This is a genomic window from Serratia ureilytica (assembly GCF_017309605.1).
GTDB classification, from domain to species: domain Bacteria; phylum Pseudomonadota; class Gammaproteobacteria; order Enterobacterales; family Enterobacteriaceae; genus Serratia; species Serratia ureilytica.
Window position 1 is genome coordinate 4,954,451 of sequence record NZ_CP071320.1, and the last position, 113,412, is coordinate 5,067,862.

Here is a 113,412-nt window from a genome sequence, read left to right on the forward strand (position 1 = left end):
TCACCATGCTGACCGCGGCGCCGATTTCACTGCGCGCCAGGAACGGGATCACCAGCATAATGACCACCAGCAGCAGCAAGAAACCCTTCAGCGTCGCGCTCTCGGAGCGGTCGGCGAATTTACCGCCCAGGTAGTTGCCGATGGAGAAACCGACGCCGATCAACACCAGCATGACCGTCACGAACAGCGGCGTCGCATCGGTGATGTGCTGCAACACCGGCGAGATATAGGTATAGAGCGTGAACATCGCGCCCGCGCCCAGCACGGTCGTCAGCAAGGCGGACAGCACCTGCGGGCGCACCAACACCGACAGCTCGCGTTTCACATCAGGGCGTGCGCCGGCGCTGCCTTTCGGCAACGAGAACCACAGCCCCAGCATGGCGATCACGCCCAGCCCTGCCGTCGCCAGGAACGACATGCGCCAGCCGATGGTTTCACCCAGCCAGGTCGCGGCCGGCACCCCGCCGATATTGGCGATGGTCAGGCCCATAAACATGGTCGCCACGGCGCTGGCCTGTTTCTCTTTCGGCACCACGCTGGCGGCCACCACTGAACCGAGGCCAAAGAACGCGCCGTGGTTCAGGCTGGTGATGATGCGCGACAGCATCAGGGTGGTGTAGTCAGGCGCAACCGCCGACAGCACGTTACCCAGGGTAAAGATCGCCATCAGGAAGATCAGCGCGCTTCTGCGCGCCCGGTGAGAAAGCAGCAACGTCATCAGCGGTGCGCCGACCATCACGCCAACGGCGTAGGCGCTGATCAACATGCCGGCCATCGGGATGGAGACGTCCACCCCTTTGGCGATCGTCGGCAGCAACCCCATCGGGGAAAACTCGGTCGTGCCGATGCCGAACGCCCCCACCGCCAGGGCTAATAAGGGAAAGTTAATTTTCATTCAACAACTCCGGTTAACCGCTGCCGAAGCGCGGGAAAGTTAAGATGCCAAAAGTATGACATTGATCACACCAAAGATAAGCAGGCGGAAGGCTAAAAGACTTTTGCGATTTTGTTAAAAATCGTGGGGAAAACAGCAGCCGACTCTATCTCAGCCACGCGCCGACAGGCAATAGCCGCCGTCGCCCGTGCGCACATCGGGTTCATTCTCGCCACCTGGCCCACCCGCCATACCGGCTCACCGGCGGCTGCCGCGACTATTGAACACAGAGCAAAAGTGTTTTGTTATTGTGCGCGTTTTTAGAATTAAACGACGAAATATAATGGCCTCAGCAAAACATCATCGCCCCACGGCCTAATTCACATGAGGGAAGCGCCATGCTTTTTGACTCGTATTCTTTAAACGGTTTATTGCTGAACAATCGCATCGTCATGCCACCCATGACCCGTTCACGGGCCGGCGCCGGCGACGTCGCCACCGACATGATGGCTGAATATTATGCCCAGCGCGCCAGCGCCGGGCTGATCGTCAGCGAAGGCACGCAGATCAGCCAGCAGGGCCAGGGTTATGCCTGGACGCCCGGCATTTACACCCCGGAACACATCGCCGGTTGGAAAAAAGTCACCGACGCCGTACATCAGGCCGGCGGCAAGATCTTCGCGCAGCTTTGGCACGTCGGCCGCGTGTCGCATACCATTTTACAGCCTGGCCACGCCGCGCCGGTCTCCTCCTCCGCCATCCAGGCCGACGGGGTCAAGGTGTTCGTGGATGTCGAAGGCCGCGGGCCGGAACATGGCGTGGGTGAAATGGTGCAACACTCCGCACCGCGCGCCTTAACGCGGGAAGAAATCCCGGCGATCGTTAACGACTACGCCCAGGCGGCACGCAACGCCATCGCCGCCGGTTTCGACGGCGTAGAGCTGCACGGTGCGAATGGCTATCTGATCAATCAGTTTATCGACTCACGGGAAAACCAGCGCGACGACGAATACGGCGGTTCACTGCAAAATCGCCTGCGTTTCCTGCGGGAAGTCGCGCAGGCGGTCGCGGACGCCATCGGCAAAGAGAAACTGGGCGTGCGCCTGGCGCCGCTGACCACTCTGATGGGCTCGCAGGACGATACCCCGGAAGCCACCTATCTGGCGGCGGCCAGCGTGCTGAACGATATCGGCGCCGCTTATATTCACATCGCCGAAGCGGATTGGGATGATGCCCCGGTGATGCCGGCAGCGTTCAAAGAATCGCTGCGCCTGATTTTCCGCGGCACGCTGATTTACTCGGGCAAATACACGCCTGAACGCGCTGAAGAAGCGCTGGCCAAAGGTTGGGCAGACTTGATCGGCTTCGGCCGCCCGTTCATCGCCAACCCGGATCTGCCTCACCGCCTACAGCACGGGCTGGCGCTGAATGCGCCAATCAAAGAGAAATTCTTCGGCGGCAGCCGGGAAGGCTACACCGATTACCCAGCGATCGGGTAAATACATTCAGCCCCCCGAGCTTGGAGGCGGGGGGCTTCGCCGGCCAGGCAAACAACGCTCTTAAAAATAAGCGACATAATCCAGATTTTCAGTGTCCGCACGATAAAGAAAAAAATCGAAAACCTTAAATATAAAATAATAAATTAAACATTTTCATTGCAATTTCTTATTAGAATACAAAATAACAAAGCATATAAAAACAATATAATTTGAAACAAAAACAATGAAAAAAACGAAAATAAAAACGGAAAAGACAATATTAACTGGAGATTTAAACACATAGTCCGTATTGACCGAACAGGGTTGAATATATACACGAACGTGTAAATATCTTTCTGAACAGCGCTACTGTGGCGCTGCATTGATTAAGGAAAGATCTTATGTCTAAATCACCTATTGGCACTACAGCCACGACAGGACAGAAATGCCCGGAAAGCGGCGTCTGGGAAGTGGTTGGCAAACCCTCAACCACAGCGCCAATCGCTAAAGGCAATATCATGCCTCCTTATGGCGGCAAAGGGGTCACCTGGAAATTGATCCAATACGCATAATCCGTCGTCTTCAGGCCTCTTTTTTCAAAAGGGGCCTCGCAGAAAAATCCTATGACGCCTTATTTTATACCCTCCCGTTGCGCACTTTGCCCGATCGCATTTCGATGTTCCGTTGCAGTTCGCGCAGCCCGCCGGCCAGGAAGCAGGCTTCCGCCAGCACGAACAGCGGGCCGATGATCAGGCCCGTCACGTCGTCCATAAACGCCGGTTTTCGTCCCTCCCAGAAATGTCCGACAAACTGAAACAGCCAGCCGATGACGAAACCGCCGATGCCGACGCTCAGCCACGCCGTCGTCGATAGCGACGCCACCCAGGCGCCGACCCCGAGGCACAGCAGCAGCAACGCCAACATCATGACGCCAAGCCGCAGACTCAGCCGCAGGTAATAGAGAGCCGACACGATCACCACCGCGCAGGCCGGCGAAAACGGCAGCCATCCCGCGCCCCATGCCGGCCGGGAGAGCAGCGCCAGCAGGCTGACGACGATCAGGGGGATGCCGATAAAGTGCGTGACGATATTGCGCGCATCGCGATGATAGGCGGCATAAGCGGCAAGTTGATCTTCCAGACTTCGCATGTTGACCTCCGGTATGTACGGCCTTCGTCGCCGAACGCGTGCAGCCGCATGCGGCTGCCCTTACCCATAGCTTAGCGCGGGATCACCAATACCGGTTGGCCAATCTCATCCAGCAGGCCACGCGTGACGGAGGCGTTCAACCAGCGCCCCAACGAAGACAGGTGGCGGTGCGAGATGATCAGCAAATCGCAGTTGAACAGCGCCATCTGTTCCGGGATCACCTCGATGGGCGTCCCCGCAGCCAGCAAGCCCTGGGCGTTGAAACCCTGCTGTTTCAGCGCCCGCGTCACCTGCCCGACCTGCTTTTCCGCCAGCGCCTCTTCCCGTTGCGCGGCGGGATACTCCTCGCGCTCCTCGCTGTCGAAACGCAGGCCGCTACGGCTGAGCGTGAAGGCATTGTCCACCACCGTCAGTACGATCACGTCGCCGATGCTGCCTTGCAGGCGCGCCATAAAATCCAGGGCATTGCCGCTGTGCTCAAAGCAGTCCACCGCCAATAACACTCTCTTAATCATAACAATCCTCGTTCGGCTGAGTTAAATCGCGCCCTTGAAGTTGGCTTCGCCCTTTTTCCAATACCCCTTGGCAAACAGCGCCGCACGGGAGACGCCCATTTCGTTGATAAAGCGCGCCTTCAGGTATGCGGCGATCTGCTGCGACCCCGCACCGCTGCTGGCCATTCTCTGGTAGCGGTTCTGCTCCTGGCGCGCAAACGCCAGCTCCGCCTGCGCCGCCTGCCGCTCCGCCAACGCGGCGGCGATCAGCGCGCTCTGTCGGGTCAGGTTGGCCCCGGCGTCGTCCTGGCGGGCGCGGGCGGATTGCTCCTGGGCCGTCGCCTGCGCCAGCGCGACGTTGAATTCACGCGGGTCGATCACCGCCAGCAATTCCCCCTGTTTGACCCACTGGTTGTCCCTGACCAACACCTGCGCAATTTCACCGGCAATCTGCGGTGAAATACGCGAGATATCGGCGCGAATATAGGCGTCGTTGGTATTCTGCTGTGTTTCTTTAATAAAGAACTTATTGATTAATAACCCCAGCGTAATGACGGCAACCGCCAATACGGCAACGGCGACTTTCTTGTTAGCCATAAAAGTGACTCCACTTAATATTTATGTCTGATGATAAAATGTCAGGCAGCGACCGAACGCGGCGGGTAAATACGGGTCGGCATAACTAAAATCAGCGCGGTCAGTAATAACGCCAGGCCGGCAACCAACAGATAAAGATCGGCGCTGGCCAGCACGTGGCCCTGCCGGGCGGCAAGCTGCGCCAACTGCTCCGCCGATCCCGATGCGCGGCTATAGGCCGAGCCGAAGCCGTCGGCGATCGTACCGGCGTGATAATCCCCGCGCTGCCGGCTGAGCAGTGCGATGGCGCCGCCGGCCGCGGTGGCGGCGAAACCTTTCACCGCGTTGAACCACGCCGCCGCAAACGGCCCGTCGGTCGGCAACAGCCCGCCGGTCGCCTGCATCAGCAACGGGATGATCGCCATCGGTTGAGCAATCGCCTGCAACAGTGCGATGACGCGAAACGTGTCGCCGTTCCATTCCGGCGTCAGCTGGGCAGCCAGTACGCAGGCGGTGGCCATCAACAGCAGGCTGATCGCCAGCACCCAGCGGCAATCCACCCGCGGCGTATTGCAAATTATGGCGACGATCGGCAGCGTAATTAATTGCGGCAACGCCACCCACAGCATTAAGTCGGAGGTTTGTTCCTGACGGTAACCCTGAATCGCGGATAAATATCCCGACGTGATATTGACCAGCGACACCATAATTAACAGCACGCCACCCAGCGTAATTAAGGAGAAGGACAAGTTCCTTTTGCTTAATAGCTGCAAATTGAAAAAAGGCAGCGGGTGATACCATTCGTTAATCAGAAATAATGCCAATAGCCCAATGCCGCCCAACAATAAAACGTAGATCAGCGGCGAGTTCAGCCAGTCGAGGCGCTCCCCCTGTGAGATGCCCATCGTCAGCATGCCGAGCGCCATGCCGCCGAGCAGCAGGCCGCGCCAGTTGAACTGCCGCAGGCGCTCCAGCCGCAACGGATCCTGCGGCAGGCCGTAACCGATGCACACGGCGGCGATCGCCATCAGCGGCAGGTTCCAGTAGAAATATCCGCTCCAGCCCCAGTGAAAGGCGAAGGCGGCGGCGGTGGCGCCCAGCGTAGCGCTCCAGGCCGAGACCCAGCCGTAGGCGCCCAGCCCCAGCACCTTGATCAGCGGCGGCATAAAACGCAGCACCACCGTCATCAGCATCGGCGGCAACGCGCCGCCGGCGAAGCCCTGCAGGCTGCGCACCGCCAGCAGCACGCCATATTGTTCTCTCAGCCAGGGCGTCAGCAGCCCGCCGGCCAGGTAAATGCCGCACATCGTCAGCGCCACCCGGCGCAGCGAAAAGGTCGGCCAAAAACAGGGCGTGAACCCGGAACCGATCACAAAACCGGTGACGTAGCACGTGGTCAGCCAGCTGCCGGCATCGAAACTCAGCAGCATGCCGCCCTGTATATCCGCCAGCGCGAACTTGCTGGCGTTTTCCCCCACGCCGCTGGCCATCACCGCCAAAAACACGCCGAACAACCCCAGCCAGGTACGGCCGTTGATTTCGCCGGCGCTGGCGAGCCATCTATTCTTGTGATGCGGCGTAACAGACACCTCAACCATTCCCCACTCCTGCTGTTTCAGCCTCAATCTTTGTTGTCGTGGGCAGTATCCGGGCTTATTTCGATTGTTTAAAATGAAATGATGTAATTAACTAGTTGCACAAAACGCAATCCACTGAGTGCACCACCACCGGAGAGGACATGCCGCAAAAAATTGATTTCAACCTGATCTATGCGCTGAATCTGCTGCTGGAAGAAGGGAGCGTGAGCGGCGCCGCCGAGAAGATGAATCTGAGCGCGCCGGCAATGAGCCGCATTCTTGGGCGCATCCGCCGGCAGTTCGACGACCCGATCATGGTCAGGGCCGGCAAGCATCTGGTGCCGACGCCGCGTGCGCTGGAGTTGAAACGCCAGCTCGGCGAGATCATCGAACAGGCTGCCGCGCTGATCGCACCGAATGATGCATTCGAACCCGGCAAGCTGACCCGAACCTTCACCATTCGCGCCAACGACATTTTTATCGGCGCGCTGGCGGGCGGCCTGCTGGAAACGCTGCGGGACATGGCGCCGTTAAGCGGCCTGAAGTTTATCGCAGAAAGCGACGGCGAGGATGATGCGCTGCGCAGCGGCAAGGTGGATCTGGTGATCGGCTCCTCGCGCGACTGGCACCCGGAAATCAAGACGCAGAGCCTGTTCACCAGCACCTTTCAGGCGCTGGTGCGCCCTGGGCACCCAATTATCGGCCGGGTAACGCCCGAAACCCTGACTCATTACCCGCATATCAGCGTCTCCCGCCGCGGGCGCACGCAAGGGCCGATCGACGACGCGCTGCGCGATCTCGGCCTGCAGCGCAACGTCGCCCTGACCCTGCCGGGCTTCCATTCGGCGATGATGCTGACCATGAAATCGGACTTTATCCTGCCGCTGCCGCGCCACGTGCTGCAGGGGGTGAGCAACATCCACCTGCCGTTGGCGGAGATCGAGCTGCCGCTCGAGCTTGAATCGGTGTTTATCGTCCAGGCCTGGCACCCGCGCCTGGATCGCGATCCGGCGCACCGCTGGCTGCGGCAGACCATCAAGCAGTTCTTTTTGCAGCGGGAGTGAGGGGGCTATGTGTTGGGGAGAGGGACGCTCGCGACAGAACCCAAATACGCCTGCCAGATAAGCCGGTAATATGGCATTTTGCCGAAGCCCTGCGCATACTCAGACGTCTTGGGTAAACCGCGCAACGCGGGCAATGGCATCGATATTCCATTTCGCCAAGCACGAAAACAGAAAGGAACTCATGTCCAGGGAGGCACAAATGACCAAAGCGTATTATTGGAAAAGTCAGGTGTGGGGCGTGACTTACTTTTTTATCGCGCTTTATTACATCTATTCTTTCCAGGACATGGTGAATATCGCACTTTCGTTGATCCTCTCCATCCTGAGCTTTTTACTGTATCCCTGTGCTAAAAAAGGCACTGAAACGGCCGCCCTGCAGTTCACGAGTGAAGAATTTTGGCACCGCGGACTGTTCGCCGATACCATAGGCAAAAATGGCGTGCTGATCCTGTATTATGCATTCTGTTATGTCATGGCCCTGCCGCTGGGCGCCCTGTATCTGCTTGCCCTGTTTCTCAGAAATAAAAAGGCCGCGTAAGCGGTTTTTACGTCAACGGCTTACTGCCTCATAGTCCTTCTTCATGAACGTTTCTTCTACCCACGCAAGCTGCGCTATCACAAAGCGAAAGAAGCAAATTACCCCTACCGGAGCCGACAATCACAGAGGAGATTGGGAGACATTGATTGGCGGAAGATCACAGGAGTCGAACCTGCCCAGGACCGCTGGCGGCCCCAACCGGATTTGAAGTCCGGCCGCCCCACCGGGGACGAGGATCTTCCTTGGAGAAGAGAAGAAGCAAGGCGCTGATTATAGCGCAGTTTGTTCGCTGCGCTAAGCGGGAAATGGCGGCCGCCGGCGATTCGGCGGCCGGGGAGCGCTACTTCAGGAAATCCTTCACGTCCAGCAGGATGAACTCGTTGTCATCCGCCATATTGGGCTGGCGGCTGGAGGAGAACGGGAAGTTGTTGTCGTTACCGACGATGATGTGGTTGGCGTCCACCACGTCCACGTTTTCGATGGTGAAGAACGGGAAGGTCAGCACGCCGTCGTTCAGCGGCTTGCGCGCCAGCTTGTTCGGATCCTGAATGTTCATCAGGTCGATATAGCCCAGTTTTTCGACCGGTTTACCGACGTTGGCGTCCGAGAAAGCGATTTTATACACTCGCTTGAACTTGGCCACCTGGCTGAAGCAGTTGTCGGTCGGCGCGCCGGCGGCGCAGGCTTTATCCGGCGTGCCTTCGCCGTTGTCGCGCTCGATCACCAGCCCGTGGGTGGCGTCGATCATGTTGAAGTCGCCGATGGCGTTCTGGTTGTCTTCCAGTACGTACTGCCAGCTGCGGCCGGTCCAGGCCTGCTGTTTGACGTCGAACTCCAGCACCCGCAGGTAGCGTTTGCCGCCGACGTTCTCGAACTGTTCGCCATCCCACAGCGCCCCTTCCAGCAGCGGGTACAGCTTGCTGCCGTCCGGCGAGGCGGCCATGCCTTCAAAGCCTTTGGAACGCGCCACCTGAAAGTTCTGTTTGCCGTCCGGCGCGCCCGGCAGGGTTAGCGTCGGGTTGTCCGGCGATTTCACCACCTTGCCGTCTACCTGAGTGTCGAACACCGCCAGCACTTTGCCGTTCAGGTCGGCCTTGATCAGGTAAGGCCCGAACTCTTCACCGATCCATAAGGCATCGTCGGCAAACTGGAAGCTTTCCGGATCGAAATCGCTGCCGGTCAAATAACGCTTCTCGGTGCTCTCGTTGATGATGTGGAACGGCACCTTTTTATCCGGATCGTGCAGGAACACCGTCTTCAGCGGCGCGACCGTGCCGTCTTTGAAATCGATCTTGTAGTGATTGAGGTACAGCATGGCGTCCGGCGAATTGGCCTTGCTGCCGAAGCCGTTATCGGTCAGCACCCAGTAGGTGCCGTCGGGCATGTGTTTGATGCCGGAGTGGCCCTGCAGCGGCTGGCCGTCGATCGGCAGGCCGAAGCCGGTCAGGCGATCGGCGGATTTGCCCGCCACGCTGCCCAGCTCGGTGACGCGTTTGCCGCTGGTGTATTTGCCGCTCTGCTGCAAATCGCTCGGCGCATCCTTCGGCGTGGAAACGGCGGATTTCACCGGCAGTAGCGCATGCCCGGCCAGCGTCGCTTGCACCGGCTGCGCGTCGGCCCACAGGTTGGCGCTCAGCGCCATGCAGCCGACCAGCAGCGCCAGCCGGGTTTTGGTGTTGTGCATGTCATTGTCCCTTTTCGTTGTTATCGCCCAGAAGTAAAAGCAACGTCACTATAGGGAGCGGCAATGACAGAAATATTATTCGGCGAACGCCCGTCGGTAGCTGTGCGGATGGAAGCGCCAGGTGATGGCGATCAGCGCCACCACCAGCAGCGCGTGGATCTGCCAGTCCAGCACGAAGCCGCCGCTGTAGTCCCGCAGCAGACCAGAGAGGTAGGGCGTCACGCCCGCCAACAGGAAGCCGACGCCCTGCATAAAGGCCACCAGCCGCCCGGCCGCCGCCGGCTGGTGCAGGTGATCGAGCGCCAGCACCAGGCACAGCGGGAACGCGCCGCCCAGCCCCAGCCCGGAAACCAACACCCACAGCCACGGCAGCGTCTGCGGCAGGTAAATCAGGCCGATAAAGCCGATCAGTTGCATCATCAGCGCCAGCAGCAGCAGCGGCCGCCGATCATGATTGCGCGCCAGCGCCGGCAACAGCAGCGCGCCCACGACCTGGCCGAAGGTCATCAGCGCCAGCAGCGAACCGCTGGCCTGCGGCTGCCAGCCGAGCTGCATGTAATACGGCGGCAGCCAGGCGATCAGGCTGGTATAGCCGCCGTTGATCAGGCCGAAATAGGCGCCGAGCAGCCAGGCGCGCCGGTTGCGCAGCAGGCCTGGCCCGCGGTTTTCGCCCGCCGCGCCCAGGCGAGACAGCCCGCGGCTGACCGGCCACCAGGCCACCAGCGCCACCAGCGCCGGCAACGCCCACCAGGCCAGCGCGCTGTGCCAGTCGTGCCCTACGCTCATCAGCCACGGGGTGATCGCCGCCCCCAACCCACCGCCGCCCATCAGCGCCGCCGACCACAGCCCGGCCACCAGCGCCATGCTGTTGAGGAAATGATGCTTGATGATGCCGGGCATCACCGCCTGGATCACCCCGATGCCGAGCCCGCCCAGCACCGCGCTCATCAGCAGTTGCACGCTACCGGGGGCCAGTTCGCGCCAAAGCGCGCCCAGCCCGATCGCCAGCAGGCTCAGCGTCACCGCGCTGCGTTCGCTGAACAGCCGGTTGATGGCGCCGCCCGCCAGCGCCATCAGGCCCATCATCAGCACCGGCAGCGTGGTCAACAGCGCCGCGCCGCCAAAACTCAGCCCGGTGGCCTGGCGCAACGTCGGCAGCAACGGGCCAATCGAGGTCAACAGCGGCCGCATGTTCAGGCCGATCAACACCAGCGCCAGCAGCAGAGGGTTGAGCCAGCGGCGTGGAGAAGGTGAATTAACAGAATGATTTAACACGGCATATTCCTGGTACTGCGAAATGAAGAGTGCGGCGTCACAGCGCGATCGCCGCAGCGTTGCGTTACTGTAGGCAACGCCGCTAGTATTGGGAAATTAAATAATAAAATAGCCAACAGTGGGAAAATGAATCGCTACCCGATGTTCAATCCGCAGCTGCTGCTCAGCTTCGTCGCCGTGTGCGACAGCAACAGCTTCACCCGCGCCGCAGAGCGGGTGTTTTTGTCGCAGTCCACCGTCAGCCAGCAGGTGCGCCGGCTGGAAGAGATGCTGGGCAAGCCGCTGTTTGAGCGTTCCTCGCATCAGGTGCTGCTGACCGAAGAAGGCGTCAAGCTGTTGAGCTACGCGCGCCGCATTATCGCGCTGAATGAAGAAGCCCACGATGCGCTGACCGGCATCTGGCGCGACGGCGTGCTGCGGATCGGCATGCCGGAAGATTTCGCCGTGCCCACCACCGGGCTGCTGGCCGAATTCAGCCGCGAGCACCCGCACCTGCGGCTGGACGTCGCCAGCGGCCTGAGCGCCGATCTGCACAACGCCTACGCGCGTGAAGAGCTGGATCTGATCCTGGTGAAGCAGCGCCGCCGGCAACCGCCGCGCGCCGCGCGGCCGGAACCGCTGCTGTGGCTGGACAGCCTGGCCTTCCCGGCCATCGAGCAATCGCCGGTGCCGCTGGCGGTATTTCCACTGAACGGCCTGTACCGCGACGAGCTGTGCCAGGCGCTCGACAACCTCGGCAAACGCTGGCGCATCGGCTACAGCAGCGCCAGCCTGGCGGCGCTGACCGCCGCCTCCGCCGCCGGGCTGGGCGTCACCCTGCTGCCGGCCGGCTGCCGTCTGGCGACGCACCGGGTGCTGGGCGCGGCCGAAGGATTGCCGCCGATAGACAGCTTCGAACTGGCGCTCTACTACCGCGACGGCGCCCCCGCCGCCACGCTGGCGCTGGCCCAGCGGCTGGCGGCGTTTTGCGGGCTGAAGTAAGGCATCTTACGCCACTATCTGCGGATGTTCGCGCTGCAGCCAGTCGATAATCCGTACCCACAGCGCTTCTGTCTGCTCAAGGCAAGCCTGTACCGCCGCGTCCGTCACCAAGTCGCCGGAATAATCCGCCACGTTGCGCTGTTTTCGCAATGCATCCAGGCAGATCATTTCCTCTCGCGGCAGCCCTACGGTGAGCGGCAACGATTGGATCATGATCTGGTGATGGCCGGGTTTGCTGGTCAGCGTGCGGTATCCTTTGGCTTGTAAAGCGGCATTCGCCATTTGCATGACCGCCTTGTATGCCGTGTCGAAACGGCTCTCATTGCTAAGCTGAGTGATACCCGCATCGCGTCGGTTGCGAGCGGCGGCGGCCAGCAATTTTTTAATCGCCCCCGCGTCAGGCGTTATCACCTCCAGTCCCAGCCCGACCAGATTGTCCAGCGTCATCCTTGTCTCCCACAATCCAGAGTTGGGGTTTATCCATAATGTCCTGAATAAACGCGGAGTTCTCGGCCAAAGCCGCTCGCCACTCTTCAGGCGAATACAGTTTGGGGTTAATTTCCCGACCCAGCGTTGCCTGCAGCGGGTAAACCGCCTGAATCACCTCCGCAAAAGACAGTTTGCCGACGATCAGAACATCGATATCACTGGCCGCCGTCGCTTTGCCACTGGCGACAGAACCAAAAATAAAAGCGCGTTCAATAGCTTCGCCAAACGCTGCCAATGTCTGCCTTAAGCACTCCGCCGGCCCGCAAACCTTGCGGAAAATCGCCGCCAGCTCAGGGAAAATCAGGCAATCGGCGTTGGCCTGATAGCAAATTTGGTTGCCCTGCCGCTGCCTGAGCAAGATGCCGCTCTCCGCCAACCTGCTCAACTCTTTATGTAAAGTGCCGGCCTGAGTTGCGGTGCGCCGCGCAATTTCTCGCACATGAAACGCACGCCCGGCTTCAATAAACAGCAGGCTTAGCACTTTTCTACGGTATTCGCTGAACAGCAACTCGAGCATCGGATCGTGCATAACGCTGACCTCAATGTAGCTTTAATGACTACAAATGTAGCCATTAAAGCTACGAAAGAGCAAGCCAGGAAAATCCTTGCCCCGGCGCACGCCGGTCATTACCAAATCGAATAGTCACCAGTGGCAAATGTCGCTGCCAACCGGCCGGTTCCTCTCCTAAATTGGGGGATGTTTTCACCCACCTCACCTCTGGATTAAGGAACCGAACGTGGAAAACCCTCAACAACCGGGCCGCAGAGCCTTCCTCAGCCAAACCGGCAAACTCACCACCGCCTGCGCGGTGATCGGCCTGACCGGCGGCATGGCACAGGCCGCTTCGCCTGGCGGCGAGCCGTGTGCGCCAACGCCGATGACCCTGACCGATCGCCACTACTGCCTGAGCGAGGTGCGGCTGGAAGACGGCTTTGAATACGACGGCGAAACGGTGATCGGCACCCGCACCGCGCTGTACACCCTGGAGATCAAAGACGGCAAGATCGCCGCCATTCACGCCGCCAACGCCGCGTTGCCGGCCGGCGTGCCCCGCTATAAGGCGCAGGGCCGGCTGCTGCTGCCGGCATTTCGCGATATGCACATCCACCTGGATAAAACCTTCTACAGCGGCCCGTGGCAGGCGCCGCGCCCGCGCCAGGGCAAAACCATCATGGACATGATCGCGCTGGAGCAGACACTGATCCCGACACTGCTGCCCACCTCGCAGCAACGGGCGGAAAACCTGATCGCCTTGCTGCAGTCCAAAGGCAGCACCGTGGCACGCAGCCACTGCAATATCGATCCGGTCAGCGGCCTGAAAAGCCTGGAGCACCTGCAGCGCGCGCTGGAAAACCACCGGGCGGACTTCAGCTGTGAAATCGTCGCCTTCCCGCAGCACGGCCTGCTGCACTCCAGGGTCGATGCGCTGATGCGCGAAGCGATGCAGATGGGCGTGCAGTACGTCGGCGGGCTGGATCCGACCAACGTCGACGGCGCGATGGAGAAATCGCTCGACGCCATGTTCCAGATCGCCCTCGATACCGGCAAAGGCGTGGATATCCACCTGCATGAAACCAGCCCGGCCGGGGTCGCCGCCATCAACTACATGATCACCACCGTGGAGAAAAACCCAGCGCTGCGCGGCAAGGTCACCATTAGCCACGCTTTCGCCCTGACCACGTTGACGCCGGGCGAACTGGCGGAAACCGCCACCCGGCTGGCGGCGCAGCAGATCACCATCGCCTCCACGGTGCCGATCGGCGGCCTGATGATGCCGCTGCCGCAGCTCAGTGAGAAAGGGGTGTTCGTGATGACCGGCACCGACAGCGTGATCGACCACTGGTCGCCGTTCGGCACCGGCGACATCCTGGAGAAGGCCAATCTGTACGCCCAGCTGTACCGCGGTTCCGACGAGTATCACCTGTCGCGCGCCATGGCCATCTCCACCGGCGGCGTGCTGCCACTGGACGATAAGGGGCAGCGCGCCTGGCCGAAAGCCGGCGATGCCGCCGAGTTCGTGCTGGTCAACGCCAGCTGTTCCGCCGAGGCGGTCGCCCGTCTGCCGGCGCGCAGCGCCACCTTCCATCAGGGGCGCCTGGTCGCCGGCCAGGTGAGCAAAGCCTAAGGTCGGTCCGTTGTTGTCATCATGATGGCCGTTTTTGGCCTTCTGCCAGAGTAAGGCGCGGCGCAAGATGGTCGCTACACACACTGGCGGAGGGCCGAAAATGTCACAGAGCGCGTTATTGATCATCGATGTCCAGCAATCATTCCAGCACCGTCCATTCTGGCAGGAGGACGATTTGCCTGCGTTTCAACAGGCGCTGACCCGCCTGATTGCGGGCTGCCGACAGCGCGGCGCGGCCCTGGTCGACGTGCTGCACGTTTCGCCGCAAGGGCCGTTCTCACTGGCTTCGGGCCATGTGCAGCGCCTGCCGTTCCTCACCCACCAGGCGGATATCACCGTACACAAGCATGTGCACAATGCGCTGACCGAATCCGGCCTCAACGCCTGGCTGCGCGAGCGGGACATCAACCACCTGATCGTCTCCGGCATCCGCACCGAGCAGTGCTGCGAAACCACCACCCGGGTGGCGTCCGACCTCGGTTATCGGGTGACTTTCGTCACCGAGGCGACGCTGACCTTCCCGATGCGCCATCCCGACGGCGAAGTCTTTACCCCCGCGCAGTTGAAGCGGCATACTGAAACCGTACTGGTCGATCGTTTCGCCCGCATCGCCAGCGTGGATGAGGCGCTGGCGCAACTCGCACAGGAGTAATCATGTCGCAGGCCGTCTATTTTCTGCTGTTGCCCAACGTGCTGTCGCTGGACGTCAGCGGCCCGGCGGAAACCCTGCGCCTCGCCGGGCAGTTCAGCCTGCGTTACCTCAGCCCGGCGCCGCAGATCGTCTGCTCCATCGGCATGACGCTGAGCGGCCTGCAGCCGTTGCCCGAGCGCCTGGAAGACGGCGCCATCCTGGTGCTGCCGGGCGTCGGCGATTCGCAGCGCTATTTCGCCGGAGAGGAGGCCGAGCAGGCGCGCCGCTGGCTGGCGACGCTGCGGCCCGATCTGCAACGGCAGCGCATCACCCTGGTGTGCATCTGTTCCGGCGCGCTGCTGGCGGCGCAGGCCGGGCTGCTCGACGGCTATCAGTGCACCACCCACCACGACGTCATCGAACGTATCCGCCTGCAGGCGCCGGCGGCGCAGGTGAAAGAGAACCGCATCTTCGTCGAAGACCGCGGCGTCTACACCAGCGCGGGCATCACCACCGGCATCGATTTGGCGCTGCACCTGGTCCACCGCCACTGCGGCTCCGGCCGGGCGCGCGACGTCGCACGCGACATGGTGGTTTATTTCCGCCGCGCCGGCGACGATCCGCAGCTGTCGCCCTGGCTGCGCTACCGCAACCACCTGCACCCGGCGGTGCACCGCGCGCAGAACGTGATGGCCGCAGAGCCGGAGGCCGACTGGTCAGTGCCGCAGATAGCGGAGAAGGCGCACGTCAGCAGCCGCCACCTGGCGCGGCTGTTTCGCAACCACGTCGGCATCAGCGTGCGGGAGTATCATGAGCAGCTGCGGCTGGCGGTGGCACAACAGCGCCTGCAGCAAGGGTATGGCTTGGAGAAGGCCGCGCTGGCAGCTGGGTTTTCTTCCGGGCGGCAGCTGCGCCGCGCCCAGCAGCGCCAGCGCTCGCCGCTATGACACCAGCCGGCGGGTATCCAGCCGCTGCAGGCCGACAGACAGCAGCAGGCTGCCCCCCAGCGCCACGCCGAACACCCAGAAGATATCCAGCAGCGGGTGGCCGGTGAAGTCCAGGTGCCGGCTGCGCATCACGTTGACGATAAGGGCGTGAAAACCGTAAATCGCCAGCGAATGGCGGGAGAACGTGCTCAACCAGCCGATCGGCTGCGGCAGACAGTGTTTCACCCACACCAGCAGCGCCACCGCCGCCATAAACACCAGCGGGCCGCTGTAGATGTAGTAGGTATCGGCGAAGTTGCCGTTGATGAACAGCTGGTGTTTGGTGCCGCGCGCGATCAGCGCCACGCACAGCGCAAATCCCAACGCCGCCAACCAGCCCACGGCGCGCCCGCGCGCCTCCATCATGCCAATCGCCCGTCCGGCCAACGCATACAGCAGGTAGTAGAAGGTATCGCCGTAGATATACAGGTTAACCGGCAGCAGATGCGCGTTGCCGAAGGTCAGCTTATCGGTATTCGGGTTGGCGATCACCGCCAACATCACCAGCGCGGCGGCCAGGTAGCGGCGCGATACCGGTTTGACGCTAATCAGCGGCGACAGCAGGTAAATCACCGCGATGGCGTAGAAAAACCACAGATGATAGAACACCGGCTTTTGCAGGATGCCGCGCAGCGACGGCCAGAAACCGATCTTGGTGAAAGCCGCGATATAGATCAGCGCAATGGCGCTGTAGAACAGAATGCAGCAGAGGATGCGGGTGAAATGCCGCCGGCCGGCGCTCTTTTCGCCGAAGAACAGGTAGCCGGAAATCATAAAGAACAGCGGCACCGACACGCGCGACAGTGAGTTCAGCACGTTGGCGATGTCCCAGTTGTGCAACCCTATCGCCGCGCCGTTGGTGACGTAATAGGTGGTGGCGTGGATCATCACCACCATCATGCACGCCATCGCCCGCAGGTTGTCTATCCAGCCGATTTTCTCGCTCAAACGCTCGCCCGATCTTGTGTCATATTGATATGTTAAGAAGAGGTTATCGGGCACGGCGTTCGGCGACAACCCAAAAGCGAAATATCAGAATGCACTTAAACAACACCTTATGATTGCGAAGGTGAACAATTGGCGGCAAAATAGCCGCCATAACTCGCTCAGTTTGCGCTTCCCGCCCTGGCAGTTCCTTTTTCTCTTTTACTATCAGTACAATAATATGAAAACGACATTACCACCTGCGGCACGTTTGGGCCGGCAGGCGCTTTTATTCCCTCTTTGTCTGGTGCTGTTCGAGTTCGCCACCTATATCGGCAACGATATGATTCAGCCCGGCATGCTGGCCGTCGTGGCGGATTTCAACGCCGGCGAAGAGTGGGTGCCCACCTCGATGACCGCCTATCTGGCCGGCGGCATCTTCCTGCAGTGGCTGCTCGGGCCGCTGTCAGATCGCCGCGGCCGTCGCCCGGTGATGCTGGCCGGGGTGGCGTTCTTTATCGTCTCCTGCCTGGCGATCCTGCTGGTCACCACCATCGAGCAGTTCATCGCCATGCGTTTCCTGCAGGGCATCGGCCTGTGCTTTATCGGCGCGGTCGGCTACGCCACGATTCAGGAGTCGTTCGAAGAGGCGGTGTGCATCAAAATCACCGCCCTGATGGCTAACGTGGCGCTGATCGCCCCGCTGCTGGGGCCGCTGGCCGGTGCGGCGCTGATCCACGTCGCACCGTGGCAAAGCATGTTCGTGCTGTTTGCGGCGCTGGCGGCCATCGCCTTCTACGGCCTGTGGAAAGCCATGCCGGAGACCGCCACGCTGCAGGGCGAGGCGTTCTCCGCCGCCAACCTGTGGCGCGACTACCGCCAGGTGCTGGGCAACCGCCGCTTCCTGTGCGGCGCCCTGGCGATCGGTTTCGCCAGCCTGCCGCTGCTGGCCTGGATCGCCCAGTCGCCGGTGATCCTGATCAGCGGGGAGTCGTTGTCGACGCTGGATTACGGCCTGCTGCAGATCCCGGTGTTCGGCGCGCTGATCCTCGGCAACCTGACGCTGGCGCGCCTGACCGGCAAAAACAGCGTGGAGCGCCTGATCAAGCTGGGCGCTGGCCCGATGCTTCTGGGGCTGCTGATCGCCGCGCTGGCGACCCAGTTCTCCAGCCACGCCTACCTGTGGATGACCGCCGGCCTGAGCCTGTACGCCTTCGGCATCGGCCTCGCCAACGCCGGGCTGTACCGCCTGACGCTGTTCTCCAGCAACGTCAGCAAAGGCACCGTGTCCGCCACCATGGGCATGCTGAGCATGATGGTGTTCACCGTCGGCATCGAGCTGGCCAAGGTCGCCTACGTCTGGGGCGGCAGCGGGTTGTTCAACCTGTTCAACCTCATCAGCGGCCTGTGCTGGCTGACGTTGGTGGCGCTGTTCCTCGCCAAACGCCGCAACGGCGATCCCACCCCGCAGCCGAACGGCGCGGCATAAGCGCGACGATAAAACGCCGGTCTGGTTTCCCGACCGGCGTTTTTTATGCGGCTTCAGCCGAGCAGCCCCCCCAGCGCATACCCCGCCCCCACCACCGCTACCGCCAACAACAGCAACGCCGACAGGACGGAGATCGCCCGTCGCGCGCGCTGCAATGCCGTTCCCGACAGCAGGGTGATATAGGCCAGCAAGATGGCGAAGTCCATCAGCACCCACAGCGCGGTCAGCAACGTCAGGCTGCCGCCGACCGAGGGGGTGACGGCGATGAACTGCGGAAAAAAGGCGACGAAGAAAATGATGTCCTTAGGGTTGGCGATGCCCACCAGAAAACCGTTCACGATCGCCGAGCGTTTTTGCGGCGGCGCAACGGGCCGCGCATCGGGGGCCGGCGAGGAGAAATCCTCATACAGCGAGGCGATCGCCATGCGGGCGATAAACAAGCAGCCCAACAGGCTGATCCCCTGCAGCATGCGCCTTTCGACGGCGAACAGCCCGGTGACGATCAGCGCAGCGATGCCGATCAGCAGCAGTGAGGCCCCGTTGCTGCCCAGCGCGGTCCACAGCGCCCGCCGGGCGCCAAAGCGCGTCGCGGTGTTGGCGACCATTACCACCACCGGCCCCGGCGTGGCGATAAGCAGGAAAATAGCGGCGAAATACGCCGCCAGCAACGACAGGTTCATCTTTATTTCACTCACATTCAGACGGTTGGCATCGGATCATTATGATGCCGCCGCCCCCGCCTTGAAAAAGGAGTAATCCTGTCGTTTACTGTGAATCAGACTCATCCTGAGAGACGCCGCGATGGCCAGTTCCCTTCCGCCGCTTTACGCCCTGCGCGCCTTCGAAAGCGCCGCCCGCACCGGCTCGTTCACGCTGGCCGCCGACGCGCTGCATCTCACCCCCAGCGCCGTCAGCAAGCATATCAAAACGCTGGAGCAGCACTTTGGCTGTCGCTTGTTCCAGCGCAATGGCCCGCGCATCGAGGTCACCCCGCAGGGAAAAATCTTCGCCGCCGAGCTGCAGCAGGGGTTTGCGCGCATCGAGCAAGCCTGCGAGCTGTTCAGAAGCCACCGCGATCTGCTGCGGCTGAAGGCGCCCTCTACCCTGACCCTGCGCTGGCTGCTGGACTGCCTGAGCCGGTTCCGGCAAACGGCGCAGGCGTTCGAAGTGCAGGCAGCCAGCGTGTGGATGGACATCGACAACGTGGACTTTTTCAGCGAACCCTACGACTGCGCCATTCTGCTCGGCAACGGCTATTTCGGCGCCAACACCGCCGCCGTAAAACTGTTCGACGAATGGCTGATCCCGATTTGCGCCCCTGCGCTGCTCGCCGACGCGCAGCGCGATCTTGCCGCCTGCCCGCTGCTCCATCCTTCGCCCGATCGGCGCGACTGGCGGCGCTGGCTGCAAAAAAGCGGCATCGCGACCCCGATCGATCTTATGCGCGGCCAGGTATTTGATTCGCTGGAACAGGGCAACGCGGCGGCCATCGCCGGGCATGGCGTCTCGATCGGCGATCTGGCGCTGAGCCTGCGGACGATTGAGGAGGGGTTATTGGCGGTGCCCTGTGACGCCGCCGTGCGCACCGGCGACGGTTACTATCTGGTTTGGCCGGAGGAATCGGCGAAACGGCCGCTGATCGAGCGTTTACAAGCGTTTCTCGCCGCCCAAACGCCCGACGTCAGCCGGGCCGCCGTCAGGTTTATCGGGTAGGGGAATTCCGCCTATCGCTCTTCGCGGGTATGCCAAATACGCAGAACATAAATCGTTGCCGGCTGCATCTGGTAACGTATCTCATAACGGCCGACCAGAATACGCCTCACTTCCTGCGGTAAAAACTCGTCCAGTCTTTCACCCAGGCGAGGATTATCGAGCAACGCTTTAGGCGCGGCGACCAAGGCCTTCACCGAATTCGCTGCCGCAGTGCGGTTAGCCAAGGCAAGAAACTCAAACAAACGCGCCAAATCCGGTAGCGCCTTACTCGTCCATTTTAACTCCATCAGCGCGGTACCGGCAGCGGCTCGTCACTGTCCAGGCTGGCCGCCCAGGCTTCTACCGACTCATGATCGATAACGTTTTGCTGTTCGACATCGGCCAGCGCCGCCAGCGTTAACCGACGGCGCTCTTCCTCTTGCTCAAGCCAGGCGGCGAGGGCTTGCTTCACTATCCATCCCCGTGAGCGTTCAAGTTTGGCGGCCATTTCATCCACCTTTTCGGCCAAAGGCAGCGGGACATGAGCGGTGATGACTTTCGTATTCATCGTCTTGCTCCTCAGTACAATCAATATCAATCAAAGTGATTAAAGCTGATTACACCGCCATCAGAGAACAAAAAAAACGCAATCAGTTGCCGAACAGCCCGCCGTCGCGCAGCAGATGCTCGTTGCCCTTGCGGCGGGTAAAGCCGCTGCGATCGAAGAACTCCAGCACCTGGATCGCCAGCTTGCGCCCGACGCCGAGCCGATCGCGGAAATCGGCGGCGTTGGCGCCCCCGCGCTCCGCATCCAGCTCGCGGATCAGCGCCGCGAACTGATCGATGCGTCGGCTGAGGTAGTAGCGATCCACCACCACCGCCGTCACATGGCCCAGTTGAGCCGCCTTGCGCAGCAGCGCGCGCACCCGGCTCTCGTCTTCGCCCAGCTCGCTCGCCAGATCGCGCACCCACCACGGCTCGTCGCCGAACAGCGGCTCGATGCGCGCCCACAGCGGCGCCTCGTCGGCGCTGAACGCCAGGCCGTGTTCCGGCAGATGCAGCCAGCCGCGCGTATTGCGCAGCGCGCCGGCCTTCAGCAGCCGATCGATCATCATAAACACCAGCGTTTCCGGCTGCTGAGGCAGAGCCATGCGCCGCAGGCGGGCGCGCCCTAAGCCCAGCTGATCGGCGTGCTGTTGGTGATACTCCGCCAGCACCTGCAGCAGGCGGCTTTCCGCCTGTTGCACCTGATCCTGCGCCAGCGCCCGGTCACCGACGATCAGCAGATCGCGGTTCGCCAGCAGTGCCGCCAGGCCGTCGTCGGTCAACTGACGCGCCCAGGCAAACGCCGCCAGCGACAGCGCGCCGTGCGGCAGCTCAAGCGCCAGCGCCTGCGCATCGTCCTGCGCCTGCGCCAGGGCCTGCAGCCAGGCCAGGTAGTCCGGCTGGCGCTTGCCGCGCTTGGGCGCATTCAGCCTGAGTACCCGGGCCGCGCCCAGCGTTTGCCGCGCGCCGATATCGCGCAGCACCAGCCGATCGTTCTCCGCCAGCCACAGCGGACGATCGAGGATCAGTTCCGCCAGCCCGTCGTTCAATAGCGAAATGCGCCCGGTGATGTGGCTGGCGGCATGGTGCAGATGCAGCGGCTGCCAATGGCGGATCGGCCGATCCGTCTCAAGCGCCACCAGAATGCGTTCCGCCGCCTCCGGCGGGCGCTGCGCCAGCAGCCAATCGCCGCGCGCGATCCGGTCTTTATCGACATCGCCGCTGATGTTAAGCGCGATGCGTTGCCCGGCCTGCGCCTGTTCCACGGTCTGATTCTGGGCATGCAGGCCTCGCACCCGCACCGGCGCGTCGGCGCCGGTCAGCCACAGCGTATCCCCCACCTTCACCCGGCCGCCGAGCGCGGTGCCGGTCACCACCAGCCCCGCCCCTTTGACGCTGAACGCACGGTCTACCGCCAGACGAAAACGGCGCGTCAGCGCATGCTCGCCGGGCGACAGCGCCAGCAAATGCGCGCGCAGCGCCTCAATGCCCTCGCCCGCCACTGCTGCGGTGACAAACAGCGGCGCATCGGGCCAGCCCTGGCGCGCCAGCTCGTCGCGCACCTGAACGCGCACCTCATCGACACGCGCCGCCTCCACCCGGTCGGCCTTGGTCAGCGCCACCGTCAGCGCCGGGCGCCCGCTCAGGCGCAGGATCGCCAGATGCTCGCGGGTCTGCGCCATCACGCCGTCGTCGCAGGCCACCACCAGCAGCGCATGGTCAATGCCGCCGACGCCCGCCAGCATATTGGCGAGGAATTTTTCGTGGCCGGGCACGTCGATAAAGCCCAGCACCCGGCCGTCCGGCTGCGGCCAGTAGGCGTAGCCCAGATCGATGGTCATGCCGCGGCGCTTTTCTTCCGGCAGGCGATCCGCGTTGATCCCGGAGATCGCCTGCAGCAGAGTGGTTTTGCCATGATCGACATGGCCGGCGGTGGCGATGATCATGATGCGCTCAACGCGTCGATCAGCGCCCCTTCCTGTTCCAGACAGCGCAGATCCAGCCACAGCCTGCCGTCGCCAAGGCGGCCGATCACCGGCTGCGGCAGGCGGCGCCAGCGTTCAGCCAGCGCTTCCAGCGTGGCGCCGCGGCCGTCGCGCGGCGTGAAGGTCAGCGCATAGCTGGGCAGGCGATCCACCGGCAGCGAACCGCTGCCAATCTGCGACCAGCACGGTTCGGCGCGCAGCGCGAAATCGGCGGTGAACCGTGGCGTCAGCGCCGTCAGCAGCCGCTCGGCCGCCTGTTGCATCTCCTGCTGCGGGCGGGTCAGCAGCCGCAGCGTCGGCAGTTGCTCAGCCAGTTTTTCCGGCTGCAAATAAAGCCGCAGCGTGGCCTCCAGGGCCGCCAGCGTCAGCTTGCCGACGCGCAGCGCGCGCTTGAGCGGGTGCTGCTGCAGGCGCGCGATCAGCGCCTTTTTGCCGACGATGATGCCGGCTTGCGGGCCGCCCAGCAGCTTATCGCCGGAGAACGTCACCAGATCGACGCCGGCGGCCAGCAACCGCTGCGGCATCGGTTCGGCGGGCAGGCCGTACTGCGCCATATCGATCAGCGAGCCGCTGCCCAGATCGGTGGCGGTCGGCACGCCCTGTTCGGCCCCGAGCTGCGCCAGTTCGGCCTCATCGACCGCAGCGGTAAAGCCCTGAATGCTGTAGTTGCTGGTGTGCACTTTCATCAACAGGCCGGTCTGCTCGTTGATGGCCTGGCGGTAATCCTTCAGATGGGTGCGGTTGGTGGTGCCGACCTCAACCAATTGACAGCCGGCCTGGCGCATCACGTCGGGAATGCGGAACGCGCCGCCGATCTCCACCAGCTCGCCGCGCGATACCACCACCTCTTTGCCGGGGGCGATCGCCGCCAGCATCAGCAGCACCGCCGCCGCGTTGTTATTGACGATGCAGGCGTCTTCCGCGCCGGTCAGCCGGCACAGCAGACTCGCCACCGCCCGATCGCGATGGCCGCGCCCGGCGCCGTCCAGATCGTACTCCAGCGTCACCGCCTCCCCCATCACCGCGCTCACCGCATCCTGCACCGGCTGCGCCAGCAGGGCGCGCCCGAGGTTGGTGTGCAGCACGGTGCCGCTGAGGTTGAACACCGGCAATAACGCCGGGCGTTGCTGCCGGGCCAGCTCGGCCCGCAGCGCCTGCGGCCAGTCGCCGCACCAGGCCGGTAAACGTTGCTGCTGTTTTATCGCGTCGCGCGCCTCGGCCTGCAGCCGGCGCAGCAGTTCGCCGATCAGCGTCTGGCCATGCTGCGCCACCAGCGATTCAATCGCGGGTTCACGCAGCAGGCGGTCGATGGCGGGCAGTTGGCTGTAAAGAAGGTGGGATTCAGTGCTCATGGTCGCTCGGTTTTCAGTTTAGACGTATCGGCATAGCAAAACCCCGCCGCGGCGGGGAGAAAAGAACGTTCAGGGCGGCGCCGTGCGGGCGAAACTTTCGCGGGCGAACAGGCGTTCGGCCAGCTTGACCAGCGCCGGGCGTTGGACGCACCAGTTGGGCAGGATGCGGCGGAAATTCAGGTAGCCCAGCGCGCAGCCGGTGGCGATATCCGCCAGCGTCAGCCGCTCGGCATTGAGCCACGTTTTTTCCTGCGCCAGCGCCTCCAGCGCATCCAGACCGTGCGTCAGCTTGTCACGCTGGCGCAGCATCCAGTTTTCGTCCTGCTTTTCCGGCGCACGCCGGCTTTCGCGGTACAGCGTCGCCGCCGCTTCGGTCACGCCGTCCGCCAGCGCCGCCACCTGGCGGACGCGCAGCGCCACGGCGCGATCGGCCGGCAAAAACGCCGGCTCCACCGTCAGCAGTTCGAGGTATTCGGCCACGATCGGCGAGTCGTAAAACACCTCGCCGTCATCGGCGATCAGCACCGGCACTTTGCCGAGCGGGTTCTGCTCCTTCACCCGGCTGCCGGGCTCATACGGCGGATCGTTGACGAATTCAAACGCGATCCCCTTCTCCAGCAGCATCACGGAAATCTTGCGCACAAAGGGGCTGGTGTAACTGCCGATAAGCTTCATCCGGTCTCCTCCGCTTCGTCCTGGCCGCGGCGCAATGCCCTTACTTCACCGCCAGAGTATCGATAATCCGCTGCACCAGCGCCTGATGCACTTCCGGCGTTTTGGCCGGCGACAGCATTTGCAGCGTTACCACCCGTTTGTTGAACACCGTCAACACCAGGGTGGACACCACCTTTTGGCCGTTGACGGTCTGCTCGGTATCCACCCGGCGAAACTTCTGTTTGCCGACGGTGAAGTTCTCTTCTTTGGTGGTCTGGATATTCTGATAGCGCTCGGCCAGCACCGTGATGGCGCTCTGCGTCAGCTCTTTCAGCATTTTGTCGCTGGTATTGATCTTCATGCCGTCCGGCGGGATCACTTCGGACGAAACCGCGCTCTGGCGCGACTTGCCGTCAAGAAAGCGCTGGATGGTGGAGGTGCTGTCATTGACGATGCCGCTGTTCAGCGTTTGATCGCTAAAGCCCGGCGGCAACTCGAAGGTGATCTTGCCCTTCTGCAGCGACACGTTCAGCCCCGGCGGCGCGGGTGGGGCCTCTACCGGCGCAGGCGGCGGCGGTGGCGCGGGCTGCGTCACGGTCGGCTTGGTGTCCGGTGGCGGCACCGCCGGTTTGGTGTCGTCCTTGTTGTCGCAGGCCGCCAGTCCGATCGCCAGCACGGCGACCGCGGTCAGTTTTGCCAGGGTGTTTAACATCGTGGTTCCTTTCGCTTGGCGCGTCATGGCCTAAACGTAGCAACTCGCCCGGGCGAATGCCAGAAGCCCGTTCTGAAATTGCTTGTCCGGCCCCGCGCGAACGGGGCCGGGCGGTTACTCCGCCGGGAACAGGAACGGATTGATGCTGCTGCGGCCGAAGCCTTCCTCTTCCATGCGGGCGTCCAGCACCAGCGAAGCCAGATCGTCGGCCACCGCTTCGACCTGCGGGTCTTTTTCCTGGTAGAGGATCTTCAGGTAAGTGCCGCAGTCGCCGCAGCTTTCCGCCTTCACCGCCGCCTGTTCGCTGTCCAGCGACCAGTAGTTGAGATCGCGGGTCTGCTCGCAGTTGCTGCACTTCACCCGCACCACGTGCCATTCGCTTTCGCACAGGTTGCAGTGCAGGTAGCGCAGGCCGTTAACGGTGCCGATATGCACCATGCTGGAAACCGGGATGCTGCCGCACACCGGGCAGAACTGGCGCTGCTCGCCGTATTCGGCGCGCGCCTTGCCGGGGATCAGGCTGGCCATCTGCGCCCAATAGAGCGACAGTGCGGCCCAGAGGAACGGCGCCTTCTCGCTGCCCACCTTGCCGAACTCGCGGTTGAGCAAGGCGTCGGCCATCAGCTCCAGCTCGTGCGCCGAGGCCTTCTCCAGGTTGTCCAGCACCACCAGAATGTGCTCCGGCGCCTGCGGACGCAGCTCGGCGATCAGCGACGTCAGCAGCTTGCGCCAGTGCTCGCTGCGCGGGAACACGCTCAGATCGAGCGGCGGTTTGCCGCTGGCGGCGCCCTGCACCAACGCTTCACTCAGATCGAGCTGCAGCGGGTTATCGTGCAACGCATGCTGCTGTGCCTGCGCCAGCTCGGCGGCGAAGTTCAGGTAGTCGCCCAGCGGGTTGTCGACCGCCAGCTGACGTAGACGATCGGCGCGGCGGCTGTACAGGCTTTTCAGGTTGGCGAAAAGTAACGGCGGGATGTTCTCCGCCGTTGTGGACTTCTCACGCTGTGCCCCTAACTGCTCTTTAGGAACGATGCGGATACTCATCAGGGTTTATCTTCCTGTCGTTTCTCGCGGACCTCACGGTACCAGCGCGGATGATGTTTCTTGGCCCAGGCCGCCGGCACCCAGCCTTCCACCATCGCGGTAATGGTGCCTTTTACCCACAATGCGGCGTAAATGTGCACCATAATCACGATGATAAGGCCGACCGCGGCCAGCGAATGCACCAGCAGCGCGATGCGGATCAGCGGGATGGAGAACGACGGCGCAAAATACGGCCGCCAGATCACCACGCCGCTGGCCAGCAGCAGCACCAGGCTGATAATCGCCGCCCAGAACACGCACTTCTGGCCGAAATTATAGCGCCCGGTGTCACCCACTTCCTCGTTCATGGCGATTTTGTGGATATTCTTGGCCCAGACGATATCTTCCCGGTTGATCAGGTTATGCTTCCAGTAGCGCAGGAACATCAGCAGGAACGCGGCGAACATGATGACCCCGACAAACGGGTGCAGAATGCGCGCCAGCTGCGGCGTCCCGAAGATGTTCATCAGCCAGTTGAAGGAGGGGAAGAAGAACCCCAGCCCGCTGATGGCGGCGAACACGAAGCAGAACGCCACTATCCAGTGGTTGATGCGCTCCGGCGCGCTGTAACGCTGAATGGGCTTTTCCTTTCTCATTTGCGCGTCTCCTCGTCATGCGACTCGTCGTGCTCGTCCTCATCCTCGACGCGGTTAGGCCCGACGCCGACATAGTGGAACACGCTGGCCGCGAAGGTGGCGGCAAAGCCGATGGCCGCCAGGGGTTTCCACACGCCCTTCCAGAAGGTCACCGCCGGGCTGATGCTCGGGTTGTCCGGCAAACCGTGGTACAGCTGCGGTTTGTCGGCGTGGTGCAACACGTACATCACGTGCGTGCCGCCCACCCCCGCCGGATCGTACAGACCGGCGTTCTGGTAGCCGCGGGTGTTCAGCTCGCTGACGCGATCCGCCGCCACCTGCTTCATCGCTTCCTTGGTGCCGAAGTGAATGGCACCGGTCGGGCAGGTTTTCACGCAGGCCGGTTCCTGGCCGACGTCCACGCGGTCGACGCACAGGGTGCACTTGTACACCCGGTTGTCGTCCTTGTTCATGCGCGGCACGTCGAACGGGCAGCCGGCGATGCAGTAGCCGCAGCCAATGCAGTGCTCGGACTGGAAGTCGACGATGCCGTTGGCGTACTGAATGATCGCGCCTTCCGACGGGCAGGCCTTCAGGCAGCCCGGATCGGCGCAGTGCATACAGCCATCCTTGCGGATCAGCCATTCCAGCTTGCCGTTTTCCTCCACCTCGGAGAAGCGCATCACCGTCCACGACTTGGCGGTCAGATCGGCGGGGTTATCGTACACCCCGACGTTGTGCCCCACTTCGTCGCGGATGTCGTTCCATTCGGAACAGGCCACCTGACAGGCCTTGCAGCCGATACAGGTGGTGACATCGATCAGTTTGGCCACTTCTTCCTGGTGGTCACGGGCGCGCGGCGCCGGCGTGAAGCCATTGGTGGCGGATTTACGAATGATGTCTTGAGATTGCATGGCCATAATTCGTCTCCGTTACACCTTTTCCACGTTGACCAGGAACGCCTTGAACTCCGGCGTTTGCGTATTGGCGTCGCCGACGAACGGCGTCAGCGTGTTGGCGATAAAGCCTTTCTTCGCCACCCCTTCGTAACCCCAGTGAATCGGGATGCCGATGGTGTCGACTTCCTGGCCGTGCACCTGCAGCGTGCGAATACGCTTGGTCACCACCGCCTTGGCCTTGATGTAGCCGCGGTTGGAACTGACCTTCACGGTATCGCCCTGCTTGATGCCCTTCTTCTCCGCCAGCTTTTCGCCGATTTCCACAAACTGCTCCGGCTGCGCGATGGCGTTCAGCCGCGCGTGCTTGGTCCAGTAGTGGAAGTGCTCGGTCAGACGATAGGTGGTGCCGACGTACGGGAACTTGTCGGATTTGCCCATCGCCGCCAGATCGTCCTTGAACACGCGCGCCGCCGGGTTGGACACCACGTTCGGGTGCAGCGGGTTGGTGCCGAGCGGCGTTTCGAACGGCTCGTAGTGTTCAGGGAACGGCCCTTCCGCCATCTTGTCGGTGGCGAACAGGCGGCCCATGCCTTCCGGCTGCATGATGAACGGCCCGACGTCGCTGCCCGGCGCGGCGGTGCTGTAGTCCGGGATATCGGCCCCGACCCACTTGGCGCCGTCCCACTCCAGCAGCTGGCGTTTCGGATCCCACGGTTTACCCTGCGGATCCGCCGAGGCGCGGTTGTACAGAATGCGACGGTTGAGCGGCCATGCCCAGGCCCAGCCCAGCGTGTTGCCGAGGCCGGACGGATCGGCGTTGTCGCGCCGCGCCATCTGGTTGCCGGCCGGCGTCCAGCTGCCGGCGAAGATCCAGCAACCGCTGGCGGTGGTGCCGTCGTCGCGCAGCTGCGCGAACGAGCTGAGCAGCTCGCCTTTTTTCACCACCACTTTGCCATCGGCATCCAGCAGATCCGCCAGCGCCTTGCCGTTGTTCTCCTGCGCCACCTCTTCCGGGGCCGGGTTGTCCGGCGTCAGGTAGTCCCAGCGCATGTTCAGCACCTGTTCCGGCACCGCGCCGCCGTCGCGCGCATACATCTCGCGCAGGCGGCTGAAGATGCCCGCCAGGATCTCGCCGTCGTTCAGCGCTTCACCCGGGGCGTCCGCGCCTTTCCAGTGCCACTGCAGCCAGCGGCCGGAGTTGACGATCGAGCCGTTCTCTTCGGCGAAGCAGGTGGACGGCAGGCGGAACACTTCGGTCTGGATCTGCGAGGAATCCACCTCGTTGAACTCGCCGTGGTTCTGCCAGAAGTTGGAGGTCTCGGTGTTCAACGGATCGATGGTCACCAGGAACTTCAGCTTGGACAGCGAAGCCACCACCTTGTTTTTGTTCGGGAACGACGCCACCGGGTTAAAGCCCTGGCAGAAGTAGCCGTTGACCTTGCCCTGCGACATCATCTCGAAGTACTGCAGCACGTCGTAGCCCTTGTCCCACTTCGGCAGCCAGTCAAAGCCCCAGCTGTTGTCCTTCTGCGCCTTGTCGCCGTAGAAGGTCTTCATCATGCTGACGAAGAATTTCGGGTAGTTGCCCCAGTAGTTCACCTGGCCCGGCAGCAGCGCCTTCGGCGTGTTGGCCTTCAGGTAGGTCTCGAGATCGGTCTGTTTCTCCGACGGCAGCGTCAGGTAGCCCGGCAGGCTCTGCGACAGCAGGCCGAGATCGGTCAGCCCCTGGATGTTGGAGTGGCCGCGCAGCGCGTTGACGCCGCCGCCCGCCATGCCCATGTTGCCGAGCAGCAGCTGGATCATCGCCATGGTGCGGATGTTCTGCGCGCCGACCGAGTGCTGAGTCCAGCCCAGGGCGTACAGGAACGAAGCGGTCTTATCCGCGACGCAGGTTTCGGCGATGTATTCGCACACCTTGAGGAAATCGTCCTTCGGCGTGCCGCAGATGTTGGTCACCACGTCAGGCGTGTAGCGGCTCACGTGCTGCTTCAGCAGGTTCCACACGCAGCGTGGATCCTGCAACGTGACGTCGCGCTTGGCGAAGCCGTTCTCGTCGAACTGGTAGTTCCAGGTGGTTTTGTCGTACTTGCGGTTTTCCGCGTCGTAGCCGCTGAACAAGCCGTCTTCGAAGGCAAAGTCTTCCCGCACCAGCAGGCTGGCGTTGGTGTAGGCCTCGACGTACTCGCGGTTAAACTTGTTGTTGGTCATCAGATACAGCAACACGCCCGACAGGAAAGCAATGTCGGTCCCGGAGCGGATCGGCGTGTAGAAGTCCGCCACCGATGCGGTTCGGGTAAAGCGCGGATCGATCACGATCAGCTTGGCATTGTTGTGTATTTTGGCTTCCATCGCCCAGCGGAACCCCACCGGATGCGCTTCCGCCGCATTACCGCCCATGACGATAATCAAATTCGCGTTCTTGATATCAACCCAGTGGTTGGTCATCGCACCGCGACCAAATGTTGGAGCAAGACTTGCTACCGTTGGTCCGTGTCAGACACGCGCCTGGTTGTCTACGGCAAGCATGCCGAGAGCGCGACTAAATTTTTGCGACAGAAAACCGGTTTCGTTGCTGGCGGCCGAGGCGCACAGCATGCCGGTGGTCAGCCAACGGTTGACGGTAACGCCCTGGTCGTTGGTTTTGATGAAGTTGGCGTCACGGTCTTCTTTCACCAGCTTGGCGATGCGGGTAAAGGCGTCGTCCCAGCTGATGCGCTGCCATTTGTCCGACCCCGGCGCCCGGTATTCCGGGTACTTGAGGCGGCTTTCGCTGTGGATAAAGTCAACCAGGCCGGCGCCTTTCGGGCAAAGCGCGCCACGGTTTACCGGGTGATCCGGATCCCCTTCGATATGGAAAATGCTTTCTTTGGCGTTTTTGGCGCCATCACCAAGGCTGTACATCAACAGCCCACAGCCGACGGAACAATACGTACAGGTATTACGGGTCTCGCGGGCGCGCAGCAGTTTGTACTGCCGGGTTTCCGCCAACGCCACTTCGGGGGCAAAGCCCAGCGCGGCTACCGTCGTTCCTGCCATACCGCCAGCGCAGATCTTAAAGAACTGCCTTCTGCTGACCTGCATGGGGGTCTCCTTTACTCTCGATTGTCACATTGTTCAAATGGCGCTCCTCGCCAAAACGGCGGAGCGCTAATGTCACTGTTGTTATGCTGATACGCGACGCGGCGATATTACCACAGCGTGCTTGTGGTTGTTACACACTCGTGCTCATTCAGTGAACGCATTGGCACATTTCGATACATTTCGGCGTCGCAGCAGGCTCGGCGCTCTCTACAGTATAGAGAGTAACCAACGCATCGGCGCCAAGGCATGAAGAGGCGCTCAAGGCCTCCTTTCTATCAGTATGTTAACGCAGCGATTTGTTCATTAACCACACAGTCAGCAGGGCATTGATAATCATTTTCAATATCATTTAATTAACTATAATGATCCGACTGCTTACGCGGTGCTCGCCCTTTGCGCCGCCCATACACCACTGGAGATGATGATTATGAGTTATTCACTGCCATCCCTGCCGTACGCTTACGACGCACTGGAACCGCATTTCGACAAGCAGACGATGGAAATCCATCACACCAAACACCATCAGACCTACGTCAACAACGCCAACACCGTGCTGGAAGCTTACCCTGAGCTGGCCAAATACAGCGTTGAAGAGCTGATCCAGGATCTGGATAAAGTGCCTGCCGACAAACGCACTTTCATGCGCAACAACGCCGGCGGCCACGCCAACCACAGCTTCTTCTGGAAAAACCTGAAAACCGGCACCACGCTGGGCGGCGATCTGAAAGCGGCCATCGAGCGCGATTTCGGCAGCGTTGAGAAATTCCAGGAAGAGTTCGAGAAAGCCGCAGCCACCCGCTTCGGTTCCGGTTGGGCCTGGCTGGTGCTGAAAGACGGCAAACTGGCCGTGGTGTCTACCGCTAACCAGGACAGCCCGCTGATGGGCGAAGCCGTCGCCGGCGCTTCCGGTTTCCCAATCATCGGTCTGGACGTGTGGGAACACGCTTACTACCTGAAATATCAGAACAAACGCCCTGACTACATCAAGGCGTTCTGGAACGTGGTCAACTGGGACGAAGCGGCCGCACGCTTCGCCGCGAAGAAGTAATTCGCCCCCGTTGATGAAGATGCCCGCCGCAGGCGGGTATTTTTTTGCCTGAAATCCGCTAAAGTTTGACCACTTCTTGCCGATGGTTTGTTCAATTGACGTTCGCCCGGAGAAGGAAAAACGCTATGGCGGCATTGCAAGCATTGGCAGGAAAGTTCACCCATCTCACCGTAGGTAAAAAGCTCGGCTTCGGTTTCGCGCTGTTGCTGCTGTTGGCGGTCGTCATCGCCGGCACCGGGGCGCAATACCTGCACATCATCGAATCCCGCGCCGATCGCATCGACTTCAGCAACCGGCTGAACGAGGAGATCAACCAGGCCAAATACAACCGCGCCATGTACGGCCAGACCTACCAGCCGGAGTATCTGCAGAACAACCGCGCCAATATCGATAACGCCGTCAAACTGATAGACCAGGGCCAGACGTTGGACTGGGACGCCCAAAGCCGCAAGGATCTGCAGCGTCTGGTGACGCTGATTGGGGAATATCAGCAACAGCAAAAAATCTTTGAGCAGGCGGTCTCGGCGAAAGACGCGGTGCGCCAGAGCTGGAACATGTCGGAAGTGCAGGCCAGCCTGAGCCAAGTGGAGCGGCAGCTCACCAACGGCGATCTGCAGTTGGCCTTCATCCAGCTGAACCAGAAGCTGACCCAGGTGCGCTACGGCGCGCGCGGTCTGCTGCTGAGCCTGAACAAGGAAACCGAAGCGCCGCTGATGGCGGCCATCGACGACGCGCGCGACGCGGCCAACGCCTTGAGCCGCCGGGTCAGCGACGCGCAGCGCCCGCAGCTGCAACCGCTGCTGGCCGCCCTGGACGATTACAAAAACCGTATCGCGGCCTACCTGCCGGCCTATGAGCACGAGCAGCAGATCAGCCGACAGCTCGGTGAACGCGCGCATGAGATCGGCACGCTGGTGAACGCCTTTATGCAGGACGAATTGGTGCAGACGCGCAGCAACATCAACCTGGCGCAGCTGCAGATGGGCATCACCACCCTGATCGCGATTATCGCCGGAGTGCTTATCGCCTGGCGCATCACGCTGCAGATCACCCGTCCGCTGCAAAGTACGCTGGCGATGGCGGAACGCATCGCCAGCGGCGATCTGCGCCAGGCGCAGACCAGCACCCGCCGCGATGAGTTGGGGCAGTTGCTGAACGCGGTGGCGGCGATGAGCCAAAATCTGCGCACCATGATTGAGAAGATCCAGATGGGGGTCAGCCAGGTCTCCACCGCCTCCGCGGAAATCGCCGCCGGCAACACCGATCTCTCTTCCCGCACCGAGCAGCAGGCGGCGGCGGTCGAGGAAACCGCCGCCAGCATGGAACAGCTGACCGCCACGGTGAAACAGAACGCCGACAACGCCCATCATGCCAATCAGCTGGCCACCGACGCCTCGCAGACCGCGCAACAGGGCGGCAAGCTGGTGGAGAACGTGGTCAGCACCATGCGCGATATTTCCAGCAGTTCGCAGCGTATCGCAGAAATTACCACCCTGATCAACGGCATTGCCTTCCAGACCAACATCCTGGCGCTCAACGCCGCGGTGGAAGCGGCGCGCGCCGGCGAACAGGGACGCGGCTTCTCGGTGGTCGCCAGCGAAGTGCGCAGCCTGGCGAGCCGCAGCGCCCAGGCGGCGAAGGAGATCGAAGGGCTGATCGCCGAATCGGTCAGCCGGGTGAAAACCGGCACCGAACTGGTGGAAAGCACCGGCAATACCATGGAGCAGATCGTCCGCTCGGTTACCCACGTGCGCGACATCATGGCCGAGATCGCCGCCGCCTCCGATGAACAGACGCGCGGCATCGCCCAGATTGGCCAGGCGATCGTCGAAATGGACCATACCACTCAGCAGAACGCCGCGCTGGTGGAAGAGTCCGCCGCCGCCGCCGATTCACTGGAAGAGCAGGCCGACATGCTGTTGCAGAGCGTTTCGGTGTTCCGTTTGGCGGAGCAGACCGAACCCGCCGCCGTGAAAGCCGCCGCGCCGAAAGCGCCGGCCGTAAAACCCGCGGCCGCCAACGCCGCAGCGGAAGAGAACTGGACCACCTTCTGACGCCCTCAGGCGAGGAATAGCCGTTCCTCGCCCTATCTTTGTGGCAACAGGTGGGTCGCGACTCCCCAATTCAACAAGTTAAAACCAGAGGCGGTCGCATCAAGCATTGCGTAGCCGCAATTGCGATGACCGTATCTGCGGAGGTCCTCCTGCGGGTCGGCCCCTTTAAGCCACCAAATCAGTGCCTGCAGAGCATGGCCGTGCGTAACAACACCAAGCGTTTGATTTTGTCCATCGACAGCCAGATCGGACAGACAAGCCATTAGGCGCCAGGCAACCTCATAAGCATTCTCCCCTCCCGGAGCCGACGCCTCTGCCTTACCGGCAAAGAGGCACTGCGTCGCTTCTGGATAATCGCGCATGGCCTGCGCATAAGATAATCCTTCCAGTCGGCCAAAATCTTGCTCCTGCAAACGCTCATCCATTTGCACAGTGCAGCCACATCTCTCAGCCAACGTCTCCGCTGTCGTAAAAGCCCGACCAGCCGGTGAACTGATCAACAAAGTGACCGATAACATTTGCAAGCGAGCGCCAAGCCCAGCGATTTGACGTCGCCCCTCTTCTGTCAGCGGACTGTCACTTCGCCCCTGAATAATCCCCGAGCGGTTCCATTCTGACTCCGCATGCCTCAATACAATGAAACGCATGGTTTTTTCTCGACGATAAAAGCCTAAATATAGACAGGAAAAACACATCCTTCCGTACAGGTAAACGCCGGGTAGTGTACGAGAACAACTCAGGCTATGCTGAGCCCTCGACGCGAGACACGGAGGCGCACATGCATCACCCAGACGTTTACATCGGCAGCATTCAACCCTATGAAGGCGGGCGCCCCAGCGCCATCGCCAAACGCCAGGTGGATGGCGCCATCCGGCTCACGCCGCTCGGCCTGGAAGGCGACGAACAGGCCGAAAAAAGCTACCACGGCGGGCCGGACCGCGCGCTGTGCCACTACCCGCGCGAGCATTATGCCCACTGGCGCGAGCAGTTTCCGGCGCAGGCCGAGCAATTTTGCGCCCCGGCCTTCGGCGAGAATATCTCCACCGAAGGGCTGACCGAACACAATGTGTTTATGGGCGACATCTTCCGCTGGGGCGAGGCGCTGATCCAGGTCACCCAGCCGCGCTCGCCGTGCTTCAAGCTCAATTATCACTTCGCCATCGAGGACATTTCGGTGCTGATGCAGCAAAGCGGCCGCTGCGGCTGGCTGTATCGGGTGGTGTCGCCGGGCGCGGTCAGCGGCGATCGTCCGCTGGCGCTGGCGGCGCGCAACAGCGATGTGTCGGTGGCCGAAGCCATCGCCATCGCCTGGCACATGCCGTTCGATGCGGAACAGTATCGCCGCCTGTTGGCGGTGGCCGGCCTCTCCGCCAGCTGGAGCAAGACCATGCTCACTCGGCTCGCCGAAGGGCGCCTTGAGGATTTCAACCGCCGCCTGCTCGGCCATTGAAAGCGCGGGCGGAAAAATGAAAAACGTGCGCCGAATGCCGCGTTAACCCTTTTCTTCCGCCTATACTGTAGCCGCACGTTTTTTCAGCCAGGAGCCAGGTATATGACCACCCCGACCCATTCGATTCATCACGCCGCCGCCGAGGGCTATCAGGCCAATGCCGATCGCTATGTGAAAGGCCGGCCGGATTACCCGCCGGAAATCGCCGCCTGGCTGCGTGACGTCATCGGCCTGCACGCCGGCATGACGGTCATCGATCTCGGCGCCGGCACCGGCAAGTTCACCCCGCGCCTGCTGGAAACCGGCGCGCAGGTGATCGCCGTCGAACCGGTGCCGCAAATGCTGGAAAAACTGTCGGCGGCGCTGCCGCAGGTGAAAACGCTGGCGGGCACCGCCGACGCGATCCCGCTACCGGACGAGTCGGTGGATGCCGTGGTGTGCGCCCAGTCCTTCCACTGGTTCGCCACGCCGCAGGCGCTGGCGGAAATCCAGCGCATTCTCAAGCCCGGCGGCAAACTCGGCCTGGTGTGGAACATGCGCGATGCGCGCGTCGGTTGGGTGCGTAAACTGAATCAGATCGTCGATAGCCACGAAGGCGATGCGCCGCGTTTCTATACCGGCGAATGGCGCAAACTCTTCCCGTTCAAAGGCTTTGAACCGCTGCAGGAGCAGGTGTTTATGCTCGGCCACCGCGGCGCGGTGGAGGACGTGATCTACAACCGCGTGCGTTCAACCAGCTTTATCGCCGCGCTGCCGCAGCCGCAACAGGAGCAGGTTATCGATCGGTTGCGCCAACTGGTGGCGGAAGAAGAGGAACTGCGGGGCAAGGACACGGTCACCGTGCCCTATCAGACCAAGGCGTATTTCACCACCAAGGTCTGACGCCCGGGGATTCAGAACGCTTTCTTGGCGTAGCCGGTGACCGCTTTCAGGCCCATCTCGCGGCCCAGCGCGGTCATCGGGTGCACTACGATCAGCCCGCGCGCGCTTTTCTTCAGCGCGCCCATATCGGCCTGCTCTTTCTTGGTGATCTCGCGGCTGAACGGCAGCTGGCTCAGCTTCTGCGCTTCGGCGCTCAGCTTCTCGCCGCGCACGTTTTTCAGGCGCTCGATCTCCGTCGCCAGCTTCTCTTTCTCTTTGGTGTGCTGCGCGATCAACTCAGGGTTGCCCTGTTGGATCACGGTGGCATCTTTGTGGTTCAAGGCGTCCAGCAGGTCGCTCAGGCGCTTGATCTCTGCCTTTTCTTTCTCTTTCATGGTCTCTGGCCCGTTGTGCCCAAAATGGCACGCTAATCAATGATACCGGCATTGTAGCAAAAGGCGCGCGCCGTTACCCGTCCTGCGCAATGCCGGGCGGCAGGCCGCTCATCTCGCAGGCCCTGGCGCCGAGCCGGGCCAGCGCCTGGGTGTAACGCGCGTTGAACGGGTAGCAGCAGGAGAGCCGCAGCGCGTTGCGGTAGCGCCCGCTCGGGGAATACAGGGTGCCCGGCGTCAAACAGATCTGCTCCTCCAGCAGCTGATGGAACAGCGCCACGCTGTCCACGCCGGGAGGGAATTCGACCCAGAACACGAAGCCGCCCGCCGGCTGCGTGGCCAGCGTGCCGCGCGGGAAATGCCGGGCGATCAGCGCCCTCGCCTCGTCGACCTGCGCCGCATAGCGCTTGCGCAGGTTGCGCAAATGGTGATCGTAGCCGCCGCTCTCCAGGAAGGTCGCCAGCGTTTCCGACAGCAGCTGCGACTCGGACATCGACGACACCGCCTTCAGCTTGCGCAACGCCTCGTGAAAACGGCCGCCGCAGATCCAGCCGACGCGAAAATCCGGCGCCAGCGTTTTGGTAAAGCTGGAGCAAAACAGCACCCAGCCGTCGCGATCGAACGCCTTCACCGCCGGCGACAGCGCGCCGCCGAACTGGATCTCGGCATACAGCCCGTCTTCAATCAACGGCACCTGATGATCGTTCATCAGCCGCGCCAGCCGCTTTTTTGCCGCCAGCGGCATGGTGCAACCCAGCGGGTTTTGCACCGTCGGCATGGCGATCACCGCATTCAGCCGCTTCTCGTTCAGCAGCAGCTCCAGCGCGTCCAGCGACAGCCCCAACTGTGGATCGGTAGGGATTTCCAGCGCTTTCAGCCCCAGGCTGGCCAGCAGCGGCAGCAGATAAAAGTAGGTCGGCGACTCCAGCCCGACGCAGTCGCCCGGTTTGGTGGTGACGCGCAGCGCCAGCTGCAGCGCCTCCATGCAGCCGTGGGTCAACACCACGTCGCCCGGCTCCAACAGCATGCCGAGCGTCATTGAGCGGCGGGCGATCTGCTGACGCAGCCGCAGGCTGCCGGGCGGCAACGGATATTGTCCGATCAAACCCGGCTGGCGGCGCAGTTGGGAAGACAGCATGCGCCCCAGTTTGCCGCCGGGATAGAAATCGCTGGTCTGCGGGCAGGCCAGCGCAATGTTGGTGAAGGCCGGGTTCTGCTGGGCGGCGAACACCGTATCGATCAACGCCAGCACGTCGTCCGCCGGCGGCTCGATGCGGCCGCTGGGCGCCGAGGCCATCTTCAGCGCCGGCAGCGTGCTGCGGACATAAAACCCCGACTGCGGCCGCGCTTCGATCAGCCCGCGATCCTCCAGCGTGCGGTAAGCCGACACCACGGTATTGATGCTGACCCGATGGGTTTGCGCACAGCGCCGCACCGAAGGCAAGCGGTCGCCGGGCTGCAGCGTGCCGCGGCGAATGGCTTCGGCCAGCGTATCCGCCAGCTGCAGGTAACGGGTATCCGGGGTTTCATCGAGCAAGGTCACAGTTTCTCTCCAGGTAATGGGTACAGTTTACATTTCATACAACTGTAACCATGACAATATCCGATTTGTGATTCTGTCACCATCCCATCGCAGCGATTATGCTGATCCTCTCGTTATTACCGTCATTTTCACGTTCAAGGAACCTGCCATGCTGGACTCCGCCTTTGTCAGCTACGTCACCGTCATGTCGATCACTCCCGGCCCCAACAACCTGCTGCTGGCCTCGTCGGGCGTTAACTTCGGCCTGCGCCGCACCCTGCCGATGCTGTTCGGCATCTGCGTCGGTTGTGCGGTACAGCTGGCGATCATTATCCCGCTGCTGGCGCTGGCGCTGAGCTGGGCCGGCGTCATCCGCCTGCCGCTGGCGGTGATCGGCTGCGCCTATCTGCTGTGGCTGTCATGGAAGCTGTTTCAGGCGGCCTCGCCGGACGCCAAAGAACAGGCGCAGCCGATGAGCCTGCTCAGCGGCGCGCTGTTTCAGGCAATCAACCCCAAGGCCTGGCTGATGGTGATCAACGTGGCGATCCTGTTCACCCCGCGCGAAGGCGCCACTTTCGTCCATACGCTGTCTATCATCGCCGGTTTCGCGCTGCTGAACTTGCCGTGCGTGCTGCTGTGGGCGGTGTTGGGCGACCGGTTGCGCAACGCGCTGCGGGTCACCTGGAAACTGCGCGCCTTCAACGGCGTGATGTCCGGGCTGATGGCCGCCACCGCGCTGTGGTTGCTGTTCGACGAATGGCGCGCGGCCTTCGCTTAGCCGCGGCCGAGAGGAGAAAGTCGGGAAGGTTGTTTGGCGCCGATGCCGGCGATCAGGTCGGTAATGGACAGCACCATGGTGGAGCGCACCATCTGCTGATAGCGCTGGCGCTGCATGGCGATCAGCGCTTCATCCGCCTCGCCCGGCTGCAGGAAGGTCGGCACCGGCGGCAGCGCGGCCACGCAGTGCAGCTCGCCGAACGGCCCGAGGATTTCGTCGTCGACGAAGCGGTATTCCGAACCGTCGTGGTTCAGCTCTTCGCGCATCGCCATCAGCAGCTCGGCGTCTTCATATTCGTGGCGGGAAATCACCCCCAGCCCGTACATCAGCTTCAGGCGCACCGACAGCTCCCCCAGCGGGCCGCTGCCGGACAATAGCGGTTCGACGGCGTATTTCACCGCATAGTCGTCCTTGCGGAATACCTGCACCACCAGCACGTTGAGCGCTTCCGCCAGCAGCTCTACCGCCGCGATCAGGAAGCTGCGCACCGTTTTGCCCGCGTTCAGCTTTTCCAGAACCTGGTTTTCAAATGCCTGTGCTTCTTCCATCGTCGCTTTTCGAAAGGCGTGGGGAGGGCCGTCGATGCCGAACTCGGGTTCCAGGAGCGCAGCAAGCTGCGCTCGGGTGTTCATCATCACGATTCTACTTGTGCATGGCGTTATACACAGCAACGGCCTCTTCTACAACCTCGCTTTCCGCCGGCAGGCCGGAAATTTGCGCCAGCGCGGCTTTCGGCCCGAGCGTGTTCAGCAGTTCCGCCAGTTCCTGCGCCTGCGGATCCTGTTCGCTGCGGTAGCTCATGGCGGCGGCGATGCCCTGGATCAGGTTGGCATGCGGCAGGCCGTATTCCAGCGTGCCCAGCAGCGGTTTGATCAGGCGATCGCCGGCGCTCAGTTTGCGCAGCGGCTGGCGCCCTACGCGCTCGACGTCGTCGTGCAGATACGGATTTTCAAAGCGGCCGAGGATTTTGTTGATGTAGGCGGCATGCTTGTCGGCGTCGAAGCCGTAACGCTTGATCAGCACCGCGCCGCTCTCTTCCATCGCCCCTTTCACCACGCGGCGGATCGCCGGGTCGAGAATGGCGTCGCGAATGGTTTGCAGCCCGGCCCGTTGGCCGAGGTAGGCGGTGATGGCGTGGCCGGTGTTGAGGGTGAACAGCTTGCGCTCGACGAACGCCATCAGGTTGTCGGTCAGTTCCATGCCGGCGATCGCCGGAGGCTGGCCTTTAAACTGCGTCTGATCGACGATCCATTCGCTGAAGGTTTCCACCGTCACTTCCAGCGGATCGCTACTGTCCGCCGGCGGCACGATGCGATCGACCGCCGAATCGACGAAGCCGACGTGCTGCTCAACCCATGCCTGCTCGTCCTGCGGCAGCGCGGCGAACACATGCTGTTTCAGCTGGCTGGTGCCGCGCACCATGTTCTCGCAGGCGATGATGTTCAGCGGTTGCACACTGCCCTGCTGATGGCGCAGCACCAGCCCTTTGGCGATCGTGCCGGCGATTTTGGCGAGAATTTGCGGGCCAACGGCGGTGGTCACCAGATCCGCTTCGGCGATCAGCGCCACCGCAGCCTCACTGCCGCTGTTGACGGCGCTGACGTTGTTGACGCTCTCCACGCGCTCTTGCTCGCCCACCACGTGCACCGCGTAGCTTTTACGGCTGTTCAGCAGATCCAGCACCGTTTGATTGACGTCGGCGAAGGTCAGTTCAACCCCGGCGTCCGCCAGCAGCTTGCCGATAAAACCGCGGCCGATATTCCCTGCGCCAAAATGTAATGCTTTCATAACTCTACCTTCTTAATGTCGAAGGGTGCAGCAAGCTGCACCCTTTAAAATGATTCCGTTATCCGGCTTTTTTGCCGCCGAGCAGGTCCAGCACTTCCTGAACGCTGGTGGTATTCGCCAGCCGCTCGATCACGCTCTCGTCATCCAGCGCGTTGGTCAGGCTGGTGATCACCTGAATATGCTCGTTGTTGCGCGCGGCGATGCCGATCACCAGACGGGCCACTTCATCCTCTTCATCGCCGAAGCGCACGCCCTGTGGGTACTGACAGAACACCACGCCGGTGCGCAGCACCCGGTCTTTGGCCTCGATGGTGCCGTGCGGCACGGCGATCGATTCGCCCAGGTAAGTGGAGGTGAGCTTTTCGCGCTCCAGCATCGCCGGCACGTATTCCGCCTCGACGTAGCCGCCCTTCACCAGCTGCTCGCCGGCGAAGCGGATCGCCTGCTCTTTGTCGCTGGCCTGCAGGTTGAGGAACACGTTGCTCTCGCTCAGCTTGAACAGGTTCGGTTCCCCGGCTTCAAAGCTGTCGTCCAGCGCGCCCAGCACCTTCTGCTGGTTGTCGGTGGTTTTGTTGACCGCCACCAAACGCTCGACCAGATCGCTGTACAGCTTGCTGTCGAGGAAGTTGGTCAGCGAGATGTGCTGGGCCTGCGGCGCGTGGCGCATCGCGCGCTCGGTCAGATCGCGGTGGGTGATCACCAGATCCACGTCGTCCGGCAGGCTGTTGATGGCGCTGTTGGTCACCGAGATGTTCTTCAGCCCGGCGTCGGCCACTTTCTTGCGCAGCACCCCGGCGCCCATGGCGCTGGAACCCATGCCCGCATCGCAGGCGACGATGATTTTGCGCACGGTGCTCAGATCGCCGTCGACCGATGCCGCCGCGCCGCCTTTGGACTGCGATTTCATCTCTTGCATGCGACGGGTCGCAGCTTCCAGATCGTCATCCTCTTTCACCTTGGAGGTTTTCAGCAGGAAAGCGGATACCACGAAGGAGACGGCGAAGGCTGCGCATACCGCCGCAATGTTGGCGAAGTAAGCGCCTTTCGGCGTCATCGCCAGCACCGCCAAAATCGAACCCGGGGAAGCAGGAGAAACCAGGCCGCCGTTCAGCATCGTCAGGGTAAAGACGCCGGTCATGCCGCCCAGGATCACCGCCAGCAGCAAGCGTGGGTTCATCAGCACGTAGGGGAAGTAGATTTCGTGGATGCCGCCCAGGAAGTGAATGATCGCCGCACCGCCGGCGGATTGCTTGGCGCTGCCGCGGCCAAAGAACATGTAGGCCATCAGCACGCCCATGCCCGGACCTGGGTTGGCTTCTATCAGGAAGAACACCGATTTGCCGGCTTCCGTGGCCTGCTGAATACCCAGCGGCGAGAAGATGCCGTGGTTGATGGCGTTGTTCAGGAACAGGATTTTCGCCGGTTCAACGAAAATGGACGCCAATGGCAGCAGGTTGTTCGTCACCATCACGTGCACGCCCGCCGCCAGCAGCTTGGAAAGCACCTCCACCAGCGGCCCGATGCCCAGGAAGGCCAGGATCGCCAGCAGCATGCCGATGATGCCGGCGGAGAAGTTGTTCACCAGCATTTCAAAGCCGCTTTTGATCTTGCCGTCCACCCAGCGATCGAAATGCTTGATGGCCCAACCGCCCAGCGGGCCGGCGATCATCGCGCCGAGGAACATCGGCATGTCGGCGCCGACGATGACGCCCATGGTGGTGATGGCGCCGACCACGCCGCCGCGATCGCCGCCCACCAGCCGCCCGCCGGTGTAGCCGATCAGCAGCGGCAGCAGGTAGGTGATCATCGGGCCTACCAGCTTAGCCAAGGTCTCATTCGGCAGCCAGCCGGTTGGAATGAATAGCGCGGTGATAATCCCCCAGGCGATAAAGGCGCCGATGTTGGGCATCACCATGTTGCTCAGGAAGCGGCCAAAGTTTTGCACTTTAACCTTGATGTCTGGTGAAAACATAAAACACACCCCTATTGTTACGCGCTGACAATAGAGCGCGTGATTATTGTTGTGACGATCCAGCCGTGTTGCCGCTGTATGCGAAACGGACTCTATCACGCTGTTTTTGTCACGCGAACTTCACGGATTTTTTGTGATACAAATCACACACAACACCCCAATAAACCACCCTTTATAGTGACCAATATCACATTTATGGCGTGTAAAAAAAGCACAGTGAGAAAAAAGTCGCCACAAAACCCCCAATAAAGTGACTATGATCACATTTTTAAATTGGCGTTTTGTTTTTGAATTGTGACATTAGTCACAATTTATTTTTAGCTGCAGCGCCGATCGCAACGCTCTGTTTGATCTTCCCTGTGAGCACTCATCCCGCCGGGAACTAGCGAAGTGATGAATGAAAGAAAACTACATTGCCTAATGAATGGATTAATTGAAGTGTAGTACAGAAGCCTGCGCAATAAGCCAGCAAGCGATTGGAAACGCTGAGGGGAAATAAAACAGGCCGGCAATGCCGGCCTGTTTCGCGCCTGGACGCGTTATTATTGCGTCACGCTTTGAATGGTTTTCTGCGCATTCATCAGGTTCTGCTGCTTAGCCACCAGATTCGACATCATGGTGTTGTATTGCGCCACCTGCTGCGCAGTGCGGAACTGCACGCCGTTGTTGTTGAAGCTGACCTGATTGCCCTGGCTCTGCAGGAAGTCGCCGACCTGCACCAGATCCTGCACAAAGCTGGCGGTAGTCGGGATCGCCGGCATCAAGGCGTTGGCCGGGGCGGTGACTATCTTGTCATAGGCCTGGTTGTACACCGCCTTCAGATCGTCAGGCTGCTTCAGCGCCGCGTGGGCAGTATCCGCCTGCGATTTGGCCGACTGGATCTGCTGGCCCAACAGGTTCAACGCCCCGACCGATTGCTGCAGCGCGTCGCGTTTGTTCAGGTAGTCCTGCGCGGTGCGGATCTGGTTAATCTGATCCAGCGCCGGGGTCAGGCTGGCGCCGACCGATTTGGACAACTGCTGCGAAAAACCGACCAAAATCGCGTAATCGCCGGCATAGTTGCCGAACTTCTGCTTCTGATCTTCGCTCAGCGTGGGGATATTCGCCCCGCTGCGCATCACGGTATTCTGTAAGTAATCGATAAATGCTTTGCGCTGTTCCGGCTCTTTATCGCCGCAGGCGGTCAATTGCATGACCACCAACAATGCCAATACCGGTGCCAACCAACGCGCGAAACCTCTGCTCTGGATCCCTACCGCCATGTGACATAACTCCTGTTATAAACCTGCTTTTTCATTGGACTCCGCCCCTTTTTCCGCACTCCGTGCGCCTATAAGAATAGATCAACTGGCGGCGTTCCGATACGCGATTCCGCTTGCGGTGAACATTGTCTCGGCCGGAGGCGGTTGAAAACGGCGTACTGCACGTGCCACGCACGCATGGTACACTTTTCCAACGTTTATCGTCGGGCCAACTTGCTCATGTCCTCTTATCAGCCACCGTTGACCATCACGCCCTCCATTCTGCATCTGGCGACAGACGTCGGCGCCGCATTGGCCCGTTTGACGATACAAGCGGAACAAGAGCATGCATTGCGGCTAAGGCGCATCAATCGGATCCGCACTATTCAAGGTTCGTTGGCGATCGAAGGCAATACCCTGAGCGAAGAGCAGATCACCGCTATCATCGCAGGTAAGCGCGTCATCGCCCCTCCGCGTGACGTTCAGGAAGCGATGAATGCCATCCATTGCTATACCAACCTGAATCATTGGCATCCCGAAAATGAACGCGATCTGCTTGCCGCACATGGGATGTTGATGAACAGCTTACTGCCTGATGCTGGCCGCTATCGTCAAAGCGGCGTCGGCGTGATGAACGGCAATGTTGTGATACATATGGCTCCACCGGCGGAACGCGTACCGTTGCTAATCCGTCAATTGCTCATCTGGCTGCAACAAACCGACCTGCCACCGCTGATCGGCAGCTGTGTATTTCACTATGAATTCGAATTTATCCATCCCTTTGCCGATGGAAACGGCCGTATGGGACGGTTGTGGCAAACGCTGATTTTGTCACGCTGGGATCCGTTGTTCGCCAACGTGCCGGTTGAGAGTCTGGTACATGATAACCAACCCGGATATTACCAGGCGCTGAATGCCAGCAACCAAAAGACCGATTGCTCACCCTTCGTTGAATTCATGCTGGAAATGATTCTAAAAGCGCTTGAGCTGAGCATTACCCCCCAAGTCACCCCCCAAGTCACCCCCCAAGTCGCTGACTTGCTAGCGGCGCTGCAAGGGGAGATGTCGCGAGAAGCACTCCAGAATGTTCTACAGTTGCAAGATCGAAAATCTTTCCGCGAGCGCTATCTACAGCCGGCCTTGAATGCGGGTTGGATTGAAATGACGCTACCGGATAAACCCAAGAGCCGTTTACAACGCTATCGCTTGACCGCTGCCGGTATCAGACTGTTACGCCAACCATAAAAAAGGCGCCCGCAGGCGCCTTTTCACAGCAAAGAATCGCTTACTGCAGCACGGAGATATCCGCCACCTGCAGGAACAGCTCACGCAGTTTGCTCAGCAGCGTCAGACGGTTAACGCGCACTTCCGCATCGTCCGCCATTACCATCACGTTGTCGAAGAACGCATCCACCGGCTCACGCAGCGCGGCCAGTTCCACCAGCGCTTCCTGGTAGTTGCCCGCCGCGAAGTACGGCTGCAGCTTGTCGCGCAGCACCACCAGGTGAGTCGCCAGCTGGATCTCCGCCGCATCCTTCAGCACCGAGGCGCGCACGCTGTCGTTCAGCGTTTCGGTAGACTTGGCCAGAATGTTGGAGACGCGTTTGTTGGCCGCAGCCAATGCCGCCGCCTCGTCCAGCGTACGGAAATGGGATACCGCCTTGACGCGCGCGTCGAAGTCGGCCGGTTTGGTCGGACGGCGCGCCAGCACCGCCTGAATGGTATCGACCGCGTGGCCTTCTTCCTGATACCAGGCACGGAAACGACCCAGCATGAATTCCACCACGTCGTCGACCACCTTGGCATTGGTCAACTTGCTGCCGTACAGGCGCACGGCCTCTTCGGTCAGAGTCTGCAGATCCAATGGCAGGTTTTTCTCGACGATGATGCGCAACACGCCCAGCGCGGCGCGGCGCAGCGCGAACGGGTCTTTATCGCCCTTCGGATGCTGCCCGATGCCGAAGATGCCGGCCAGGGTGTCCATCTTGTCGGCGATCGCCAGCGAGCAGGCCACCAGCGACTGCGGCAGCGCATCACCGGCGTAGCGCGGCTGATACTGCTCGTTCAGCGCAACGGCGACGTCTTCCGCCTCACCGTCGTGGCGCGCATAATGCATGCCCATCACGCCCTGGGTGTCGGTGAATTCGAACACCATGTTGGTCATCAGGTCACACTTCGACAACAGGCCAGCACGGGTGGCGTGGTTGACGTCGGCGCCAATCTGGCCGGCAACCCAGCCCGCCAGCGCCTGGATGCGATCGGTTTTGTCGCGCAGGGTGCCCAGCTGCTGTTGGAACAGCACGGTTTCCAGGCGCGGCAGGTTGTCTTCCAGACGTTTTTTGCGGTCGGTGTTGAAGAAGAACTCGGCGTCGGCCAAACGCGGACGCACCACCTTCTCGTTGCCGGAGATGATCTGCTGCGGGTCTTTCGACTCGATGTTGGCCACGAAGATAAAGTTAGGCAGCAGTTTGCCTGCGGCGTCGTACACCGGGAAATACTTCTGGTCGCCCTTCATGGTGTACACCAGCGCTTCCGCCGGCACCGCCAGGAATTTCTCTTCGAATTTGGCGGTCAGCACCACCGGCCATTCCACCAGCGAGGCCACTTCTTCCAGCAGGCTGTCGCTCAGATCGGCCTTGCCGCCGATCTTCTGCGCCGCCAGTTCGGCGTCGCGTTTGATAAGGGCTTTGCGCGCTTCGTAGTCAGCGACCACTTTGCCGCGCTCCAGCAGGATCTGCGGGTATTGGTCTGCATTGTCGAGGGTGAACTCGGCTTCGCCCATGAAGCGGTGGCCGCGCACGGTGCGCGCGGATTCGATGCCCAGCACGGTGCCCGGGATCAGATCGGCGCCCAGCAGCATCGTGACGGTGTGCACCGGACGCACGAACTGCACGTCGGAATCGCCCCAGCGCATCAGTTTCGGGATCGGCAGCTTGCCGAGCGCGGTGCTGACCATGCCGGCCAGCAGTTGTTGCGCCGACTGGCCTTTGACATGGGCGCGGTACATCAACCACTCGCCCTTGTCGGTCACCAGGCGCTCCGCCTGATCGACGGTGATGCCGCAGCCGCGCGCCCAGCCTTCGGCCGCTTTGCTCGGTTTGCCTTCGGCGTCGAACGCCTGAGCGATCGCCGGGCCGCGTTTTTCAATTTCGCGATCGGCCTGCGCCGCGCTCAGGTTGGCCACTTTCAGCGCCAGACGGCGCGGTGCGGCGAACCAGCTCACGTCACCGTGTTCCAGGCCGGCGTTGTCCAGCTCGGCGGTGAAGTTGGCGGCGAAAGATTCCGCCAGGGAACGAAGAGCCTTCGGCGGCAGCTCTTCCGTGCCGATTTCCACCAGGAAAGTCTGTTGAGTCATGGCTGCCTCTTAGTTCTCGTTCTTCTTGTTGCACATCGGGAAGCCCAGCGCTTCGCGGGAAGCGTAGTAGGCTTCGGCAACGGCTTTGGTCAGCGTGCGGATGCGCAGAATGTAGCGTTGACGCTCGGTCACCGAAATCGCCTTGCGCGCGTCCAGCAGGTTGAAGGTATGGCCCGCCTTCAGGATGCGTTCGTAGGCCGGCAGCGGCAGCGGTTTTTCCAGCGCCAGCAGCGATTGGGCTTCTTTCTCGTACTGCTCGAAGCAGGAGAACAGGAAGTCGACGTCGGCGTATTCGAAGTTGTAGGTGGACTGCTCCACTTCGTTCTGATGGAACACGTCGCCGTAGGTGGTGACGCCCAGCGGGCCGTTGCTCCACACCAGATCGTACACGCTGTCCACGCCCTGGATATACATCGCCAGACGCTCCAGGCCATAGGTGATCTCGCCGGTCACCGGCTTGCACTCCAGGCCGCCGACCTGCTGGAAGTAGGTGAACTGCGTCACTTCCATGCCGTTCAGCCACACTTCCCAACCCAGGCCCCAGGCGCCGAGCGTCGGGTTTTCCCAGTTGTCTTCCACGAAGCGGATGTCGTGGATAGTCGGATCCAGACCCAGCTCTTTCAGCGAGCCCAGGTAGAGTTCCTGAATGTTGTCCGGCGATGGCTTAATCACCACCTGGAACTGATAGTAGTGCTGCAGACGGTTCGGGTTTTCGCCGTAGCGGCCGTCGGTCGGGCGACGGGATGGCTGCACATAAGCGGCGGCCATCGGCTCCGGCCCCAGTGCGCGCAGGCACGTCATCGGGTGTGAGGTTCCCGCGCCGACTTCCATGTCCAATGGTTGAACGATGGTGCAGCCCTGGCGCGCCCAATAATCCTGCAGTGTCAGGATCAGGCCCTGGAAGGTCTTGGTATCAAACTTTTGCATGTTGAATTCGCACGCGATACAAGTGGATTTATATGGAATGCGCCAGTATACCCTTTGACCGTAAGATATACAGCCAGAATCCGGCAACAAGTGCGAATCGGGGCAAGAAGCGCTGGATTTTCACCCGTCGGCCAAGAAAACCGTCGGCAGCATCGGCGCCGCAGAAGGCGAGGTACCGCACCGCTTTCGCAGGCTCGGGTATCGGCTGGCTTTAGAGAAACGCCGATTCATCCCCCGCATGCTTCCACTACCGGCAGCTTGAGGCTTCTTCGACAAACAACAGGCGTGTTGAACAATATTCAAATAAGTGAATGGAATGAAAAAAAACATAACTCAGTGTTATATATTTACTTTATTCTTACCGACGCGGCATCGACTGAAATTTACTTGCCATAGTGACTCTGGTAGTATAACAAGAACAAATAACAGCCGCAGCTAAAAAGCCATTTAAGTCGCTTAGGAAAAAGATTGAAAATGATAGAGCTCTTTGACGTAGACTATAATTTGCTGCCAGATAACAGATCGAAAGAACTATTCTCTTTAAGAAAAAAAACGTTTAAAGACCGTTTAGACTGGCTCGTTAATTGCGAAAATAACATGGAGTTTGACGAATACGACAACCGTCACGCCACCTATATTTTCGGTACCTACCAAGATCACGTCATTTGCAGCTTGCGATTTATCGAAACGAAATACCCAAACATGATCAGCGATGGCGTATTCGACAATTACTTTAACGATATAAAACTCCCCGAAGGGAATTACGTTGAAGCCAGCAGATTATTTATAGACAAGGCGCGCATTCAAGCACTTCAACTCCATCAAGCGCCAATTAGCACCATGCTTTTCCTGTCGATGATAAACTATGCAAGAAGCTGCGGCTACGAAGGCATATACGCCATTATCAGTCACCCGATGCGCATTATTTTCCAACGCTCCGGCTGGCATATCTCGGTGGTAAAAACCGGATGCTCCGAAAAGAATAAAAATATTTATCTGATCTATCTGCCGATAGACGATGTCAACCGGAACAGATTGCTGGCGCGCATCAACCAACACGCCACAAAGTGGGATAACCCGTTGGATTCCTGGCCATTATCCTTCCGAGTCAGCGAGAAGCGGCCGGATGAGCTGCAGCTCCACACCTAACCTGATGGCATGTTTGGCATTGGTGACGCCAAGCTTTTTGACGGCGTTGCCGATGTGATATTTTACGGTGGTGAGTTTTATTCCCAGGATAAGGGCAATTTCTTGATAGGATTTACCTAAGCTCGCCCAGTAGATGATCTCATTTTCACGCTTGGAGAAAAACTCCCGCTGGTTCATTTTTTCAAAGTCAGCAGGCGTGCTCATTTCCTGGTAGAGCGCCGTCATTTTTCCGTGCATGGTAATCAGCAGCATTTGAATTTCGGCCTTATTATTGTCAATCTGCTGTTCAACATCCGCATCACAATGCTTATCCAACATAATGGATAACACCACCAGATTATGATGATGATCGTGCAAGACGAAAGTATACCCATTAATAATATTGTAGTTCTTGGCCATATCAAAAATCTTTGGCAATTTTAATCCTGCGCCAATTTCCAAATCTTTATCCCAGGTAAACGGGGTGATTCTATGCGATGCGGTAATCAAAACGGGATCAATAAACTGATAGTTATTTTTGATATAAAACTCGAACCACTCCGTCCTATTGGAAATGATTGAAAAGCTAGTCGGATTTCTTTTATTCATTATAGCATAGGCATATTTTATATTATTGTATTTGCTCAGCCCGCGTTCCAACTCTTCTTTTATAGAGGCATTAATGGTTTCATTATTGAAAAAAAAGTTAGACACTCACCAATCCTCTTCAAGAAATAACATCACTATAAAACTGAGAAGAGTATAACCCGGTTGCGCCGCCAAGTAAATTAAACCGACAGGCATAATAGGAAGCGTTAATAATCAACAGGCGTTTTAAAGAGTCAATTAAAATAATTTCGGAGGGGAAATTAATTTAATCGAGAAATAAGCGCGTCGCTGAAGAAGGGGCGGCAGAGGGCATTATCCGGCAAAGAAACACAAAGAAAACAAAATCATAACAACTCGGCATCATGACATGCATCTGACAAAAGCGTTCTGTCGCGTTGAAGATGAGAGGGGGCCAGACAGGTAGGCGAAAACGCCCCGCATCCGATGATGAAGGGAAAAAGCCATTGACAGTGAAGATTTGGATATACAATAATAACCAAAATTTTCCCTGGTGTTGGCCAAGTGGCTACCTGATCCTTTATAGGATCAGTTTTTTTTTGTAGCGCTGTATTTTATCGTTATGCAATAACGATAAGAACTTTCAGCGATAAATGATAGTTGTACTAAAGTACAGTCTCATCCGCCCACATCGCCTCGCCATCTCGCCGTCACAGGCTCTATCCTCTCCCGAGAGTTCTCAGAAGCGCGCGCTGACGCCGACGTTATACATAAACTGCTCGCCGCTGCTCAGGCCGCCGGTTTGCGAGACGGTGGCGAAGGCCGACACTCTATCCGTCAACGGCATGTTGGCCCCCAGCGTGACATCCACCCAGTTTTTGTCCTGACCCGCACTGTCGCGAGTAAATGAGGTTTGCGTCGATTTCAGGCCGCCGCCGGCGCGGTAGACGTCATCGCCGAACTGATGCTGATAACTCACTTCCGCATAGGGGTTAAACACGCCGAATTGCGTATCCAACCGCCAGCCCAACGCGCCGATCTGCGAATGATAGGTTTGATCGTTGAAGCGCATGGCGGTGCTGTCATCACCGTCTTCGCTGTAGCCGGACACATGGCTGTAATCCCAGGCGAACTGCGCCACCGGCCCGGTGGTGAGGTAAGCAGCGATAGGGAAGTCATAGCCGGCGGTCACGCGCGCGCCCCACTGCTTGCCGGAGGTCGAACCGGTTTCGGTGCGCGTCAGCGGCCCCAACCGCATGCTGCGACGGATGTCGTCATAATCCATCGTCGCATAGTGCAGATCGGCATTGACCCATCCCTGCTCGAATATGGCCAGCGAACTGAAGGCCGACAGCAGCACCCCACGCGCCTTGTAGTCATAGCGGCTGGAAGGATGCTGATCGTCGTTGGAACCGGCGATCAACGCACCGATCAACCAGCTGTCGGTCAGTTGATAGTCCACGCCGACGGTCAGGTTGTGGGTGGTGGCGTTGCCATCCCCCGCCGCCCGGTTATCGGCATAGTCATAGTGTTGGCCTGCGTAGCCGCCGAACACGCCCAGCGAGCCCTGCGGATTGTCGCCGTTGCGCAGCTGCTGGAAACGGCTGTCGAGCGTGGCGCGGCTGTCACGCGCCATCGCCGCCGTCGCCTGATTCAGCGCCACCACCTGCGCCGGGCCATCCAACACCGCCTGGATATAATCCGCAATCAGCAGGTGCGCCTGCGGGCTGGGGTGGAAATGGTCGGAGAACAGATAGGACTGGCCGGCGTCGAAGCCGGGCATGTCGGAACGGCAAACCGCCGAGGAAACGCCCGCCGGACAAGCCATGCCGGCCGTGTTGGCGAAGCCGAACTGCGCCGGATTGGCGATCGCTTCTGCGAACAGCTTGTTCACGTCCACCCGCACGATATTGCCGCCCCCCTGCGCCAGCAAACGGTCTTCGCTTTGATTATAGAAATCGGTCAGCTGAGCGGCCTGCGCGCTCAGGCTGTCATACGCCGCCACAAGCTGGGCGGCGATCGCCTGCTGCACCTGAGGGATCGCGCTGCCCTGCTTCGCCGCGGCGGCCAACGCCGCGTGGATCGCCTGCGTGCGCGAAGCGTTGTCCGGGGTAGCCACCGAATTGAGCGTGGCATAGGCCGCCTGAATCGCCGCCCCCTGTACCGGCGGCAGCGCCTGCTGAATGATTAGCTCCATCAGCTGCGGCGTGGAGCCGATGTTCGGCACCGTCGGCACGATCACCGTGCCGGCGCCGGCGTTCAGCAGCGAATGCACCTGCGCGGCGGCGGCCGCGGCGCTGTTATAGGCCACGCCGGGCGCGGTAGCGGCGTTCAACGCCGCCGCCGCCAAATCGTTACCGCCAATCCAGTGAATATACAAACCGTCGCCATCGGCCTGGCCGTTAACCCGATTCAGGTAGCGCTGCACCTGATCCTGGGTGTTGTCGACCGGGTTCAGGCCCGGCACCGCCACGGCGCCGCCGGCGGCGTAGTTTTCACCGCCGTTGTCCGAGGCCACCAGCGCCGCACCGATGCGTTGCGCCAACGCTTCGTCGTACAGCAGGTGCTGACTGCCGTCATAGGTGAACCGGCCGTTGTTGCCGGTATCACTCAGGCTGTCGCCAAAGACGTAGAGTTGGTCATACGCCTGAACCGGAAGGGTCACACTGCAAAGTAACGCCACTGCAAGCGCCGCCGGGCGGGGCATGCATGTTATTTTTAGAGGCATGAATCGACTCCTGAGAGCCTGCAAATGAAGGCAATGTCGTTTTTATCGTTGGCCGGTTTTCCACCGGCCATGTAGTAACTATTGTCGGCTTTTTCGTCACGTCAAGCGGGGCTGCGGACAAAACAATCAGAGGCTTGCCAAGTTCACCGCTTCGAGCGATGATTACTGTTCATAAACACAGCATAAGGACATTCAGGATGGCAGACGAACGTTGCGGTTGGGTGACGGCCGATCCGTTGTATCTCGAGTATCACGACAAGGAATGGGGCACGCCCACCACCGACGCGCGCGAGCTGTTTGAAATGCTGTGTCTGGAGGGACAACAGGCCGGTCTTTCCTGGATCACCGTGCTGAAAAAGCGCGAGAACTACCGCCGCGCCTTCCATGATTTCGATCCGCAGCGGGTCGCCGCCATGACCGAACAAGACGTGGAAAGGCTGCTGCAAGACAGCGGCATCATCCGTCACCGCGGCAAGATAGAAGCCATCATCACCAACGCCAAAGCCTATCTGGCGATGGAGGCGGCCGGCGAGAATTTCGTCACCTTCATATGGGACTTCGTCGGCGGCCGGCCCCAGCTCAACCGCTGGCAGGCGCTGAACCAGGTTCCGGCCAAAACCGAGCAGTCAGACGCCATGTCCAAGGCGTTGAAAAAGCGCGGCTTCAAGTTTATCGGCTCCACCATCTGTTACGCCTTCATGCAGGCCAGCGGGCTGGTGAACGATCATCTCACGGGGTGCATGTGCTACCCAAAGCCACGGTGATCCGCCCCTGTGGCCCGGCGGATATCGACCGGCTGATGGCGCTGTGGCTGCCCAGCACCATCGCCGCCCATCCGTTCGTGGCGGAAAAATACTGGCGTGAAAGCGCCGCACTGGTGCGGGAAAATTACCTGCCGCGCGCGCAGAGCTGGGCCTGCTGGCATGAAAACGAGATCGTCGGCTTTATCAGCGTGCTGGACGAACAGTTCATCGGCGCGCTGTTTGTCGATCGGGCGTATCACGGCCGCGGCGTCGCCCAGGCGCTGATGACGCACGTGCAGCAGCGCTACCGCCGGCTCAGCCTGGAGGTTTATCAGCAAAACCTGCGCGCCTGCGCGTTTTACCACAAGCACGGTTTTCAGGTGACGCAGCGCCTGTTTAACGACGAAACCCAGGCCTATACGCTGATCATGAACTGGCCGGCAATCGAGAATTCAACCGGTTACGGTTAAAAAAGGCGCATTCGCGCCCTGGCGGCGCGCAATTAGGAATCCGCTGCATGGCGCCGCCCGGCGTTTTGTCGCATAACTCCCCCAGCACTTACCCGCGCTCATCATTTGTCACGTTTTTCTCCGGAACTGCCGGCGAGCCAACGCGTCATAGTAGCGCGGTGATGCGGGCCCCACCTGCGTCGCCTACTTTTTTGCGCCCCCGTGTTGGGCCGGCGCGTACAGATATTGATGCCATTAAGGACAAGAACATGAAAAAACGCATTGCAATTATTGCCGGCGCAGTGAGCGTCGCGCTCACGCTGTCGGCCTGTACCACCAACCCTTACACCGGCGAATCCGAAGTCGGCAAGTCCGGCATCGGCGCGGGCCTCGGGGCCGCACTGGGCGCCGGCGTCGGCGTACTGTCCTCTTCCAAGAAAGATCGCGGCAAGGGCGCGCTGATCGGCGCGGCGGCCGGTGCGGCGCTCGGCGGCGGCGCTGGCTATTACATGGACGTGCAGGAAGCCAAACTGCGCGACAAGATGAAAGGCACCGGCGTCAGCGTCACCCGTCAGGGCGACAACATCGTGCTGAACATGCCGAACAACGTGACCTTCGACAGCAGCAGCGCTACGCTGAAACCGGCGGGCGCCAATACCCTGACCGGCGTCGCCATGGTGCTGAAAGAGTATCCGAAAACCGCAGTCAACGTCATCGGCTACACCGACAGCACCGGTTCCCGTTCGCTCAACATGAACCTGTCGCAGCAGCGCGCCGATGGCGTAGCCAGCGCGCTGATCACCCAGGGCGTGGCGGCGAACCGTATCCGCACCGCCGGTGCCGGCCCGGACAACCCGATCGCGTCCAACAGCACCGCGGAAGGCAAGGCGCAAAACCGCCGCGTCGAGATCACCCTCAGCCCGCTGCAATAATCCCGCGCGGGGCGCCACCGGCGCCCCGCCGCTTCCCTGCGATTTTCTCCTTATCCTTCAACATTCCCGCCCGCACGCCGGGTATGGTAGTCTCCTTGGCAATTAACCGCAGGAGGGATCGGCTGTGAGCACTGTCAAGGCAACGCGCGCCTCAGGACGCGCCACCATCAGCGATGTAGCGAGCATCGCCAAAACCGGCAAGACCAGCGTGTCACGCTATCTGAATGGTGAACAGCACCTGCTTTCCGACGATCTCAAACAGCGCATCGAACAGGCGATCCAGCAGCTCGACTACCGCCCAAGCCAGATGGCGCGCAGCCTGAAGGGCGGCCAAACGCGCCTGATCGGCCTGATCCTCGCCGATATCACCAACCCCTATTCGGTGGACGTGATGCGCGGCATCGAGGCCGCCTGCCGCCAACACGGCTTTACCCTGCTGGTGTGCAACACCAACAACGAAGTCAATCAGGAACAGCACTACCTGCAGCTGCTCAGCAGTTACCGGGTGGAAGGCATCGTGGTCAACGCGGTCGGCATGCGCGAGGAAGCGTTATCCACGCTGCAACAGTCGATGCTGCCGATGGTGCTGATCGACCGCAAAATCCCCGACTTCGCCTGCGACGTAGTGGGCCTGAACAACCGCGAAGCCGCCACCGTCGCCACCGAGCACCTGCTGCAACAAGGCTTCGAAGCGATCCTGTTCCTCAGCGAACCGCTCGGTACGGTCAATACCCGCCTGGAACGCCTGCACGCCTTCAGGCATACCATGGCGCAGCACCCTGCGCTGCTGGCGGAGCAGGCCGAAACGCCGCTCAACGATCGGCAAAAACTGGAACAGGTGCTGAGCGATTTCAGCGGCCGTCATCGCGGCATGCGCAAGGCGGTGATCTCCGCCAACGGCGCCCTGACACTGCAGGTGGCGCGCGCCATGCGCCGGCTCGGCATCCAGTGGGGCAACGACATCGGCCTGCTGGGCTTCGACGAGCTGGAGTGGGCGGAACTGGCGGGCGTCGGCATCACCACGCTGAAACAACCCACCTACCAAATGGGGCACGCGGCGCTGGAGCGGCTGGTGCAGCGTATTCAGGGTCTGGCCGCCCCCAGCGGCGAGCAGATGTTCTCCGGCGAGCTGATCGTCCGCGGCTCCACCACCCGCTAACCCGCCTTCTCCGGGGCCTTAACCGCCCCGCCTTCATCGGCTGTTTTTTGCTCAGCTTCGTGATTGCGATCATATTTTTACACTCTGTCGCTTTCTACTGGAACCGGTTCCATTTAACGTACCGGTAACAGCAGCGGCGGCGACAATGCCGCCTCAGGAGTCAAAATGAAAACAGAAATCATCGTGGTCACCGGCGCCTACGGCGCCGATACCGTCAAACAACAGGGCGGCCAGCGCGCGCTGTTGTCCATCATTGCCGGCGCTGGCGCCGACGGGGTGGAGATCCGCCGCGAACTGTTCGCCGCCGGCGAACTGGACAGCCTGCCTGCGCTGGCCCAGGAGATAGAACGCCAGCAGCTGTTCGCCGTCTATTCCGCCCCTGAGGCGCTGTTCACTCCGCAACATACGCTGAATCCCGACCTGCCGGCGCTGCTGGCGGAAGCGCAGGCGCTGAACGCGCGCCAGCTGAAGCTCTCCCTCGGCCATTTCCGCCCCGGCTTCGATTTTACCGAGCTGAAAGTGGCGCTGGAGCAACATCCGGTCAAACTGGTGGTCGAGAACGACCAAACGCCGGACTGCGGCATTTTGTCGATGCTGAACGCCTTTTTCCATGCAGCGGAAGATAGCCACCTGCCGGTCAGCATGACCTTCGATATGGCCAACTGGCTGTGGGTGGGGCAAGACGCCTTCGCCGCCGCCGAGCGCCTGGCCCGCCACGTCGGTTACGTGCACGTCAAGGCCGCCACGCAAGGTCCGCGCGGCTGGCGCGCCATTGCGCTGGACGATACCGACGGCAACTGGCGCGATCTGCTGGCCCGCCTGCCGCACGATGCGCCGCGCGGCATCGAATTCCCGTTGCAGGGTGATGACCTGGAAGCCGTCACCCGCCATTACGTCAATATTTTGCGTGCGGAGTAACCCCATGATGACAACGTTAACGGCAACGACGGCGCAGCAGGCGCCCCTGGATGTGGTCACTCTGGGTGAAGCCATGGCGATGTTCGTGGCGGCGCAGACCGGCGATTTGGCGGAGGTGGAAACCTTCACCAAACGCATCGCCGGCGCCGAACTGAACGTGGCGATCGGCCTGGCCCGTCTGGGCATGAACGTCGGCTGGGTCAGCCGCGTCGGCAACGACTCGTTTGGCCGCTTCACCCTGCAGCAGCTGAAAAAAGAAGGCATCAACTACCGGCAGGTGACGGTCGACGGCCACTATCCGACCGGTTTTCAGGTGAAATCCAAGACTACCGATGGTACCGATCCCAGCGTGGAATATTTCCGTAAAGGCTCGGCGGCCAGCCGCCTGTCAGTCGCCGATTTCAACCGCGAGTATTTCGGTTCCGCGCGCCACCTGCACCTGAGCGGCGTGGCGGCGGCGCTGTCCGGCGAATCGCTGGCGCTGTGCCACCATGCGGCGCGCGAGATGCGCGCCATGGGCAAAACCATTTCGTTCGATCCCAATCTGCGCCCGGTGCTGTGGCCCAGCCGCGAGGTGATGATCGAGCAGCTGAACCAGCTGGCGTTCGCCGCCGACTGGGTGCTGCCGGGGTTGAAAGAGGGACAGATCCTCACCGGCCAGTCGACGCCGGAAGGCATCGCCGATTTCTATCTGGAGCGCGGCGTGCAGGCGGTGATCATCAAAACCGGCCCGGACGGCGCCTGGTTTAAAACCGCCGCCGGCGATAAAGCGGCGGTGGCCGCGGTCAAGGTCGACAACGTGGTGGATACCGTAGGGGCGGGTGACGGCTTTGCCGTCGGCACCCTCAGCGCCCTGCTGGAAGGCAAAACGCTGGTACAGGCGGTGCAACGCGGCAACAAAATCGGCTCGCTGGCGATCCAGGCCATCGGCGACAGCGAAGGCCTGCCGACCCGCGCGGCGCTGGCCGAATAACAATAAAAAAACGACTTCTCCGCATGACGTCAGCCTCTGGCCCTACAACCGGGACGCGTCGGGAGAGCATCTGCCCCTTCGTCTTTCATGCCCAACGGGCTGGGCGAAGGGGATGCAACACCACTGAAGGATACTGAACATGAACAAAGCGACTGTCGCGGCCAAACGCTGGTGGTACATCATGCCCATCGTGTTTATCACCTACAGCCTGGCCTATCTCGATCGCGCCAACTTCAGCTTCGCCTCCGCCGCCGGCATCAATGAGGATCTCGGCATCACCAAGGGCATGGCCTCGCTGCTGGGTGCGCTGTTTTTCCTCGGTTATTTCTTCTTCCAAATTCCCGGCGCCATCTACGCCGAGCGCCGCAGCGTCAAAAAACTGATCTTCTGGTGCCTGATCCTGTGGGGCGGCTGCGCCTCGCTGACCGGCGTGGTGAGCAATATTCCGATGCTGGCCGCCATCCGCTTTATCCTCGGCGTGGTGGAAGCGGCGGTGATGCCGGCAATGCTGATCTACATCAGCAACTGGTTCACCAAATCGGAGCGTTCACGCGCCAATACCTTCCTGATCCTCGGCAACCCGGTGACGGTGCTGTGGATGTCGGTGGTGTCCGGTTACCTGATCCACGCCTTCGGCTGGCGCGAAATGTTCATCATCGAGGGCATTCCGGCGGTCATCTGGGCGTTCTGCTGGTGGGTGCTGGCGAAAGACAAACCGGCGCAGGCCGGCTGGTTGAGCGCCGATGAGAAACAGGCGCTGCAACAGCAGCTGGACGAAGAACAGAAAGGCATCAAGGCCGTGCGCAACTACGGCGAAGCCTTCCGTTCGCGCAACGTGATCCTGCTGTGCGTGCAGTACTTCGCCTGGAGCATCGGCGTATACGGCTTCGTGCTGTGGCTGCCTTCCATCCTGCGCAGCGGCATGCAGATGGGCATGGTGGAAGCGGGCTGGCTGTCGGCGGTGCCTTACCTGGCGGCGACCATCGCCATGATCGTGGTCTCCTGGGCGTCGGACAAAATGCAAAACCGCAAGCTGTTTGTCTGGCCGCTGCTGCTGATCGGCGCGCTGGCGTTCTTCGGCTCTTACGCCGTCGGCACCAACCATTTCTGGATCTCTTACGGCCTGCTGGTGGTCGCCGGCGCCGCGATGTACGCCCCCTACGGGCCGTTCTTCGCCATCATTCCGGAAATGCTGCCGAAAAACGTCGCCGGCGGCGCCATGGCGCTGATCAACAGCATGGGCGCGCTGGGTTCGTTCTTCGGTTCCTGGTTCGTCGGTTACCTGAACGGCGCCACCGGCAGTCCGGCGGCTTCCTACATGTTTATGGCTATCGCACTGGTGGTGGCGGTGGTGTTGACGCTGATCGTCAAGCCCGCCCGCAACGAGATCCAGCCGCAGATGGCTTGATCCGGTTATACTTTTTCTCTGTCAATCAACCCGAGGGGGCGCCAGGCCCCCTTTGGCCCAGCTGGAGTTCGTGATGAAACCTTCTATCGTATTGTACAAAAGCCTGCCCGCCGACCTGCGTGAACGTCTGGAACAACACTTCACCGTACACGCGTTCAACGGCCTGCAGCCGGAGAACCGCGAGGAACTGCGCCAGGCGTTGCAGCAGGCCGAAGGGATCATCGGTTCCGGCGGCAAAATTGACGAAGCCTTCCTGCAGCAGGCGCCCAAACTGCGCGCGGCCTCGACCGTTTCCGTCGGCTACGACAACTTCGACGTCGAGGCGCTCAACGCCCATAACGTGCTGTTGATGCACACCCCGACGGTGCTGACCGAAACCGTCGCCGACACCATCATGAGCCTGGTGCTGGCGACGGCGCGCCGGGTGGTGGAAGTGGCGGAACGGGTCAAGGCCGGCGAATGGCGCGGCAGCATCGGGCCGGACTGGTTCGGCGTCGACGTGCACCACAAAACCATCGGCATCCTCGGCATGGGCCGCATCGGCCTGGCGCTGGCGCAGCGCGCGCACTTCGGCTTCGGCATGCCGGTGCTGTACAACGCCCGCCGCACGCACGAAGAGGCGGAGCAACGCTTCAACGCCCGCCGCTGCGATCTGGATACCCTGCTGGCCGAGTCGGATTTCGTTTGCATCACGCTGCCGCTGACCGAACAAACTTTCCATCTGATCGGCCGCGATCAGCTGGCGAAGATGAAGAAAAGCGGCATTCTGATCAACGCCGGCCGCGGGCCGGTGGTGGATGAACAGGCGCTGATCGAAGCGCTGCAAAACGGCGTGATCCACGCCGCGGGGTTGGATGTGTTCGAGAAGGAACCGCTGCCGGCCGACTCGCCGCTGCTCAGTATGCCGAACGTGGTGGCGTTGCCGCACATCGGCTCCGCCACCCATGAAACGCGCTACGGCATGGCCGCCTGCGCGGTGGATAACTTGATCGCGGCATTGACCGGCACGGTGAAAGAAAACTGCGTCAACCCGCAGCTGTTGCAGAAATAACTTATCGAGGCCGGCGATCTACGGATCGCTGGCCTCGCCGCTTTTTGCAGCTATCGACGGAGTATCTTCACTCCGTCAACCTCACGGGCTTCCCCCTTATCTTGCTGACGACAAATTTGCCCACGTCGTCATTGGCGATCAGCATGACCAGCAGCAGCATCACCAACACCGCCAGTTTCATATGGCTGTAGGCTATCGACGGGTCAAAAGCCTCCAGCAACAGCGTAATGCAGGGTGAAACATTCACAATAATGTTGGTGGTCAAGGCGCTGGTGAGTTCAATACCCTTTTGCAGCATCCATAGCGGCAATATATTCCCTAATATGACGATGATCGGCAGGTACATCCAGAAGCTGGGTTGCGTCGTTGCCAATACGCCTTCGCTCGGCAACATCAGCGCGCAGACGCCAATGAGCAAGGGAAATCTGAACGACTGAATATTGACGGCGTTAAACGCTTGTTTGGACAATGATTTTGCAATATAGGTGCCGACAGCCATACAGGTTGAGGTGACGAGACACACTAAGCCAAGCGCCAGAACAAATAGGGTGTTTGAATCGAAGGGGTTAAAACGCTGCCCTTTCACGGCCAATATCATCAGCACGGCGACAATAAAAGCCAGCATCACGGCTATAACGATGTTTTTTACACCCACCGAATTTCGGTTATAAATCTCAATGAAAACAGAAATGATCGGGCTCAGTCCAAAAAGCATGGCCACCAGAATGGAGGGCTCCGTCCATTTCAACCCAACGAAAAGCCCAACCCAAGCTCCCAGCGTAGAGATATTCAATAATAGAATTAACTTCCAGGCGTTGAGGCAAGCTCGCAGCTTGACGGGGAAAAACAGCACGGAGATCACAAAGAAACCGAGCCAGGTCAAGGTGAAAGTCCAAAACAATAATACGAACAGATCGATGCTCTGCAACAAACCTGAGAGAAAAACATCTATGGCCGCACCCAGGATGCAATATCCAAGAATGTACGTTGGGCCGGACGCCTTGATTTTACTGTTCATAGACTTCAAACATGCCCTTACTTTCAAGGCCAACGATATATTGATAGTCGGCATTGAGCTGATCGGCGCAACGGTGGCTTAACGCAATCCAGCCCGGAGAGCTGTAAACGTCCGTCGTGAGTTTTATTTCCTGATCAACATCCGGCAGATTTGATTTCTTGTAGGATGGCAAACCGGCGATGGTATCGACATGCTTAACAGCCTTGATAGTGCCAGCGCTAAAAGATATCAGCTCTTTAATTTTTAAATAGTTTAACGGTTTATATTCCTCTGCGACCGCTTCCAGGAATGCCTCGGTTGAACACACGCTCAGTACCAGTTCGTCAATCTGCGTGCGCTTCAACGCCAGGGATGACAACGCCGGAAAACCCGCGCCGTGCGGTCTGGCCCCGGTTTCAATTAGCGTCCAACCGTCTTTGGTTAAAAACAGTTCCGAGTGCGCTGCGCCAAACGTGATCCCTAAAGCATCCAGACAGCTAAAGATGTAATCTTTGAGCTGAGCGTGATTCTGCGCATCGAAGGAGGTCAGTTCGGTGAACTCACAGATGGAATCGGCCCCGTTGTAACTGCCCTTGCCCATCTTCCATATCGCACAGATCTTGTGACGGCCTTGATAACTGACAGTATCGACGACGTACTCTTCCCCCTCAATAAAAGGCTGCAGAATAATGACTTCATTTTTTAAATTGAGCTGATTGCTTTTTTTGAACAAATCACCCGAATGAGCTTCAACTTCTTCAACCGTTTTGCAAACAAAAACGGAGTCCGTGCCTGCACTGTCAACGGGTTTTAGGACCAGCTTCCGGTATTTTTTAAACAGCTCGGTCGCATATTGCGTGGCGTCTTTAAGGGTAGTTAATCGGAGCGTGGGGATATGATTGATCGCGCTATTTTTCAAGCACTCCTGCATCAGGTATTTATTCCTGCGAGAACGGCTCGTGCCGGTATCGTTACCGGGCAGGTCCAGAAGCTCAGCCAGATGATCTGCGAGTTCAATGCCTGTTTCACAGCCTGCAATCACCGCGATAACATCATACTCTTGCAATTGATTGAGGATCTCATCCCCTGTGTATTGCAAACTGATAAAGAAATCATCCCCTCTGTAGCTATTCAGCAGCTTCGCCGGGATATCTTCTCGACTTTGAATGTGCGCGCACCCGTATCCTTTTTTATTGAATTCCGGTGCCACATCATTTCCGGATGAGTAGGCGTCAACGAGGATGACGATTTTTTTCGTGTCTTTGATGTCCATGCAGCGGGTTACTCCGTACTATAATCAGGGCCGAATATTAACGTTCGATTGTCTTGGCGTCGAATTTACGCTCGACGCCCTTTTACTTTATGCAGGGAACGTGTCAGCAAATTTGTGAGAAGTCGGTGCGTTCAATACTTTTAGCCAGGCTTGTCATTTCGCGATATTTATCAGATTTATCACCACCCGGCTGATAGATTCTATACCGCCAATAACGCCAAAGAGATGTCAGGATGGCGGCGTATTCCGTATAGGTTTTCAACACCTTAATTTCGCGCGCTTCAAGCATTCTTATAGAATTATAACCCGCGATGATATGCTTCGCTTTTTCCGGCGACAGCGTCCCATTGATGCCGCAGGTGCCGACAATCGCCATGGCGATATCGAAAACGGAGTGATAAATACAGGTCAACTCAAAATCTATCATGCCGACGAACTGCTCGCCTTCAAACAGCATATTGTCGTAGAAAAGATCGGAGTGGATGACAGAGGTAGGCAAGCCGCTGATGCGTTCTACGGCAAGATGCCTGAGTCTATCTTTGGCCCAGCGCTCATAATCCTGATCGATATTGGCATCGAGGGCATCCATGAACTTTTTCTGCTCATAGAAGACTGAGTCTGTTAAGAAATTAGGGACGGGGATCGTATGCAGTTTCGCCATGGCAACGCCGAGCTGCCTGAGCATATGTTCGTTGAAATCCCGGCGGACGGCGCCATCCATATAGGTTCTTAATAGAGAGTGCTTACCCCTTAATATAATTGAATAGCTTTCTTGCCCTTTGGGTTTGACCAGCAAGGAGGTCTCATAATCATGTGCTTCCAGCCATACCAGCGTCTTTGCCATGATCTCAACGTCATCACGGCTTTGCTCTTCAATAATGCTGAAAACACAGCGGCCGATATCCGTTTCGAGGCAGTAATTGGTATTGCCGGATCCCATCCCCAAGAAGGCGCTGCTTTTTACCGTCAGCCCATAAAGAGATTCTATGCGGTGAACTTCATCACTATTCAACGTTGAGCCTGTTTGCATTTCTAATTCCATATCATTCACTTGAGCGCTTGATGCAAATCTTCATACAAGTCATTAACGTCTTCGATGCCGACTGACATTCGTATTAATTGCCTCGTAATCCCTGATTTTTTCTGCTCCTGCTCGCTAAGACTTCTGAACGACGATGAGGCCTGATAAGGCGAGTTCAGCGTGGTCTCCAAATCCCCCAAACTGTTGGAAGGGACGATGAGATTTAACTTCTTCTGAAAACTTGTCGCGTCAAACCGCGGGGCGATTTCAAAGCTGACCATGCCGCCGAACCCCCTCATTTGTTCGCGGGCTACGCTATGATTATGATGACTCGGCAACCCCGGATAGAACACGTTCGTCACATTAGGGTGCTCATTTAAACGGCTGGCCAGTTCCATCGCGTTGCGGTTAATGGCATTCATTCGAATGGCCAACGTGCGCAAGCTTCGCTCAAGCAGATGACATGACTGCGCGTTCAGACACCCGCCAAAGTCATTCATATATTCGGCCATTGCAGCAATGGACTCTTCACTGCCGACAGCCACGCCGCCTGACACATCGCCGTGGCCGCCCAAAAACTTGGTGGCGCTGTGCAATACCAAATCGACGCCATATTCCAGAGGGTTTTGGTTGATCGGCGTCGCCACGGTGTTATCAATAATGGTGAACACCCCCCGACTCTTGGCGAATCGGGTCAATAGCTCAATGTTCAGGATTTTAAGCAATGGATTTGTCGGTGTTTCGATATATATCATTCGCGTATTCGAATTGACTAATGCGATGATGCTCTCTACTTCACAACTCTCCGAAACGCTGTATGTGATGCCTAATTTTGCAAAATGATTCTGTACAAACTTGAGCGCACCTGAATACACGCCGTTTTGTAAAACAATATGGTCACCGGCTTTTAAATGCGAAAGCATCGCCGTCGCGAAAGCCGCCATACCGGAACTGAATACCAGAGCGGCCTCACCACCGCTTTCCAATGCGCACATCTTCTCGGCAACGGCGCGCTGATTGGGTAAGTTACCATGTCTTGGATAGACATCTTCTGTCATATCAAGATGCTTGTGAGAACTCGCGGAGAATAGCGGAGAAAGAATGCCACCATGCATTTCGTCGATAATGGTCCCACTGTGAACGGCAAGAGTTTCTTTTGCTAACACGGTTACTGCCTATTTTCGAGTATCAGGAAGTGGGGGGCATGCCTTGAATAAAGGATCCCCCCGTTCATGTGAGTCTTTATTACGATGGGTTATTTGGCACCGCGAACATCGGGGTGAAATCGATTAATATGACATCGCGGAAGCCCACCTTACCGTGCCCATCCACATGAACCGGTTTCACCTGGTGCCAGACTAGATCATCAACGATGCCGATGGAGTCCAGCGGTTTGAGCATCGCCTCATTACACAGGATGTTCGTCTTAGTGTTATCTGTAATGATGTTCTCACCGCCAGAAACACCATCACGATTGATCAAATGTATCCAGGTGCAAGGCTCGCCATCCTTATGAAGTCGATTCGGTACGGAAATCCCCGGCGCATCAACCGTCGCTTTCATTCTGATGAAGTGAATGCCGACCTCCATGGGAATCGTGGAAGCATACTCATGTAACGGGGAGTTTTTAAAATCATGCAGGACAAGCGACGTGATCAGATTATTTGACAAAATTTCGTTTGGAACAGGCTGAAACTTCCTTGCCTCCTCAACGACTTCATCATTAAATCCGACATCTTGTTTGTAACTGTAGGCGTGTTCGGAAGATTGAGGAATCAAGAGATTAAAGCAAGGTAAAAGCACATATTTACTGTGCTGCCGATAGCGCCCCGCATTTTCACCGTAGGGATCCAGAGCAAGCGTATCGAAATGCCGCTGAATAATACTTAAGTCTGATTTTTGCGCATCGGTAAGGTTAAAGTCATCCGAAGCCAATTTGCAATACCCTACATCTGTCATCATGGGGTATGCGCTCACACGGCACTCAAGTGTGTTCTCAAACTCTTTAATGTTACCACGAATCATCGTGCAATCTTCCTTTTTACTCTGATTGGAATAACGACATATTGATGTTCACCGCAATGCTCATGAACATTGAACAGCAAATGCTTCCCTGTTTTTCAAGTGAAGTAATTCATCTCACAAATAAAAGAGCTTGATTATTTATTCTTTAAACTTCCTGCACGCTAAAAAGTGCGAAAGAGAATTTTATAGATTTCTTTTCCACTTATTTATCGAAACCAGACTTGCGCTGTTTTTCATTGCTACCTGACCTCATCTCACTTGTACGCGGTGAGCGAAAGTCTACGCTGCATACGGGTTTTCAAATGACGCCAGGTGAATCGGCGCGAAACCTTTATCCTCCAACCCTACCCGCCTAATGGGCTGCGATGCCTGGCGATGCGCATCTGCCGGACACAGAGCGCCCTACCCTGGCGTTACGCCGCTAAATGCTATTTGCGGCTCCCTCGCGGGTAGTATGATTAGTATTTTTTATACAAAATAGCCAATTTTCAGCAACGGCAACGTACATGCCCCATGCTGGCCAGCAGGAGACACCGCTCATCAAACCGATTGCTCTGTAGATAGACAGGGACGAAACTGGCAATCAACCCATGGTCAGGCAAGTAAAATCGCCTTGAAAGCGGTGCTTTTGGCATGGCTTCATCCACGCTACCGCACTACTCATCCCTTTCCGAGCATTAGTTTAGACAATCTTTATTGTTAAGTTAAATTTAACGGATGCGGAAGTTACTCGATATGGTTATAAATTGCCATAGTGTTAATGAAATGCAGCGAAAAAGTGTGATCTGGGTCGGGACCGCAAAACCTGTGCCAACCCTAAGATCGCGTGGCTGAATCGCGTGGCTGAAAGGTTGAGGCGATAATGACGTGGGCCGGCGAACGGTCATAATAATCCAGCGTAATATGCTGCTAATCGAACGCAGGGCAAAACTTGTGCCCACCGGTCGATTTGTCAGCCGCATTGCAGCGGGGTTTATCTGGCGGTATGGTGGGTGATTACCTGCTAAAAAACAGTACTGCTGCACCTATGACTTTCTCACTTTTCGGCGAAAAATTTACCCGTTATGCGGGCATTACCCGTTTGATGGACGACCTGAACGAAGGCCTGCGCACCCCCGGCGCCATCATGCTCGGCGGCGGCAACCCCGCACAGATCCCAGAGATGGAAGCCTATTTCAAACAGCTGTGCCAGGAGATGCTCGACCAGGGCAAACTGACCGAAGCGCTGTGCAACTACGATGGCCCGCAAGGCAAGGACGCGCTGCTGAAAGCGCTGGCCAATCTGCTGCGCGACGAGCTCGGCTGGGAGATCTCGCCACAGAATATTGCTCTGACTAATGGCAGCCAAAGCGCATTTTTCTACTTGTTCAACCTGTTCGCCGGCCGCTACGCCGACGGCTCGCGCCGCCGCGTGTTGTTCCCACTGGCGCCGGAATATATCGGCTATGCCGATGCCGGGCTGGATGAAGGGCTGTTCGTCTCCGCCAAACCGAACATCGAGCTGCTGCCGGACGGCCAGTTCAAGTATCACGTCGATTTCGAACATCTCACCATCGGCGATGACATCGGCATGATCTGCGTTTCACGGCCGACCAACCCGACCGGCAACGTGATCACCGACGAAGAGCTGATGAAGCTCGATCTGCTGGCGCAACAGCGCGATATTCCGCTGGTCATCGACAACGCCTACGGCGTGCCGTTCCCCGGCATTATCTTCAGCGACGCCACGCCGCTGTGGAACCCGAACACCATCCTGTGCATGAGCCTGTCCAAGCTCGGCCTGCCCGGCTCGCGCTGCGGCATCGTGATCGCCGACGAGAAGGTGATCACCGCGTTGACCAACATGAACGGCATCATCAGCCTGTCTCCAGGCAGCATGGGGCCGGCGATGGCGACGGAAATGATCGCGCGCGGCGATCTGCTGCGCCTGTCGAACGAGGTGATTCGCCCGTTTTACAAACAGCGCGTCGAGCACACCATCGAGATCATTCGCCGCTACCTGTCGCCGGAACGCTGCCTGATCCACAAACCGGAAGGGGCTATCTTCCTCTGGCTGTGGTTTAAGGATCTGCCGATCACCACCGAAGTGCTGTATCAGCGCCTGAAAAAGCGCGGCGTGCTGATGGTGCCCGGCCACTACTTCTTCCCGGGACTGGAGCATGAATGGCCACATACCCACCAGTGCATGCGCATGAACTACGTGCCCGATCCGGAGAAAATCGAGCGCGGCGTGGCTATTCTGGCGGAAGAGATCGAACGCGCACATCAGGAAGGCTAACGCCGACTGATTGAAAATCGACCGACAAAGATATACGATGCATATATCGTATATCTTTTTTGGAGGGCCAACGATGACTCGCATCGTGATCGATTTACCTGAAGAAGACCTGCGGCAGCTCGATAATCTGAAAAATATCCGCCACGTTCCCCGGGCCGAAATCATTCGTCAAGCAGTCTCCCGCTATCTGACGGAGAACCACGTGGAAGATCCCAGCAACGCTTTCGGGCTCTGGTCCGGGGCGATGGGAGATGGCGTGGAGTACGAAAATCGTCAGCGCGAGGAGTGGGAATAATGGTGGCTCAACGGGCGTTATTCGACACCAATATCCTGATCGATTATCTCAACGGCATTCCTCAAGCCAGGGACGTTCTGGTCGAGTATCACATCAATCCGGCCATCAGCGCCATCACCTGGATGGAAGTGATGGTAGGTGCTAAAAAACAGGGTCCGGCACTGGAGCTGAAAACACGTCTGTTTTTAGGGCAATTTCTGCTGCTGCCTATTACCGATGAAGTCGCCGAACGCGCCGTAGAACTGCGCCACTCACAGCATGTGAAACTGCCAGACGCCATTATCTGGGCCACAGCGCAGGTGGGATTCCGGATGCTCATCTCCCGCAACCCCAAAGATTTCGGCACTGACAATGGCGTGTTGATGCCTTATCGGCTGTAGACGATCCGCACTACAACGTCCAGAACAGCACCGCCAGCAGCTGCGGCGACATGATGCGCAGGAACATCGCCAGCGGATATACGGTGGCGTAAGACAGCGCGGCGGCGCCGCTGGTGGGATGCAGACCGTTGGCGAAGGCCAGCGCCGGCGGATCGGTCATCGACCCCGCCAACATGCCGGACAGCGTCAGATAGTTCATCTTGCCCACCGTGCGCGCCAGAATGCCGACGCTCAGCAGCGGAATGGCGGTGATCAACGCGCCATAACCAATCCATGTCAGCCCCTCGCCATGCAGCAACGTATCGATAAAATTGCCGCCCGATTTCAAACCGACCACCGCCAGAAACAGCACGATGCCCAGTTCGCGCAGCGCCAGGTTGGCGCTCGGCGGCATAAACCAATACAGCTTGCCGATACTGCCGATGCGCCCCAGGATCAGCGCCGCCACCAACGGCCCGCCGGCCAGCCCCAGCCGCAATGCCGCCGGGAAGCCGGGCACAAACAGCGGAATGGAGCCCAGCAGCACCCCGAGGCCGATGCCGATAAAGACCGGCAGCATCTGCACCTGCTGCAGCTTTTGTTGGGCGTTGCCGACGATTGCCGTCACCGCGTCGATGGCCTCCGGCCGGCCGACCAGGTTGAGAATATCGCCAAACTGCAGCGTCACGTTGCTGCCGGCCACCAGCTCCACGCCGGCGCGGTTGAGGCGTGAAATCACCACGTCATATTTCTGCTTCAGGTTCAGATCGCGGATTTTTTTCCCCAGCACCTGCTCGTTGGTCACCGCCGCCCTCACTACCTGCAGCGCAGTGCCGCGCGTGGACAGCGAAGCGTCGACCTCTTCACCGATCACCAGCCGGGCGTTCTCCAGATCTTCGCGTTTGCCCACCAGGTGCAGATAGTCGCCGAGCTCCAGCCGCTCATGCGGCGCCGGCACCATCAACATCTCGCCGCGTTTGAGGCGCGAACAGACGATCGCTTCACCGTTGAGCAGCGGTACGCTTTTGATCGCCATGCCCTGCAGATTGGGGTTACGCACCGCCACGTTCATGGCGTGCAACAGCTCGCGCTGATTACCCAGGCTGCTTTCAAACGCCTGCGCCTCGCGCTCGATGTTGATGCGAAAAACCAATCGGATCAGCCACATCACCAGCAGGATGCCGCAAATGCCGAACGGATAGGCCATGGCGTAACCCATGCCCATGCCGTCCACCAATGCCGGATCGGAACCGAGATCGGTCAGGATTTGCTGACCGGCGCCCAGCGCCGGCGTGTTGGTGACCGCGCCGGAGAACACGCCGAGGATGATCGGCAGCGGCACGTCGAACAGCTTGTGCACCGCCGCCGCCACTGCGCCGCCGGTCAGCACCAGCAGCACCGCGAAGGCGTTGAGCCGCAGACCGGAGACGCGCAGCGAAGAGAAGAAGCCGGGGCCAACCTGAATGCCGATGGTGTAAACGAACAGGATCAGGCCAAACTCCTGGATGAAGTGCAGCATGTCCCCGTTCAGGCTGATTTGCCCGCTCTGGGCGAAGTGGCCGACCAGGATGCCGCCGAACAGCACGCCGCCAATCCCCAGCCCGACACCGTACAACTTCCAGTTCCCCATCCACAGCCCAATGACGGCCGCCAACGCCAACATGCTGACGGTCAGGGCGATATCGCTCATAGGTCACATCCTTGCCAAAGTTGAACATGGGATTTGCGGATATAGACACACAATTAACAAGGATTATGGCATCGGGCAGACGGGGGGACTGTGGCGTGCGCCACATAACGCAACGGGGGAGATCCGTCTGGATCTCCCCCGCATGATGATGACCGTTTTTCAGTCGGTTATTTGGCTTCCAGCTCCGGCGTCGCGCCGATGGCGATGCGCTGAGGCTGCAAGGCTTCCGGAACCTGACGCACCAGATCGATGTGCAACAGGCCATTTTCAAATTTGGCCTCGGACACCTGCAGGTGTTCCGCCAGAGTGAAGGTCAGCTGGAACTCTTTGCACACCAGCCCCTGATGCAGGTACTCGACCTGTTTTTCCGGCGGCGTGGGTTTACCGCTGACGGTCAGCCGCGGCCCTTCCACTTCGATATTCAGTTCGCTCTGCCGGAAACCGGCCAGCGCCAGAGAAATGCGGTAGTGATTGTCATCGCTTTTCTCGATATTATACGGCGGGAACCCCTGGGGTTCCTGGCCCCCCATGGAACTGGCCAGTTTATCAAAACCAATCCATTGACGCAGAAGCGGGGATAGATCGTAATTACGCATAGGAACAACTCCTTTCATTAAGCGAGATGTGTTTATTCAGCCCCCTGACGGCAGGCGGATTATTACTGCATATTTGCCGACAGCGTTCCTGCCGGCGAAAACGGAATTATTTAATTTCGATACGGCGCGGTTTTAATGTTTCCGGCACGATGCGCTGCATATCGATATACAGCAGACCGTTCTCCAGTTTGGCGCCTTTAATTTGAATATGTTCGGCCAGCTGGAATTTACGCTCGAAATTACGCTCAGCGATGCCCTGATATAAATAGGTTTTTTCTGCCGGTTCGTTATTGTGCGCACCGCGCACGATCAGCAGATTATCTTGCGTGGTGATCTCCAGCTCCTGCTCGGCAAACCCGGCTACCGCAATGGCGATGCGATAATGATTTTCGTCCACCAGCTCGACATTATAAGGGGGATAACCGCCGTTGCCCTGGCTCTGGCCGGCCTCCAGCGCGTTGAACAGGCGATCGAAACCAATGGCGGAACGGTATAGCGGAGAAAGATCGAAATTACGCATAAAACAGCCTCCTAAGGCACTTCAGCGAGGTTGAAATAAATACGCCTTCCATTCTGGACAGGCTAATTAAGCCAGAATTCCCTTACGGCAAATTCTCAATCCGGCTCTGATGATAAAATGGGGGTTGATTTCATCAATTCAACGGGCGAGGATCAAAAAAAGCGCTTTTCGGTTAGGTGAAAGTTTTTTTACCACTTACACTAAAGTGAGAGAGCCGCCACAGAGCGGGATTTTGCTTCTTTTAAAGCAGCAACAGGATGTTATAAATCAGCTTAATTTAGGGGCACAGCAACCCTGCAGGATGGATTAATGACGACGATGAAAGCGATAGCGACGGGCTGCATGTTGTTGGCGACCAGCGGTTGCTCCAGCGTGATGAGCCATACCGGCCCGAATCAGGGTTACTATCCCGGCACCCGCGCCAGCGTGGACATGCTGAAGGACGACAACACCAGCTGGGCGATGATGCCGCTGGTGGCGCTGGATCTGCCGTTCTCCGCAGTGATGGATACCGTGCTGCTGCCTTACGACTATCTGCGTTCAGGCAATGACGCCACCGCAGACTCGCCAAAAGCGCGCATCCTGCGCAGCGAGCAGCAGAATCTGGCGGCAACCGGCAACCCCGGCGAGGGCAACGACAGCACCGCCACACACTAATCACGCACGCAGCGGGCCATCAGGCCCGCCTTACGCCTCAACCACAAAGATCTGGTTGAATCCGGCAATCTCGCGCATAAATGCCACTTTCTTGCCATCCGGCGAAAACACCACGGCATCCCCCGACGGCGGCTGCACGCTGCGCTGCGTTAAACGCTGCAGGCGGCCGCTGGCGACCTCACACAGCATCACGCTGTTGTCACACACCAGGGCTATCGTCCCGCCCTGCGGGTGCCAGCTGAACGCCGACTGGATGTCATGCTCGCCGCGGCTGACCTGGCGCGGCTCACCGCCGTTCGGCGACACCGTCCACAGTTGCACCACGCCGCCGTCATCCTTCATCAGAAAAGCTATCTGGCTGCCGTCCGGCGAGCTGCGCAGCCAATGGCGCGGCGCACCGACCACGCCCGGAAAACGGCGTTCACCGGTAAAGGTCACCCGCCGCTGCCTGACGCCAAGCGGCGGCGCCGGCAGCTCGCTTTCCGTCCCCTGCAGCGGCACCGCGCCGGCCCTGGCGTAGTCGGCGTCGCTCTCCGGCAGATCGACGATAAACACCTCCGGCAGTTTCTCGCCGGCGGCGGAAAGCGTATCGCCGATGAACGCCAGCGCCCAGCGCTGTCGGCTGCCGTCGGCCTTACGGTAGCCTTCGCGGCCAATCCAGCCTTCTTCGTAGGCGCGATTGATCTGATCGCTGCCCGGCTGCGGCTGCGGCACGGTCTCGCTAACCAGCACGCAATAGTGGCTGCCGTCATATTCACGGGGATGCTGTTTCGGCGGATTGACCCCGTGCAGCGGCACAGCCACGCCGACGTTGCGCAGATCGCGCGCCGGATCGCATTCATGCATCACGTGATCGTTGTAGGTAAAGCTGAGGCGGCTGCCGTCCGGGCTGAAAACGTGCACATGGCTGCCGCCGCGCAGCGCGCCGGGCGTGTAGGGCGCCGTGATATCCAGCGCGTCGAGGGTAATGGCCAACTCGCGATCCGGTTCGCTGACGATCACCCCGCGGCGGTGATGAAAATCATACTGCCAGGCGCTGTCCGGGTGTTCCGGGCCGTGGATGAAGACGTAACGCGCCGGCGCATCGGGGCTGACCGTGACCACGCCGACGTGTGCGCCGTGCTGGGCGCGATAAACCACTTCCACCGCGCCGCTGGCGACGTTAACCCGCTCGATGCTCAGGCCGGTGAAAGAGGCGCCGCGCGGGCGCACGTCATAAGCCAGCCATTGGCTGTCCGGCGTCCAGACGTTGATATTGGTTAACTGATGCCCGCGTGGGTCGAAAGTCAGTTGTTTTTCCCGATGGCTCATGGCGGCTCTCCTGCGCATGCTGGCACTGAACGGCCATCTTACCGGATCGGCAGCCGCGTTTCATATGGCCGGCGAGGACGAGCCGGGGGCTTTCCCGCGTCGAAATGTCCATGAGACTTATCCGTTAAGCCTATCGACGACGCCGGCAGGAAATAAACGCCCGGCTAGCCGGCCACATTCCTGATGGGGAAACTCAACGACGCCCAAACGGTATAAGTAAAGGAAGCGAGCATTATTTTATTGATTATCCTTCTCCTCATTAAATACGCCCACAGCGGCACCTTACTTAACGCAAATAAATAAAAAATTGTGCCGCTAAACGCCCAGTAATGTTTATTTTCACCGCATACGCGATGCCGTACCCCCGCCATTTCCGCTTTCTGGCCGGGTTGCCCGACGGGGTTTACAATCCATACAAAAAAGTACAAACTGGATTTTAAGTCTAAAAAATCCGGAGCCGGTATGAACCCCCTTTTCGATGCCATTGTTTCTGCCCATCAGCAACTGCGCCCTCAGGTGCGAGTCACGCCATTGGAGCGCAGCGTGCTGCTTTCTCAGCAATTGGGTTGCGAGCTGTATTTGAAATGCGATCACCTGCAGCACACCGGTTCCTTTAAATTTCGCGGCGCCAGCAACAAGCTGCGGCTGCTGGATAACGAGCAACGCCGGCGCGGCGTGATCGCCGCCTCTACCGGCAACCACGGTCAGGCCGTCGCTTTGGCGGGGCAACTGATGGGCGTTGGCGTCACGGTTTATGCGCCGGAGACGGCGGCGAGCATCAAGCTCGACACCATTCGCGCGTTGGGCGGCACCGTGGAATTGGTGCCGGGCGATGCGCTGAACGCCGAACTGGCGGGGGAACAGGCCGCACGCGAACAGGGGAAAACCTATATCTCGCCGTATAACGACGAGCAGGTGATCGCCGGCCAGGGCACCTGCGGCATGGAGCTGGTTGAACAGCTCACCGATCTGGACGCCGTGTTCGTGGCGGTCGGCGGCGGGGGTTATATCGCCGGCATCGGCACCGTTCTGCGGCAACTGTCGCCGAACACGCAGCTTATCGCCTGCTGGCCGGAAAACGCCACCAGCCTGTACAGCGCGCTGGAAGCGGGCCATATCTTCCCGGTGGAAGAGCAAGAAACCCTGTCCGACGGCACCGCCGGCGGCGTCGAGCCGGGCGCCGTGACCTTTCCGCTGTGCCAACAGCTGATCGACCGCAAAGTGCTGGTCAGCGAGGCGGAGATTAAACACGCGATGCGCCGGATAGCCGCCAGCGATCGCTGGATTATCGAAGGCGCGGCCGGCGTGGCGCTGGCGGCGGCGATCAAACTGGCGCCGGAATACCAGGGTAAAAAGGTGGCGGTGGTGCTGTGCGGCAAGAACATCGTGCTGGAGAAATACCTCAAGGCCATCGCCGATGCACATCCTTAATCGGCAGCAAATCCTCGCCGCGTTCGATGCCGAGACCATAACGCCGCTGCTGAAGCAGGGTTTTATCGCCTACTCGCAACAGCGGGTGCAACAGCCGCCGGTGCAGCATTTCCTGTTCGAGCGGGCCGACGGCGACTGCTGCATCAAGTCCGCCTGGTTGGAAGGCGACGAACTGTTCGTGGTCAAGATCTCTACCGGTTTCTATCGCAATGCCGAACACGGCCTGCCGAGCAATCAGGGGCTGATGATGGCGTTCTCCGCCCAAACCGGCGAGCCGCAGGCGCTGCTGCAAGATGAAGGTTGGCTGACCGCGCTGCGCACCGCCCTGGCCGGCCGCATCGTCGCCGAGCTGTGCGCGCCAGCGCATATTCAGGCGATCGGCATTGTCGGCACGGGCCTGCAGGCGCGGCTGCAGCTGCAATGCCTGAAACCGGTGACCGATTGCCGCGAGGTATGGGTGTGGGGGCGAGACGAACAGGCGCTGGCGGCGTATCGGCGCGATGCCGAAGCCGAGGGTTTTCGGGTGCGGGTTACGCAGAATGCGGCGGAACTGGCGGCGCACTGTCAGCTGATCGTGACCACCACGCCCAGCCGCGAACCGATATTGCAGGCGGCGGATATTCGGCCCGGTACGCACATCACCGCCGTGGGCGCCGACACGCCCGGCAAGCAGGAACTGGCGACCGAGCTGGTGGCCCGCGCAGACGCGCTGCTGGTCGATGCGCTGACGCAGTGTGCGGACTATGGCGAGATCGCGACGGCTTATCGGCAAAATAGGCTGATTTCAACGCCAATCGTCGAAATTGGCGCCGTCTTGGCGCAGGGAGGGCGGGTACGACGCGAGCCGCAGCACATCACCATCGCCGATCTCACCGGCTTGGCGATTCAGGATCTGCAGATCGCCAAAGGGGTGTTGGCGAAAGTATAAAGGGGCGCCGCAGCGCCCCGCGTTATCAGGCGTTGAGCACGAACTTCTCGATAGCGCGCGCCACGCCGTCTTCGGTATTGGCGCTGGTGACAAACTGCGCCACCGCTTTCAGCTCGGGAATGGCATTGCCCATCGCCACGCCGACGCCGGCATATTCGATCATCGCCGTATCATTGGCCTGATCCCCCAGCGTCATGATGTTCTCCCGCGCCACGCCGAGATGCTCGGCCAGCATTCTCACCCCGGCGCCTTTATCGACGTTTTTGTGCAGGATCTCGAGGAAATAAGGCGCGCTTTTCAGGATGGTGTAACGCGCGCGCGTTTCCGCCGGGATGCGCGCGATGGCGCGGTCCAGCAGCTCCGGCTCGTCGATCATCATCACTTTCGGGAAACGCATCTGGCGATCCATCTCTTCCACGCTGCGGTATTTCAGCGGAATGCCGGTCATTTCCGCCTCGTGTATGGTGTACTTGCCGATGTCCTTGTTCGGGGTATACAGGGTATCGAAATCAAACGCCTGGAAGTGAACGCCGAACTCGCGCGCCATCTGCTCGAAATGCAGATAATCCTCAAAGCCCAGCGTTTCTTGCAGAATGCAGGCGCCGTCGACCGCACGCAGCACCAGCGCGCCGTTATAGGTGATACAGAAATCGCCGGGGCCTTGAATGTCCAACTGGCGCAGATAATCCTGCACGCCGACATAAGGCCGCCCGGTGGCCAGCACCACGTGCACCCCTTTACGCCGCGCCGCCGCGATAGCCTGCTTTACCGCCGGCGTGATTTGATGCTGCGGATCCAGCAACGTGCCGTCCATGTCGATCGCAATCAGTTCAATAGCCATTCAACGCTTCTCCCAGTGGTTTTTATTCATGCTAACGCGTTTCAGCCTCGGCTGTCAGCGCCAAAAAAGGCCAAAAAAAAATCCGCGCGGGTCGCCCGGCGCGGATTTTCACAGCCATTAACGCATCAGATATCGATGTTCGCCGCTTTCAGGGCGTTTTCTTCGATAAAGGCGCGACGCGGTTCAACCGCATCGCCCATCAGCGTGGTGAACAGCTGATCGGCAGCGATGGCGTCCTTGACGGTCACGCGCAGCATGCGGCGGCTTTCCGGATCCATGGTGGTTTCCCACAGCTGCTCCGGGTTCATCTCGCCCAGACCTTTATAACGCTGCACCGACAGGCCGCGGCGCGACTCTTTCACCAGCCACTCCAGCGCCTGTTCGAAGCTGTCTACCGGCTGACGGCGTTCGCCGCGCTCAATGAACGCGCCCTCTTCGATCAGCCCGCGCAGCTGCTCGCCCAGCTGGCAGATCTTGCGGTATTCACCGCCGTGGATGAAATCGAAGTCCAGCTTATAGTCGGTATCCACGCCGTGGGTACGGATGCGCAACGCCGGCTCGAACATCTGGCGCTCGCGGTTCTCGAAGATCACGAAGTCATAGCTGCTGCCGTGCTGCTCTTTGTCGTTCAGCGCCTGCACCAGCGACGCGATCCAGGTTTTCACCTTGGCTTCATCGCTGAGATCGCCTTCGTTCAGCGTCGGCTGGTAGATCAGGCTGTTCAGCAGCGCGCGCGGGTAGCGGCGCTCCATGCGGCCAATCAGCTTCTGCACGCCGTAGTGCTCGGCCACCAGTTTCTCCAACTGCTCGCCGCCGAGCGCCGGTGCGCTGGCATTGGTGTGCAGCGTAGCGCCATCCATCGCGATGGCGATCTGATACTGATCCATCGCCTCATCATCTTTGATGTACTGCTCCTGCTTGCCTTTCTTCACCTTGTACAGCGGCGGCTGTGCGATGAACACGTGGCCACGCTCGATGATTTCCGGCATCTGGCGGTAGAAGAAGGTCAACAGCAGCGTACGGATGTGCGAACCGTCGACGTCGGCATCGGTCATGATGATGATGCTGTGGTAACGCAGCTTGTCCGGGCTGTACTCGTCGCGGCCGATGCCGCAACCCAGCGCGGTGATCAGCGTCGCCACTTCCTGCGAAGAGAGCATTTTGTCGAAACGCGCTTTCTCGACGTTGAGGATTTTCCCCTTCAGCGGCAAGATAGCCTGATTCTTGCGGTTGCGCCCCTGCTTGGCAGAGCCGCCCGCGGAGTCCCCTTCCACCAGGTACAGTTCGGACAGCGCCGGATCGCGTTCCTGGCAGTCCGCCAGTTTGCCCGGCAGGCCGGCCAGATCCAGCGCGCCTTTGCGGCGGGTCATCTCACGCGCTTTACGCGCCGCTTCGCGCGCGCGCGCCGCGTCGATGATTTTGCCGACCACGATTTTCGCGTCGCCCGGATTCTCCATCAGGTAATCCACCAGCTTCTCGTTCATCAGCGTTTCAACCGCAGTTTTCACCTCGGAAGAGACCAGCTTGTCCTTGGTCTGAGAAGAGAACTTCGGATCCGGCACCTTCACCGACACCACGGCGATCAGGCCTTCACGCGCGTCATCGCCGGTGGCGCTGACCTTGGCCTTCTTGCTGTAGCCTTCCTTCTCCATGTAGCTGTTCAGCGTACGGGTCATCGCGGTACGGAAACCGACCAGGTGCGTGCCGCCGTCGCGCTGCGGAATGTTGTTGGTGAAGCAGTAGATGTTTTCCTGGAAACCGTCGTTCCACTGCAGCGCCACTTCCACGCCGATGTCGTCTTTCACGGTGGAGAAGTAGAACACGTTCGGGTGGATCGGGGTTTTGTTCTTGTTCAGGTACTCGACAAACGCCTTGATGCCGCCTTCGTAATGGAAGTGGTCTTCACGGTCGGTGCGCTTGTCCTTCAGGCGAATAGACACGCCGGAGTTGAGGAAGGACAGCTCGCGCAGACGCTTGGCCAGAATGTCGTACTCGAATTCGGTCACATTGGTGAAAGTTTGGTGACTCGGCCAGAAGCGCACCATGGTGCCGGTCTGCTCGGTTTCGCCCACCACGTTCAGCGGCGCCTGCGGCTCGCCGTGGCTGTAAGTTTGTTCGTGCACTTTGCCTTCGCGGCGGATCACCAGCTCCAGTTTCTCCGACAGGGCGTTAACCACCGAGACGCCCACGCCGTGCAGGCCGCCGGAAACTTTATAGGAGTTGTCGTCGAATTTACCGCCGGCGTGCAGCACGGTCATGATGACCTCTGCGGCTGAAACCCCTTCTTCCGGGTGAATGCCGGTCGGAATGCCGCGGCCGTCATCCTGCACCGATACCGAGTTGTCGGCATGGATGGTGACCTGAATGTCACTACAGTGGCCCGCGAGCGCTTCGTCGATAGCGTTGTCCACAACCTCGAATACCATGTGGTGCAGACCGGTGCCGTCATCGGTATCGCCGATATACATGCCCGGGCGCTTGCGCACCGCATCCAGCCCTTTTAATACCTTGATACTTGAGGAGTCATAAGAATTCGACATCAACGTTTCTCGCTCATTTTAGTCCTGTGGTTGAACCTCTATTTTACCCTGTTCCACGCGGAACATCTTGCCCTTTTCACCGGCCATGTCGGTCACTTGTTCAGCGCTGACCGCGCTGACAAAAACCTGGGCCTGGGTGGCTTTCAGGCGATCGGCCAGTAACCGGCGACGGCCGGTGTCCAGCTCGGAGGCAAAATCATCAATCAGATACAGGCAACGCCGCCCGCTCTGCCGGGTGAGAAACTCACCCTGCGCCAAGCGCAACGCGCACATCAGCAGCTTAAGCTGACCGCGCGATAACAAATCCTCTACCGGCGTGCCGTCGGCACGAATGCGAAAGTCCGCTTTATGCGGCCCCACCGCGGTATAGGTCAACGCCCTGTCGCGCTCAAACTGGCGCTCCAGCAGCTCGCCGTAGTCGCTCTCTTTGTCCCAGCCGCGCTGGAAGGAGAAGCTCAGGGCGAATTCAGGCAGAAACTGCGCGCAGGTCGCGGTGATATCCGCGGCGATCGCGTCGCTGTATTCCGCCCGCCATTCGCTGATGCGCTCCGCGAGCGGGATCAGTTCCTGATCCCAGGCGCGGATCTGCGCATAGCGACTCACCTGGCGCAGCGCGGCATTGCGCTGCTTCAGTAACCGTTTCAGGTTGCTCCAGGCGGTGAAAAAACCGGGTTCGTTATGAAAACAGCCCCAGTCCAGGAAAGCGCGCCGGAATTTCGGCCCGCCGTTCAGCAGGGTAAAACCTTCGGGGGTGATCAGCTGCATGGGCAGCAGCTGCGCCAGCTCGGCCACCTTGTGGCCGTCGCTGCCATCGATGCGTACTTTGCTGTCACCCTGACGGCTCTTGCTCAATCCTACCGATAGCTCGCGCTCCGCGCCTTCGATGCGGCCATGCAGCACGAACTCCGGTTGGTCGTGGCGGATCACCCGACCGGCCTGCAGACTGCGAAAGGCGCGGCCATGGCCGAGCGTATACACCGCCTCCAGCACGCTGGTCTTGCCGCTGCCGTTAGCGCCGACCAGGAAGTTGAATCCCGGCGCCAGCGCCAAATCCGCCGCCTCGATATTGCGGAAATCTTTAATCAATAAACGCGTCAGAGCCATGCAATCTCTTTACCGATGACGGTGCTGTAATTCAAGGTAACGAGACTACAACCGCATTGGCATGACAACGTAGGCCGCCGCCTGGCTGGCGCCGTCTTCGATCTGCACGCTGGAGACCGAGTCGGTCAACAGCAGGCGCACGTCTTCACACTTGAGCGCGTTCAACACGTCCAGCACGTAGCTGACGTTGAAGCCGATCTCCATCTCCGCGCCGTCGTAGCTGACGTCGAGGATCTCTTCCGCCTCTTCCTGTTCCGGGTTGTTGGCGGTGATCTTCAGCTGATTCTGGCTGACGTACAGCCGCACGCCGCGGAATTTCTCGTTCGAGAGAATAGCCGCGCGGGCGAACGCCTGCTTGAGCAGATCGCAGCCGGCTTCCAGCGTTTTGTCCGGGTTCTTCGGCAAAACGCGGCGATAGTCCGGGAAACGGCCGTCAACCAGCTTGGACGTGAAGATGAAATCGCCGACGTGGGCGCGAATGTTGTTGCTGCCGATCTGCAGCTGCAGCAGCGAATCGCCGCCGTCCAGCAAGCGCACCAGCTCCATCACCCCTTTACGCGGCACGATCACCGAATGCGACGGCAGCTGCTGGCCGATCGGCATCGAGCACACCGCCAGGCGGTGGCCGTCTGTCGCGACGGTGCGCAGCTCTTCGCCTTCGGTTTCAAACAGCATGCCGTTCAGGTAGTAACGTACGTCCTGATGGGCCATCGAGAACTGGGTGGCTTCGATCAGGCGCTTCAGCGTCGCCTGCGGCAAGGTGAATTCCACCTCGCTCTGCCAGTCGTCCAGGTTCGGGAAGTCCGCCGCGGGCAGCGTGGACAGCGAGAAACGGCTGCGGCCGGATCGCACCAGCATGCGCTCGCTCTCCAGCGTGACGGCGATCTCCGCCCCTTCCGGCAGGCCACGGCAGATATCAAAGAATTTGCGCGCGGGCACGGTGGTCGCGCCCGGCTCATGCGGCTGGGACAGGGCGACGCGCGCCACCATTTCCATCTCCAGATCGGTGCCGGTCAGCAGCAGGGAGCCTTCCGTCACCTGCAACAGCAGGTTGCCCAGGATCGGCAAGGTCGGGCGGCCGCCCAGCGGGCTGCTCACCTGTTGCAGCGGTTTTAGCAGATGCTCACGTTCAACGATAAATTTCATAGCGCTATGAAGATAATGTTCTGATTAAATTGGAGAAATCTTCTTTGATGTCGTGACTTTCCTCACGCAGCTGCTCGATCTTCCGGCAGGCGTGCAACACCGTGGTATGGTCGCGGCCACCAAACGCATCGCCGATTTCCGGCAGGCTGTGGTTGGTGAGTTCCTTCGCCAGCGCCATCGCCATCTGGCGCGGGCGGGCAACGGATCGCGAACGCCGCTTGGACAGCAAATCCGCGACTTTAATCTTGTAATACTCCGCCACCGTCTTTTGGATATTGTCGATGGTGACCAGCTTTTCCTGCAGCGCCAACAGATCGCGCAGCGCTTCGCGCACGAAATCGATGGTGATGGCCCGGCCGGTAAAGTTGGCGTTGGCGATCACGCGGTTCAGCGCCCCTTCGAGCTCACGCACGTTGGAACGCAGGCGCTTGGCGATGAAGAACGCCACTTCGCCCGGCAGGCGAATGTCGTTTTCGTCGGCCTTTTTCATCAGGATCGCCACGCGGGTTTCCAGCTCCGGCGGCTCGATCGCCACCGTCAGCCCCCAGCCGAAGCGGGACTTCAGACGATCTTCCACCCCGTTGATCTCTTTAGGGTAGCGATCCGAAGTCAGGATGATCTGCTGATTGCCTTCCAACAGGGCGTTAAAGGTATGGAAGAACTCTTCCTGCGAACGCTCCTTGTTGGCGAAGAATTGGATGTCATCGATCAGCAACGCGTCGACCGAACGGTAGTAGCGCTTAAACTCTTCGATGGCATTGTTCTGCAACGCTTTGACCATGTCTTGTACGAAGCGTTCCGAGTGCATGTAGACCACTTTGGCGTTGGCCTTGCGCGCCATGATGCCGTTGCCGACCGCGTGCAGCAGGTGGGTTTTACCCAGGCCGGTGCCGCCATACAGGAACAAAGGGTTGTAGGCGCCGCCCGGATTGTCCGCCACCTGGCGAGCCGCCGCGCGCGCCAGCTGGTTTGACTTACCCTCGACGAAGTTGTCGAAGGTGTGTTTGGGGTTGACGTTGGAGCGGTAAGAGAGCTCGGGCTGCGCCGCCGCGTTGTCCCAGCTCGGGCGCGAAGGCGCGGCCGTGCGCGCCGCCGGGGCCGCAGGGGCGCTGCTGACGCTGGCGGTCACGGTCTGGCTGATCACCTGCGTGATCGGCTTGCTGCCGACTTCAAAACGCAGCAAAGGCGCATCCGTGCCGCAGAAATCATTCAGCAGACCATTGATATTGTTTAAGTACTTATCGCGAACCCAATCCAGCACAAAACGGTTAGGCGCGTACAGCGCCAGGGTGTTGTCACTCAGTTCCGCCTGCAATGGGCGAATCCACATACTAAATTCTGTGGCAGGTAACTCATCCTGCAATCGGGCAAGACACTGCTGCCAAAGCGAAAGTGACACGGCGGACTCCACTCGAACAAGATCAATAAAGAAAAGAAACGGGCAACTTTTTTATAACTCATGATTTTTGACACATACCCGGCATCGGCTGTTTGCCTGTGGGGGATGCGAACCGCCTTTCACGGTTTGTGTCCTTCACGATCCCGGCATGAGGGATCGCGATCGGAATGACGGATCATAGCGCAATCCGCGCAAGAGATCCTCCCCTTCCTCACAGATTAGATCCATTTTATCCACAGGCCGCGGCCGGCGGCGATCTTTTCACCGCTGCGGCCGCACGACCGTGCAGATCCCGGCCTCTGCGCCGCGTTTTTTACATTGTCAACCGGTTATACCCTGTTATCCACGTCGGATCCTGGGATCGCGCGCAAAGGATCTCACGGGGATCCTTGCGATTTCACCCCGAGTCCGTATAATCTTCGCCCTACGTGTGATACCTGGTTCCTTATGGTGCGTCATTAGCCAGACAGGATTCTGCGGTGACCACGGGCCAAGACCGGATTTTGTGCCGTTATTGGCAGACAACCAGGTAGGCTGGCGCGATGCGAATTGACTCAGGACTGTACAATTATTACAATCCCGCTTCTTTATGTATTGCGATTGAGGCGTCGGTCATCTTCACGCCGAGTAGCCAAACGCGTTTACTGATCAGTAATTATTTTAAGTTTAGGTAGAAATCGCTATGAAACGCACTTTCCAACCGTCCGTATTGAAGCGCAACCGTAGCCACGGTTTCCGTGCTCGTATGGCCACCAAAAATGGTCGTCAAGTTCTGGCCCGCCGTCGTGCGAAAGGCCGTGCTCGTCTGACTGTTTCTAAGTAATAAAGCTAACCCGCTGAGTGGTTAAGCTCGCTTTTCCCAGGGAGTTACGTTTGTTAACTCCCACTCATTTCACTTTCGTCTTCCAGCAGCCACAACGGGCTGGCACGCCGCAAATCACCATCCTCGGCCGCCTGAACCAGCTGGGGCATCCCCGCATCGGTCTTACCGTCGCCAAAAAACACGTCAAACGCGCGCACGAGCGTAATCGGATCAAACGCCTAACCCGCGAAAGCTTCCGCCTGCGCCAGCACGAATTACCGGCGATGGATTTTGTCGTGGTGGCCAAAAAGGGGATAGCGGATTTGGATAACCGCGCGCTGACGGAAGCTTTGGATAAATTATGGCGTCGCCACTGTCGCCAGGCTCCCGCATCCTGATCGGGCTGGTGCGGGCCTATCAGCTCGTCATCAGTCCGCTGCTAGGGCCTCGTTGTCGCTTCCAGCCGACATGCTCTCATTACGCAATTGAGGCATTAAGCAGGTTTGGCATGATAAAAGGCAGTTGGTTAGCATTGAAACGCGTATTAAAATGCCACCCTTTGAACCCAGGTGGCGATGATCCGGTGCCGCCAAAAACCGACGATAACAGAGAACACTAACGATGGATTCGCAACGCAATCTTCTCCTCATCGCTCTGCTGTTCGTGTCTTTCATGATCTGGCAGGCATGGCAAACGGACAACGCTCCGCAGCCGGCCGCACAGACCACGCAACAGACTTCGAACGCAGTAGCCGGTGATGCCGCCAGCCAGGCCGTGCCAGCCAGTGGTCAGGGTAAGCTGATTACCGTGAACACCGACGTGCTGTCACTGACCATCAACACCCGTGGTGGCGATATCGAGCAGGCTAAACTGTTGGCCTACCCGGAAACTCTGGGTTCATCGACTCCGTTCCAACTGCTGGAAACCACTCCGTCGTTCGTCTATCAGGCGCAAAGCGGCCTGACCGGTAAAAACGGCCCGGACAACCCGGCCAACGGCGAACGCCCGCTGTACCAAGCGGCGCAGGACAGCTACACCCTGCCGGAAGGCCAGGACGAGCTGCGCATCCCGCTGACCTACACCGATAAAGACGGCGCGGTCTACACCAAGACCTTCGTGCTCAAACGCAACCACTATGCGGTCGGCGTGGATTACAGCATCGACAACAAAGGCGCGGCGCCGCTGGAGCTGACCCTGTTCGGCCAGCTGAAGCAGACCACCGAATTGCCTAAGCACCGCGATACCGGCAGCAGCAACTTCGCGTTGCACACCTTCCGCGGCGCGGCATACTCGTCCAGCGAGGACAAGTACCAGAAATACGCGTTCGACAAAGACGAAAACCTGAGCGTCACCACCAAAGACGGTTGGGTCGCCATGCTGCAGCAGTACTTCGCCACCGCGTGGGTACCGGCGACCAAGGGTGACAACACCTTCTACACCGCCAAACCGGGTGACAACTTGTCCACCATCGGCTTCAAATCTACCCCGGTCGTGGTGCAGCCTGGCGCTCAGCAGCAGCTGAACGCGACCCTGTGGGTCGGCCCGGAGCTGCAGGACCAGATGGCCCAACTGGCGCCTCACCTGGACCTGACCGTGGATTACGGCTGGCTGTGGTTCATCTCCCAGCCGCTGTTCAAACTGCTGAAGTTCATCCACGGCTTTATCGGCAACTGGGGCTTCTCCATCATCATCATCACCTTCATCGTGCGCGGCATCATGTACCCGCTGACCAAGGCGCAGTACACCTCGATGGCGAAAATGCGCATGCTGCAGCCGAAGCTGCAGGCGATGCGCGAACGCATCGGCGATGACAAGCAGCGCATGAGCCAAGAGATGATGGCGCTGTACAAGGCGGAGAAAGTCAACCCGCTCGGCGGCTGCCTGCCGCTGATCATTCAGATGCCGATCTTCCTGGCGCTGTACTACATGCTGATGGGTTCGGTCGAGCTGCGCCACGCGCCGTTCGCCCTGTGGATCCATGACCTGTCGGCGCAAGACCCGTACTACATCCTGCCAATCCTGATGGGCGTGACGATGTTCTTCATCCAGAAGATGTCGCCGACCACCGTGACTGACCCGATGCAGCAGAAAATCATGACCTTCATGCCGGTGATCTTCACAGTGTTCTTCCTGTGGTTCCCGTCCGGTCTGGTGCTGTACTACATCGTCAGCAACCTGGTGACCATCCTGCAGCAGCAGCTGATTTACCGTGGTCTGGAAAAACGCGGTCTGCACAGCCGCGACAAGAAAAAAAGCTAAGCGTATTGTAGGGGTTCGGCGCGCCGACCCTTGCAGTCACCCCAAAGGCGGTCATTAGACCGCCTTTTTGCATCTTAATCGTCAGAGAGAACCGTTATGAGCACCACCGATACCATCGTAGCCCAAGCCACCCCGCCGGGACGCGGCGGCGTCGGCATTCTGCGCATTTCCGGCAGCAAGGCCAAAGACGTCGCCCAGGCGTTGCTCGGCAAGCTGCCGAAGCCGCGCTACGCTGACTATCTGCCGTTCCGCGACGCTACGGGCGCCACCCTCGATCAGGGCATCGCGCTGTGGTTCCCGGGGCCGAACTCCTTTACCGGCGAAGACGTGCTGGAACTGCAGGGCCACGGCGGGCCGGTGATCCTCGATCTGCTGCTCAAGCGCGTGCTGGCGCTGCCCGACGTGCGCATCGCGCGGCCGGGCGAGTTCTCCGAGCGCGCGTTTCTCAACGACAAACTCGATCTGGCGCAGGCCGAAGCGATTGCCGATCTGATCGACGCCAGCTCCGAGCAGGCGGCGCGTTCGGCGATGAACTCGCTGCAGGGCGCGTTCTCCACCCGCATCCACCAGCTCGTGGAAGCGCTCACTCACCTGCGAATCTATGTGGAAGCGGCGATCGACTTCCCGGACGAGGAAATCGACTTCCTGTCCGACGGTAAAATCGAGGCGCAGCTCAACGACGTGATGGCGGATCTGGACAACGTGCGCGGTGAAGCGCGCCAGGGCAGCCTGCTGCGCGAAGGGATGAAGGTGGTGATCGCCGGGCGCCCCAATGCCGGCAAATCGAGCCTGCTCAATGCGCTGGCAGGACGCGAGGCGGCGATCGTCACCGATATCGCCGGCACCACCCGCGACGTTCTGCGCGAACACATCCATATCGACGGCATGCCGCTGCACATCATCGACACCGCCGGCCTGCGCGACGCCAGCGACGAAGTGGAACGCATCGGCATCGAACGTGCATGGAACGAGATCGAACAGGCCGACAGGGTGCTGTTTATGGTTGACGGCACCACCACCGCCGCCACCGAGCCGGCGGAGATCTGGCCGGAGTTTATGGCGCGCCTGCCTGGCACGCTACCTATCACCGTGGTGCGCAACAAAGCCGACATCACCGGTGAAACGCTGGGTCTGACGGAAGTGAATAACCACTCACTTATTCGCCTGTCGGCCCGCACCGGCGAAGGCGTCGATGTGCTGCGCGATCATCTTAAACAGAGCATGGGCTTCACCAGCAACATGGAAGGCGGCTTCCTGGCGCGCCGCCGCCACCTGCAGGCGCTGGAACTGGCGGCGCAGCACCTGGTGCAGGGCAAAGAACAGTTAGTGAGCGCTTACGCGGGGGAGCTGCTGGCCGAGGAACTGCGCCAGGCGCAGCTGGCCCTGAGCGAAATCACCGGCGAATTCACCTCCGACGATCTGCTGGGCCGCATCTTCTCCAGCTTCTGTATCGGCAAGTAACACCGCCAGACGCCTTCACGGCCGGGACAAGCCCTTGTTCCGGCCGTTTTTCTTTTCCGCTCTCGCTCTGCGCGCCGGCTCACAGAGCCGCCGCAGCGTCCCGCGCTATACTGGTCAGTCAGGAATCTCTCTCAGGAACGAGTCAACATGGCATTGACCCTCAGGGTACTGCTGGAAAACCGCCGCGCCGCCGGCGCCAACCCGCTATTGCAGGCCAAGGCCGGGTTAAGCCTGCTGATTGAGGATGATACGACCTCCATACTGTTCGATACCGGCCCCGACGACAGCTTTCTGCGCAATGCGGCGCTGATGGGTGTCGATCTCTCCCGTATCACCGCGACGGTGCTCTCCCACGGCCACTATGACCACTGCGGCGGCGTCGCCTGGCTGCCAGACAACAGCCGTATCATCTGCCACCCGCAGGTCGGCGATGAGCGCTATGCGGCGCTGAAGGTGCTGGGCCACACTCGGAAAATAAAAAAGCTCTCTTTGGATATCGACTACTCGCGCCACCGCATGCAATACAGCCGAGAGCCGCTGGCGATCGGCGATCGCTTTATGTGGTCAGGCGAAATCGCGGTGCCCGCACCCCGCGCCTACGGGGTGATCGCCGGGGAGAACGCAGCGGTAGATTACGTTATTGACGAAGGGGTGCTGATTTACAAATCGGATCGCGGTCTGGTGATCGTGACCGGCTGCGGGCACCGCGGGATCGTCAATATCGTGCGCCATTGCCAGCAAATCACCGGGGTCGATCGGATCCACGCCTTGATCGGCGGTTTTCATCTGCGCTGCGCTTCCCCGCGCACGCTCTGGCGCGTCCGCCGTTTTTTGCGCCAGCATCAGCCGGAAAAGATTATGGGCTGCCACTGTACCGGCGCCTGGGGCCGGCTATGGCTGCCGGAAGGGATCGCGCCGGCCACCGGCGATAGGCTGGTGCTGGATTAAGCGTGCAGCTTTACACCAACAACGTTGCGATTACCGCGATCCCGCAGCCCAGCACGACGACGCCGATCCCCTTTTGCCTGCCGTCGCCCCGTAGCAAAAAATACAGTGATGGAATGAAAAAGACGGTCATCACGATAACGGGTATCGACCAGCCCGAGATGATCTTGATAATGCTCGGGTTGATCGCGCCAATAAACGTACAGACAACGATATTCCCTGCGATGATTCTCTTTTTGCCCGCCACGCCGAAGGACGTAATGCCATCGATCACGCCGGTCAACGTGCCGATATAGGCGCCGCCGGTCAGTAAACACAGCAACAGGGCAGCGCCTAACCACGCCGTGGCGTTGCCGGTCAAACCGGCGGTATAAAACAGCGCATCTACATTGCGGCTGTTAATGATTGAGATGTCATCCAGCGTCAGCAAACGGCTGATGGCGATAACGATCATGACGATAAACGCCATGATCAGTACCTTGCCAAACAGAATACTGCGCGCCTGCGGTCGTAAGGCGCTTTTCGCAAAGCGCTGGATGCACGGGGTAAAGTTAAATGTAAAAAGAAAAATCGGCAGCAGCAGCCACGTCTGCAATGAAATGCCAGGCGGCGCCTGCACCGCCTGCTGCCCCACCGCAGGTTGTAACAGGAAAAACACCGCCAGGATCGCCACCAGTACGATAGAAACCAGTGCCATTCTGGAAATCAGGTGCTCGATTCGCTGACTAAACGCCAACCATGCCACCGACAGCGCGGCACTCAGCAACAGCGAAATGCCGCCCCTGACCCAGAATCCGTTGTGGAAAAAAGACGCGACGACGTTGACCAAGGTGATGAAATTTATCAGCACGATAATAATCATCGACAAAATAAACAGCACACAGACGATTGCCGCTGCCCGCTCGCCGATAAATGTCGATGATGCCGCCAGGAAATCTTTCTCCGGGTGCGAAATGATGAATTTGAAAAAAAGATAGTGCGCCATCATCGATACCGACATGGCGATAACGATAAACAGCATGAACACTTTCATCCCCAGCACGCCCGGCCCCACCGCCTGTGGCAAAAAGAAAATCCCGGCGCCGAATGCCGTGGAGAAGAAAGTGACAGGCCAATACAGGTGTGAGATTTTCATGATGATGCTCGACCATCATGGCTATGCGTGACGCATAGCCAGCTGGCACAAAAATGTCATTCGAAACAGGATTTGCCGAAGAAGACCAGTAAAGAAGGCAAAGTGAAGTTATCGTAAAAAGTTGCGGCCGCACGATAGCCGTTAAGCACGTTGACGCGTGAACACAGCGGAAAAACACCAATATGCGACGTGTAATTATCAAAGATTTTATTGGAGGAAATGCGATACCGAATAGCCCTGAACGTCGCGGCATTTCCCGCCGCGCAGGTCGGTTTATTTTCCTTGATGATATCGAACGCGTGTTCACCCACCGTCATCTTCACATTTCCGTCTTGGCGCTGAAAATACGCCTCTTTATCCATACGGTTTTTAATGTGGCGTTTAAAGCGATCCGCCATGTTTTTCTCACTGACATAAAATGCTTTGATATCAATGCCATGACGTTGATTCGACGCCAGAATGTAGTCGTTTATTTTTTCCGGAATAATGTACGGCGATGTCGCCATCTTCCTGAATTCGTTAGCGCCGTCTATCTCGCTGCCATCACTTTTTTCCATATAGAAATCATTTATTTCCATCAAGAAGTCAGGCTGAACACTGAGCCGTCTGATGGATTCGGTAATGTAGTCGATGCAGAAGCGCGCGGACTTTTCCACTTCACTGCTGACAGAAAAACGATCGTCCAAATTAACCACGGTATGCCCACCGGAAATCACCACCTTATCCGTCAAAAAAGACGATGCCAGCGCGATGAGGTCTTCAACGTTGTTATTTGAAACCTCATTGTTGATAACCTCAGCGATCCCATTCTGATCGGCTTTGTAGACAATAAAGCGATCTTCACCCTTCCAACCTTTTTTGCAGTTACATTTATATTCTTTAAAAACAACACGTTCAGCTGTCTTATAAAAATCGGCGCTTTGCAGCGGCATTAATTCGAGATCTGGCATACCCTTCTTCCCTATTCGTAGCCAATGACGCCAACTTTTTATAACAATAGCTAATGTAAATTTAGTGACCTGACTCTGATAATTAATAAACACCCACAATAAATAGGGTTTTTGTGGGTTTGCTCACATTTTCAAGTTCAGGTTATTTTAACCATTTTTATTATGTGGTTTTATATTTCCAACAAACGAATGCGGAGAGGTGGGCGAGTGGTTTAAGCCAGATTTAAGAAACTAACCGTTTCTTAAATCCACACGAGTCATCGTGTCGTAGGTTCGAATCCTGCTCTCTCCGCCAACTTTTTCTTATCAGGCGATATTTTATGGGTTCATTGGACGCCGTCGATTCGAAAGCGGCTGGCTTCGGAACTGATTAATTTTATGCACGACCCCGTTACGCAACGCGATTTGAGGTCTGAATAACCTTCGCCTTGCATGCCCCCATCCCCTCCTGCACAGCGCAAAAGCCAACAAATCGGATAATCCGCATAGTGTTTTTTGATGATAAATCCTCAACTTAGTCTTAATCTAACACCCCTGCGTTCTTAGCGACCCTCTGTCATGGAGTGAACAATGGCGTGTCATTTTGCCCGATGGACCCCGGCCTCCGCTGTCCTGGATACCCAGAGACTCTCCGACGAAGTGATAGCCGCCACCCGCACCTTTTCCGTTAAGCGCCGCACGCGTTACCTGCAAGGGCGCATTCTGCTCGCCGAAATGATGTTTTACCTGTACGGCCTGCCGACGCTTCCCCCTATAGCCACCACCCCGACCGGCCGCCCCTGCTTCGCCGATCATCAGCTGCCCGATTTTAGCCTCGCCTACGCCAGCAACACCGTGGGCGTGCTGCTCAGCGACGAAGGCAAAGTCGGACTGGATATCGAAGTGATGCGGGCGCGCGGCACCCGGCAAAGCGCGCTGCAACACGCGCATCAGACGCCGGCGGAAAGTGCCTGGATCGGCGCGCAGGACGATCGGCTGGAGGCGGAAACTCAGCTGTGGAGCATCCGGCAAAGCGTGCTGAAAATTTCCGGCCTGGGCAACAGCGGCCAGTCTACGCTGCGTCTGCATCCGTTCTCCGGGCACCTGCGCTCCAGCGCCACGCCGGACGTTCAGGTGATGAGCGACGCCGATGAATACCTGAGCTGGGCCTGCGCCGGCAGCCCCGGGCTGGATCGCCTGCTGTGCTGGCGCTACGAAGAGCGCCGCGGCCTGCACAAAGACGGGGAAATCTCGCCCCGCAGCCCGGCGGCGTCCTCGCGATTCGTCAAACTGACGGGCCTGAAGACGCCCGGTTAACGTGGCGCAAGGCGGATAAAGCCGTTTTTACCGCACGAATTTCTGCCGTAATTTGTAAAAACAGCTAAATGTTGAGCAATCGCCTATTCTCGACCCGAGCTTTAGCCTACTATTCGCCCATGTTGTCCGCTGAATCTGCTCATTCGAAAGGGAGAATCATCATGTCAGACCAAGCCTTAAAAATCGTCACTCTGCTCGGCAGCCTGCGCAAAGGCTCCTACAACGCCATGGTGGCCCGCGCTCTGCCAGGCCTGGCTCCGCAGGGCGTCACCATTGAAGCGCTGCCTTCCATCCGCGATATCCCGCTGTACGACGCCGACATGCAACAGGGTGAGGGTTTCCCTGCCGCGGTCGAAGCGATAGCAGAGCAGATCCGCCAGGCCGACGGCGTGATCATCGTCACCCCCGAATACAACTATTCCGTGCCCGGCGGGTTGAAAAACGCCATCGATTGGTTGTCTCGCTTGCCGAATCAACCGCTGGCCGGCAAGCCGGTGGCCATTCAAACCAGCTCGATGGGGCCCATCGGCGGCGCGCGCTGCCAGTACCACCTGCGCCAGATCCTGGTGTTCCTGGATGCGATGGTGATGAACAAGCCCGAGTTTATGGGCGGCGTGATCCAGAACAAGGTCGATGAACAGGCCGGTGAACTGAGCGATCAGGGAACGCTGGATTTCCTGACCGGCCAGCTGTCCGCGTTCAGCGATTTCATTCGCCGCGTGGAATGACGGTCTCGCGGCGCCCGCAGGGTGCCGCAACAGGACATGAAGTCCGCCAATTTATTGAAATTAAAGCCATAGCATCATGTATTTTTTCATTTTAGCGTTATTTTTCGTTTCCATCACCAGTCCCGCTTTCGCCGCAGACATGCGTTATCCCGCCGGTGAAGAGCCGCTGGAGCTGCCTGCGCACAGTGCGCTTAACGCCCAACTGTCGCGATCCGCGCAAAACCAGGAAGATAAAAAGCTGGGCGCCATGTCGCTGTACCTGACGCTGATGCGCGAAGACGGCCGCAACGTCTGGGCCCCCTACCAGTTGGCGGTATCGTCGGCGGAGAAAGGGCAAACCGAGCTGGCGGAGCGCTATCTGCAGCTGAGCGCCGATCGCGGCCTGTGGTACTACTACAATCTGCTGGAGGACGACGCCTTCAACAGCATCCAGCATTCCGCCACCTACCAATCCATTCTGGCCGCCACCAAAGCGCGCTATCTGCAGCACGCCCGCCGCTATGAAGGCAAAGCCAGCTACGCGATACCGGACGGCGAAGCGCCGCCCGAAGGTTGGCCAACGGTGATCTTCCTGCATACCTACGGCAAGGCCGCCGCCATCAGCCCCGAGGAACGGCTGCTGTTCGGCGAAATGGGCGTGGCCTATATCGAGATCAACGGCACGCAGATGTTGTCGGAAAACAGCTTCCGCTGGTCGAATTACAGCGACGAAAGCACCCAGGCCGCCCTTCAGCGTACGGTGCAACAGCTGGCTCCACAGTTAAAGCTGAACCCCCAGCGGATTTATCTCAGCGCTCGCGGCCAGGGTGCGCTGCACGCCGCCAATCTGATCGCGAAGTACCCGCAGTTTTACGCCGGCGCGCTATTGATCGCCCCCAACGGCGAGATCAAGCCGGCCCAGCAGTCGCTGGCGGCGAAAAAGAAAATCGTGATGGCGTATTACGATCGGCAGAACTTCAGCGAGCAGGCGCTGGCATTGCACTTCGCCAATCTGTTCGGAGAGGATAATCAGGTGCAGACGCTGCACTTCGCCCAAGGGGAGGATGCCGCCGGCAGTTGGCAGGCGCGCTTCAGGCGGCCATTGCAATGGGTGCTGGATCGGGCGCCGGATGCGACGCCGGGAGTCTAAGGTTTCAGGGCCGACGGACGTCGGCCCTTTGGCTGTCAATGGCCGTCGACGAAGACGATCTTCAGCACGAACAGCAGCGCCACGACCACCACGCACGGGCTGATTTCACGCCAGCGGCCGGTGCCGAGCTTCATCACGCAGTAGGAGATAAAGCCGAGCGCAATGCCTTCGGTGATCGAGAAGCTGAACGGCATCATCACCGCGGTGACAAACGCCGGTACCGCTTCGGTCAGATCGTCCCATTTCACCCGCGCCAGGCTGGAGGTCATCAGCACGCCGACGTAGATCAGCGCGCCGGCGGCGGCATACGCCGGCACCATACCCGCCAGCGGCGACAGGAAGATCACCAGCAGGAACAGCAGGCCGGTGACCACCGCCGTCAAACCGGTGCGGCCGCCCACGGCGACGCCGGATGAGCTTTCAATGTAAGCGGTTACGGAAGAAGTGCCCGCCAGCGAACCGGCCACCGAGCTGATGCTGTCAACATACAGCGCCTGCTTCATGCGCGGGAACTTGCCCTGGTTGTCGGTCAAACCGGCTTTATCGGTGACGCCGATCAGGGTGCCGGAGGAGTCGAACAGGTTCACCAGCATAAACGAGAAGATGACCCCGGCCAGCCCGATGTTCAGCGCGCCGGCCACGTCGACCTGGCCCACTACCGAGGTGATGCTCGGCGGCAAGGAGAACAGGCCGCCGTATTTCACGTCGCCCAGCATCCAGCCGATCAGGGTAGTGACCACGATCGATACCAGCACCGCCGCGTGGAAGTTGCGCGAAGAGAGCACGGCAATGATGAAGAAGCCGAGTGCCCCCAGCAGCACATTGTGCGAGGTCAGGCTGCCGATGGCCACCAGCGTGTCCGGGTTGGCCACCACGATGCCGGCGTTTTTCAGCCCCATCATGCCGATGAACAAACCGATGCCGCTGGTGATGCCGACCCGCAGGCTGACCGGAATGTTGGCGATCATCCAGTAGCGAATGCGGAAAATGGTCAGCAGCAGCAGGCCGACCGCGCCCCAGAAGATGGCGCCCATGCCCACCTGCCAGGAGATGCCCATCGCGCCGACCACCACGAAGGCGAAGAAGGCGTTCAGGCCCATCGCCGGCGCCAACGCCACCGGCAGGTTCGCCAGCAGGCCCATAAAGATGCTGCCGAAGGCGGCGATCAAACAGGTGGTGACAAATACCGCCTGGGTATCCATGCCCGCCGCGCCCAAAATTTGCGGGTTAACGAACACGATATACACCATGGTGAGGAAAGTGGTGATACCGGCAATCGTTTCCGTACGCGCCGTCGTGCCATGTTGCTTGAGTTTAAACACGCGCCCAAGCAAGCCTTGCTCAGCGTCAAGGCCAGATACTGGTTTGGTCATTATCAGAATTCCGAAAATGGGAATGGACAGTCGCCGGCTATCCTATAACAAAAAATGGGGCTTTTGACGCCGGTCACAGGTTTTTTTCTCCGTCTTTACGGCTAAACGCGTCAACGGCTTGTATTTACAGGCATTCATTCTCCATCACAGCCCGCCGCGTTGCCGTTTGCCGGCACGGCCGATAAAATGGCCTATCGCATCTCTTACCCTACCCGCTAAAAAAACAGGAACCCGCATGTCTTCGACCTTTATCGATAAGCTCGCGTTGATCGCGCTGAAAGATGACAAAGTGGCGCTGGTGCGCTCGCACAACAAGACGCTGTTTTATGTGCCGGGCGGAAAGCGCGAAGCGGGTGAAACCGATGAGCAGGCGCTGTGCCGCGAAATCGACGAAGAGCTGACCGTTGCGCTGCAGCCGCAATCCATCGCATTTTACGGCGAGTTCACCGGCCCGGCGGACGGCAAGCAGGACGGCACCCAGGTGCGCATTCGTTGCTACCAGGCCGACTTTACCGGGCAGTTGCAGCCGGCCGCCGAAATCGCCGAGCTGAAGTGGTGCGACAGCCGCGATCTGCCACAGTGTTCACACGTCGCCGCGCTGATTTTGCACGATCTCAAAGCGCGTAGCCTGATCAAGTGATCGCTGAGCGGCCTCAGCGACGTTAACCCGAAGGAACCTGTCCCGCATGAATCAGATTGACTGCATTTTGTTCGACTGCGACGGCACGCTGGTGGACAGCGAAGTGCTGTGCAGCAAAGCCTATGTCCATATGTTCGCCCGCTACGGCATTCATCTGTCGCTGGAAGAGGTATTCAAGAAATACAAAGGGGTGAAGCTGTACGAGATCATCGATCGGGTCAACGCCGAGCAGGGCACTGACCTGGCAAAAGAGACGCTGGAGCCGCTGTATCGGCAGGAAGTGGCGCGGCTGTTCGACAGCGAACTACAACAGATTGCCGGCGCCCGCGAGCTGCTGGCGCAGGTGACGGTGCCAGTCTGCACCGTCTCCAACGGGCCGGTCAGCAAGATGCAGCACTCGCTCGGCCTGACCGGCATGCTGCCTTATTTTGATGACCGGTTGTTCAGCGGCTATGACATTCAGCGCTGGAAGCCGGACCCGGCGATCGTGTTTCACGCCGCCGAACAGATGCAGGTGCCGGTGACGCGCTGCATCCTGGTGGACGATTCGCCCGCCGGCGCGCAGGCCGGCATCAATGCCGGCATCCCGGTCTTTTACTTCTGCGCCGATCCGCATAACCCGCCGATCGACCACCCGCTGGTGACAACGTTTGACGACCTGGCTCAATTGCCCGCGCTGTGGCGCGAACGCGGCTGGCGGCTGACGGCCGATTAACTGGCCGGCAACGGCGGCTTGTTGCGCCACCAGCGCCAGGAGCGCTTCAGGCCGCGGGTTTGCGCGCCGAAATGGCGGTTGACCGCGTTGGCCAGCAGATCGAGCGCCAGGCAGAACACGAAATAGACCAGCGCCACGAACAGGAAGACTTCCATCGGGTAGACCATGCTGCGGTTGTTGACCTGGGTCGCCAGGAAGGTCAGTTCGCCAACGCCGACGATATAAGCCAACGAGGTGTCTTTGATCAGAGAAATCCACTGGTTTATGAACGACGGCACCATCATGCGCAGCGCCTGCGGCAGCACGATCATGCGCAGCGTCTGCCAGCGGGTCAGCCCCAGAGAAAGCCCGGCCTGCCACTGACCGGGGCCGATCGCGGCGATGCCGGCTTTCACCGCATGGGCCAGATAGGCCGAGGCGATCAGCGCCAGCGCGCACACGACGGTGGTGATTTCCGGGATCTCGACGCCAAACACCATCGGCAACAGGAAATAGGTCCAGAAGATCAGCATGATGACCGGAATGGCGCGGAAAAAGCCCAACACCGCCGCCAGCAGCCCGGCGGCGATGCCGCGCGACATCGCCAGCGCCACGCCGAGCAGGGTGCCGAGCACCGCCGAGGCGACCCCGGCCATCAGGCTTATCGCCAACGTCAGCGCCGCGCCGCCCAGCGGCCCATCCGGCCAGGTGCCCCACAGCAGGTAGCCCAGGTTGTCGTGAATCACGCTGAAATCCATCTCAATGCCCTCCCAGCGGTTTACGCTGTTGTCGCCACATGCCCCAGCCTTCCAGCAGCGCGATGATGGCGATATACAGTACCGTCGCCACGCCGAACGCCTGGAAAGTGCGCAGGGTTTCGGTTTCGACCTGACGCGAGGCGTAAGAGAGTTCGGCCACGCCGATCGCCATGGTCAACGACGAGTTCTTGATCACGTTCATGTATTGGCCCAGCAGCGGCGGCAGCGCGATTTTCAGCGCCTGCGGCAGCACCACATAGCGCATCGCCTGCCAGCCGGTCAGCCCCAGCGCCTGAGCGGCATATTTCTGCCCGCCGGCGACGCCGCGAATACCGGAGCGGATCTCTTCGGCGATAAAGGCGGTGGAGTACAGCGTCAGGCCGAAGAAACCGGCGAGAAACTCGAACGACGGCCACTCAAGCGGGCCAACCTGATGGGCGCTGTTCAGCCACTGCATGGCGGCGGACGGCAGGATCTGCCCGGCGGCGAAGTACCAGAAGAACAGCTGCACCAGCAGCGGCGTATTGCGAAACAGCGAACTGTACCCCATCGCCAGCCAGCGCAACGGCCGCAGGCTGCTGTCGCGCATCGCCGCCAGCACAAAGCCCAGCAGCGTAGCCGCCAGCCCCGCACAGGCGGAAAGCCACAGCGTCAGCAGAAAACCGTGCCACAGCCAGCTCAGGTATTGCGGCGCCAGCAGCCAGTCCAGGTTCATGTTCAATCCTTGTCTTGCAGAATGCATCAGGGGCGCAGCAAGCTGCGCCCCTCCGTGCCTATCTCACCGCAAGCGGTTAAGTCAGGCTTTTGGTTGCTGATCCAAAGGCGCGATTTTGAAATCGCCGCGCGGTTGAGCGGATTTGGTTTCCGGCCCGAACCAGCGATCGTAAATCTTAACCGCTTCGCCGTCTTTTTCCAGCTTGATCAGCGTCTCGTTCACCGCGGCGGTCAGGCGATCTTCACCCTTGGGAATGCCGACGCCCTGATACTCTTTGGTCAGGCTGAACGGCGAAATTTCAAACTCCGCCTTTTGCGCCGCCGGCAGGTTGCCGAGCAGGCCGACCAGCTTGGCGTCGTCCTGAGTGATCGCCTGCACGTTGCCGTTACGCAGCGCCACGAACGCCAGCGGGGTATCATCGTAGGAGATCACTTTCGCCGTCGGGAAACGCTCGCGCAGGGTGATTTCCTGCACCGTGCCCTTATCCGCGCCGATGCGCAGCTTCTTGATGTCTTCCGGCGTTTTCAACACGCCTTTGCGGGCGATGAATTTCTGGCCAGTGGCGAAGTACGGCACGCTGAAGTTCACTTCCTTGGCGCGCTCGTCGGTAATGGTGAAGTTGGCGGCAATCAGGTCAACCTTCTTCGACACCAGCAGCGGAATGCGGTTGGCCGGGTTGGTGGCGCGCAGCTCCACTTTCACCCCCAGCGCTTTGCCGATCGCGTCGGCGACATCCACATCGTAGCCCACCAGCTTCTTGCTCTGCGGATCGATGTAGCCGAACGGCGGGTTGCTGTCGAACACCGCGATGCGCACCACGCCGGCTTGCTTGATATCGTCAAGTTTGTCCGCGTGCGCGGCGCCGGCGGCGAAACCGGTCAGACTGGCTAACAACGTTAAGGCCAAAGCGCGATGTTTCATAGAAAGCTCCTAAGTGGTTGATGTCCTGCTGGCGGATAAGCTAGCAAGCGCCACATAGGTCAGGAAATAATATAAAAAGCTATATTTATAACCTTTTTATCTTTACGAGCTTAAGATGGAATAAAGGCGCGGGAAACCGCGCCTTGGAAGGATATTACCCGGAAAGGGTTAGTCGTCTTTTTCGTCTTTACCGCCCGGAGACAGCAGCTTTTCCAGGGCGTCGCCGCCCAAATGACGGAAATCCTGTCCTTTGACGAAATAGAAGATAAATTCGCAGATGTTCTGGCAGCGATCGCCGATACGCTCGATAGAACGGGCGCAGAACAGCGCGGTCAGCACGCTCGGAATGGTGCGCGAATCTTCCATCATGTAGGTCATCAGCTGACGTACGATGCCTTCGTATTCCTGGTCGACCTTTTTATCTTCACGGTAAATACGGATCGCTTCGTCCAGATCCATGCGCGCGAACGCGTCCAGCACGTCGTGCAGCATCTGAACGGTGTGGCGCCCCAGCGACTCCAGGCTGACCAGCAGCGGCTGGTGCTGGTGCGAGAACTTCTCCAGCGCGGTGCGGCAGATCTTGTCCGCCACGTCGCCGATGCGTTCCAGCTCAGAAATGGTTTTGATGATCGCCATCACCAGACGCAGATCGCTGGCGGTCGGCTGGCGCTTGGCGATAATGCGCACGCAGGCTTCGTCGATCGCCACTTCCATCATGTTGACCTTGGCGTCGCCTTCGATCACGCGCTTGGCCAGCTCGCCATCCTGATTGTGCATCGCGGTGATGGCGTCGGTCAGCTGCTGCTCCACCAGCCCGCCCATGGTCAGCACCTGGGTGCGGATATGCTCGAGCTCTGCGTTGAACTGGCCGGAAATGTGTTTGTTTAAATTCAGGTTATCCATGATGCTTCCTATCAACCATAACGGCCAGTGATGTAATCTTCAGTCTGCTTTTTCTGCGGCGCAGTGAACAGGTTATCAGTATCACTGAACTCGATCAGCTCGCCCAGATACATAAATGCGGTAGAGTCGGAACAGCGCGCCGCCTGCTGCATGTTGTGCGTCACGATCACCACGGTGTAATCAGCCTTCAGCTCGCTGATCAGCTCTTCAATCTTGCCGGTGGAGATCGGATCCAGCGCTGAGCAAGGCTCATCCAGCAACAACACTTCCGGACGAATGGCGATGCCGCGGGCGATGCACAGACGCTGCTGCTGGCCGCCGGAGAGGCTGTAGCCGCTCTGGTGCAGCTTGTCCTTGGTTTCGTTCCACAGCGCCGCTTTGGTCAGCGCCCACTGCACGCGCTCGTCCATATCGGCGCGCGACAGCTTTTCAAACAGGCGAACGCCGAAGGCGATGTTGTCGTAAATCGACATCGGGAACGGCGTCGGCTTTTGGAACACCATGCCGACCTTGGCGCGCAGCAGCGCGATATCCGAGTTGTCGGTCAGGATGTTCTGGCCGTCCAGCAGAATGCCGCCTTCCGCACGCTGTTCCGGGTACAGCTGGTACATCTTGTTGAAGGTGCGCAGCAGGGTGGACTTGCCACAGCCGGATGGGCCGATAAACGCGGTGACCTTGTTCTTGGCGATATCCAGCGTGATGTTCTTCAGCGCATGGAATTTGCCGTAGTAGAAGTTCAGATCGCGTACCTGAATTTTGCTGCTGGAAGCGTCAGTAACCATACTCATCAAGACTTCTCTCTTTTCATCAGCGCCGCCAAAGCGGCGCTCAAAATTTTATGAATGCTTTTTCTTGGCGAAAATCACGCGCGCCAGGATATTCAGTAACAGTACGCACAGGGTGATCAACAGCACCCCGGCCCAGGCCAGCTGTTGCCATTCGGCGAACGGGCTCATGGCGAATTTGAAGATGGTCACCGGCAGGTTGGCTATCGGCTGCATCAGGTCGGTGCTCCAGAACTGGTTCGACAGCGAGGTGAACAGCAGCGGCGCCGTTTCCCCCGCAATGCGCGCAATCGCCAGCAGCACGCCGGTGATGATGCCGGACACCGACGCCTTCAGCGTGATGGCGGAAATCATGCGCCATTTCGGCGTGCCCAGCGCATAAGCGGCCTCGCGCAGCGTATCCGGCACCAGTTTCAGCATGTTCTCGGTGGTGCGAATGACGATCGGCACCTGCAGCAGCGCCAGCGCCACGATGCCGGCCCAACCGGAGAAGTGTTCCATCTTCGCCACCACAATGGTGTAAACGAACAGGCCCACCACGATCGACGGTGCGGACAACAGAATATCGTTGATAAAGCGGATCACTTCCGCCAACCAGGATTTACGTCCGTATTCCGCCAGATAAATACCGGCCATGATGCCCAGCGGCGTGCCGAAGATGGTCGCCCACAGGATCAACAGCCCGCTGCCGGCGATGGCGTTGGCCAAGCCGCCGCCCGCGGTGTTCGGCGGCGGGGTCATCTCGGTGAACAGCGCCAGCGACATACCGTCGAAGCCTTTGGTCACGGTGGCGATAAGGATCCAGATCAGCCAGAACAGCCCGAACGCCATGGTCGCCATCGACAGGAACAGCGCGAGGCGGTTTTTCTGGCGGCGCCAGGCCTGCATTTTGCGGCGGCTTTCCGCCAGAACGACTGCGTTTTGCATATCCATCGTCGCCATGTTAACGCCCCTCATTCTTGGCCAGACGCATGATCATCAGTTTCGACAGCGCCAGCACGATAAAGGTGATAACAAACAGAATCAGGCCCAGCTCCATCAGTGCGGCGGTGTGCACGCCGGACTCGGCTTCGGCGAATTCGTTGGCCAGCGCCGAGGTGATGCTGTTGCCCGGCATGTACAGCGAAGCGCTGTCGAGCTGGTAGGTGTTGCCGATGATAAAGGTTACCGCCATGGTCTCCCCCAGCGCTCGGCCCAGACCCAGCATCACGCCGCCGATGACGCCGTTTTTGGTGAACGGCAGCACGATGCGCCAGATGACTTCCCAGGTGGTGCAGCCGATGCCGTAGGCCGACTCTTTCATCATTACCGGCGTCTGCTCGAACACGTCGCGCATCACCGCGGCGATGTAAGGAATGATCATGATAGCCAGGATCACCCCGGCGGCCAGAATGCCGATGCCGAAGGCCGGGCCGGAGAACAGCTCGCCGACGATAGGAATGCCCGACAGCACGTCGCCCACCGGCGTCTGGAAATATTCGGCGAACAGCGGGGCGAACACGAACAGGCCCCACATGCCGTAGACGATGCTCGGGATGGCCGCCAGCAGCTCAATGGCGATGCCCAGCGGCCGCTTCAACCAGTTCGGCGCCAGTTCGGTCAGGAACAGCGCGATGCCGAAACTCACCGGCACGGCGATAATCAGCGCGATGAGCGAGGTGACCACGGTGCCGTAGATAGGCACCAGCGCGCCGAACTGCTCCGCCGGCGCATCCCACTCTTTGGTCCACAGGAAGGCGAAGCCGAATTTCTGCATGCTTGGCCAGGAGGCGAAGATCAGCGAAACGATGATGCCGCCCAGCAACAATAGGGTAATCAGCGCAGCCAGTCTCACCAGCGCGCTGAAAATGATGTCACCGTTTTTGCCCGGTGCTTTGATGGTCGGCTTGTACTCAGCCATAGATTACTCTCTGTTTGAACCCTGGCAGCCCCAACCGGGATCGGAGCCTGAAGAACTGTGTGGGGCGCGGCGAACCCGCGCCCCTGCGTTGTTAGTACAGCGCTTTACCTGAACTGTCTTTTACGTTGGTTTTCCAGGCCGCACGCACCTGCTCAACCACTTCTTTCGGCAGGGTGGCGTAATCCAGTTCGTTAGCCTGCTTGCCGCCGGTTTTGTAGGCCCAGTCGAAGAACTTCAGCACTTCGGCGCCCTGAGCAGGGTTTTTCTGCTCTTTATGCACCAGGATGAAGGTGGTGGAGGTGATTGGCCACACGTTGTCGCCTTTCTGGTCAGTCAGATCCTGAGCGAAGGTTTTGCTCCAATCCGCACCCTTGGCGGCGTTGCTGAAGCTCTCTTCGGTCGGGCTGACCGGTTTGCCGTCGGCGGACACCAGCTTGGTGTAAGCCAGGTTGTTCTGCTTGGCGTAAGCGTATTCTACGTAGCCGATAGAGCCAGGCAGACGCTGAACGAAGGCGGCGATGCCGTCGTTGCCTTTGCCGCCCAGACCGGTCGGCCAGTTAACGGTAGAACCGGCGCCGATCTTCTCTTTCCACTGCGCGTTCACCTTGGACAAGTAGCTGGTAAACACGAACGAGGTGCCGGAACCGTCGGCGCGGCGCACCACGGCAATGTTCTGGTCAGGCAGTTTCACGCCTGGGTTCAGCTTGGTGATAGCCGGATCGTTCCACTTTTTGACGTTGCCCAGGTAGATATCGCCCAGGGTTTTACCGTCCAGCGTCAGTTCGCCGGATTTGATGCCCGGGATATTCACAGCCAGCACCACGCCGCCGATCACGGTCGGGAACTGGAACAGGCCATCGGCCGCCAGTTTGTCGTCAGACAGCGGGGCGTCGGAAGCGCCAAAGTCAACGGTGTTGGCCACGATTTGCTTCACGCCGCCAGAGGAGCCGATGCCCTGATAGTTAACTTTGTTGCCGGTTTCTTTCTGATAAGAATCTGCCCACTTGGCGTAAACCGGAGCGGGGAATGTCGCACCTGCACCGGTCAGGCTGGCAGCAGCGAACGCGGACACGGCGGTCAGGGAGAAGGTCGCTGCCACAATACTGGCGACGGTGGTACGCATCAGTTTCATAATCCCTCCTAATGGGATACTTAAAATCGACGTCGAGTCGTTTTAATCAGAGTAAGTATTGCTGCAGGAGGGAAAATAGGACAGTTTGGTGACAGAAAAATGTACGCAATATGACAGTTATATTACAGTGCATTTGAATGGGGTTTGTTTATTTAAAAATCAATCAATTAAATCAAAAATAGCGCAATTGCCAAACAACAAAAAAACCGTTTGGGCACGGCCTATCCGCTTGAATATGACAATGTTTATCGCCGAATCGGTCGCGCTGTCATCTTTAAGGTCACTCATGAAAAAAGCCGGCGCGAAGGCCGGCTTTTGCAGTTTACCTGCGGCAAATTACTCTACGGTGACAGACTTCGCCAGGTTGCGCGGCTGGTCAACGTCGGTGCCCTTGATCAGCGCCACATGGTAAGACAGCAGCTGCAACGGCACGGTGTAGAAGATCGGCGCCACGATTTCCTCAACGTGCGGCAGAGGAATGATGGTCATGCCTTCGCTGCTGACGAAGCCGGCGTCCTGATCGGCGAACACGTACAGCTGACCGCCGCGCGCGCGCACTTCTTCAATGTTGGACTTCAGCTTTTCCAGCAGTTCGTTGTTCGGCGCCACCACGATCACCGGCATATCGGCGTCGATCAGCGCCAGCGGGCCGTGTTTCAACTCACCCGCCGCATAGGCTTCAGCGTGAATATAGGAGATCTCTTTCAGCTTCAGCGCCCCTTCCATGGCGATCGGGTACTGATCGCCGCGGCCGAGGAACAGCGCATGATGTTTGTCCGAGAAACCTTCCGCCAGCGCTTCGATCTCTTTATCCATCGACAGCATCTGCTCAATACGCGCCGGCAGCGCCTGCAGGCCGTGCACAATCTCCTGCTCCACGCTTTCCGCCATGCCTTTCAGACGGCCCAGGCGCGCCACCAGCATCAACAGGACGGTGAGCTGCGTGGTAAAGGCTTTGGTCGAAGCAACGCCGATTTCCGTGCCCGCTTTGGTCATCAACGCCAGATCGGATTCGCGCACCAGCGAAGACCCCGCAACGTTACAAACGGCCAGCGAACCGAGATAACCCAGCTCTTTGGACAGACGCAGCGCCGCTAACGTGTCGGCGGTTTCGCCGGACTGCGACAGGGTGATGATCAGGCTGCCCGGACGCACCGCCGATTTGCGGTAACGGAATTCGGACGCGATCTCGACATCGCACGGCACGCCGGCCAGCGCTTCGAACCAGTAACGCGCCACCATCCCGGAGTGGTAAGAAGTCCCACAGGCGATGATCTGCACGTGCTGCACCTTGGCCAGCAGCTCGTCGGCGTGCGGGCCCAGCTCGCTCAGGTTGATTTGGCCATGACTGAAACGCCCTTCCAGGGTGTTTTTCAGCGCCAGCGGCTGTTCGTAAATCTCTTTTTGCATGTAGTGGCGGTAAGCGCCCTTGTCGCCGGCGTCATACTGCACCTGGGATTCGATCTCAGGGCGCTCGATGGCGTTACCCTGTTTGTCGAAGATGTTGACGGTGCGGCGAGTCACCTCCACCACATCGCCTTCTTCCAGGAAGATGAAGCGGCGGGTGACCGGCAGCAACGCCAGCTGATCGGAAGCGATGAAGTTTTCCCCGACGCCGCGGCCGATAACCAGCGGGCTGCCGGAGCGCGCCGCGACCAATACGCTCGGATCGCGGCTGTCCATCACCACGGTGCCGTAAGCGCCGCGCAGCTGTGGGATCACGCGCTGAACCACTTCGAGCAGCGTACCGCCCTGCAGCTGTTCCCAGTGCACCAGATGCGCGATCACTTCGGTGTCGGTTTCGGAGCTGAAGCGGTAACCGCGTTCGATCAGCAGTTCGCGCAGCGGCTCGTGGTTTTCGATGATGCCGTTATGCACCACGGTAATGTAGTCGGAAACATGCGGGTGCGCGTTCGCCTCGGTCGGTTCACCGTGCGTTGCCCAACGGGTGTGAGCGATGCCGGTGCCGCCGTGCAGATCGGTCTGCTCCGCCGCTTCGGCCAGTTTTTGCACCTTGCCTACGCGACGCAGGCGACTGACGTTGCCTTGATCGTCGACCACCGCCAGACCGGCGGAGTCGTAACCGCGGTACTCAAGACGACGTAAACCTTCCAGCAGAATTTCTGCGATATCACGTTGCGCTACTGCGCCTACAATTCCACACATTCGGTTATATTCCTAATGAACGCCTTTTATGGGCGTTTTCGATGCCTTGACCTGATTTTTGCCGGTTTTACCGTGCGTCCCCCGAGCCTGTAGATGGTGGGGGTTATTATGTTTTGTATTGGGCTCGTGAATGGAGCCCAACGCAAAACACACTATGACTTCTTCTTCACCGGGCGCTGCCAGCCCTGAATGTGCACCTGCTTGACGCGGCTCAGCACCAGTTCGTTTTCGGCGATATCTCGCGTCACCGTGGTGCCGGCGGCAATGGTGGCCCCTTTGCCGACCGACACCGGCGCCACCAGCTGAGTATCGGAACCGACGAACACGCCATCGCCGATCAGCGTCTTGTGCTTGTTGGCGCCATCGTAATTGCAGGTGATGGTGCCGGCGCCGATATTCACGTCATCTCCAATGTCGGCATCGCCCAGGTAGCTGAGGTGACCGGCCTTGGAGCCTTTGCCCAATCGCGCCTTTTTCATTTCCACGAAGTTGCCGACGTGGGCCCCTGTTGCCAGCTCCGCGCCAGGGCGCAGGCGGGCGAACGGCCCAACGGAGCAGGCGGCTTCCAGCACGCTGTCTTCCAGGACGCTGTAAGGGCTGATCTCGCAGTCATCACCGATCACGCAGTTTTTCAGCACGCAGCCGGCGCCGATTTTCACCCGGTCGCCCAGCTTGACGTGACCTTCGATAATCACATTCGCATCAATAGTGATGTCGCGGCCGTGAACAAGTTCACCGCGCAGGTCGAAACGCGCCGGATCCAACAGCATTACGCCGGCCAGCAGCAGTTTTTCAGACTGTTCCGACTGGAACACGCGCTCCAGGGTCGCCAGCTGCTGTCGGTTGTTCACGCCTTCCACTTCGCTCAAACGCGATGGGTGCACGGCTTCGATTTTCTTGCCGTCGGCATGCGCCAACGCAATGATATCGGTGATGTAAAACTCGCCCTGAGCGTTGTCGTTGTTCAACATCCCCAGCCAGCGCTTCAGATCGCGCCCATTCGCCACCAGGATGCCGGTATTGATCTCATTGATCTGACGCTGCGCTTCGCTGGCGTCCTTGTGTTCGACGATGCCCACCACGTCACCCTGCTCGCGCACGATGCGGCCATAGCCACTCGGATCGTCCAGCTTGACCGTCAGCAGGCCGATGCCGCCCTGCGGCTTGGCCGCCAACAGGCGCGTGAGCGTATCGACGGAGATCAACGGCACGTCGCCATACAGCATCAACACGTCTTCATCGTCGGCAAAATGCGGCGCCACCTGCTGCATCGCATGGCCAGTGCCCAGTTGCTCGGCCTGCAGCACCCAGTTCAGCGCGCCTTCGGTCAACGTGCTTTTCAGCAGATCGCCGCCATGGCCGTATACCAGGTGTACATGTTGCGCGCCCAGTTTCATCGCGGCATCAATGACGTGTTGCACCATCGGCTTGCCGGCCAACGGATGCAACACTTTGGGAAGATCGGAATACATGCGCGTACCCTTGCCTGCGGCGAGGATAACCACGCTCATTGCGCTGTTCGACATAAGCAACCTGATAACTCCATTTTGATAGACGAAAGTAAAACCGTTTAGCGACGATATTACTACATATTTCTCATCACGAAACCGTCGCAGGCCGCGCAGCGCTTGGCCTGCCACCATCATGTCCAATTAGGCTTCAGGACGAAAAAACTGTCGGTGATTGGCGACGGCTCCACCCTGGATATCAGGGTTACATACCACTTTCTACGCCGGGCTGAAATACTTATTTTAAAGTAAAAAAAAAGCGACCCTATAGGCCGCTTTCTTAAAGTTGGGTGCTCTGCACCCAAACATTACATCGCTTTTCTGGTGAGCTCGATAACGCGCAGTTTTGCGATCGCTTTCGCCAGTTCAGCGGATGCCTGAGCATAGTCGACATCGCCATGAGAGCTGCGAATGTGTTCTTCAGCTTTACGCTTAGCTTCCAACGCTCTCGCTTCGTCGAGGTCAGTACCACGGATAGCAGTGTCCGCCAGCACGGTAACCACGCTCGGCTGCACCTCGAGGATGCCGCCGGACAGGTAGATGAACTCTTCTTCACCGTGCTGCTTAACAATACGCACCATGCCAGGCTTGATGGCAGTCAGCAGCGGCGCATGGCCAGGGAAGATCCCCAGTTCACCTTCGCTGCCTGTCACCTGGATCTTCTGCACCAGGCCGGAAAACATCTGTTTTTCCGCGCTGACTACATCCAGATGGTAAGTCATAGCCATATCACCCTCCTCTCAAGGCGTTACAGTTTCTTGGCTTTTTCCACTGCTTCTTCAATGGTGCCAACCATGTAGAACGCCTGCTCCGGCAGGTGGTCATAGTCGCCGTCCATAATGCCTTTGAAACCACGGATGGTGTCTTTCAGCGATACGAACTTGCCCGGAGAACCGGTGAAGACTTCTGCCACGAAGAACGGCTGAGACAGGAAGCGTTGGATCTTACGCGCACGGGATACGACCAGTTTGTCTTCTTCAGACAGCTCGTCCATACCCAGGATCGCGATGATATCTTTCAGTTCCTGGTAGCGTTGCAGAATGGACTGCACGCCACGCGCTACGTCGTAGTGCTCCTGGCCAACAACCAGCGGATCCAGCTGACGGCTGGTGGAATCCAGCGGGTCAACGGCCGGGTAGATACCCAGAGAAGCGATGTTACGGCTCAGTACCACGGTTGCGTCCAAGTGCGCAAAGGTGGTGGCTGGAGACGGGTCAGTCAAGTCATCCGCAGGAACGTAAACGGCCTGTACGGAAGTGATGGAACCGGTCTTGGTCGAGGTGATACGTTCTTGCAGAACGCCCATCTCTTCCGCCAGCGTCGGCTGATAACCTACCGCGGATGGCATACGGCCCAGAAGTGCGGACACTTCGGTACCGGCCAGGGTATAACGGTAGATGTTGTCAACGAACAGCAGAACGTCACGGCCTTCGTCACGGAATTTCTCCGCCATGGTCAGACCGGTCAGCGCAACACGCAGACGGTTACCTGGTGGCTCGTTCATCTGGCCGTAAACCAGGGATACTTTGTCCAGAACGTTGGAGTCGGTCATTTCGTGGTAGAAGTCGTTACCCTCACGAGTACGCTCGCCCACGCCCGCAAACACGGAATAACCGGAGTGCTCGATCGCGATGTTACGGATCAGCTCCATCATGTTTACGGTTTTACCTACGCCCGCACCGCCGAACAGACCGACTTTACCGCCCTTGGCGAATGGACAAATCAGGTCCATTACCTTGATACCGGTTTCCAGCAGTTCCTGGGAGCTGGACAGCTCTTCGTAGCTTGGCGCCGCGCGGTGAATCGCCCAACGCTCTTCTTCGCCGATGTCGCCTTTCATGTCGATGGGTTGACCCAATACGTTCATGATACGGCCCAGGGTAGCTTTACCCACCGGCACTTCAATCGGGTGGTCCAGGTTGTTCACTTTCAGACCGCGACGCAGACCGTCGGAGGTCCCCATTGCGATACAGCGAACCACGCCACCGCCCAGCTGTTGCTGAACTTCCAACACCAGTTTTTCGGTGCCGTTTTCTACCTCAAGGGCGTCGTACACTTTTGGTACGGCATCCTGAGGGAACTCGACGTCCACCACGGCGCCGATTACCTGGATAATCTTTCCAGTAGCCATCTTGAATCCTCTACGTAATTCGTAAACCTAGCTTAAACCGCGGAGGCTCCCGAAACGATCTCGGTGAGTTCCTGAGTGATGCTGGCCTGACGCGCCTTGTTGTATACCAACTGCAGCTCTTTGATCAGGCTACCGCCGTTATCGGTTGCGGCTTTCATCGCGACCATTCGTGCGGCCTGCTCGCTGGCCAGGTTTTCCACGACGCCCTGATAAACCTGCGACTCCACATAGCGGCGCAGCAAGGTATCAAGCAGCACTTTTGGATCCGGTTCATACAGGTAATCCCAAGGCGTTTTCTTCAGCTCTTCGTCATCGGCTGGCGGTAACGGCAGCAGCTGAAGCACCTGCGGCTCTTGGGACATCGTATTAACAAATTTGTTGCTGACAATGTACAGCTTGTCCAAACGACCTTCGTCGTAGGCCTGCAGCATCACTTTCACCGGCCCGATCAGATCCGACAGGGAAGGTTTATCCCCCATGCCGGTCACCTGGGCAACCACGTTGCCGCCCACGGAACCAAAGAAAGAGGCCGCTTTAGAGCCAATCAGCGCCAAATCGGTTTCGACGCCTTTTTCGGACCAGGCTTTCATCTCCGCCAGCAGCTTTTTGAACAGGTTGATGTTCAAGCCGCCGCAGAGACCACGGTCAGTAGACACCACCAGATACCCAACGCGCTTAACGTCACGCTCATCCAGGTACGGGTGCTTGTACTCCAGATTCCCTAACGCAAGGTGACCAATCACTTTGCGCATGGTCTCTACATAAGGACGGCTGGCCGCCATGCGATCCTGCGATTTACGCATTTTGGAGGCGGCGACCATTTCCATCGCTTTAGTGATCTTTTGCGTGTTTTGCACGCTAGCGATCTTACTACGTATCTCTTTTGCGCCGGCCATCTCTGCTTCTCCTCAGTGCCAGACGGCCTGCTGTCTTTCAACAGCAGGACCGTTCGGCGTTACCAGGACTGGGTTTTCTTGAAGGTCTCGAGGATGTCTTTCAACTTGCCCTCGATCTCATCATTGAAGTTGCCAGTTTGGTTGATGTGGTTCAGCAGTTCGGCGTGCTCGCGGTCCGCATAGGCCACCAGCGCGGCTTCGAAGCTCACCACTTTGGCGACTTCGACGTCGTTCAGGTAACCGCGTTCTGCGGCAAACAGCACCAGAGACTGTTGTGCAACCGACATCGGCGCATACTGTTTCTGTTTCAGCAGTTCGGTCACTTTCTGACCGTGGCTCAGCTGTTTGCGGGTCGCGTCGTCCAGATCGGAGGCGAACTGGGAGAACGCAGCCAGTTCACGATACTGCGCCAGCGCGGTACGGATACCACCGGACAGTTTCTTCATGATCTTGGTCTGCGCGGCGCCACCAACACGGGATACGGAGATACCCGGGTTAACTGCCGGACGAATACCGGAGTTGAACAGGTTGGATTCCAGGAAGATCTGACCATCGGTAATCGAGATTACGTTGGTCGGAACGAACGCGGAAACGTCACCCGCCTGGGTTTCAATGATCGGCAGAGCGGTCAGTGAACCGGTTTTACCTTTAACTTCACCTTTGGTGAAGGCTTCAACGTACTCGGCGTTAACGCGCGCTGCACGCTCCAGCAAGCGGGAGTGCAGGTAGAATACGTCGCCTGGGTAAGCTTCACGACCTGGCGGACGACGAAGCAGCAGGGAAATCTGGCGGTAAGCAACGGCCTGCTTGGACAGGTCATCGTACACGATCAGCGCATCTTCACCGCGGTCACGGAAGTATTCGCCCATTGCGCAACCGGCGTATGGCGCCAGGTATTGCAGTGCAGCGGATTCGGAAGCGGTCGCCACCACCACGATGGTGTTGGCCAGTGCGCCGTGCTCTTCCAGTTTGCGCACCACGTTAGCGATAGTGGACGCTTTCTGGCCGATAGCCACGTAAACGCATTTGATGCCGGAGTCGCGTTGGTTGATGATCGCATCGATCGCCAGCGCGGTTTTACCGGTCTGACGGTCACCGATCACCAGCTCACGCTGGCCGCGGCCGATTGGAATCATGGCGTCAACGGATTTGTAGCCAGTCTGAACCGGCTGATCAACGGACTGACGCTCGATAACGCCTGGGGCGATAGCTTCTACCGGAGAGAAACCGTCGTTTTCAATCGGGCCTTTGCCGTCGATTGGCGCGCCCAGGGTGTTAACGACGCGGCCCAGCAGACCACGACCGACTGGAACTTCCAGGATACGGCCGGTGCATTTAACCTTCATGCCTTCGGCCAGATCCGCGTACGGCCCCATGACCACGGCACCAACGGAGTCGCGCTCCAGGTTCAATGCGATTGCGTAACGGTTGCCAGGCAGCGCGATCATTTCGCCCTGCATAACTTCGGCCAGGCCGTGTACGCGGATGATCCCGTCGCTGACGGAAACGATAGTACCTTCATTGTGAGCTTCGCTCACTACATTGAACTGAGCAATGCGCTGCTTGATCAGTTCGCTGATTTCGGTGGAATTCAGTTGCATGCTCCAGTCCCCTTAAGACTGCAAGACGTCTGTCAGGCGTTCAAGACGACCGCGAACGCTGCCATCAATCACCATATCGCCGGCGCGAACAACGATGCCGGCCAGTACAGACTTGTCAATTTTGCAATTCAGCTTAACTTTGCGTGACAGACGTTTTTCCATCGCAGCGGCGATTTTCGCCTGCTGTTCGTCGCTCAGCGCGCTCGCAGAGAGCACTTCGACTTCGACGGTGGATTCCAGCGAGGCGCGCAGTTCGATGAACTGCTGCAGCACGGCAGGAAGAACCAGTAAACGTCCATTTTCGGCCATTACACGGATAAAGTTCTGGCCATGTTCGTCGAGCCGATCGCCACAAACCGCGATGAACGTCTTGGACAGCGTTTCTGGCGCAACCGCGCCAGACAGCAGTTCAGAAATCTGTTCATTGCGAGTGACTTCAGCCGCAAACGCCAGCATGTCTTGCCAGCGCTCTACGCTTTGGTGCTCAACGGCAAAGTCAAAAGCTGCTTTGGCGTAGGGGCGAGCTACAGTTACAAATTCAGACATCAGCCCCTCCCTCCTTACAGTTCAGCGACCAGTTTATCAACGATGTCGCTGTTAGCAGCTTCATCCACGGAACGTTCGATGATCTTCTCGGCGCCGGCAATTGCCAGCATCGCGACTTGCTTACGCAACTCTTCACGAGCGCGCTTACGTTCGGCTTCGATCTCAGCCTGAGCCTGCGCCACGATTTTGTTACGTTCCTGCTCGGCTTCGGCTTTCGCTTCATCCATGATCTGAGCTTTGCGTTTGTTCGCTTGCTCGATGATCACCTGAGCTTCTGCTTTGGCAGTTTTCAGCTGGTCGGTCGCATTGGCTTGCGCTAAGTCCAGATCTTTTTTGGCACGCTCTGCAGAAGCGAGGCCGTCAGCGATTTCTTTCTGACGTTTCTCGATGGCAGCCATGATCGGCGGCCATACGTACTTCATGCAGAACCAGACAAACAGAACGAACGCGATGGCCTGGCCGAGGATTGTTGCGTTAAGATTCACAGCACAATGCCTCTTTAAAAGTTAATAGTTTGGTTACGTCGTAGAGGGTTGCTCTACTTACGCGACGGCGAACATCACGTACAGACCCAGACCTACAGCGATCATCGGGATGGCGTCGACCAGACCCATAACGATAAAGAACTGTGTACGCAGCAGAGGAATCAGGTCAGGCTGACGAGCAGCGCCTTCCAAGAATTTACCACCCAGGATGCCGATACCGATCGCAGCACCGATTGCCGCTAAACCCATCATCACAGCGGCAGCCATGTACAGCAGATCCATACTCAGGTTTTCCATGACAGTCTCCAGTTTGTTTCAGTTTAAAAGTGCAAGTGTTTTAAGAAAATCAGTGCTCTTCAGATGCCATCGACAGATAGACGATCGTCAGAACCATGAAAATAAAGGCTTGAAGCGTAATGATCAGGATGTGGAAGATAGCCCAAGGCAAGCTCAGGACCCACTGTGACCACCACGGCAACAGGCCGGCAATCAGGATGAAGATCAACTCACCCGCATACATGTTGCCGAACAGTCGCAGACCCAGTGAAACAGGTTTGGACAGCAGGCTGACACCTTCAAGAATCAGGTTGATAGGAATGAATACAGGGTGGTTGAACGGCTGCATGGTCAACTCTTTAACGAACCCGCCAACGCCTTTCATTTTGATGCTATAGAACAGAATCAGGATAAACACGCCCAGCGCCATCGACAGCGTGACGTTCACATCGGCGGTAGGCACTACGCGCAGCGCAGGCAGGCCGAGGATGTGTTCGCCAACGTAAGG

110 protein-coding genes, 1 tRNA gene and 1 pseudogene (2 of these 112 only partly in view) are annotated in these 113,412 nt (G+C 59.2%); 44 read left to right on the top strand and 68 right to left on the bottom strand.

All coding sequences use genetic code 11. The features are described 5' to 3' along the window. Nucleotides 1-895: the 5' portion of an MFS transporter gene (locus J0X03_RS23420; protein WP_033645072.1), read on the bottom strand. It extends 272 nt beyond the left edge of the window; the window shows 895 of its 1,167 coding nt (coding positions 1-895); its start codon is at nt 893-895; its stop codon lies off the left edge, out of view. Between the two features lie 377 nt (nt 896-1,272). Here J0X03_RS23420 and J0X03_RS23425 point away from each other — a divergent pair, with 377 nt between their 5' ends. Then, on the top strand, nt 1,273-2,373 hold the full coding sequence (locus J0X03_RS23425; protein WP_033645073.1) for an alkene reductase: 1,101 nt from the start codon (nt 1,273-1,275) through the stop codon (nt 2,371-2,373). Nucleotides 2,374-2,753: 380 nt separating this feature from the next. Continuing rightward, nucleotides 2,754-2,924 (top strand): hypothetical protein, encoded by a 171-nt coding sequence (locus J0X03_RS23430; RefSeq protein ID WP_162837995.1) that lies wholly within the window; start codon nt 2,754-2,756, stop codon nt 2,922-2,924. Nucleotides 2,925-2,988: 64 nt separating this feature from the next. Here the strand turns inward: J0X03_RS23430 and J0X03_RS23435 are convergent, their stop codons facing one another. From J0X03_RS23435 to J0X03_RS23455, 4 genes are all read right to left on the bottom strand, one after another. Next, entirely contained in the window at nt 2,989-3,501 is a 513-nt protein-coding gene (locus tag J0X03_RS23435) for an Mpo1 family 2-hydroxy fatty acid dioxygenase (RefSeq protein WP_046688035.1), read from the bottom strand. A gap of 71 nt (nt 3,502-3,572) precedes the next feature. Next, a complete protein-coding gene (locus tag J0X03_RS23440; protein ID WP_033645075.1) occupies nt 3,573-4,016 on the bottom strand; it encodes a universal stress protein in 444 nt (147 codons plus the stop codon). Between the two features lie 21 nt (nt 4,017-4,037). Next, nucleotides 4,038-4,592, bottom strand: coding sequence for an HlyD family secretion protein (locus J0X03_RS23450; RefSeq protein ID WP_230358663.1), 555 nt, complete (start codon nt 4,590-4,592; stop codon nt 4,038-4,040). Nucleotides 4,593-4,633: 41 nt separating this feature from the next. After that, complete coding sequence (locus J0X03_RS23455; protein ID WP_033645079.1) at nt 4,634-6,169, bottom strand: MFS transporter; 1,536 nt, start codon at nt 6,167-6,169, stop codon at nt 4,634-4,636. A gap of 140 nt (nt 6,170-6,309) precedes the next feature. Between J0X03_RS23455 and J0X03_RS23460 the strand changes: the two genes are divergently transcribed. Both J0X03_RS23460 and J0X03_RS23465 read left to right on the top strand, forming a co-directional pair. Beyond that, on the top strand, nt 6,310-7,212 hold the full coding sequence (locus J0X03_RS23460) for a LysR family transcriptional regulator (RefSeq protein WP_031299766.1): 903 nt from the start codon (nt 6,310-6,312) through the stop codon (nt 7,210-7,212). A gap of 199 nt (nt 7,213-7,411) precedes the next feature. Further along, complete coding sequence (locus J0X03_RS23465; protein WP_044030221.1) at nt 7,412-7,750, top strand: colicin E1 family microcin immunity protein; 339 nt, start codon at nt 7,412-7,414, stop codon at nt 7,748-7,750. A 147-nt stretch (nt 7,751-7,897) separates the two neighbouring features. Here the strand turns inward: J0X03_RS23465 and J0X03_RS23470 are convergent. The 3 genes from J0X03_RS23470 to J0X03_RS23480 form a co-directional block, all read right to left on the bottom strand. Continuing rightward, nucleotides 7,898-7,992 (bottom strand) — tRNA-Sec (locus tag J0X03_RS23470). Nucleotides 7,993-8,090: 98 nt separating this feature from the next. Next, nucleotides 8,091-9,434, bottom strand: a complete 1,344-nt coding sequence (locus J0X03_RS23475) for an esterase-like activity of phytase family protein (RefSeq protein WP_160203882.1) — start codon at nt 9,432-9,434, stop codon at nt 8,091-8,093. 75 nt (nt 9,435-9,509) lie between these two features. Further along, nucleotides 9,510-10,625 carry a cyanate transporter gene (locus J0X03_RS23480; RefSeq protein ID WP_277988502.1) on the bottom strand — a complete coding sequence of 372 codons (1,116 nt, stop codon included), beginning with the start codon at nt 10,623-10,625 and terminating at the stop codon, nt 9,510-9,512. A 210-nt stretch (nt 10,626-10,835) separates the two neighbouring features. Here J0X03_RS23480 and J0X03_RS23485 point away from each other — a divergent pair, with 210 nt between their 5' ends. Then, nucleotides 10,836-11,690 (top strand): LysR family transcriptional regulator, encoded by an 855-nt coding sequence (locus J0X03_RS23485; RefSeq protein ID WP_060660099.1) that lies wholly within the window; start codon nt 10,836-10,838, stop codon nt 11,688-11,690. Nucleotides 11,691-11,696: 6 nt separating this feature from the next. On the opposite strand, the gene J0X03_RS23490 is transcribed toward J0X03_RS23485, so the two are convergent. Then, a complete protein-coding gene (locus J0X03_RS23490) occupies nt 11,697-12,137 on the bottom strand; it encodes a hypothetical protein (protein WP_033645101.1) in 441 nt (146 codons plus the stop codon). Beyond that, nucleotides 12,088-12,708, bottom strand: coding sequence for a nucleotidyltransferase domain-containing protein (locus J0X03_RS23495; protein ID WP_033645102.1), 621 nt, complete (start codon nt 12,706-12,708; stop codon nt 12,088-12,090). Before J0X03_RS23495 ends, J0X03_RS23490 begins: the two co-directional genes overlap by 50 nt. 208 nt (nt 12,709-12,916) lie before the next feature. Between J0X03_RS23495 and J0X03_RS23500 the strand changes: the two genes are divergently transcribed. The 3 genes from J0X03_RS23500 to J0X03_RS23510 all read left to right on the top strand — a co-directional run bounded on the left by J0X03_RS23500 (nt 12,917) and on the right by J0X03_RS23510 (nt 15,883). Further along, complete coding sequence (locus J0X03_RS23500; protein ID WP_033645103.1) at nt 12,917-14,305, top strand: amidohydrolase family protein; 1,389 nt, start codon at nt 12,917-12,919, stop codon at nt 14,303-14,305. A 100-nt stretch (nt 14,306-14,405) separates the two neighbouring features. Then, nucleotides 14,406-14,957, top strand: coding sequence for an isochorismatase family protein (locus J0X03_RS23505; protein ID WP_069100550.1), 552 nt, complete (start codon nt 14,406-14,408; stop codon nt 14,955-14,957). Nucleotides 14,958-14,959: 2 nt separating this feature from the next. Next, nucleotides 14,960-15,883, top strand: a complete 924-nt coding sequence (locus J0X03_RS23510; protein ID WP_142074810.1) for a GlxA family transcriptional regulator — start codon at nt 14,960-14,962, stop codon at nt 15,881-15,883. Here J0X03_RS23510 and J0X03_RS23515 read toward each other — a convergent pair. Then, on the bottom strand, nt 15,878-16,870 hold the full coding sequence (locus tag J0X03_RS23515) for an acyltransferase (protein ID WP_160203880.1): 993 nt from the start codon (nt 16,868-16,870) through the stop codon (nt 15,878-15,880). The two genes, J0X03_RS23510 and J0X03_RS23515, sit on opposite strands and share 6 nt — an antisense overlap. 217 nt (nt 16,871-17,087) lie before the next feature. Here J0X03_RS23515 and J0X03_RS23520 point away from each other — a divergent pair, with 217 nt between their 5' ends. Continuing rightward, entirely contained in the window at nt 17,088-18,335 is a 1,248-nt protein-coding gene (locus J0X03_RS23520) for an MFS transporter (protein ID WP_033633516.1), read from the top strand. Nucleotides 18,336-18,388: 53 nt separating this feature from the next. Here the strand turns inward: J0X03_RS23520 and J0X03_RS23525 are convergent, their stop codons facing one another. After that, nucleotides 18,389-19,015, bottom strand: a complete 627-nt coding sequence (locus J0X03_RS23525) for a LysE family translocator (protein ID WP_033645107.1) — start codon at nt 19,013-19,015, stop codon at nt 18,389-18,391. Nucleotides 19,016-19,136: 121 nt separating this feature from the next. On the opposite strand from J0X03_RS23525, the gene J0X03_RS23530 reads away from it, so the two are divergent. Beyond that, a complete protein-coding gene (locus J0X03_RS23530) occupies nt 19,137-20,048 on the top strand; it encodes a LysR family transcriptional regulator (RefSeq protein ID WP_033645108.1) in 912 nt (303 codons plus the stop codon). Nucleotides 20,049-20,059: 11 nt separating this feature from the next. On the opposite strand, the gene J0X03_RS23535 is transcribed toward J0X03_RS23530, so the two are convergent. The 10 genes from J0X03_RS23535 to fdnG all read right to left on the bottom strand — a co-directional run bounded on the left by J0X03_RS23535 (nt 20,060) and on the right by fdnG (nt 30,914). After that, nucleotides 20,060-20,335, bottom strand: a complete 276-nt coding sequence (locus J0X03_RS23535; protein WP_147880991.1) for a type II toxin-antitoxin system RelE/ParE family toxin — start codon at nt 20,333-20,335, stop codon at nt 20,060-20,062. Continuing rightward, nucleotides 20,335-20,595 carry a CopG family ribbon-helix-helix protein gene (locus J0X03_RS23540; protein ID WP_033639076.1) on the bottom strand — a complete coding sequence of 87 codons (261 nt, stop codon included), beginning with the start codon at nt 20,593-20,595 and terminating at the stop codon, nt 20,335-20,337. The genes J0X03_RS23535 and J0X03_RS23540 overlap by 1 nt, the downstream gene beginning before the upstream one ends. A gap of 82 nt (nt 20,596-20,677) precedes the next feature. Continuing rightward, nucleotides 20,678-22,519, bottom strand: coding sequence for a selenocysteine-specific translation elongation factor (gene selB / locus J0X03_RS23545; RefSeq protein WP_160203879.1), 1,842 nt, complete (start codon nt 22,517-22,519; stop codon nt 20,678-20,680). Beyond that, nucleotides 22,516-23,910, bottom strand: coding sequence for an L-seryl-tRNA(Sec) selenium transferase (gene selA / locus J0X03_RS23550; RefSeq protein WP_033645110.1), 1,395 nt, complete (start codon nt 23,908-23,910; stop codon nt 22,516-22,518). Before selA ends, selB begins: the two co-directional genes overlap by 4 nt. 69 nt (nt 23,911-23,979) lie before the next feature. Next, nucleotides 23,980-24,585, bottom strand: coding sequence for a glutathione S-transferase (locus J0X03_RS23555; RefSeq protein ID WP_033645111.1), 606 nt, complete (start codon nt 24,583-24,585; stop codon nt 23,980-23,982). A gap of 40 nt (nt 24,586-24,625) precedes the next feature. Then, nucleotides 24,626-25,276 (bottom strand): DcrB/PsbP domain-containing protein, encoded by a 651-nt coding sequence (locus J0X03_RS23560; RefSeq protein ID WP_033645112.1) that lies wholly within the window; start codon nt 25,274-25,276, stop codon nt 24,626-24,628. Nucleotides 25,277-25,390: 114 nt separating this feature from the next. Then, nucleotides 25,391-26,320 (bottom strand): formate dehydrogenase accessory protein FdhE, encoded by a 930-nt coding sequence (gene fdhE, locus J0X03_RS23565; protein ID WP_033645113.1) that lies wholly within the window; start codon nt 26,318-26,320, stop codon nt 25,391-25,393. Beyond that, on the bottom strand, nt 26,320-26,955 hold the full coding sequence (fdoI, locus tag J0X03_RS23570) for a formate dehydrogenase cytochrome b556 subunit (protein ID WP_004934017.1): 636 nt from the start codon (nt 26,953-26,955) through the stop codon (nt 26,320-26,322). The genes fdhE and fdoI overlap by 1 nt, the downstream gene beginning before the upstream one ends. Beyond that, the gene (gene fdxH, locus J0X03_RS23575; RefSeq protein WP_004934014.1) at nt 26,952-27,854 is read right to left on the bottom strand and encodes a formate dehydrogenase subunit beta; all 903 of its coding nucleotides are present in this window, start codon (nt 27,852-27,854) and stop codon (nt 26,952-26,954) included. Before fdxH ends, fdoI begins: the two co-directional genes overlap by 4 nt. A 12-nt stretch (nt 27,855-27,866) precedes the next feature. Then, nucleotides 27,867-30,914 (bottom strand): formate dehydrogenase-N subunit alpha, encoded by a 3,048-nt coding sequence (gene fdnG / locus J0X03_RS23580; RefSeq protein ID WP_103101707.1) that lies wholly within the window; start codon nt 30,912-30,914, stop codon nt 27,867-27,869. Between the two features lie 427 nt (nt 30,915-31,341). Between fdnG and sodA the strand changes: the two genes are divergently transcribed. Beyond that, nucleotides 31,342-31,962, top strand: coding sequence for a superoxide dismutase [Mn] (gene sodA, locus J0X03_RS23585; RefSeq protein WP_004934003.1), 621 nt, complete (start codon nt 31,342-31,344; stop codon nt 31,960-31,962). A gap of 125 nt (nt 31,963-32,087) precedes the next feature. Next, on the top strand, nt 32,088-34,016 hold the full coding sequence (locus tag J0X03_RS23590; protein WP_122004620.1) for a methyl-accepting chemotaxis protein: 1,929 nt from the start codon (nt 32,088-32,090) through the stop codon (nt 34,014-34,016). Nucleotides 34,017-34,048: 32 nt separating this feature from the next. Here J0X03_RS23590 and J0X03_RS23595 read toward each other — a convergent pair whose 3' ends face one another. Then, nucleotides 34,049-34,663: a histidine phosphatase family protein gene (locus J0X03_RS23595; RefSeq protein ID WP_031299772.1), complete on the bottom strand. Its 615-nt coding sequence runs from the start codon at nt 34,661-34,663 to the stop codon at nt 34,049-34,051. 131 nt (nt 34,664-34,794) lie between these two features. Here J0X03_RS23595 and yiiM point away from each other — a divergent pair, with 131 nt between their 5' ends. Both yiiM and J0X03_RS23605 read left to right on the top strand, forming a co-directional pair. Then, nucleotides 34,795-35,466: a 6-hydroxyaminopurine reductase gene (gene yiiM, locus J0X03_RS23600; protein WP_033645117.1), complete on the top strand. Its 672-nt coding sequence runs from the start codon at nt 34,795-34,797 to the stop codon at nt 35,464-35,466. Between the two features lie 102 nt (nt 35,467-35,568). Then, nucleotides 35,569-36,348 (top strand): class I SAM-dependent methyltransferase, encoded by a 780-nt coding sequence (locus J0X03_RS23605; RefSeq protein ID WP_033652303.1) that lies wholly within the window; start codon nt 35,569-35,571, stop codon nt 36,346-36,348. Nucleotides 36,349-36,359: 11 nt separating this feature from the next. On the opposite strand, the gene J0X03_RS23610 is transcribed toward J0X03_RS23605, so the two are convergent. Both J0X03_RS23610 and J0X03_RS23615 read right to left on the bottom strand, forming a co-directional pair. Beyond that, nucleotides 36,360-36,722 (bottom strand): YibL family ribosome-associated protein, encoded by a 363-nt coding sequence (locus tag J0X03_RS23610; RefSeq protein ID WP_021504152.1) that lies wholly within the window; start codon nt 36,720-36,722, stop codon nt 36,360-36,362. A 73-nt stretch (nt 36,723-36,795) separates the two neighbouring features. Next, nucleotides 36,796-38,262, bottom strand: a complete 1,467-nt coding sequence (locus tag J0X03_RS23615; protein ID WP_033652304.1) for an aminotransferase-like domain-containing protein — start codon at nt 38,260-38,262, stop codon at nt 36,796-36,798. A gap of 148 nt (nt 38,263-38,410) precedes the next feature. On the opposite strand from J0X03_RS23615, the gene J0X03_RS23620 reads away from it, so the two are divergent. Further along, entirely contained in the window at nt 38,411-39,019 is a 609-nt protein-coding gene (locus J0X03_RS23620; RefSeq protein ID WP_060660109.1) for a LysE family translocator, read from the top strand. On the opposite strand, the gene J0X03_RS23625 is transcribed toward J0X03_RS23620, so the two are convergent. The 4 genes from J0X03_RS23625 to J0X03_RS23640 all read right to left on the bottom strand — a co-directional run bounded on the left by J0X03_RS23625 (nt 39,016) and on the right by J0X03_RS23640 (nt 44,041). Continuing rightward, nucleotides 39,016-39,567, bottom strand: coding sequence for an MltR family transcriptional regulator (locus J0X03_RS23625; RefSeq protein WP_016929575.1), 552 nt, complete (start codon nt 39,565-39,567; stop codon nt 39,016-39,018). The genes J0X03_RS23620 and J0X03_RS23625 overlap by 4 nt on opposite strands. Before the next feature lie 94 nt (nt 39,568-39,661). Beyond that, nucleotides 39,662-40,807: a mannitol-1-phosphate 5-dehydrogenase gene (locus J0X03_RS23630; protein ID WP_060660110.1), complete on the bottom strand. Its 1,146-nt coding sequence runs from the start codon at nt 40,805-40,807 to the stop codon at nt 39,662-39,664. 58 nt (nt 40,808-40,865) lie between these two features. Next, the gene (locus J0X03_RS23635) at nt 40,866-42,779 is read right to left on the bottom strand and encodes a PTS mannitol transporter subunit IICBA (protein WP_033652307.1); all 1,914 of its coding nucleotides are present in this window, start codon (nt 42,777-42,779) and stop codon (nt 40,866-40,868) included. Between the two features lie 542 nt (nt 42,780-43,321). Then, nucleotides 43,322-44,041 carry a DUF3053 domain-containing protein gene (locus tag J0X03_RS23640; protein WP_025304780.1) on the bottom strand — a complete coding sequence of 240 codons (720 nt, stop codon included), beginning with the start codon at nt 44,039-44,041 and terminating at the stop codon, nt 43,322-43,324. Nucleotides 44,042-44,260: 219 nt separating this feature from the next. Here J0X03_RS23640 and J0X03_RS23645 point away from each other — a divergent pair, with 219 nt between their 5' ends. Continuing rightward, nucleotides 44,261-45,265: a Fic family protein gene (locus tag J0X03_RS23645; protein ID WP_060660858.1), complete on the top strand. Its 1,005-nt coding sequence runs from the start codon at nt 44,261-44,263 to the stop codon at nt 45,263-45,265. Between the two features lie 40 nt (nt 45,266-45,305). Here J0X03_RS23645 and glyS read toward each other — a convergent pair whose 3' ends face one another. Both glyS and glyQ read right to left on the bottom strand, forming a co-directional pair. Further along, on the bottom strand, nt 45,306-47,375 hold the full coding sequence (glyS, locus tag J0X03_RS23650) for a glycine--tRNA ligase subunit beta (protein WP_033645123.1): 2,070 nt from the start codon (nt 47,373-47,375) through the stop codon (nt 45,306-45,308). A gap of 9 nt (nt 47,376-47,384) precedes the next feature. Beyond that, nucleotides 47,385-48,302, bottom strand: a complete 918-nt coding sequence (gene glyQ / locus J0X03_RS23655; protein ID WP_004933966.1) for a glycine--tRNA ligase subunit alpha — start codon at nt 48,300-48,302, stop codon at nt 47,385-47,387. Between the two features lie 474 nt (nt 48,303-48,776). Here glyQ and J0X03_RS23660 point away from each other — a divergent pair, with 474 nt between their 5' ends. Then, complete coding sequence (locus J0X03_RS23660) at nt 48,777-49,451, top strand: acyl-homoserine-lactone synthase (protein ID WP_033645124.1); 675 nt, start codon at nt 48,777-48,779, stop codon at nt 49,449-49,451. Here the strand turns inward: J0X03_RS23660 and J0X03_RS23665 are convergent. Both J0X03_RS23665 and J0X03_RS23670 read right to left on the bottom strand, forming a co-directional pair. Continuing rightward, nucleotides 49,398-50,144, bottom strand: coding sequence for a helix-turn-helix transcriptional regulator (locus J0X03_RS23665; RefSeq protein ID WP_033645125.1), 747 nt, complete (start codon nt 50,142-50,144; stop codon nt 49,398-49,400). The genes J0X03_RS23660 and J0X03_RS23665 overlap by 54 nt on opposite strands. Before the next feature lie 592 nt (nt 50,145-50,736). Further along, complete coding sequence (locus J0X03_RS23670; protein ID WP_033645126.1) at nt 50,737-52,725, bottom strand: autotransporter domain-containing esterase; 1,989 nt, start codon at nt 52,723-52,725, stop codon at nt 50,737-50,739. A gap of 197 nt (nt 52,726-52,922) precedes the next feature. Here J0X03_RS23670 and J0X03_RS23675 point away from each other — a divergent pair, with 197 nt between their 5' ends. The 8 genes from J0X03_RS23675 to ghrB all read left to right on the top strand — a co-directional run bounded on the left by J0X03_RS23675 (nt 52,923) and on the right by ghrB (nt 60,358). After that, a complete protein-coding gene (locus J0X03_RS23675; protein ID WP_042783395.1) occupies nt 52,923-53,489 on the top strand; it encodes a DNA-3-methyladenine glycosylase I in 567 nt (188 codons plus the stop codon). Then, complete coding sequence (locus tag J0X03_RS23680; RefSeq protein WP_046688561.1) at nt 53,486-53,938, top strand: N-acetyltransferase; 453 nt, start codon at nt 53,486-53,488, stop codon at nt 53,936-53,938. The genes J0X03_RS23675 and J0X03_RS23680 overlap by 4 nt, the downstream gene beginning before the upstream one ends. Before the next feature lie 248 nt (nt 53,939-54,186). Beyond that, nucleotides 54,187-54,849 carry an OmpA family lipoprotein gene (locus J0X03_RS23685; protein ID WP_033645129.1) on the top strand — a complete coding sequence of 221 codons (663 nt, stop codon included), beginning with the start codon at nt 54,187-54,189 and terminating at the stop codon, nt 54,847-54,849. Nucleotides 54,850-54,973: 124 nt separating this feature from the next. After that, on the top strand, nt 54,974-56,008 hold the full coding sequence (locus J0X03_RS23690) for a LacI family DNA-binding transcriptional regulator (RefSeq protein ID WP_004933951.1): 1,035 nt from the start codon (nt 54,974-54,976) through the stop codon (nt 56,006-56,008). A 165-nt stretch (nt 56,009-56,173) separates the two neighbouring features. Then, a complete protein-coding gene (locus J0X03_RS23695; protein ID WP_160203878.1) occupies nt 56,174-56,926 on the top strand; it encodes a sugar phosphate isomerase/epimerase family protein in 753 nt (250 codons plus the stop codon). Between the two features lie 7 nt (nt 56,927-56,933). Continuing rightward, nucleotides 56,934-57,899, top strand: coding sequence for a sugar kinase (locus tag J0X03_RS23700; RefSeq protein ID WP_046688560.1), 966 nt, complete (start codon nt 56,934-56,936; stop codon nt 57,897-57,899). A 139-nt stretch (nt 57,900-58,038) separates the two neighbouring features. Next, nucleotides 58,039-59,307, top strand: a complete 1,269-nt coding sequence (locus J0X03_RS23705; protein ID WP_033645131.1) for an MFS transporter — start codon at nt 58,039-58,041, stop codon at nt 59,305-59,307. A 73-nt stretch (nt 59,308-59,380) separates the two neighbouring features. Beyond that, nucleotides 59,381-60,358 (top strand): glyoxylate/hydroxypyruvate reductase GhrB, encoded by a 978-nt coding sequence (ghrB, locus tag J0X03_RS23710; protein ID WP_033645132.1) that lies wholly within the window; start codon nt 59,381-59,383, stop codon nt 60,356-60,358. 67 nt (nt 60,359-60,425) lie between these two features. Here the strand turns inward: ghrB and J0X03_RS23715 are convergent, their stop codons facing one another. From J0X03_RS23715 to J0X03_RS23735, 5 genes are all read right to left on the bottom strand, one after another. Beyond that, entirely contained in the window at nt 60,426-61,376 is a 951-nt protein-coding gene (locus J0X03_RS23715) for a hypothetical protein (RefSeq protein WP_046687997.1), read from the bottom strand. Further along, nucleotides 61,366-62,628, bottom strand: a complete 1,263-nt coding sequence (locus J0X03_RS23720; protein WP_033645134.1) for an ATP-grasp domain-containing protein — start codon at nt 62,626-62,628, stop codon at nt 61,366-61,368. The genes J0X03_RS23715 and J0X03_RS23720 overlap by 11 nt, the downstream gene beginning before the upstream one ends. Nucleotides 62,629-62,731: 103 nt before the next feature. Continuing rightward, nucleotides 62,732-63,670 (bottom strand): phosphotransferase, encoded by a 939-nt coding sequence (locus tag J0X03_RS23725; RefSeq protein WP_080273428.1) that lies wholly within the window; start codon nt 63,668-63,670, stop codon nt 62,732-62,734. Between the two features lie 5 nt (nt 63,671-63,675). Then, entirely contained in the window at nt 63,676-64,815 is a 1,140-nt protein-coding gene (locus tag J0X03_RS23730; RefSeq protein WP_046687995.1) for a trans-sulfuration enzyme family protein, read from the bottom strand. A gap of 79 nt (nt 64,816-64,894) precedes the next feature. Next, nucleotides 64,895-65,674 (bottom strand): 2OG-Fe dioxygenase family protein, encoded by a 780-nt coding sequence (locus tag J0X03_RS23735; RefSeq protein ID WP_033645137.1) that lies wholly within the window; start codon nt 65,672-65,674, stop codon nt 64,895-64,897. Between the two features lie 1,027 nt (nt 65,675-66,701). Here J0X03_RS23735 and J0X03_RS23740 point away from each other — a divergent pair. From J0X03_RS23740 to J0X03_RS23750, 3 genes are all read left to right on the top strand, one after another. Beyond that, complete coding sequence (locus J0X03_RS23740; protein ID WP_033645138.1) at nt 66,702-67,952, top strand: valine--pyruvate transaminase; 1,251 nt, start codon at nt 66,702-66,704, stop codon at nt 67,950-67,952. A gap of 73 nt (nt 67,953-68,025) precedes the next feature. Beyond that, nucleotides 68,026-68,247 carry a ribbon-helix-helix domain-containing protein gene (locus J0X03_RS23745; RefSeq protein WP_025304767.1) on the top strand — a complete coding sequence of 74 codons (222 nt, stop codon included), beginning with the start codon at nt 68,026-68,028 and terminating at the stop codon, nt 68,245-68,247. Further along, on the top strand, nt 68,247-68,627 hold the full coding sequence (locus J0X03_RS23750) for a type II toxin-antitoxin system VapC family toxin (RefSeq protein ID WP_160203877.1): 381 nt from the start codon (nt 68,247-68,249) through the stop codon (nt 68,625-68,627). Before J0X03_RS23745 ends, J0X03_RS23750 begins: the two co-directional genes overlap by 1 nt. Nucleotides 68,628-68,637: 10 nt before the next feature. Here J0X03_RS23750 and J0X03_RS23755 read toward each other — a convergent pair whose 3' ends face one another. The 3 genes from J0X03_RS23755 to ibpA all read right to left on the bottom strand — a co-directional run bounded on the left by J0X03_RS23755 (nt 68,638) and on the right by ibpA (nt 71,412). After that, complete coding sequence (locus tag J0X03_RS23755; RefSeq protein WP_042783386.1) at nt 68,638-70,296, bottom strand: putative transporter; 1,659 nt, start codon at nt 70,294-70,296, stop codon at nt 68,638-68,640. Between the two features lie 167 nt (nt 70,297-70,463). Then, on the bottom strand, nt 70,464-70,892 hold the full coding sequence (gene ibpB, locus J0X03_RS23760) for a small heat shock chaperone IbpB (protein WP_004933922.1): 429 nt from the start codon (nt 70,890-70,892) through the stop codon (nt 70,464-70,466). Nucleotides 70,893-70,998: 106 nt separating this feature from the next. Then, nucleotides 70,999-71,412: a small heat shock chaperone IbpA gene (gene ibpA / locus J0X03_RS23765; protein ID WP_004933919.1), complete on the bottom strand. Its 414-nt coding sequence runs from the start codon at nt 71,410-71,412 to the stop codon at nt 70,999-71,001. Nucleotides 71,413-71,721: 309 nt separating this feature from the next. Between ibpA and J0X03_RS23770 the strand changes: the two genes are divergently transcribed. After that, the gene (locus J0X03_RS23770) at nt 71,722-72,069 is read left to right on the top strand and encodes a YceK/YidQ family lipoprotein (RefSeq protein ID WP_016929593.1); all 348 of its coding nucleotides are present in this window, start codon (nt 71,722-71,724) and stop codon (nt 72,067-72,069) included. A 30-nt stretch (nt 72,070-72,099) separates the two neighbouring features. On the opposite strand, the gene J0X03_RS23775 is transcribed toward J0X03_RS23770, so the two are convergent. After that, nucleotides 72,100-73,380: a YidR family protein gene (locus J0X03_RS23775; protein WP_103101713.1), complete on the bottom strand. Its 1,281-nt coding sequence runs from the start codon at nt 73,378-73,380 to the stop codon at nt 72,100-72,102. A 462-nt stretch (nt 73,381-73,842) separates the two neighbouring features. On the opposite strand from J0X03_RS23775, the gene J0X03_RS23780 reads away from it, so the two are divergent. Together J0X03_RS23780 and J0X03_RS23785 are read left to right on the top strand one after the other, a co-directional pair. After that, nucleotides 73,843-74,811, top strand: a complete 969-nt coding sequence (locus tag J0X03_RS23780) for a threonine/serine dehydratase (RefSeq protein WP_042783385.1) — start codon at nt 73,843-73,845, stop codon at nt 74,809-74,811. After that, nucleotides 74,798-75,739, top strand: a complete 942-nt coding sequence (locus tag J0X03_RS23785; RefSeq protein ID WP_160203876.1) for an ornithine cyclodeaminase family protein — start codon at nt 74,798-74,800, stop codon at nt 75,737-75,739. Before J0X03_RS23780 ends, J0X03_RS23785 begins: the two co-directional genes overlap by 14 nt. Before the next feature lie 25 nt (nt 75,740-75,764). Here the strand turns inward: J0X03_RS23785 and yidA are convergent, their stop codons facing one another. The 5 genes from yidA to dnaA form a co-directional block, all read right to left on the bottom strand. After that, complete coding sequence (yidA, locus tag J0X03_RS23790; RefSeq protein ID WP_033645143.1) at nt 75,765-76,580, bottom strand: sugar-phosphatase; 816 nt, start codon at nt 76,578-76,580, stop codon at nt 75,765-75,767. A 125-nt stretch (nt 76,581-76,705) separates the two neighbouring features. After that, nucleotides 76,706-79,120 carry a DNA topoisomerase (ATP-hydrolyzing) subunit B gene (gene gyrB / locus J0X03_RS23795; protein WP_004933898.1) on the bottom strand — a complete coding sequence of 805 codons (2,415 nt, stop codon included), beginning with the start codon at nt 79,118-79,120 and terminating at the stop codon, nt 76,706-76,708. Nucleotides 79,121-79,138: 18 nt separating this feature from the next. Beyond that, the gene (gene recF, locus J0X03_RS23800; protein WP_004933895.1) at nt 79,139-80,224 is read right to left on the bottom strand and encodes a DNA replication/repair protein RecF; all 1,086 of its coding nucleotides are present in this window, start codon (nt 80,222-80,224) and stop codon (nt 79,139-79,141) included. Nucleotides 80,225-80,269: 45 nt separating this feature from the next. Continuing rightward, a complete protein-coding gene (gene dnaN, locus J0X03_RS23805; protein ID WP_004933892.1) occupies nt 80,270-81,370 on the bottom strand; it encodes a DNA polymerase III subunit beta in 1,101 nt (366 codons plus the stop codon). A 4-nt stretch (nt 81,371-81,374) separates the two neighbouring features. Beyond that, complete coding sequence (dnaA, locus tag J0X03_RS23810) at nt 81,375-82,769, bottom strand: chromosomal replication initiator protein DnaA (protein WP_004933889.1); 1,395 nt, start codon at nt 82,767-82,769, stop codon at nt 81,375-81,377. 682 nt (nt 82,770-83,451) lie between these two features. Here dnaA and rpmH point away from each other — a divergent pair. The 6 genes from rpmH to J0X03_RS23840 all read left to right on the top strand — a co-directional run bounded on the left by rpmH (nt 83,452) and on the right by J0X03_RS23840 (nt 88,239). Continuing rightward, complete coding sequence (rpmH, locus tag J0X03_RS23815; RefSeq protein ID WP_000831330.1) at nt 83,452-83,592, top strand: 50S ribosomal protein L34; 141 nt, start codon at nt 83,452-83,454, stop codon at nt 83,590-83,592. A 17-nt stretch (nt 83,593-83,609) separates the two neighbouring features. After that, on the top strand, nt 83,610-83,969 hold the full coding sequence (gene rnpA, locus J0X03_RS23820) for a ribonuclease P protein component (protein ID WP_004933883.1): 360 nt from the start codon (nt 83,610-83,612) through the stop codon (nt 83,967-83,969). Then, nucleotides 83,933-84,190 carry a membrane protein insertion efficiency factor YidD gene (yidD, locus tag J0X03_RS23825; protein WP_004933881.1) on the top strand — a complete coding sequence of 86 codons (258 nt, stop codon included), beginning with the start codon at nt 83,933-83,935 and terminating at the stop codon, nt 84,188-84,190. Before rnpA ends, yidD begins: the two co-directional genes overlap by 37 nt. Nucleotides 84,191-84,192: 2 nt before the next feature. Beyond that, complete coding sequence (gene yidC, locus J0X03_RS23830) at nt 84,193-85,830, top strand: membrane protein insertase YidC (protein WP_033645144.1); 1,638 nt, start codon at nt 84,193-84,195, stop codon at nt 85,828-85,830. 96 nt (nt 85,831-85,926) lie between these two features. Beyond that, the gene (gene mnmE / locus J0X03_RS23835; RefSeq protein WP_004933873.1) at nt 85,927-87,291 is read left to right on the top strand and encodes a tRNA uridine-5-carboxymethylaminomethyl(34) synthesis GTPase MnmE; all 1,365 of its coding nucleotides are present in this window, start codon (nt 85,927-85,929) and stop codon (nt 87,289-87,291) included. 147 nt (nt 87,292-87,438) lie between these two features. Continuing rightward, nucleotides 87,439-88,239 (top strand): MBL fold metallo-hydrolase, encoded by an 801-nt coding sequence (locus J0X03_RS23840; protein WP_069101018.1) that lies wholly within the window; start codon nt 87,439-87,441, stop codon nt 88,237-88,239. 10 nt (nt 88,240-88,249) lie between these two features. Here J0X03_RS23840 and J0X03_RS23845 read toward each other — a convergent pair whose 3' ends face one another. Further along, complete coding sequence (locus J0X03_RS23845) at nt 88,250-89,257, bottom strand: amino acid permease (protein WP_230358662.1); 1,008 nt, start codon at nt 89,255-89,257, stop codon at nt 88,250-88,252. Here J0X03_RS23845 and J0X03_RS24235 point away from each other — a divergent pair. After that, a complete protein-coding gene (locus tag J0X03_RS24235) occupies nt 89,256-89,402 on the top strand; it encodes a hypothetical protein (RefSeq protein WP_226772979.1) in 147 nt (48 codons plus the stop codon). The two genes, J0X03_RS23845 and J0X03_RS24235, sit on opposite strands and share 2 nt — an antisense overlap. Nucleotides 89,403-89,427: 25 nt before the next feature. Here the strand turns inward: J0X03_RS24235 and J0X03_RS23850 are convergent, their stop codons facing one another. Further along, on the bottom strand, nt 89,428-90,321 hold the full coding sequence (locus J0X03_RS23850) for a hypothetical protein (protein WP_160204698.1): 894 nt from the start codon (nt 90,319-90,321) through the stop codon (nt 89,428-89,430). 193 nt (nt 90,322-90,514) lie between these two features. Here J0X03_RS23850 and J0X03_RS23855 point away from each other — a divergent pair. The 4 genes and pseudogenes from J0X03_RS23855 (at nt 90,515) to J0X03_RS23870 (ending at nt 93,474) form a co-directional block, all read left to right on the top strand. Continuing rightward, a pseudogene (locus J0X03_RS23855) lies at nt 90,515-90,616 on the top strand. Nucleotides 90,617-90,891: 275 nt separating this feature from the next. Then, entirely contained in the window at nt 90,892-91,617 is a 726-nt protein-coding gene (locus J0X03_RS23860) for a 4'-phosphopantetheinyl transferase family protein (protein ID WP_033645147.1), read from the top strand. 161 nt (nt 91,618-91,778) lie between these two features. Further along, nucleotides 91,779-92,345, top strand: coding sequence for an NADPH-dependent FMN reductase (locus J0X03_RS23865; protein WP_033645148.1), 567 nt, complete (start codon nt 91,779-91,781; stop codon nt 92,343-92,345). A gap of 76 nt (nt 92,346-92,421) precedes the next feature. After that, nucleotides 92,422-93,474, top strand: a complete 1,053-nt coding sequence (locus J0X03_RS23870; protein ID WP_033645149.1) for an alpha/beta hydrolase — start codon at nt 92,422-92,424, stop codon at nt 93,472-93,474. A gap of 35 nt (nt 93,475-93,509) precedes the next feature. Here J0X03_RS23870 and J0X03_RS23875 read toward each other — a convergent pair whose 3' ends face one another. Next, on the bottom strand, nt 93,510-94,847 hold the full coding sequence (locus tag J0X03_RS23875) for an NCS2 family permease (RefSeq protein ID WP_033645150.1): 1,338 nt from the start codon (nt 94,845-94,847) through the stop codon (nt 93,510-93,512). A gap of 235 nt (nt 94,848-95,082) precedes the next feature. Between J0X03_RS23875 and J0X03_RS23880 the strand changes: the two genes are divergently transcribed. Both J0X03_RS23880 and yieH read left to right on the top strand, forming a co-directional pair. Continuing rightward, a complete protein-coding gene (locus J0X03_RS23880; protein ID WP_033645151.1) occupies nt 95,083-95,487 on the top strand; it encodes an NUDIX hydrolase in 405 nt (134 codons plus the stop codon). A 46-nt stretch (nt 95,488-95,533) separates the two neighbouring features. Further along, nucleotides 95,534-96,202 (top strand): 6-phosphogluconate phosphatase, encoded by a 669-nt coding sequence (yieH, locus tag J0X03_RS23885; protein ID WP_004933845.1) that lies wholly within the window; start codon nt 95,534-95,536, stop codon nt 96,200-96,202. Here the strand turns inward: yieH and J0X03_RS23890 are convergent. The 18 genes from J0X03_RS23890 to atpB all read right to left on the bottom strand — a co-directional run. Then, nucleotides 96,199-96,939 carry an amino acid ABC transporter permease gene (locus tag J0X03_RS23890; protein ID WP_047026001.1) on the bottom strand — a complete coding sequence of 247 codons (741 nt, stop codon included), beginning with the start codon at nt 96,937-96,939 and terminating at the stop codon, nt 96,199-96,201. The genes yieH and J0X03_RS23890 overlap by 4 nt on opposite strands. Nucleotide 96,940: 1 nt before the next feature. Then, nucleotides 96,941-97,654: an amino acid ABC transporter permease gene (locus J0X03_RS23895; protein ID WP_033645154.1), complete on the bottom strand. Its 714-nt coding sequence runs from the start codon at nt 97,652-97,654 to the stop codon at nt 96,941-96,943. 81 nt (nt 97,655-97,735) lie between these two features. Beyond that, the gene (locus J0X03_RS23900) at nt 97,736-98,575 is read right to left on the bottom strand and encodes an ABC transporter substrate-binding protein (protein ID WP_025304747.1); all 840 of its coding nucleotides are present in this window, start codon (nt 98,573-98,575) and stop codon (nt 97,736-97,738) included. A 168-nt stretch (nt 98,576-98,743) separates the two neighbouring features. Beyond that, nucleotides 98,744-99,478, bottom strand: a complete 735-nt coding sequence (gene phoU, locus J0X03_RS23905; RefSeq protein ID WP_004933833.1) for a phosphate signaling complex protein PhoU — start codon at nt 99,476-99,478, stop codon at nt 98,744-98,746. 11 nt (nt 99,479-99,489) lie between these two features. After that, nucleotides 99,490-100,260 (bottom strand): phosphate ABC transporter ATP-binding protein PstB, encoded by a 771-nt coding sequence (gene pstB / locus J0X03_RS23910; RefSeq protein WP_016929614.1) that lies wholly within the window; start codon nt 100,258-100,260, stop codon nt 99,490-99,492. Between the two features lie 54 nt (nt 100,261-100,314). After that, entirely contained in the window at nt 100,315-101,205 is an 891-nt protein-coding gene (gene pstA, locus J0X03_RS23915) for a phosphate ABC transporter permease PstA (RefSeq protein WP_019455481.1), read from the bottom strand. Nucleotide 101,206: 1 nt separating this feature from the next. Continuing rightward, nucleotides 101,207-102,163 (bottom strand): phosphate ABC transporter permease PstC, encoded by a 957-nt coding sequence (gene pstC, locus J0X03_RS23920; protein ID WP_016929615.1) that lies wholly within the window; start codon nt 102,161-102,163, stop codon nt 101,207-101,209. A 91-nt stretch (nt 102,164-102,254) separates the two neighbouring features. Beyond that, a complete protein-coding gene (gene pstS / locus J0X03_RS23925; RefSeq protein WP_033645155.1) occupies nt 102,255-103,295 on the bottom strand; it encodes a phosphate ABC transporter substrate-binding protein PstS in 1,041 nt (346 codons plus the stop codon). Nucleotides 103,296-103,631: 336 nt separating this feature from the next. Continuing rightward, entirely contained in the window at nt 103,632-105,461 is a 1,830-nt protein-coding gene (gene glmS, locus J0X03_RS23930) for a glutamine--fructose-6-phosphate transaminase (isomerizing) (RefSeq protein ID WP_033645156.1), read from the bottom strand. Between the two features lie 152 nt (nt 105,462-105,613). Next, entirely contained in the window at nt 105,614-106,987 is a 1,374-nt protein-coding gene (gene glmU, locus J0X03_RS23935; RefSeq protein WP_123062051.1) for a bifunctional UDP-N-acetylglucosamine diphosphorylase/glucosamine-1-phosphate N-acetyltransferase GlmU, read from the bottom strand. A gap of 290 nt (nt 106,988-107,277) precedes the next feature. Beyond that, the gene (locus J0X03_RS23940; RefSeq protein ID WP_004933814.1) at nt 107,278-107,697 is read right to left on the bottom strand and encodes a F0F1 ATP synthase subunit epsilon; all 420 of its coding nucleotides are present in this window, start codon (nt 107,695-107,697) and stop codon (nt 107,278-107,280) included. Nucleotides 107,698-107,717: 20 nt separating this feature from the next. Beyond that, nucleotides 107,718-109,100 (bottom strand): F0F1 ATP synthase subunit beta, encoded by a 1,383-nt coding sequence (gene atpD, locus J0X03_RS23945; RefSeq protein WP_004933813.1) that lies wholly within the window; start codon nt 109,098-109,100, stop codon nt 107,718-107,720. Between the two features lie 32 nt (nt 109,101-109,132). Further along, on the bottom strand, nt 109,133-109,996 hold the full coding sequence (atpG, locus tag J0X03_RS23950; protein ID WP_206975672.1) for a F0F1 ATP synthase subunit gamma: 864 nt from the start codon (nt 109,994-109,996) through the stop codon (nt 109,133-109,135). A gap of 59 nt (nt 109,997-110,055) precedes the next feature. Beyond that, entirely contained in the window at nt 110,056-111,597 is a 1,542-nt protein-coding gene (gene atpA, locus J0X03_RS23955) for a F0F1 ATP synthase subunit alpha (RefSeq protein WP_122016995.1), read from the bottom strand. 12 nt (nt 111,598-111,609) lie between these two features. Continuing rightward, nucleotides 111,610-112,143 carry a F0F1 ATP synthase subunit delta gene (gene atpH, locus J0X03_RS23960; protein ID WP_025160298.1) on the bottom strand — a complete coding sequence of 178 codons (534 nt, stop codon included), beginning with the start codon at nt 112,141-112,143 and terminating at the stop codon, nt 111,610-111,612. A 14-nt stretch (nt 112,144-112,157) separates the two neighbouring features. Further along, entirely contained in the window at nt 112,158-112,628 is a 471-nt protein-coding gene (atpF, locus tag J0X03_RS23965; protein WP_004933804.1) for a F0F1 ATP synthase subunit B, read from the bottom strand. A gap of 57 nt (nt 112,629-112,685) precedes the next feature. Next, nucleotides 112,686-112,925: a F0F1 ATP synthase subunit C gene (gene atpE, locus J0X03_RS23970; protein ID WP_004093904.1), complete on the bottom strand. Its 240-nt coding sequence runs from the start codon at nt 112,923-112,925 to the stop codon at nt 112,686-112,688. A 49-nt stretch (nt 112,926-112,974) separates the two neighbouring features. Next, nucleotides 112,975-113,412, bottom strand: partial view of a F0F1 ATP synthase subunit A gene (atpB, locus tag J0X03_RS23975; protein ID WP_015376132.1) — the 3' portion only. The gene runs 342 nt beyond the window's last position; the window shows 438 of its 780 coding nt (coding positions 343-780); the start codon falls outside the window, past its right edge — the gene reads right to left on this strand; it ends in the stop codon at nt 112,975-112,977.

Coding starts and splice junctions, on each gene's coding strand:
- J0X03_RS23425 (WP_033645073.1), top strand. CDS start 1,273: ATGCTTTTTGACTCGTATTCTTTAAACGGTTTATTGCTGAACAATCGC.
- J0X03_RS23430 (WP_162837995.1), top strand. CDS start 2,754: ATGTCTAAATCACCTATTGGCACTACAGCCACGACAGGACAGAAATGC.
- J0X03_RS23435 (WP_046688035.1), bottom strand. CDS start 3,501: ATGCGAAGTCTGGAAGATCAACTTGCCGCTTATGCCGCCTATCATCGC.
- J0X03_RS23440 (WP_033645075.1), bottom strand. CDS start 4,016: ATGATTAAGAGAGTGTTATTGGCGGTGGACTGCTTTGAGCACAGCGGC.
- J0X03_RS23450 (WP_230358663.1), bottom strand. CDS start 4,592: ATGGCTAACAAGAAAGTCGCCGTTGCCGTATTGGCGGTTGCCGTCATT.
- J0X03_RS23455 (WP_033645079.1), bottom strand. CDS start 6,169: ATGGTTGAGGTGTCTGTTACGCCGCATCACAAGAATAGATGGCTCGCC.
- J0X03_RS23460 (WP_031299766.1), top strand. CDS start 6,310: ATGCCGCAAAAAATTGATTTCAACCTGATCTATGCGCTGAATCTGCTG.
- J0X03_RS23465 (WP_044030221.1), top strand. CDS start 7,412: ATGACCAAAGCGTATTATTGGAAAAGTCAGGTGTGGGGCGTGACTTAC.
- J0X03_RS23475 (WP_160203882.1), bottom strand. CDS start 9,434: ATGCACAACACCAAAACCCGGCTGGCGCTGCTGGTCGGCTGCATGGCG.
- J0X03_RS23480 (WP_277988502.1), bottom strand. CDS start 10,625: ATGCGGCCGCTGTTGACCTCGATTGGCCCGTTGCTGCCGACGTTGCGC.
- J0X03_RS23485 (WP_060660099.1), top strand. CDS start 10,836: ATGAATCGCTACCCGATGTTCAATCCGCAGCTGCTGCTCAGCTTCGTC.
- J0X03_RS23490 (WP_033645101.1), bottom strand. CDS start 12,137: ATGACGCTGGACAATCTGGTCGGGCTGGGACTGGAGGTGATAACGCCT.
- J0X03_RS23495 (WP_033645102.1), bottom strand. CDS start 12,708: ATGCACGATCCGATGCTCGAGTTGCTGTTCAGCGAATACCGTAGAAAA.
- J0X03_RS23505 (WP_069100550.1), top strand. CDS start 14,406: ATGTCACAGAGCGCGTTATTGATCATCGATGTCCAGCAATCATTCCAG.
- J0X03_RS23510 (WP_142074810.1), top strand. CDS start 14,960: ATGTCGCAGGCCGTCTATTTTCTGCTGTTGCCCAACGTGCTGTCGCTG.
- J0X03_RS23520 (WP_033633516.1), top strand. CDS start 17,088: ATGAAAACGACATTACCACCTGCGGCACGTTTGGGCCGGCAGGCGCTT.
- J0X03_RS23525 (WP_033645107.1), bottom strand. CDS start 19,015: ATGAACCTGTCGTTGCTGGCGGCGTATTTCGCCGCTATTTTCCTGCTT.
- J0X03_RS23530 (WP_033645108.1), top strand. CDS start 19,137: ATGGCCAGTTCCCTTCCGCCGCTTTACGCCCTGCGCGCCTTCGAAAGC.
- J0X03_RS23535 (WP_147880991.1), bottom strand. CDS start 20,335: ATGGAGTTAAAATGGACGAGTAAGGCGCTACCGGATTTGGCGCGTTTG.
- J0X03_RS23540 (WP_033639076.1), bottom strand. CDS start 20,595: ATGAATACGAAAGTCATCACCGCTCATGTCCCGCTGCCTTTGGCCGAA.
- selB (WP_160203879.1), bottom strand. CDS start 22,519: ATGATCATCGCCACCGCCGGCCATGTCGATCATGGCAAAACCACTCTG.
- selA (WP_033645110.1), bottom strand. CDS start 23,910: ATGAGCACTGAATCCCACCTTCTTTACAGCCAACTGCCCGCCATCGAC.
- J0X03_RS23555 (WP_033645111.1), bottom strand. CDS start 24,585: ATGAAGCTTATCGGCAGTTACACCAGCCCCTTTGTGCGCAAGATTTCC.
- J0X03_RS23560 (WP_033645112.1), bottom strand. CDS start 25,276: ATGTTAAACACCCTGGCAAAACTGACCGCGGTCGCCGTGCTGGCGATC.
- fdhE (WP_033645113.1), bottom strand. CDS start 26,320: ATGAGTATCCGCATCGTTCCTAAAGAGCAGTTAGGGGCACAGCGTGAG.
- fdoI (WP_004934017.1), bottom strand. CDS start 26,955: ATGAGAAAGGAAAAGCCCATTCAGCGTTACAGCGCGCCGGAGCGCATC.
- fdxH (WP_004934014.1), bottom strand. CDS start 27,854: ATGGCCATGCAATCTCAAGACATCATTCGTAAATCCGCCACCAATGGC.
- sodA (WP_004934003.1), top strand. CDS start 31,342: ATGAGTTATTCACTGCCATCCCTGCCGTACGCTTACGACGCACTGGAA.
- J0X03_RS23590 (WP_122004620.1), top strand. CDS start 32,088: ATGGCGGCATTGCAAGCATTGGCAGGAAAGTTCACCCATCTCACCGTA.
- J0X03_RS23595 (WP_031299772.1), bottom strand. CDS start 34,663: ATGCGTTTCATTGTATTGAGGCATGCGGAGTCAGAATGGAACCGCTCG.
- yiiM (WP_033645117.1), top strand. CDS start 34,795: ATGCATCACCCAGACGTTTACATCGGCAGCATTCAACCCTATGAAGGC.
- J0X03_RS23605 (WP_033652303.1), top strand. CDS start 35,569: ATGACCACCCCGACCCATTCGATTCATCACGCCGCCGCCGAGGGCTAT.
- J0X03_RS23610 (WP_021504152.1), bottom strand. CDS start 36,722: ATGAAAGAGAAAGAAAAGGCAGAGATCAAGCGCCTGAGCGACCTGCTG.
- J0X03_RS23620 (WP_060660109.1), top strand. CDS start 38,411: ATGCTGGACTCCGCCTTTGTCAGCTACGTCACCGTCATGTCGATCACT.
- J0X03_RS23625 (WP_016929575.1), bottom strand. CDS start 39,567: ATGGAAGAAGCACAGGCATTTGAAAACCAGGTTCTGGAAAAGCTGAAC.
- J0X03_RS23630 (WP_060660110.1), bottom strand. CDS start 40,807: ATGAAAGCATTACATTTTGGCGCAGGGAATATCGGCCGCGGTTTTATC.
- J0X03_RS23635 (WP_033652307.1), bottom strand. CDS start 42,779: ATGTTTTCACCAGACATCAAGGTTAAAGTGCAAAACTTTGGCCGCTTC.
- J0X03_RS23640 (WP_025304780.1), bottom strand. CDS start 44,041: ATGGCGGTAGGGATCCAGAGCAGAGGTTTCGCGCGTTGGTTGGCACCG.
- J0X03_RS23645 (WP_060660858.1), top strand. CDS start 44,261: ATGTCCTCTTATCAGCCACCGTTGACCATCACGCCCTCCATTCTGCAT.
- glyS (WP_033645123.1), bottom strand. CDS start 47,375: ATGACTCAACAGACTTTCCTGGTGGAAATCGGCACGGAAGAGCTGCCG.
- glyQ (WP_004933966.1), bottom strand. CDS start 48,302: ATGCAAAAGTTTGATACCAAGACCTTCCAGGGCCTGATCCTGACACTG.
- J0X03_RS23660 (WP_033645124.1), top strand. CDS start 48,777: ATGATAGAGCTCTTTGACGTAGACTATAATTTGCTGCCAGATAACAGA.
- J0X03_RS23670 (WP_033645126.1), bottom strand. CDS start 52,725: ATGCCTCTAAAAATAACATGCATGCCCCGCCCGGCGGCGCTTGCAGTG.
- J0X03_RS23675 (WP_042783395.1), top strand. CDS start 52,923: ATGGCAGACGAACGTTGCGGTTGGGTGACGGCCGATCCGTTGTATCTC.
- J0X03_RS23685 (WP_033645129.1), top strand. CDS start 54,187: ATGAAAAAACGCATTGCAATTATTGCCGGCGCAGTGAGCGTCGCGCTC.
- J0X03_RS23695 (WP_160203878.1), top strand. CDS start 56,174: ATGAAAACAGAAATCATCGTGGTCACCGGCGCCTACGGCGCCGATACC.
- J0X03_RS23700 (WP_046688560.1), top strand. CDS start 56,934: ATGACAACGTTAACGGCAACGACGGCGCAGCAGGCGCCCCTGGATGTG.
- J0X03_RS23705 (WP_033645131.1), top strand. CDS start 58,039: ATGAACAAAGCGACTGTCGCGGCCAAACGCTGGTGGTACATCATGCCC.
- ghrB (WP_033645132.1), top strand. CDS start 59,381: ATGAAACCTTCTATCGTATTGTACAAAAGCCTGCCCGCCGACCTGCGT.
- J0X03_RS23715 (WP_046687997.1), bottom strand. CDS start 61,376: ATGAACAGTAAAATCAAGGCGTCCGGCCCAACGTACATTCTTGGATAT.
- J0X03_RS23720 (WP_033645134.1), bottom strand. CDS start 62,628: ATGGACATCAAAGACACGAAAAAAATCGTCATCCTCGTTGACGCCTAC.
- J0X03_RS23725 (WP_080273428.1), bottom strand. CDS start 63,670: ATGGAATTAGAAATGCAAACAGGCTCAACGTTGAATAGTGATGAAGTT.
- J0X03_RS23735 (WP_033645137.1), bottom strand. CDS start 65,674: ATGATTCGTGGTAACATTAAAGAGTTTGAGAACACACTTGAGTGCCGT.
- J0X03_RS23740 (WP_033645138.1), top strand. CDS start 66,702: ATGACTTTCTCACTTTTCGGCGAAAAATTTACCCGTTATGCGGGCATT.
- J0X03_RS23745 (WP_025304767.1), top strand. CDS start 68,026: ATGACTCGCATCGTGATCGATTTACCTGAAGAAGACCTGCGGCAGCTC.
- J0X03_RS23750 (WP_160203877.1), top strand. CDS start 68,247: ATGGTGGCTCAACGGGCGTTATTCGACACCAATATCCTGATCGATTAT.
- J0X03_RS23755 (WP_042783386.1), bottom strand. CDS start 70,296: ATGAGCGATATCGCCCTGACCGTCAGCATGTTGGCGTTGGCGGCCGTC.
- ibpB (WP_004933922.1), bottom strand. CDS start 70,892: ATGCGTAATTACGATCTATCCCCGCTTCTGCGTCAATGGATTGGTTTT.
- ibpA (WP_004933919.1), bottom strand. CDS start 71,412: ATGCGTAATTTCGATCTTTCTCCGCTATACCGTTCCGCCATTGGTTTC.
- J0X03_RS23770 (WP_016929593.1), top strand. CDS start 71,722: ATGACGACGATGAAAGCGATAGCGACGGGCTGCATGTTGTTGGCGACC.
- J0X03_RS23775 (WP_103101713.1), bottom strand. CDS start 73,380: ATGAGCCATCGGGAAAAACAACTGACTTTCGACCCACGCGGGCATCAG.
- J0X03_RS23780 (WP_042783385.1), top strand. CDS start 73,843: ATGAACCCCCTTTTCGATGCCATTGTTTCTGCCCATCAGCAACTGCGC.
- J0X03_RS23785 (WP_160203876.1), top strand. CDS start 74,798: ATGCACATCCTTAATCGGCAGCAAATCCTCGCCGCGTTCGATGCCGAG.
- yidA (WP_033645143.1), bottom strand. CDS start 76,580: ATGGCTATTGAACTGATTGCGATCGACATGGACGGCACGTTGCTGGAT.
- gyrB (WP_004933898.1), bottom strand. CDS start 79,120: ATGTCGAATTCTTATGACTCCTCAAGTATCAAGGTATTAAAAGGGCTG.
- recF (WP_004933895.1), bottom strand. CDS start 80,224: ATGGCTCTGACGCGTTTATTGATTAAAGATTTCCGCAATATCGAGGCG.
- dnaN (WP_004933892.1), bottom strand. CDS start 81,370: ATGAAATTTATCGTTGAACGTGAGCATCTGCTAAAACCGCTGCAACAG.
- rpmH (WP_000831330.1), top strand. CDS start 83,452: ATGAAACGCACTTTCCAACCGTCCGTATTGAAGCGCAACCGTAGCCAC.
- yidD (WP_004933881.1), top strand. CDS start 83,933: ATGGCGTCGCCACTGTCGCCAGGCTCCCGCATCCTGATCGGGCTGGTG.
- yidC (WP_033645144.1), top strand. CDS start 84,193: ATGGATTCGCAACGCAATCTTCTCCTCATCGCTCTGCTGTTCGTGTCT.
- mnmE (WP_004933873.1), top strand. CDS start 85,927: ATGAGCACCACCGATACCATCGTAGCCCAAGCCACCCCGCCGGGACGC.
- J0X03_RS23840 (WP_069101018.1), top strand. CDS start 87,439: ATGGCATTGACCCTCAGGGTACTGCTGGAAAACCGCCGCGCCGCCGGC.
- J0X03_RS24235 (WP_226772979.1), top strand. CDS start 89,256: ATGAACACTTTCATCCCCAGCACGCCCGGCCCCACCGCCTGTGGCAAA.
- J0X03_RS23845 (WP_230358662.1), bottom strand. CDS start 89,257: ATGCTGTTTATCGTTATCGCCATGTCGGTATCGATGATGGCGCACTAT.
- J0X03_RS23850 (WP_160204698.1), bottom strand. CDS start 90,321: ATGCCAGATCTCGAATTAATGCCGCTGCAAAGCGCCGATTTTTATAAG.
- J0X03_RS23860 (WP_033645147.1), top strand. CDS start 90,892: ATGGCGTGTCATTTTGCCCGATGGACCCCGGCCTCCGCTGTCCTGGAT.
- J0X03_RS23865 (WP_033645148.1), top strand. CDS start 91,779: ATGTCAGACCAAGCCTTAAAAATCGTCACTCTGCTCGGCAGCCTGCGC.
- J0X03_RS23870 (WP_033645149.1), top strand. CDS start 92,422: ATGTATTTTTTCATTTTAGCGTTATTTTTCGTTTCCATCACCAGTCCC.
- J0X03_RS23875 (WP_033645150.1), bottom strand. CDS start 94,847: ATGACCAAACCAGTATCTGGCCTTGACGCTGAGCAAGGCTTGCTTGGG.
- J0X03_RS23880 (WP_033645151.1), top strand. CDS start 95,083: ATGTCTTCGACCTTTATCGATAAGCTCGCGTTGATCGCGCTGAAAGAT.
- yieH (WP_004933845.1), top strand. CDS start 95,534: ATGAATCAGATTGACTGCATTTTGTTCGACTGCGACGGCACGCTGGTG.
- J0X03_RS23890 (WP_047026001.1), bottom strand. CDS start 96,939: ATGGATTTCAGCGTGATTCACGACAACCTGGGCTACCTGCTGTGGGGC.
- J0X03_RS23895 (WP_033645154.1), bottom strand. CDS start 97,654: ATGAACCTGGACTGGCTGCTGGCGCCGCAATACCTGAGCTGGCTGTGG.
- J0X03_RS23900 (WP_025304747.1), bottom strand. CDS start 98,575: ATGAAACATCGCGCTTTGGCCTTAACGTTGTTAGCCAGTCTGACCGGT.
- phoU (WP_004933833.1), bottom strand. CDS start 99,478: ATGGATAACCTGAATTTAAACAAACACATTTCCGGCCAGTTCAACGCA.
- pstB (WP_016929614.1), bottom strand. CDS start 100,260: ATGGTTACTGACGCTTCCAGCAGCAAAATTCAGGTACGCGATCTGAAC.
- pstA (WP_019455481.1), bottom strand. CDS start 101,205: ATGGCGACGATGGATATGCAAAACGCAGTCGTTCTGGCGGAAAGCCGC.
- pstC (WP_016929615.1), bottom strand. CDS start 102,163: ATGGCTGAGTACAAGCCGACCATCAAAGCACCGGGCAAAAACGGTGAC.
- pstS (WP_033645155.1), bottom strand. CDS start 103,295: ATGAAACTGATGCGTACCACCGTCGCCAGTATTGTGGCAGCGACCTTC.
- glmS (WP_033645156.1), bottom strand. CDS start 105,461: ATGTGTGGAATTGTAGGCGCAGTAGCGCAACGTGATATCGCAGAAATT.
- glmU (WP_123062051.1), bottom strand. CDS start 106,987: ATGTCGAACAGCGCAATGAGCGTGGTTATCCTCGCCGCAGGCAAGGGT.
- J0X03_RS23940 (WP_004933814.1), bottom strand. CDS start 107,697: ATGGCTATGACTTACCATCTGGATGTAGTCAGCGCGGAAAAACAGATG.
- atpD (WP_004933813.1), bottom strand. CDS start 109,100: ATGGCTACTGGAAAGATTATCCAGGTAATCGGCGCCGTGGTGGACGTC.
- atpG (WP_206975672.1), bottom strand. CDS start 109,996: ATGGCCGGCGCAAAAGAGATACGTAGTAAGATCGCTAGCGTGCAAAAC.
- atpA (WP_122016995.1), bottom strand. CDS start 111,597: ATGCAACTGAATTCCACCGAAATCAGCGAACTGATCAAGCAGCGCATT.
- atpH (WP_025160298.1), bottom strand. CDS start 112,143: ATGTCTGAATTTGTAACTGTAGCTCGCCCCTACGCCAAAGCAGCTTTT.
- atpE (WP_004093904.1), bottom strand. CDS start 112,925: ATGGAAAACCTGAGTATGGATCTGCTGTACATGGCTGCCGCTGTGATG.